The organism is Streptomyces sp. NPDC043746 (assembly GCF_056436485.1).
In genome coordinates, this window is sequence record NZ_JBWKCM010000004.1 from 246,129 (window position 1) to 361,471 (window position 115,343).

The following is a 115,343-nucleotide window of genomic DNA, read 5'->3' on the forward strand; positions in this document are numbered from 1 at the left end:
CTCAGGAAAAAAGGGAGGGGCGGGGCGGGTTGTGGGGGGCCGGTCGACCCTCAGACCCAAGGGGGGGTGGTGCAGGGGGGCGTTGGGCCCTGTCTGGTCGGGCGGGGGGGGCGGCCCCCCCCCCCCGCCGCCGTAGGCGCGCTCAGACTTCCTTGACCTGGCCGTCCACCACCTCGATGCGGCGCGTGGTCCGGACCGCTTCGAGCATCCGGCGGTCGTGGGTGACCAGCAGCAGGGTGCCGGTGTAGCTCTCCAGCGCCGATTCCAACTGCTCGATGGCCGGCAGGTCCAGATGGTTCGTCGGCTCGTCGAGCACCAGGAGGTTGACACCCCGGCCCTGGAGCAGGGCGAGGGCGGCGCGGGTGCGCTCCCCCGGGGAGAGGCTGGTGGCCGGGCGCGTCACATGGTCGGCCTTGAGTCCGAACTTGGCGAGCAGCGTGCGCACTTCGGCCGGTTCGGTGTCGGGGACGGCCGCGCAGAAGGCCTCCAGCAGCGTCTGGGAGCCGAGGAAGAGCTTCCGGGCCTGGTCCACCTCGCCCACGACGACGCCCGAACCGAGCGCCGCATGGCCGGAGTCGAGCGGCAGCCGCTCCAAGAGGGCGGCGAGCAGGGTGGACTTGCCCGCCCCGTTGGCGCCGGTGATGGCGACCCGGTCGGCCCAGTCGACCTGGAGGGAGGCGGGACCGAAGGTGAAGTCGCCGCGCGCCACCCGGGCTTCGCGCAGGGTCGCCACGACCGAGCCGGAGCGCGGGGCGGTGGCGATCTCCAGCCGCAGCTCCCACTCCTTGCGCGGCTCCTCGACGACATCGAGGCGCTCGATCATGCGCTGGGTCTGCCGGGCCTTCGCCGCCTGCTTCTCGCTCGCCTCGCTGCGGGCGTTGCGGCCGAGCTTGTCGCCGTCGGTGGCCTTGCGGCGGGCGTTCTTGACGCCCTTGTCCATCCAGGAGCGCTGCATGTGGCCGCGAGCTTCGAGGGAGGCCTTCTTGTCGGCGTACTCCTCGTACTCCTCGCGGGCGTGCCGGCGCGCGGTCTCGCGCTCCTCCAGATAGGCCGCGTACCCACCGCCGTACAGGTTGATCTGCTGCTGGGCGAGGTCGAGTTCGAGCACCTTGGTAACCGTGCGCATCAGGAACTCGCGGTCGTGGCTGACGACGACGGTCCCGGCCCGCAGCCCCGAGACGAAGCGCTCCAGGCGCTCCAGACCGTCCAGATCCAGGTCGTTGGTGGGCTCGTCCAGCAGGAAGACGTCGTAGCGGGAGAGGAGGAGCGAGGCGAGCCCGGCGCGCGCCGCCTGGCCGCCGGAGAGGGCCGTCATCGGCAGGTCCAGGCTGACGGTGAGTCCCAGCTCTGCGGAGACCTGCGCGGCCCGCTCCTCCAGGTCCGCACCGCCGAGGGCGAGCCACCTCTCCAGGGTCTCGGAGTACGCGTCGTCCGCGCCCGGCACCCCGGCGACCAGGCCCTCCGTCGCCTCGTCCATGGCCCGCTGGGCGTCGGCGACCCCGGTGCGGCGGGCCAGGAACGCGGCCACGGTCTCGTCCTCGCGCCGCTCGGGCTCCTGCGGGAGGTGGCCGACGGTGGCGCTGGACGGGGAGAGCCGCAGCTCGCCCTCCTCGGGGCGGTCGAGACCGGCGAGCAGGCGGAGCAGGGACGACTTACCGGCGCCGTTGGCTCCGACGAGACCGATCACGTCCCCGGGCGCGACGACGAGGTCGAGTCCGGCGAAGAGCGTGCGGTCGCCGTGTCCGGCGGCGAGGTCCTTGGCGACGAGGGTGGCATTCATCAGGGTGCGATCCTAATGGCCGCGCGCGTGTGGCCGCGTCGGGCGGTGTCGGCCCTGATCGGCGCGGGGCGACGGTGACCGTCGCGGCCACCGGTCCGGCTGGACGTCGAGTCCGGGTCCGGGGGCTCCTCCACGAGCGCGGGAGGCCCCGCCGGGGCAGGGCGACCACATGGGCCCCCTTTCCCCGACGGAGCCCGGTCGGCCGGGCGGCGGGTCACCGGCCCCCTGCGGGGGCCGGTGCCGTGTGCGGTGCTTTCCGACTCAGCCGAAATCCACGTCGCTGCACCACATGTAGGCCTGGTCGAGGTGCGAGGCCTGCCAGATGACGAACAGGACGTGGTGTCCGGTGTAGCCGGAGGTCCGGACGGGGAACGTGATGTCCTGTGCGGGGGCGAAACGACCGGTCTGCGTGAGGAAGTCGAGGTCGCCCCAGCCCAGGGTCTGCGTCTGGGGATTGAAGCCCTGCTTGCTCACGTAGACCTTGAAGTAGTCGGCGCCGTGGGACGCCTGGTCGTGCAGGCGGACCGAGAAGTTGTCGCCGACGGCGGTCGTCTTCCAACGCCCGGGCCTGTCCAGACTGGCGTTCCTGGAGAGGTTGTTGCTGCAGAGCGTCCCGTCGGGGGTCCGCGCCTGGAACTGGCCGCCGAGGCCGTCCCTGAGCGCGCTCATCCAGTTCCACATGGTGTCGGAGTTGGCCTGGAAGGCCTGCCAGCACATGGGGTCTTCGGTCTGCATCGCGGGGCTCGTGTGATTGCTGCCCCAGGTCTTCCAGCACTGGTACGCGCGGGAGGCGGGGTCGACGATCGTGCCGTGCGCCTGGGCGGGGGCCGACCAGGTCAGGGCGCCGGCAACCAGGGCGAACAGCATGACGAGCACCTGGAGGGGCCGACGGAGGGATGACCGCGAACGCCAGGTCGAGAGACTTTTTCTGCGCATGGGGGAACTCCTTCCCGTTGCAAGGCTGTCATGGGAGCGCTCCCAAAGGTATGACTTCTGAGGGAAATGTCAATGAGGTAAACAAAGCAGGCTGCCAACTCGCCCCGGGACGTCGGGTTCCCTCTCGCCCGCCGCGCCCAGGGCGGCCACCTCTCCCGCCCGGTGCGCCGCAGCCGTCCGCGGGCGCACCGGGCAGCGAGCGGGAAGGTGGTCAGCTGAACCGGTCGAGCGTGATGAACGCCTCCTGAGGGTTGCCGTCGTGGACGAGCGATTCGTGGGCGCCCACGTCGTCGAAGGCGAAGCCGTACGCCTTGCCGTCCACCATCTGCGCGTGGATGAGGCGCGAGTAGTGGTTGGTCACGGAGTCCCGGTAGAAGTTCGCCGCGTTGTTGTCGGGGTGGTTCGTGCCGTTCAGCAGGGTGGAGCGGTTGAAGCCCGCGCACAGGGTGCGGGAGATCGGCCCGCGCACCTGGTCGTTCGGGGCGTCCAGGTGCTTGTAGCAGCCGAAGACGCTGTCGGAGTCCGGCTTCTGGAACGAGGTCACGACAGCGCCCGCGCTGTTGGTGAAGTTCATGACGCTCCCCGAGACCCGGCCGTAGTACTTGGTGTTCGGCTCGTGGGCGAACGGGGCCACCGTCAGGACGGAGCCGCTGTAGCGGCTCCAGACCCGGTTGATGTAGTCGTTCATGATGCCCGCCGGGAGGGCGCCCGCACCGACGCCGTGGCCCGGGGAGAGGGCACGCAGGACCGTTCCGTCGGAACGGGTCTGGATGAGGCCGGACCAGCCGCCGGACTGGTTGCGGAGCCCGTCGAGGACGGCGTTGTAGCCGCCCGCCTTGAGTCGTCCGGTGTTCTTGACCGAGCCCCCGGGCGTCTTGACCCCCACGGCGTACGGGGCGGAGAACATGTCGACCTGGGTGCTGTTGATCCACAGGCCCGCGTCGTTGAGCGTGTACTCGGTCCAGTTGAACAGGGTGTTCCTGTTCGGGTCGCTCGGGTTCTGGACGGCGGGCTGGACGAGGCCCCCGGTGGTGACCTTGAAGACGAGCTTCTGTCCGTACGAGAAGTAGACGCGGCCGGAGAACTTCGGCATTCGGATCGTGAGCGACTGGCCGTTGCGCGGACCTGTGATCGAGGCGTCAGGCGCCGGAGTGGGCGGGTTGCCTCCGGCGGGCCAGGGGTGGAACGTACCGTTCGCGTCGGCCCAGCCCTGGCGACCGGTGGAGAGCTGAGTCCCGAGGTTGTACACGTAGATCTGGTCCGCGCGTCCCGAGTCGTTCTTGATGGTCAGCGGGATGGTGGCGGGCACCGCCGCCTCGGCCGGCTTCTCGGCGACACCGGTGGTCAGCCCCAGGGCCAGGGCCAGGGCGGCGGTCAGCGAAGCGAGGCCTCTCCATGGAACGGGCATGCTCGTCCTCCTCATCGGGCGAAACCGTGGGTGGAGCGGGGGGTCCGTGGGTGAACGGGGGGGTACATCACCTGGAGCATGAGAGCGCTCTCAGAATCCCGCCGACGCCAACACCTGTCAACGAGCGTGCCCCAACTCGTCGAACTCGCCCCGTCATGGTCCCCGCGCCTGCCATCGTGCCCTGTCCGCCTGCCCTGGCCCCGGGATCACGGCTTCCGTTAGCGTCCGTGCAGCGACGGCACGCACGGACGCGGCGGACGCGCACCGAGAGGACGGTCGGCACAGTGACAGGAGTGGCCGCGGAGGCGGATGTGATCGTGGTGGGCGGCGGGGTCATCGGCCTCACCACCGCCGTGACCCTGGCGGAGCGCGGGTTGCGCGTGCGGGTCTGGTCACGCGATCCGGCCGGGGCGACGACCTCGGCGGTGGCGGGCGCGCTGTGGTGGCCGTACCGGATCGAGCCCGCCGAGTCGGTCGGTGCCTGGTCGCTGGAGACGCTCGCGGTGTACGAGGAACTGGCCGCCGCCCCCGAGGAGACCGGCGTACGTCTGGTGCCGGGGCTGCACGGCGGGGAGCGCTTCGCGGCGCTGGGGTCCTGGGCGGCGGAGCTCAAGGACGCCGTGGAGGTGACCGAGGGGCTGCGGGCGGTGCTGCCGCTGCTGGACATGCCGGTGCACCTGGCCTGGCTGGAGCGGCGGCTGGCGGCGGCGGGCGGTGCGCTGGAGCGGCGGGCGGTGACCGGGTTCGCGCAGGCGGCGGAGCGGAGCCCGGTGGTCGTGAACTGCACGGGGCTCGGGGCGCGTGAGCTGGTGCCGGACCCGGGGATGCGGGCGGTGCGGGGGCAGCTGGTGCTGGTGGAGAACCCGGGGATCGAGGAGTGGTTCACCGAGGCGGACCCGGCCTCGGAGGCGACGACGTACTTCTTCCCGCAGCCGGGCCGACTGGTGCTGGGCGGCACGGCCCGGGCGGACGACGAGCACCCGGACCCCGACGCGGCGGTGGGGCGGGAGATCGTGGCGCGGTGTGCGCGGGTCCGGCCGGAGATCGCGGGCGCCCGGGTGCTGGGGCACCGGGTGGGGCTGCGGCCGGTGCGGGAGGGAGGGGTGCGGATCGAGTCCGGGACGCTGCCGGGCGGCGGGCTGCTGGTGCACAACTACGGGCACGGCGGTGCGGGGGTGACCGTGGCCTGGGGCTGCGCGCGGGCGACGGCCGGCCTGGTGGGCTGATCCGCGGCCCGCACCCGGCGCCGCCGGGCAGGCCCCTGGACCGCACCCACCGCCCCGCCGGCTACCGCCAGGCGGGTCCCCCCGCGTCAGCCCTCGGGGCGCTTCTCCATCCGGACCTCCTTGTGGCGCTCGTGCGAGGTCACCGTCGTACCGGGGCCGATGCGGATCTCGAAGTCCCCGTCGTACTTGGCGTGCCCCTCGATCACCGCCGACTCGACGGCCTCCACTCCGAACTCCTGGCGGACGATCTGCGGGTCCCGGCGCAGGTCCCGCATCAGGGCCACGCACATGCCGATCATCACGAGGACGAAGGGGGCGGCGACCAGGATGGTGAGGTTCTGGAGCCCCTCCAGCGCGTTCTCCTTGCCGTCACCGATGAGCAGCATGATCGCGGCCACGGCCCCGGTGACGACACCCCAGAAGATGACGACCCACCTGCCCGGCTCCAGGACGCCCTTCTGCGAGAGCGTGCCCATGACGATCGAGGCGGCGTCGGCGCCGGAGACGAAGAAGATGCCGACGAGGATCATCACCAGGATGCTCGTCGCGGTGGCGATCGGGAACTCCTGGAGGACGCCGAAGAGCTGCGCCTCGGGGGTGTCGGCGCCGGTGAGCTTGCCCGCCTCGTCCAGCTTCATGGCCGAGCCGCCGAAGACGGCGAACCAGATCAGGCTGACGGTGCTGGGCACCAGGATGACGCCGCCGACGAACTGGCGGATCGTACGGCCGCGGCTGATCCGGGCGATGAACATGCCGACGAAGGGCGTCCAGGAGATCCACCAGGCCCAGTAGAAGACCGTCCAGCCGCTGAGCCAGTCGGCCACGTCACCGCCGCCGGTCGCCCCGGTGCGGCCTGCGAGCTGTCCGAGGTCGCTGATGTAGGCGCCCAGCGAGGTGGGGACCAGGTCGAGCACGAAGATCGTGGGACCGGCGACGAAGACGAAGACGACCAGCAGCAGGGCCAGCACCATGTTGATGTTGGAAAGCCACTGGATGCCCTTCGCCACGCCGGAGACCGCGGAGGCGACGAAGCCGACCGTCAGCACGGCGATGACGGCGACGAGTAGGCCGGTGCCGGCCTTCTCCAGCCAGCCCAGCTCCTGGATCCCGCTGCCGATCTGGAGTGCGCCCAGGCCCAGCGAGGCTGCCGAGCCGAAGAGCGTCGCGAAGATGGCCAGAATGTCGATGAACCGCCCGAAGCCGCCTCGCGCGCGGCGCGTGCCGATCAGCGGCTCGAAGACCGCGCTGATCGTCTGCCGCCTGCGCATCCGGTACGCGCTGTAGGCGATGGCGAGGCCGACCACCGCGTAGATCGCCCAGGGGTGCAGCGTCCAGTGGAAGAGGGTGGTGGCCATCGCCGCCTGCATGGCCTCGGCCGCTTCGGCGGGGTCGGTGCCGGGCGGCGGGGTGCGGTAGTGGGCCAGGGGCTCGCTCACGCCCCAGAACATCAGCCCGATGCCCATGCCGGCGCTGAACATCATCGCGACCCAGGAGATGGTCCGGAACTCCGGCTCCTCGCCCTCCTGGCCGAGGGAGATCTTCCCGTACCGGCTGATCGCCAGCCACAGGGCGAAGATGACGAAGCCCGACGCGGCGAGCACGAAGGCCCAGCCGCCGTTGTGGATGAGGCCTTCGAGCAGCTTGCCGGACGCGGTCTCCAGCGACGAGGTGGCGGTCGCGCCCCAGACGACGAAGGCGACGGTGAGGACCGCCGTGACGCCGAACACCACGCGGTCGGTGGTCGGGGTCCGGGTGCTGACCGGGTCGGGAGGAAGGTCCGCCGTGACCGGCAACGCCTCCCGCCCCTCCGCTGACTGGTCGTCCTGGGGCACTGGCGGCACCTTTCACCGAGTCCGGAAAACGCGCTTCACAGGCAGTACTACACCTGTTCGTGTCCTCGAAGGATCAACAGGTGGTGTTGACTTGACCGTGAGTGAGGGGATATGTCGCCCGCTGGTCGAGAAGGAGCGGAATCAGGTGCCTGGCCGACTGGCGGAGGGGCACAAACGTGCCGCCCCCGTCCTGGCGGGTACGAACGCCGTGCAGGACAAGAGTTTCCTTCACCCGGGCGTACCGGGCCGCGTCCAGCCGGTAGCCGCACGGCGGGTCGGTGAGGATCTGGTCGGGCCGGGCCGGGTCGTTGTCGGCACCGCCGAGGTATACGGGGCCGCGGTCCGCGAACCCGGCCAGGCGGGAGAGCCCGGTCGCCGCGCGGAGGCGGCCGCCCTGCTCCTCGGCGAAGTCGAAGAGCCCGCGGAGCGCCGTCCGCTGGGAGTGGACCCGGCGGCGCTGGTTGAGGGCCCCATCGTCCTTCTCCTCCTCGCTCAGCGCGTCGATCCGTGACTCGATGAGGAGTCCGACGGCGTGCTTGAGACCGGAGGCGTTGCGCAGGATGCGTTCCTGCCCGTCGCCGGCGGTCTGCTTGACGGGGTCGCCGGTGGCCGGGTCGGTCCAGATGCCGTAGTGGCCGCTGCTGTAGCCCGCCCGGGTCGCGGCGGGTCGTACGTACCGCTCCGCGAGGGTCTTCGAGAGGCCGTGGACGCCGCTCGCCACGTTCGGGTTGCGGGGCCAGAGGACGAAGAGGTCCTTGTCGTAGTAGGGGGGTGTGGCCCCGTACTCGTGCAAGTCGTAGATGACATCCGGCCGTTCGTCGCGGACGACGGCGGCGATGGCGCGCCCCTCCGCCGTGGCCAGGGCGATGTGGTCCCGGTTGATGTCGACGCCCTCGGCGTTCTCCCGGGTGCCTGCGGCGCGGCCGTCGGGGTTGGCGGTGGGCAGGACCAGCACCGTCGTACGCGAGAGGAAGGCCCGGGTGGCACGGTCCTTCGCGAAGGCCAGATCGCGCAGGGTGGTCAGACAGGCCTCGCGTCCGGCGGGCTCGTCGCCGTGCTGACTGCAGATCAGCAGGACCGTGGTCGCAGCGGGGCGCGGCTCCCCGATCCGTACGAGCTGGAGGGGGCGGCCCTCCTGCGTGGTGCCGATCCGGTCCACGGCTACCCGGTCGCTCCCCCGCTCCACCGCCCCCAGGAACGCCTGCTCCTCCCCGAGCCCGGTCCAGCGAGCCCCGTCGCTCGTCTCGAACCCGGTGCGCGGCGGGCGGGGCGCGGCCTCGGCCGGTGCGATCGCGAAGGGGACGGCCAGCGCCGCCAGTACCCCGGCCACCACCGCGCTACGCCTCCGGGCCCCCGGGTCGCGCCGCGCACCCGACGGCGGGCGGGCGGCCCCCGTGACCGGTCCGAGCCACGGGTGCGGGCTGAGCATACGGAGCGCGCGGGTGAGGCGAGGGGTCATCAGCGGCTGCCTCCCGGAGTACGGCTCGGGGTCAGGCCGGAGTACACGCGGTGGACACCGCGCGGCACGCCGGTCGGTCGGTGCAGGGGAGGTTACCCGGGTGAACTCCCGTGCGACAGAGGGCGATCACTGCCGACCGTGACGAGGGCATGACGGTCGTGTGACAGGGATGCCCGGAATCGACCGCCCTGCCTCGCGGGATGCTTAGCCTTTTTCCTGACCGGCCGGAACCGCACTCCGCCGGTCGCACGGCCGGGTCGGGTCCCCCCTGCCCGGCCGGGCGGCCGAGCGGGAACCAACCCCGCCCGGTCGCCCGGCCGGGCCGCGACATCCCACGCCCGGCCGACCGTCCGACGATTTGGAGTATGCGTGCACCGCAGATTCATCGTCCCCAGCGCTCTGGCGGCCACCCTCGTGCTGGCGATCCCGGCATCGGCCGCCACCGGCACCTTGGGTGCCCCGGGTATCGGCGACCCCTACTACCCGGCCAGCGGAAACGGCGGCTACGACGTCTCCCACTACGACCTGCGGCTGACGTACCAGCCGGCGACCGACCTGCTGGAGGGCACGGCGACGATCCTCGCCACCACCACGCAGGAGCTGACCCGCTTCAACCTCGACTTCGGGCTCGCCGTCTCCGAGGTACGGGTCAACGGCAGGAAGGCAGCCTTCGCGAAGAGCGGTGACCAAGAGCTGGAGATCACCCCGGCGGACCGCCTGACGGTGGGCAAGGACGTCTCGGTGGTCGTCCGGTACGCCGGGAAGCCCTCCGAGCTGAAGATCAACGGCTGGACCGCCTGGGTACGCACCCCGGACGGCGGCGTCGCCGCGCAGGAGCCGGAGTCGGCGGTCTGGTGGTACCCGAGCAACGACCACCCGCTCGACAAGGCCACGTACGACATCTCGGTCTCCGTTCCGGACGGCACGCAGGCGATCAGCAACGGCGTTCTCGTGTCGCAGAGTTCGAAGCTCGGCTGGACGCGCTTCAACTGGCGCTCCGACAAGCCGCAGGCCACGTACCTCTCGACGCTCGCGGTCGGCAAGTTCGACATCACGGCGGACAGGACCGCCGACGGCCTGCCGGTGCTCAACGCCTACAGCAAGGACCTCGGCCCCAACGCCGGTGCCGCCCGCGCCAGCGTCGAGCGGACCGCCGAGGTCGCGGAGTGGCTGACCGAGGTCTTCGGCCCCTACCCGTTCAACGCCCTCGGCGGCTATGTGCCCAACGTGACCAGCGGCTTCGCCCTGGAGACGCAGACCCGGCCCTTCTACAGCCCCCGGCAGTTCGCGAACGGCGCCAACGTCTCCGTCGTCGTCCACGAGATCGCGCACCAGTGGTACGGCAACAGCGTGTCGGTGGGCGGCTGGAAGGACATCTGGATCAACGAGGGCTTCGCCCGCTACAGCCAGTGGCTCTGGTCGGAGAAGGAGGGTGAGGGCACCGCGCAGGAGCTGGCGGACTACGTCTACGCCCAGCACCCGGCCGACGCCCCGTTCTGGAAGGTGAAGCCGGGCGACCCCGGTCCGGACAAGCAGTTCGACATCGCCGTCTACGACCGGGGCGCACTGGCGCTCCAGGCGCTGCGCAACGAGGTCGGTGACGAGACGTTCTTCGCCCTGCTCAAGGGGTGGCCGACAGAGAAGGCGCACTCCAACGCCACCGTGGGCGACTTCCTGCGGTACGCGGAGCGGGTCTCCGGCAAGCCGCTGGCGTCGCTGTTCGACACCTGGCTGTACCAGCCGCAGCGACCTGCGCTCCCGGCGGCGGCCTCGGCGGGGATCGCGGAGAACGCGCTGTCGTCCCGGGCGGCGGCCAAGCCGGAGCAGCCGGCGTCGTGGAAGAAGATCGCGGCGACGAACACGATCCACGACCGGGGGAACCACGGTCCCGGAGGTCACGGCAGCCACGGCGGCGACGGTCATCAGGGTCACGGCCACCGCTGATCCGCTGATCCGCCGCGCGCACTGTGTCGGGGTCGTCGGAGCGGCGCAGTTCAGCCGTTCCGGCGGCCCCCGGTGGCGTGCGCGGCGCGGGCCGCCCGTGCCCTCGGCAGATAGCGCAGCCGCTCCGGGAGTACGGGGACCACCGCCCGTACCACCGCGCACAGCCGCCGCAGCCGCTTCTCCTGGGCCTCCGTCCACGGCAGGCCGATCGCCGCGCGGGCGTCCGGCGGCATGAGCCCGATGGTGGCGAACCGCCGGAAGCGGGCGAGCGGCGGCAGCAGCACCGGCCACAGGGCCCGCAGCAGGGTGCGCAGCGGCCACGGGCCACGGTCCGGTGCGGGCACCGGCTGGTCGACGTCGACCAGTTCGCGCACCACGACCGTCGCCTCGATCTCCCCGGCGAGCATCTTCTCCCAGTACGGCCAGAACTCCTCGACGGTCTGCGGCATGTCCCGGTCGTGGATGCCCAGGATCCGGCCGACCTGGAGCCACTCCGCGTACAGGGCCCGCTCCTGTGCCGGGGTCATCGGCCGGATCAGATAGCGCGCCGCGTGCCGGTAGACGGGAAAGCCGGTGGCGTGCACCCACGCGTAGTTGGCGGGCGTCAGCGCGTGGTAGGCGCGGCCCCGGGTGTCGGTGCCCTGGATGGTCCGGTGGAGCCGACGCAGTCTGCGCCCCTCCTCGGCGGCCTCGGCGCCGCCGTAGACCCAGAGCTGGAGCGAGCGCAGGGAGCGTTCACCGCGCCCCCAGGGGTCGGTACGGAAGACCGAGTGCTCGTCGACACCCGCGCCGACGGCCGGGTGGGCGACCTGGAGGGTGAGGGCGGCGGGCAGCATCAGCAGGGCCCGGACGTCCCCGGACAGGCTCCAGAGCACCCCGCCGGGCGGGGGCGGCAAGAGGTCGTTCGCGCTGCTCATCCTGTGCTCCCGTGATTCCGGCGGGCCCGCCGTGCGCCGCCCGTCCCTCATCCCTCCATGATCCCTCGCCCGTGCGAGACCCGTGAGACGGGGCCCGGACCCCGCCACCTCGGCCTCCCCGCCCCGGCCCCGGCCGACGGCCCGGTCAGCCGTGGTCGTACACCGTCACCGGCAGGGCGGCGGATATCAGGCGCCGCTCGATGAGCGGCTCGACCCGGGCCCAGGTGCCGCCCGCGAGCCCGCAGCCGATGCGCGGCATTGGACCGAGCCCCCAGCTCGCCTGCCCGTAGGGCCACCGTGCCGAGCGCCGTGGCGTCCCCCCGTACAGAGGGTGCCCCTTGATCAGGTGACGGAACGATCAGTCCCGAGGGGAAGGGTGGGTATGGGGCCGAGCCACGGCTGCGAACGGCACGGGTGTTAGTTTCCTTCCCGTGTTGGAACACCAGGGCGAGACCAGGACGGCCTACGACGGGGTTGTCGAGCTGTATGCGTCGATGTTCGCTAATCGGTTGGAGACACAGCCGTTCGCGCGAAACATGATCGGCACCTTCGCCGAGCTCGTGCGTGGGACGGGGAACCTGCGGACAGCCGACGTCGGGTGCGGGCCCGGACATCTGACGGCCATGCTGCACGACTTGGGGCTGGACGCCTTCGGGCTCGACCTCTCCCCGGCCATGGTCAACCACGCCCGGCGGGCCCATCCGGCGCTGCGGTTCGACGAAGCGCGAATGGAGGCCCTGCCGGTCGAGGACGGCGCGCTCGGCGGAGTGCTGGCCCACTACTCGATGATCCATACCCCGCCTGGGGAACTGCCCGCACTGCTCGCCGAGCAGGTGCGTGTCCTGGCACCAGGGGGCCTGCTCCTGGTGTCGTTCTTCGGGACCGAAGGACCGGAGCCGGTCCGCTTCGATCACAAAGTGACGCCCGCCTATAGCTGGCCGGCCGAGCGGTTTGCCGAGTTGCTGGCCGGGGCCGGGCTCGTCACGGTTGCTCGGTTGCTCCACGACCCGGCCTCCGAGCGGGGCTTCCTCGACGCCCATTTGTTGGCCCGCCGCCCCTAGAGCGTGCCCCGTGGCCTGGGACGGAGTGGTGTAGATCCGCGTGGATGAAGTTCGTCTGAAGCGCCACGTGCGGGACTGGTCTACTGCTCGCCGATAGCCTCCAGGATCGCGCGGAGACGCGACAAGCATTCGCTGACGAAAAGGGGATAGGTGCCCCAGTAGTACGACACCCCGCTGACTCCGACAGCGATGGCCCACGCCCGGGCACGCAGCCATGTCACGTCGTCGAGGCTTGTGGCGTCCCAGTACGCCTGTCGAGCCCCAGGTGGAAAATCCCACAGAGGCGAGTGCTCGGCGTCGGGAAAGCCGACTGAGAGGCCTCCGAAGTCGATGACGGCGTGCAGCTTCCCCTGCTGGACCAGAAGGTTGGTGGGTTTGAGGTCTCCGTGGAGCCACACATGGCGGGCAGAAGGCTCGGGCAGGGTGAGCGCGCTCTGCCACAGGTGTTGCAGATGCGCGATGTCGAGGTCGAGGCCCTGGATCGTTCGGCAGTTGTCGAAGCACCCGCTGATCCACCGGTCACAAGCGTGCAGGCCGCCTCCGCGGTACCAGCTGAGCTCGCCCTGGCGAGTGGCTCCCATGAGGGGGATGGAATGCAGGCTCTGCACGATCGTCGCCAGGTCACCTCCGAAGGCGGCCCAGTCTCTGACCGATCCCGGACCGGCTTCATCGCCATCGATCCAGCGGTACACCGACCAGGCGAGCGGGAATGCGGAACTCGGCGTGCCGTTGTGCACCGGCTCCGGGATGCGACAGGGAAGATCTGGCGCCAGCCGTGGCAGCCAGGTCTGCTCTTTCCGTACGGCCTTCGCGTTGTCCGGGGTGCGCGGTAGCCGCAGGAGCAGTTGGTCGCCGAGCCGGTACATCGTGTTGTCCGTGCCCGCACCGGCCGGCGAGATGGGGAGGTCGGCCCACTCCGGTCGCTGTTCCCGCAGCAGTGACCGGACGACCGTCTCATTCACACGGATCTCGTTCTCATGAAGTGTCACGGTGAGAGCCTTCCGCCCGGGCTTCGCCGCCGCCAGTCATTTTCCCGAGGCGGCCGCTGTACGTACCTCGATCCCTTGAGGATCTGCCAGGCCAGGTGAGACCGAGTGAGACTCTGCCAGCTTCGGCTCGACCGGACAGTAACTCTGCGTAGGTTGATCGCTCCCTGACGTCGGCTCGCCAACTATCGCGAACAGTCACAGGGGCCGGGGTGGACGGCGGGGCCTCGGTGCCGGAGACTTTCACAGTACTGGTGAGACAGTGGCACTGTCCGATACGAGGGTCCGGAGTGCGGGGAGCAGAGATGGCGACGGGGACCGACGAGCCCACGCTCACGGTGGACGAGCTGGCGGCGCGCGCCGGGGTCACCGTACGTACGGTGCGGTTCTACAGCACCCGGGGCCTGCTGCCGCCCCCGGTGATCGGGCCGCGCCGGGTCGGGCACTACGGGCCCGACCATCTCTCGCGGCTCGCGCTGATCGAGGAGCTTCAGCACCAGGGGATGACGCTGGCCGCGATCGAACGGTATCTGGAGCAGTTGCCGCCCGACCTCAGCGCCCACGATCTGGCGATCCACCGGGCCCTGGTGGCTTCCTGGGCGCCGGACACGGCCGAGGACATGACCCGGGCCGAGCTGGAGAAGCGGGCCGGGCGGGCGCTCACCGAGCCGGATGTGGACCGGTTGGCGGCCATGGGGGTGCTGGTCCGGCCCGAGGGGGACGGCACGGCGTACCGGGTGGATCTCGGGCTGCTGCGGCTCGGGGTCGAGCTGCTGGACGTGCCGATCGCCCACGAGACGATCCTCGCGGCCCGGACCGTCCTGCTGGAGCACACGCGCTCCGCCGCCCAGGAGATGACCCGGCTCTTCCGGGACGAGGTGTGGAACCCCTATCGGGAGCGAGAGGGCGACCCGGAGCATGTGGCCGCGATGAAGTCGCTGTCGGCCCACATGCAGCCGATCGTCCTCCAGGCGCTGGTGACGGCCTTTCAGCGGTCGCTCAAGGAGGAGCTGCGGGCCGCGTTCACCACCGAGTGACGGTGAACGCGGCGCACCACGGCCTCAGTCGTGGAAGGTTTCGCCCTTCTCCGCCTTCTCCACGAGGAGTGCGGGCGGCAGGAACCGGTCGCCGTAGCGGTCGGCCAGCTCCCGGGCGCGGGCGACGAATCCGGGCAGGCCGCCTTCGTACCCGTTGATGTACTGGAGGACACCGCCGGTCCACGGCGGGAAGCCGATGCCCATGATGGAGCCGATGTTGGCGTCCGCGACGGAGATGAGGACGTTCTCCTCCAGGCAGCGGACGCTGTCCAGCGCCTCGGAGAAGAGCATCCGCTCCTTCATGTCCTCGAACGGCACATCCGCGTCGGCCTTCGTGAAGTGCTCGCGCAGTCCGGGCCAGAGGCCGACGCGCTTGCCGTCCTCGTCGTAGTCGTAGAAGCCCGCTCCCCCGCTGCGCCCCGGCCGCCCGAACTCGTCGACCATGCGGTCGATGACGTCGTCCGAGGGGTGTCCGGGCCAGGTGCCGCCGGCCTCCTCCACCGCGCGCCTGGCCTCGTTGCGGATCTTGCGGGGCAGGGTCAGGGTCAGCTCGTCCATCAGGGAGAGCACCTTGGCCGGGTAGCCGGACTGGGCGGCGGCCTGCTCGATCGAGGCGGGCTCGACGCCCTCACCGACCATCGCGACGCCCTCGTTGATGAACTGGCCGATGACGCGCGAGGTGAAGAAGCCCCGCGAGTCGTTGACGACGATCGGTGTCTTCTTGATGCGCCGTACGAGGTCGAAGGCTCGGGCCAGCGCCTCGTCGCCGGTCCGCTCGCCCTTGATGATCTCGACGAGCGGCATCTTGTCGACCGGCGAGAAGAAGTGCAGGCCGATGAAGTCCGCCGGGCGCGAGACGCCTTCGGCGAGGAGGGTGATCGGAAGGGTGGAGGTGTTGGAGCAGAGCAGCGCGTCGGGCTCGATGACGTCCTGGATCTCCTGGAAGACCTTGTGCTTGAGGCCGGTGTCCTCGAAGACGGCTTCGATCACGGCGTCGCAGCCCGCGAGGTCGGCCACGTCGCCGGTCGGGGTGATCCGGGCCAGCAGTTCGTCGCGCCCGGCCTCGGTCGTACGGCCCCGGGAGAGCGCCTTGGCGAGCAGCTTCTCGCTGTACGCCTTGCCCTTGGCGGCCGCCTCGGTGGAGACGTCCTTGAGGACGACCTCGATCCCGGCCCTGGCGCAGGAGTAGGCGATGCCCGCGCCCATCATCCCGGCGCCGAGCACGGCGACCTTGCGGACCGGGCGCTCGGGGATGCCCTTGGGGCGGTTGGCACCGGAGTTGACGGCCTGGAGGTCGAAGAAGAACGCCTGGATCATGTTCTTGGAGACCTGGCCGGTGACCAGCTCGGTGAAGTACCGGGCCTCGATGGTCAGGGCGGTCTCGAAGTCGACCTGGGAGCCCTCGACGGCCGCCGCGAGGATGTTGCGCGGCGCGGGCATGGGCGCGCCCGCGAGCTGCTTCTTCAAGTTGGCCGGGAACGCGGGGAGGTTGGCGGCGAACTTGGGGTTGGACGGGGTGCCGCCGGGGATCCTGTAGCCCTTGGTGTCCCAGGGCTGCTGGGACTCGGGGTTGGCGTCGATGAAGGCGCGGGCCTTCTCGATCATCTCTTCGCGGGTGGCGGCGACTTCGTGGACGAGCCCGTTCTCCAGGGCCCGCCGCGGGGTGTACTGGGTGCCCTGGAGGAGCACCTTGAGCAGGGCGTCCGCGATGCCCATGAGGCGTACGGTACGGGTGACGCCGCCGCCCGCCGGGAGCAGGCCGAGGGTGACCTCGGGGAGGCCGATGCGGGAGCCGGGGGCGTCGAGCGCGATCCGGTGGTGGGAGGCGAGGGCGATCTCGTAACCGCCGCCGAGGGCAGCGCCGTTGATGGCGGCGACCACGGGCTTGCCGAGCGTTTCGATGCGGCGCAGCGAGCGCTTGATGGCGGTGCCGGTATCGAAGGCGGCCTGGGCGTCCTCGGGGCCGACCTTGATCATGTCCTTGAGGTCGCCGCCCGCGAAGAAGGTCTTCTTGGCGGAGGTGTAGATGATGCCGCGGATGGAGTCCTTCTCGGCCTCGGCGCGGTCCGCGATGGCCTCGATGGAGTCCTTGAAGGCCTGGTTCATCGTGTTCGCGGACTGGTCGGGGTCGTCGAGGACGAGGGTGACGACGCCGGTCTCGTCCTGTTCCCAGCGGATGGTGGTGCTCTCGGTCATGTCGGTGTCTTCTCCGTAAGCGGGGGTGGCCGGGGCGGGGCGGGTCAGATGCGCTCGACGACGGTCGCGACGCCCATGCCGCCGCCGACGCAGAGGGTGACCAGGCCGAACCGCTGGTCGCGGCGCTCCAGTTCGTCGATGACGGTGCCGAGGATCATCGCGCCGGTGGCGCCGAGCGGGTGGCCGAGCGCGATGGCGCCGCCGTTGACGTTGACCTTGTCCAGGCTCAGGCCCATGTCCTTGACGAAGCGCAGGACGACCCCGGCGAAGGCCTCGTTGATCTCGACCAGGTCGATGTCGTCGATGGTCAGCCCGGCCTTGGCGAGCGCCTTGCGGGTGGCGGGGGCGGGGCCGGTGAGCATGATGGTGGGCTCGGAGCCGGAGACGGCCGCGGAGACGATCCGGGCGCGCGGGGTGAGGCCGTAGCGCTCACCGACCTCCCGGGAGCCGATGGCGACGAGGGCGGCGCCGTCGACGATGCCGGAGGAGTTGCCCGCGTGGTGGACGTGGTCGATCTTCTCGATCCAGTGGTACTTCTGGAGCGCCACAGCGTCGAAGCCGCCCATGTCGCCGATGGCGGCGAAGGAGGGTTTGAGGGAGGCGAGGGAGTCGGCGGTGGTGCCGGGGCGCATGTGCTCGTCGTGGTCCAGGACGAGCAGGCCGTTGCGGTCCCGCACGGGGACGACGGAGCGGGCGAAGCGCCCGTCCTTCCAGGCCGCGGCGGCGCGCTCCTGGGAGAGGGCGGCGTACTCGTCGACGTCGCGGCGGCTGAAGCCCTCGACGGTGGCGATGAGGTCGGCGCCGATGCCCTGCGGGGCGAAGCCGGTCTCGAAGCTGGTCATCGGGTCCATCGCCCAGGCGCCGCCGTCGGACCCCATCGGCACCCGGGACATCGACTCGACGCCCCCGGCGAGCACGAGGTCCTCCCAGCCCGAACGGACCTTGGCGGCGGCCAGGTTGACGGCCTCCAGGCCCGAGGCACAGAAGCGGTTCTCCTGCACGCCCGCGACGGAGTCGGGCAGGCCGGCGGCGATGGCGGCGATCCGGGCGATGTCGGAGCCCTGGTCCCCGAGCGGGCTGACCACGCCGAGGACGATGTCGTCGATGGCGGCGGGGTCCAGGTCCGGGAAGCGGCCCCGGATCTCGTGGATGAGGCCGACGACCAGGTCGATCGGCTTGGTGCCGTGCAGGGCGCCGTTGGCCTTGCCGCGACCGCGCGGGGTGCGGATCGCGTCGTAGACGAATGCTTCGGTACTCAAGACAGCTGCCTTTCGAGGGTGGTGGTGAAGAACGAGGGGCCCGGGGAGGGCTCAGGCGAGCAGCGAGCGGCCGATGATCTCCTTCATGATCTCGGTGGTGCCGCCGTAGATGGTCTGGATACGGCCGTCGGTGAACGCCCTCGCGACCTTGTACTCGCTCATGTAGCCGTAGCCGCCGTGGAGTTGGAGGCAGCGGTCGGCGGTGCGCTTCTGGAGTTCGGTGGCCCACCACTTGGCCATGGAGGCGTGGACCGCGTCCAGCGTCCCGTCCGAGTGGTCGACGATGCACCGGTCCAGGAAGGTGCGGGTGACCGCGCACTCGGTGGCCATCTCCGCGATCTCGAAGCGGATGTGCTGGAGCCTGGCCAGCGGACGTCCGAAGGCCTCGCGCTCCTTGACGTACTGGGTGGTGATCTCCAGCAGGTGTTCGGCGGCGGCGATGGCGGCGACCGCTATGCCCATGCGCTCCTGGGCCAGGTTGGTCATCAGGTGGATGAAGGCGCCGTCGAGTTCACCGAGGAGGTTCTCCTTGGGGACGCGGACGTCGTTGAAGAACAGCTCGGCGGTGTCCTGCGACTTCTGGCCGATCTTGTCGAGGTTGCGGCCCCGCTCGAACCCCTCCGCGCCCCGCTCGACGACGATCAGCGAGAGCCCTTTGGCGCCGCCGTCGGGCGTGGTCTTGGCGACGACGATCACCAGGTCGGCCAGGATGCCGTTGGAGATGAAGGTCTTGGAGCCGTTGATCAGCCAGTGGTCGCCCTTGTCCTCGGCGGTGGTGCGGATCGCCTGGAGGTCGGAGCCGGCGCCCGGTTCCGTCATGGCGATGGCGGTGACGGTCTCGCCGGAGCAGAAGCCGGGCAGCCACCGCCGCTTCTGCTCGTCGGTGGAGAGGCCGGTGAGGTAGGGGCCGATGATGTCGTTGTGCAGGCCGATCGCCAGGCCCGGCGCCCCGGCCCGGGTGAACTCCTCGGCCAGGACCGCGCTGTAGCGGAAGTCGGTGGTTCCGCCGCCCCCGTACTCCTCGGGGACGGCGAGGCCGAGCAGCCCGGCGCGCCCGGCGGCGAGCCAGGCGTCGCGGGAGACGATGCCGTCCTGCTCCCACTGCTCGTAGTACGGGAGCACCTCCTTGGCCAGGAAGGCCCGGACGGTCTCGCGGAACGCGTCGTGCTCCTCGGTGAAGATCTGGCGTTGCACGGGGTCTCCTAGTCTCGGGGTGTGGGCCGGAGCCCCGGTACGTCCCAGTCGGCGGCGACGGCGTCCGTGTCGGCGCCCGGCCGTGCGGGGCCGCCGCGGACGGAGGCGGGAGTGGCGGAGAAGCGCGGGGCGGGGGCGGGCTGGGTGATGCCGCTGTGCTCGACATAGGTGGAGCGGGCGGCCAGGTGCGGGTGGTGCGGTGCCTCGCGGAGGGAGAGGACGGGGGCGACGCAGGCGTCGGTGCCCTCGAAGACCTCGGTCCACTCCGCGCGCGTACGGGTCAGGAAGCGCTCGGTGACGGCGGCGCGCAGTGCGTCCCAGCGGGCCGGCTCCCACCGGTCGGGGAAGGCGTCCGCGAGGCCGAGGAGTCGGACGAACTCGGCGTAGAACTGCGCTTCCAGCGGGCCGACCGCCATGTGGCCGCCGTCGGAGGTGGCGTAGGTGCCGTAGAAGGGGCAGCCGCCGTCCAGGAGGTTGGTGCCGCGCCGGTCCTGCCAGCTTCCGGCGGCCAGCATGCCGTGGATCATCGAGGCGAGGTGGGCGGCGCCGTCGACGATCGCCGCGTCCACCACCTGCCCCGCGCCGCCCGGGGTGCGGGCGTGTTGGAGGGCGGCGAGCACCCCGACGACGAGGTAGAGCGAGCCGCCCGCGTAGTCCCCGACCAGGTTGGCGGGGACCACGGGCGGCTCGTCCGGCCGGCCGATCATGGAGAGGGTGCCGGTGAGCGCCAGGTACGCGATGTCGTGGCCGGCCCGCTGGGACAGCGGCCCGTTCTGGCCCCACCCGGTCATCCGCCCGTAGACCAGCTTCGGGTTCCGGGCGAGAGCGGCCTCGGGCCCGACGCCGAGCCGTTCCGCGACGCCGGGGCGGTACCCCTCGATCAGGATGTCCGCGCGCTCGGCCAGGTCCAGGACGCGTCCGGCGCCACCTTCGTCCTTGAGGTCGACGAGGACGGAGCGTTTGTTGCGGTTGGTGATGTCGTACGCCGGGTCGATGCCGAGGGCCGGTCCGCCGGGCCGGTCGACGCGGACGACATCGGCGCCGAGGTCCGCCAGCAGCATCGCCGCGAACGGTCCGGGGCCGATCCCCGCCAGCTCGACGACACGGACTCCTGCCAGCGGGCCGTGCTGCCCGGTCCTTGCCATCCGTGAGCCCCCAAGGGTGTGACACAACCGATGTAACATCAATGATGCTAAGAACGTGCCCGGCCCGGCACAACCCCCTGGGCCGAGCAAGCGCTTAGTTCCTTCCCGCGCTCGCGCATCCTCCCGCATCCCCACCGGACCTTCCACGCGGCCACGCCCACGCCGCGGCCCGCCCCCACCGACGCCCGCACACCCCTCCCGGCCGCACGGTCGCCGCGCCCCTCCGCTAGCCTGCCTGCCACATCTCCGCCGCCCCTTGCCCCCGGAGGCAGTCGTGAACAGGCAGAACGAGGCACCACGCCCGCTGGACGTCGTCCTTTTCGGCGCCACCGGCTTCGTGGGGGTGCTCACGGCCGAGTACCTGGCGACCCACGCCCCCGAGGGGCTGCGCTGGGGGCTGGCCGGTCGCAGCCGCGCCAGGCTGGAGCGACTGCGCGACCGACTCGCCGCCGTCCAACCCGCCTGCGCCGACCTGCCGTTGCTGGAGACCGACGCCGACGACGAGGACGCGCTGCGCGAACTCGCGCACTCCACAGGAGTGGTGGCCACGACCGTGGGGCCGTACATCCTGTACGGAGAGAAGCTCGTCGCCGCCTGCGCCGAGGCAGGGACGGACTACCTGGATCTCACCGGCGAGGCGGAGTTCATCGACCGGACGTATGTGCGCCACGAGGCGCGGGCCCGGGAGACGGGGGCCCGGATCGTGCACGCCTGCGGCTTCGACGCCGTACCGCACGACCTGGGGGCGTACTTCACGGTCAAGCAGCTGCCGGAGGGCGTGCCGCTGACCGTCGACGGGTTCGTCCGCAGCAACGCCGTCTTCTCCGGCGGTACGTTCGCCTCGGCGCTCACCGCGATGGGCCGCGGACCGCAGATGCTGCTGGCGGCCCGGGAACGACGCCTGTACGAGCCCCGCCGGGTGGGCCGCCGGGTCCGCACTCCGCTCGGCTCCCCGCATTTCAACGGGTCCGTCGGCACCTGGGCGCTGCCGCTGCCGACCGTGGACCCGGCGATCGTGGGACGCTCGGCGCGGGCGCTGGAGCGGTACGGCCCCGACTTCCGCTACCGCCACTTCGCCTCGGTCAAGACCCTGCCGATGGCCCTCGGCGGCCCGGCTGCCGTGGGCACGCTGGTCGCCGCCGCGCAGGTGAAGCCCGTACGGGAGTGGCTGATGGGGCGGTACGAGGCGGGGCAGGGGCCGGACGCGGAGCGCCGCGGGCGGAGCTGGTTCACCGTCCGCTTCGTCGGGGAAGGAGGGGGCCGACGAGTCTTCACCGAGGTGTCCGGCGGCGATCCCGGCTACGGCGAGACGGCCAAGATACTGGCCGAGTCGGCGCTCTGCCTCGCCCTGGACAAGCTCCCGGAGGCCTCCGGCCAGGTCACCACGGCGACCGCGATGGGCGATGCGCTGCTGGAGCGGCTGACGGCGGCGGGGATCCGCTTCCGGGTGGCGGCGGTGCGGTGAGGCTCCGCTAGAAGATCCAGCTCACCAGCGTGTAGAGCATCGCGCCCAGCCAGACGAGGCCGACGACCCCGCCGAGGGCCATGCCGAGCGCGATGCGGCGCTGGGCGGGGTCGAGGGGCCTGGCGGTCCGGATGGCCGTACGAGAGGTGTTCATACGTTCAGCCTGCCCAGCAAGATCGGTTTACGCCATCCGTACGGATACTCAGTCGGCCGGATACTCGGCCGGCCACCGCCGAGTTCCAGTGGCACGGGCCGTCGGAGGCGTTGGCGGTTCGCCCCCTGGGCAACTCCCGGGCGTGTCCCGTCTTCCGGCCCACCGACGCGGCGGTGGGCCGGCCTGAGGGGAGCGCCGGCCCTCAGGCCGTCGCCTCCCGCAGGGTCTGGCGGCAGAGGGCGTCCGCGCGGCGGGTGCTCTCCGGCTGGCGGAAGCGGCGGGCCAGGCGGAGGGTGTGGGCGCAGGCGTTGTCGAGGTCGATCCGGTGGCCCACGGAGACGAAGATCGGGTTGGTGTTCTCCTGGGTCCGCAGGGCCCGGCCCACCACCTCGTCCCCGTCCACCAGCGGGGAGAAGTCCCCGCGCCGGGGGCCGGGGGCTTCGTACGAGAAGGTGAACGGGTTCTTGCCGACGCCGATCACGGGCAGTCCGGTGAGCACGCCCAGGTGGCTGGCGAGGCCGAAGCGGCGGGGGTGGGCGAGGCCGTAGCCGTCGCAGATGATCAGGCCGGGGTCGACGGTCAGCGACTCCAGGGCCTCCAGCACGGTGGGGATCTCGCGGAAGGCCAGCAGCCCGGGGACGTAGGGGAAGGTGATCGTGCCGACGGCGGTGGCCTCGTCCACGGTCTCCAGGGTCTCGGCGTCCAGGACGACGGCCGCCGCGACCACCACGTCCTTCGCGTCGTCGTACGCCACGTCGACCCCGGTCACCAGCCCGGTCCCGGGCGCCGGTCCCGGCTCGTCCAGCACCACCAGGCCGCGCAGGCGGTCCTGGATCGCCCGGCCCTCGGCTTCGTTCGCGGGGGTCTGGTGGGCGGGAGGGGGCTGTGTCGTCATGACCAGCAGCTTAGGCGCTGTCGGGGTGGCCCCGGTCCCGTAGCCTGGCGATCATGTTCGTACTCGAATTGACCTACACCGCCCCGGTCGAGCGCGCGGACGCGCTCATGCGGGAGCACATCGCGTGGCTCGACGAGAATTACGCGGCGGGCGTCTTCATCGCCTCCGGCCGCAAGAACCCGCGGGACGGCGGGGTGATCCTCGCCGTCGGGGCGGACCGGGCGCGGATCGAGGAGATCGCGGCGGCCGACCCCTTCGCCGCGCACGGCGTCTGCGCCTACCGGATCACGGAGTTCATCGCGACCAGGACCGCACCCGAACTCGCCTCCTTCAAGGAGGTGTTGCCCGGCCAGTAGGCCGGTCGGCCACTTCCTCCCCTCCGCCGGGCCGACGCCTTCCGGGGTGCGCGGCCGGGAAGCGGGCAGGAGGGCGGGGGTGCAGGAGAGCCCGGAGGAGGAGCGGAGCGTGGGCGGCACGCCTGGCCGGCCGGGCGGTGACGCCTGGGCGGTGACGCAGCTCACGCCAACCGCCGGTGCACGGATCGTCGAGTTCCGTCGTCTACTCCCATGCCGGGAACCGTTCACCCAGCCGCGAGAGGGAGCAGGTCTTGTCCAGCGTTATCGAGCAGTCCGTGCAGGCCCGCATGGTCGCGTCCGCACCGCGGATGGAAACCCTGCCCGCCACTCTGAGTTACGACGTCCAGGACCCCTTCGCCGTGCGGATGGCGTTCCCGGCCCCGGCGACCCTGGAGGGGACCGAGGTGTCCTGGGAGTTCTCCCGCGAGCTGCTGACGACCGGGGTCGACACGCCCGCCGGGGAGGGGGACGTACGGGTCCGGCCGTTCGGGTACGAGCGGACGGTGCTGGAGTTCCACGCGGCGGAGGGTGTCGCCATGGTCCACGTACACACGGCGGAGCTGCGGCGCTTCCTGGAGCGGGCCCAGGAGCTGGTGCCGGTGGGTGACGAGTACCGCCATCTCGACCTGGACCGGGATCTGACCGATCTGCTCGGCGGCTCCTGCTGAGACCGCGGCACGGCGCGTTCGCGTCGACGCCCTGACGGCGCGGGCTCCCGCGCCGCGGAAAACCCGTTGCCGGGCCGTGCGTCCCGGTTCTACCTTCGTGATGTCCCTGTTGTCGTCGATCGGAGAAGGACGTTGCTGATCTGAGGTCCCCGCACCGTGCGGCGCCGCCATGCCTTGCCGTGGCTCCAGGCGCGCCCGTGCGATCTCAGCGCATCAGCGAACCGTTCCTTCCGCTTCTCGACGTACACGGGAGTCCCGTATGTCATCCTCCGGCATCCATGTCAGCTGTACCTCCCTCTCCTTCTCCTGGCCCGACGGCACCGAGGTCCTCTCCGGCTTCGACTTCGCCGTGGGCCCCGGCCGCACCGGCCTCATCGGGGTCAACGGGTGCGGCAAATCCACCCTGTTGCGACTGATCGCCGGTGAACTCACCCCGCTGGAGGGGGAGATCAAGGTCCGGGGCGGGCTCGGCCATCTGCCGCAGACCGCCACCCTGGACACCGCGCTCCGGGTCGATCAGGTGCTGGGCATCGCGGAGCGGCGCGCGGCGATCGACGCCGTCGAGGCCGGTGACGTACGCGAGGAACTCTTCGCCGTGATCGGTGACGACTGGGACGTGGAGCAGCGCGCCCGCACCGCCCTGGACGGGCTCGGCCTCGGCCACTTCGGGCTGGACCGGACTGTCGGGGAGATGTCCGGCGGTGAGTGTGTGCTGCTGCGGCTGGCGGCCCTGCTGCTGGAGCGGCCCGGGGTGCTGCTGCTGGACGAGCCGACGAACAACCTGGACACCGTGGCCCGCGGGCGGCTGTACGACGCTGTCGACGCCTGGACCGGGGCACTGCTCGTGGTCAGCCATGACCGGGAGTTGCTGGAGCGGGTCGACCGGATCGCGGATCTCCGGGACGGCTCGGTCACCTGGTACGGAGGCAACCTGTCGGCGTACGAGGAGGCTCTCGCGATCGAGCAGGAGGCGGCGCAGCGGATGGTGCGGGCCGCGGAGTCCGACGTACAGCGGCAGAAGCGCGAACTGGCCGATGCCCATATGAAGTTGGCACGGCGCAGGCGGTACGGGCAGAAGATGTGGGACACAAAGCGGGAGCCCAAGGTGGTGATGGGCCAGCGCAAGCGGTCCGCCCAGGAGTCGGCCGGCAAACACCGCATCCTGCACACCGAGCGGCTGGCGGAGGCGCGGGAGCGGCTGGACGAGGCGCAGTCGGCGGTCCGTACGGACGAGGAGATCCGGATCGAGCTGCCCGGGACGCGGGTGCACCCGGGGAGCGAGGTGCTGCTCCTGCGCGATCCCGTCCCGCCCTACGGGCCGCCGCTGCACGGCGAGTTGGTGGTGCGCGGGCCCGAGCGGATCGCCTTGACCGGGCGCAACGGGGCAGGAAAGACAGCACTGTTGCGGACGGTCGCGGGCGAACTGGCCCCGCTCTCCGGGGAGGCCACGGCGCTGCTGCCGCTGGGTTTCCTGCCGCAACGGCTGGACTCGCTGGTCGACGCCCTGTCGGTGGCGGAGAACGTGAAGCGGTCGGCGCCCGGTCTGAACGACAACGAGGTACGGGCCCGGCTCGCGCGGTTCCTGATCAAGGGCAGAGCGGCCGACCTCCCGGCCGGGACGCTGTCGGGCGGGGAGCGGTTCCGGGCGGCGCTGGCGATGCTGCTGCTGGCGGACCCGGCGCCCCGGCTGCTGCTGCTCGACGAGCCGACGAACAGCCTGGACCTGGCGAGCGTACGGCGGCTGACCGAGGCCCTGGCGGCGTACGAGGGGGCGCTGATCGTGGCGAGCCACGACGTGCCGTTCCTGGAGTCGATCGGGATCACCCGCTGGCTCTCGCTGGACGGGGAGCTGCGGGACACCTCGCCGGAGGAGGTGCGGGCGGGCCGGTGAGCGGCCCGCGTGATCCGCGACAAAAGGCGACAGAAGCTGTCGGGTATCCCGTCTAGCGTCGCCGGTATGGATCACAGCACCGACCGCTCCATCACCCTCACCGGAGCCCACGAGAACAATCTGCGCGATGTCTCCCTCACCCTGCCCAAGGGCCGGATCACCGTCTTCACGGGGGTGTCCGGCTCGGGGAAGTCGTCGGTCGTCTTCGACACGATCGCCGTGGAGTCCCAGCGGCAGCTCAACGAGACCTTCACCTCGTTCCTGCGCAACCGGCTGCCGAAGTACGAGCGGCCCCGGGCGGAGTCCATGGAGAACCTGTCCGTGGCCGTCGTCATCGACCAGAAGCCGCTGGGCGGCAACGTCCGCTCGACCGTGGGCACGGCGACGGACATCTGGTCGGTGCTCCGGGTGCTGTTCTCCCGCTACGGCACCCCGAGCGCGGGCGGGGCCACCGCGTACTCCTTCAACGACCCGGCGGGGATGTGCCCGGAGTGCGACGGGGTGGGGCGGGTGGTCCGGCTCGATCTGGACCGGGCGGTGGACTGGTCGAAGTCGCTGAACGAGGGCGCGCTGCTGCTGCCCGGGCTGGGGGTCGGCAGCTGGGAGTGGAGCCTGTACGGCGGGTCGGGGCGGTTCGACAACGACCTGCCGCTGCGGGAGTTCAGCGAGGAGGACCGGCGACTCCTGCTGTACGGCTCCGGGTTCACCGTCCAGGTCGACATGCGGACGGCATCGGCGGAGATGCGGTTCGAGGGGGCGGTGACCCGGTTCGAGCGGCTCTACCTCAAGCGGGACACGGCGTCGCTGTCGGAGAAGCGGCGCGCGGCGGCCGACCGGTTCACCGTCGAGCGGGTCTGCGGCTCCTGCGACGGGGCGCGGCTGAACGCGGCGGCGCTCGCCACCCGGGTCGACGGGCTCTCGCCGGCCGACTACGGGCGGATGGAGGTCTCCGAGCTGGTCGGCGTGCTGGCGCGGATCGACGACCCGGTGGGCGGCCCGATCGCGGCGGCGGCCCGTGAGCGGCTGGAGCGGCTCGTGGGCATCGGGCTCGGCTATCTCAGCCTGGACCGGCAGACGTCCACCCTGTCGGGCGGTGAGAGCCAGCGGCTCAAGATGGTCCGGCACCTGGGGAGTTCGCTGACCGGGCTGACCTTCGTCTTCGACGAGCCGAGCGTGGGGCTGCACCCGCGGGACGTCGGGCGGCTCGGCGATCTGCTGGTGCGGCTGCGTGACAAGGGCAACACCGTGCTGGTGGTCGAGCACGACCCGGATGTGATGGCGGTGGCGGACCATATCGTCGACATGGGTCCGCGGGCGGGTTCGGAGGGCGGACACGTCGTCTTCGAGGGGCCGTTCGACCGGCTGCGCGCGTCGGCCACGCTGACCGGCCGGTCACTGCGCCGACGCACCCCGCTCAAGGGCGAGTTCCGCTCCCCCACCGGGCAACTCCCGGTGCGGGGAGCCGATCTGCACAACCTCAAGGGGCTGGACGTGTCGTTCCCGGCCGGGGTGCTGACCGTGGTGACCGGGGTCGCGGGTTCGGGCAAGTCGACGCTGGTGTCGGAGGTGTTCACGGCGGCCCACCCCGAGGCGGTGGTCATCGACCAGAGCGCCATCACCGCCTCGTCCCGCTCGACCCCGGCCTCGTACATCGGCGCACTGGACACCATCCGCAAGGTCTTCGCCCGGGACAACGGCGTCGACGCCGGGCTGTTCAGCTTCAACTCCGCCGGGGCGTGCCCGGGTTGCGCGGGGCGTGGGGAGATCTCCACCGACCTGGCGTTCATGGACCCGGTGACCACGACCTGCCGGGAGTGCGAGGGCCGCCGGTTCCACGACGACGTGCTCAAGCACCGGGTCGGCGGCCGGTCCATCGTCGACGTCCTGGAGATGACGGCGGCACAGGCGGTCGGGCTCTTCGAGGACCGGGCGCTGCTGCGGAAACTGCGGACGCTCGACGAGGTCGGCCTCACCTATCTCACGCTCGGGCAGCCGCTCAGCACGCTCTCCGGCGGCGAGCGCCAGCGGATCAAGCTCGCCACCCAGTTGCACCGCACCTCCAGCGTGTACGTCCTGGACGAGCCGACGACCGGGCTGCACCTGGCCGACACGGGGGCGCTGGTGGATCTGCTGGACCGGCTGGTGGACGCGGGGAACACGGTGGTGTGCGTGGAGCACAACCTGGAGGTCGTGAAACGGGCGGACTGGGTGATCGACCTCGGCCCCGACGGTGGGAAGAGGGGCGGCGAGCTGGTCTTCGAGGGCACGCCGGAGGGGCTGCTCTCGGACCGCACCTCGGTTACCGCCGAGTATCTGCGGCGGGATCTCGGGCTGCCCGTCGAGCCCCGCTGACCTGCGAAGACCCGCGCACCACCCGGCATGAACTGCGCACATGACGGTACGTAGTCGGGCACCAGCGGGGACGGGCTTGGTTTTACCCTTACGGTCGCCTTAACCTACGGTCTCGTAACCTACGTATCCGTAGGTAATTCTCCCGTCCCCAGGAGCCACCCGTGACGATCACTTCTCCCCACCTCGGCAGTTCGAAGGCGTGGACCGACGCCCAGCTGCTGTACGCGCTGGAAGAGGTGGTCGAGAAGGAGCTCAACCGCCATCTCAAGGTCGCCAAGGACTGGATGCCGCACGAGTACGTGCCCTTCTCCGACGGCCGGAACTTCCCGGGCGTCTTCGAGGACGGCGAGGCGTGGGCGGCGGACCAGTCCAAGGTCACCGACATCGGCAAGATCGCGCTCGTGGTGAACCTCCTCACCGAGGACAACCTCCCCAGCTACCACCACGAGATCGCCTCCCTCTTCGGCCGCGACGGCGCCTGGGGCACCTGGGTGCACCGCTGGACCGCCGAGGAGGGCCGCCACGGCATCGTGATGCGCGACTACCTGCTCACCTCGCGCGCCGTCGACCCGGACAAGCTGGAGCAGTTCCGCATGGCGCACATGGCGGAGGGGTTCGAGTCGGACAACCGGCACTCGATGCTGCACTCCGTGGCGTACGTCGCCTTCCAGGAGCTGGCCACCCGCGTCTCCCACCGCAACACCGGCCATCAGTCCGGCGACCCGGTCTGCGACCGGATGCTGGCCCGGATCGCGACCGACGAGAACCTGCACATGGTCTTCTACCGCAACCTCCTGGGGGCCGCCTTCGAGCTGGCGCCGGACCTGACCATGCGGGCCGTGCGCGATGTCGTCGTCAACTTCCGGATGCCCGGCCACGGCATGCCCGGCTTCGAGCGGGCCGCCGCGCAGATGGCGATCGGCGAGATCTACAACATGCGCATCCACCACGACGACGTGATCCAGCCGGTGCTGCGCTACCTCAAGGTCATGGACATCGACGGGCTCGGCCCCGAGGGCATGAAGGCCCAGGAGGAGCTTGGGCTGTACATGGGCGGGCTGGACAGCGAGGCCGCGAAGTTCGACGAGAAGCTCGCCGCCCGCAAGGCCCGGATGGCGGCCCGCGGCCGCGACTGAGACACCCGGCGGGGCGCCCGGGCGCCCCGGACGACGGCCGCGTCCGAGGCAACCGAGCGGCCGGGCGCCCCGCGGGGAGACCGCCTGCGGTACGAGGTCGCGGTGGCCGGCAGGGTCGGCGCTCGCTCCAGCGCGGTGGCGGCCTGCTCACCGGCCGGGGCCTCGGCCAGGGCATCGGCGGCGGAACTGCCCGGCGCGCTACCGGACCGCCGCCACCCGGGCGCCGGCGCGGATGAGTTCGGCGGCACGCTCGGCCAGGGCGACGGTCGGGGCGTGGGTGTGGCCGCGGGTGATCCGTGGCATCACCGACGCGTCGACGACCCGCAGCCCGCTCACGCCGCGCACCCGGAGGCGGGGATCGGTGACGGACCCCTCGTCCTGGCCCATGCGGCAGGTGCCGACCGGGTGGTAGAGGGTCTCGGCCGCACCCCGGACCGCCCGGGCCAGCTCGGCGTCGTCGACCACGCCCGGATAGAAGCCCATGGGTGAACCGGTGTGCACGGCGAGGGGCGGGGAGGCGAGTAGCCTCTCGGCGCGGCGCACGCCCGCGATGATGCGGCGCAGGTCCGACTCGTCGGTGAGGTACCCGGGGTCGATCCGCACCCCGGTGCCGTCGGGGGCGAGGGTGATCCGGCCGGTGCTCTCCGGCTGGAGCAGGACGACGCCGAGGGTGATGCCGTGCTCGGTGGGGGCGGTCAGCCCGTGGTTGATGAAGGGCGCCGGGGCGAAGATCAACTCCAGGTCGGGGGCGGCCTGTTCGGGGCTGGAGCGGACGAAGGCCACAGCCTCCCCGACGTTGGAGGTCAGCGGCCCCCGGCGGGTGAGGAGGTAGCGCGAGGTTGGCGGGGGTGTCGGCGCCGGTCAGCGTCACCGGCTGCGGGCAGCGCACGGAGACGGCGAAGGACAGGTGGTCCTGGAGGTTGCGCCCGACGTCCGGGGAGGCGGCCCGCACCTCGATCCCCGCCGCGCGGAGCGCCTCCGGCTCACCGATGCCCGAGCGCAGCAGGAGTTGGGGCGAGCCGATGGCGCCCGCGCTGAGGATCACCTCACGGCGGGCGGTCAGGTGTCCGGGGGCACGCCGGTCGGTGGACTGCGTGGTGACGCCGGTGACGCGGATGCCGTCGAAGGTCAGGCCGGTCACCCGGGCGCCGGTCAGCACATCCAGGTTGGGGCGGCGGGCCGCCCGCTTCAGGTAGCCGTCGGCCGCACTCCAGCGGCGGCCCCGGCGCTGGTTGACCGGGGTGAGGGCGCAGCCGCTGTGGTCGGGGACGTTCAGCTCCGCCGGCTCCGGCAGCCCGTCGGACCGGCAGGCGGCGAGGAACGCCGCGCTGAGGGGGCTCGGGTCACGGGGCGGCGAGACGAAGAGCGGCCCAGCGTGGCCGTACGTGGGGCGCGCGGCCGGTCCGGCGCCGACGGCGGGGCCGGTCCAGGTCTCCGCGCGGCGGAAGTACCGTACGAACGCGTCGTGGGACCACTCCGCCCCCGCGCTCCGCGCCCAGGTATCGTAGTCGTCCCGGTGGCCGCGCACCCACATCATGGCGTTGACGGACGAGGACCCGCCGAGGCCATGGCCGCGCGGCCAGTACAACTCCCGCCCCCCGAGGCCCGGTTGGGCGACCGTGCGCAGATCCCAGTCGTACGGGGTGCGGAACAGCTTCGGAAAGGCCGCGGGGATGCGGATCTCCGGCTTCCGGTCGGGGCCGCCGGACTCCACCAGCGCGACGCGCACCGTCGGGTCCTCGGAGAGCCGGGCGGCCAGGACACAGCCCGCCGATCCGGCACCGACAACAATGTGGTCATAGCGGGTGCTGCTGCTCATCGCGACTCCCCTGTCCGGTGTGGACGACAGCGGGAGTCTGGCATGTACGGGGCGCCGTTCAGCCCTGTTCGCGCTCTTTCCTACGCAGCCCCTCGCGCTCCTTCTCGGAGAGCCCGCCCCAGACACCGAACCGCTCGTCGTTGGCGAGGGCGTACTCCAGGCAGGCCACGCGCCCCTCGCAGGCGCCGCACAGCTGCTTGGCCTCGCGCGTCGAACTGCCCGGGGCCGGAAAGAAGAACTCGGGTCCGGCCTGGGCGCACAGCGCGCTCTCCTGCCAGTCGAGCGCGTCCTCGGTCACCATGTTGATCAGCATGGGACCTACGGTGCACGGCTCCGATAAACGACCGATCAACGACTTATCAATCCCCCGGCGCGCCGCCTTCCCCTCCCTGCCTCGGACGAGGCTTCATGAGCGCGAACACCGCCCCGTACGGATCGGTGACGTTGGCCATGGTGCCGACGCCCGGGACCTCCATGGGCGGCAGCGCCTCCGCTCCGCCGAGCCGCTTCGCCGCGGCCACCGCGCCCTCCACGTCCTCGACCTCGAAGTACGGCAGCCAGTGCGGGCCGCGCGCGGCCTCGGCCGGGACGTCGCTCATCGTCACCAGGCCGCCGAACGACAGCTCGGGGCCGGTGCCCGCGGGGTGGACCGTGGTGTAGACGTACTCGGTGCCCTCGACCTTCAGCGGCTCGGTCTGCCACCGGAAGACATCGCCGAAGAACCGGGACGCCGCCTGGACGTCCGGGGTGTACAGCTCGACCCAGAGGAGCGATCCCGGTTGCTGGATCATGCCGACGCCGGGGTTCTGCCGGGGCTGCCAGGCGCCGAAATAGGCCCCGCCCGGGTCCAGGAAGCCGCCCATGCTCCCGTAGTCGAGAACCTCCATCGGCTCGAAGGCCAGGCGGCCGCCGGCCTCGTTCACCAACTGGGCGGTGGCGCTGACGTCGGACGACTGGAAGTAGACGGACCAGGCGCTGGAGGACTGCTCCTCCGGGACCGTCATGACCCCGGCGACGGTGTGCCCGCCCAGGGTGAACATCCCGTAACCCCCGACCTCGGGGCCGCCGGGAGCGTGCTCCCAGCCGAAGAGACCGCCGTAGAACGCGAGAGCCCCGTCGAGGTCGGGCGTGCCCAGGTCGACCCAGCTGGGCGCTCCGTCGGGGAAGTCGGGGTTGAGCATGGCGTGCTCCTTCGGCGGATCACTTGACCCCGCACGCGCGCACGGCGGCACGAGGGCTGTTCCCTGTCCGGTCGAGTCTCGCACCGGCCACCGACAACCGCAGTCCACGCGCAGCCGTCCGGGCTGCGGGCTCGCGACGCACGGGTGTGCGGCCTACGCGGATCGCGGGGGCTTGCTCCGTAGCCGAGAAGCGGAGAAGGCCTCTCCCCGGCTCGGGCCGGGGAGAGGTTTCGCTGCCGACTTCTGTGGGTCAGGCCTCGCCGCGGCCGACGTACGCGACCGACACGCCCCCCAGCGGCCGGAACCCGCACCTCGGGAAGGCCGACGTCCGTGCTGTCCCGCGCACGGACCACACCGGGAAGGCCCGCGTCCACGACCTTCACCTCGACACAGCTGTCGTTGCTGCCGCTGCACGAGCTGCGCGCACCGCCAGGGGGGCCACGCCAGGGCCGGGGAGTGTCAGTAGGGCGTGGGACGATAGCGGCGTACAGGCTAGAAGATCACTTTCCGATGGCGGCGAGAGCGGACGATGACGGAGACGGGGGCGCGGGCCGTCCGCCCGGGGGTGACGGGCCGGGCCGTCCGGGAGTTGCTGGCCGGGGCGGAGTTGCTGCTCGGGAGAGCGGCCGCGGTGCGGGAGGACCACGCCCGGGCCGTCGATGCCGTACGGGGTGTTCTCGACCCGCTGCTCTCCTCCCTGGTCGACCGGGAGCTGGCCGCCATCCCGGTCGCCCGGCTCAAGGACGTCACGGAGGGGCGGCTGCGCCTCACCGCCCTCGAACAGGCCGGGTTCACCACCGTCGGGCAGGTCCACGGCACCGCGCGGTACGAGCTGCGGCTGATCCCCGGCGTCGGGGCGCACACGGCCGACCAGGCGCTGGCGGCGGCCGGACAGATCGCGGACGCGGTGCGCGAGACCGTCTCCGTACGGATCGGCATGGACGCCCCCGACGACACCACGACCGCGCTGGTCGTCGCCCTGCACCGGCTGGTCGAGGCCGGTCCGGACGCGCGGCGGGCGGTGGAGGCGGGCCGACGGCTGGACGAGCGGCTCCGGCCCCTGGTGACCGCCGCCGCACCGGCGGGGAGCCGGCTGCGGATGCTGTTCAGCGGCAAGGAGGCGCGGGGGCGGGCGCTCGGTGCCGTGGCCGGGGTACGGGCGGCACTCGCGGAGGCGGAGGAGCAGGAGCTGCCCCTGCTCTTCGGGCAGGTCTCGGTGGATCTGCTGCGGGCGCCGGAGTCGGCGCCCGGGGCGTGGGTGGACTTCGAGCTGCGGTCCGCCGAGTACTACAGCCTCCTCGCGGAGGTGTCCGGCGGCGGCCCGGACCGGGACGCCGCCGAGGGGTTCCTGCCCGCCGGGGTCGCGGACCGGGTACGGGCACTCCGGCTCGACGACTCGCGGCTTCGGGTCTCCCTGCGCGGCTACCAGTCGTTCGGGGCGCGGTTCGCGCTGGCGCAGAAGCGGGTGATCCTCGGGGACGAGATGGGGCTCGGCAAGACCGTGCAGGCCATCGCCGCCCTCGCCCATCTCGCGGCCCGGGGCGAGCGCCACTTCCTGGTGGTGTGCCCGGCGAGCGTGCTGATCAACTGGGACCGCGAGATCCGCGCCCGCTGCCGGTGCACGGGCCGGAGCGGCTGGAGGTGTTCGCGGAGTGGGTGGCGAAGGGCGGGGTCGCCCTCACCACGTTCGACGCGTTGCGGACCCTTCCCGAGGAGGGCCTCGCCCTCTCGATGCTGGTGGTCGACGAAGCCCACTTCGTGAAGAACCCCGCCACCCGGCGGGCCCAGGCGGTCGCCGCGTGGGCGGAGCGGGCCCAGCACGTCCTCTTCCTCACCGGCACGCCGATGGAGAACCGGGTGGAGGAGTTCCGCAGTCTCGTCCGCCGACTCCGCCCGGAGCTGGCCGACGGGGTGAGTACGACGCACGGTGCCGCCGGTTCGCAGGCCTTCCGCCGGGCCGTGTCCCCCGCCTATCTCCGCCGCAACCAGGTGGACGTCCTCGCCGAACTCCCCGCGCTGGTCCATGTGGACGAGTGGGAGGAGTTCAGCCCCGAGGACCTGGTGGCGTACCGGGAGGCGGTGGCGTCGGGGCAGTTCATGCGGATGCGCCGGGCCGCGTACGCCACGCCCGCCACCTCCGCCAAGCTGGAGCGGCTGCGCCAACTGGTCGAGGAGGCGCGGGACAACGGGCTGAAGGTGGTGGTCTTCTCCTCCTTCCGGGATGTGCTGGCAGCCGTCGGGGAGGCCCTGGGCCCCGGTGCCCTCGGGCCGATCTCCGGGAGTCTTCCGGCCGCCCGGCGGCAGGAGCTGGTCGACGCCTTCTCCGCCGCCGAGGGGCACGCGGTGCTGCTGAGCCAGATCCAGGCCGGGGGCACCGGGCTCAACATGCAGGCCGCGTCCGTGGTCATCCTGTGCGAGCCGCAGATCAAGCCGACGCTGGAGCACCAGGCGGTCGCCCGGGCCCACCGGATGGGCCAGGTGCGCACGGTCCAGGTGCACCGGCTGCTGGCGGCGGACAGCGTCGACCAGCGGATGGTGGAACTGCTGGCCCGCAAGGACCGGCTGTTCGACGCGTACGCCCGGCGCAGCGATCTCGCGGAGGCCGCACCGGACGCCGTCGACGTGTCGGACGGCGAACTGGCCCGGCAGATCGTGGAGGAGGAGCAGCAGCGGCTGGCCCGCCCGGCATGACCGGCGAGCGGCCCGGACGGGCCGGACGGCGCGGTGGGCCCACCGCGGAGCGGCTCGAGGGTCGCCCGGACCTGTCGCTACGCCCCGGACGCCGGGTCAGTGCTGGTGCCCGCCCGCTCCCTCCTGCTCCTCCCCGCCCTTGCCCCCCGTCTCGCCCTTCGTCCCGGCCGCCTTCTCCCCGCCCGCCCCATGGTGCGGTTCGTACCCCGGGATCGTGCCGTCCGCCTTCTTGACCAGCAGCAGTCCGGCCATCCCCATGTCGGAGTGGCTCTGCACATGGCAGTGGTACATCCAGGCGCCCGCGCCCACCCGTTCGCCCGCGATGATCTGGAGGCCGAAGGAGTCGGCGGGGCCGCAGATCTTGTTGTCGATCACCCGGCTGGGGTCGTCGGGGCCGGTGAGGATGCCGGTCCGGTTGTCCGCCCAGCGGTGACCGTGGATGTGGAAGGTGTGGTAGTACTCGCCGTGCGTGATCATCACGAATTCGAGCCGGTCCCCCACCGTGGCCTCGAAGTTGACGCTGTTGTGGGCCGTCCTGTTGTTGATCATCATGTCGTTGAAGACGACCGTGCACGTCTGGTCGGGCAGCAGGTCGCCCTTCCTGCGCACCACGAGCGGCCCGTACAGCCCCTTGCGGATGCCGCCGGTGCCGTGGTCGGTGCCGACGACGTTGTCGTGGTAGTGCCAGTAGCCCGCGCTGCCCGGCTCGTACGTGCCGTCCCTGCGCGTGCCCGGCTTGTGGGTGCGCCAGGTGTACGTACGGGTGCCGCCGGGCTCGACGTGGCTCCTGTTCATCCGGGTGCCGTCGTTGGCGATGTCGTAGTCCACACCGTGGACATGGAGGCTGACGTCGCCGTCGGTGAGGTTCTCGAAGTCGATGTGGAGGGTGTCGCCCTCGTTCAGCTCGATGAGAGGGCCGGGGATCGATGCCCTGCCCTTCTCGAAGCCGTACCCCAGCTCGCCGTTGGGCAGCTTCTCGGCGTACATCGTGATGCGGCGCACCGCTCCCCCGGCCGGGGCCGTACGCGGTCTGCTCTCCGCGGAGCTTGCCTCCACGGCGGAGAGCGACAACGATGTCACCCCGGTCGCCGCCGCAGCCGCGCCGCCGATCAGCATCCGCCGGCTGAAGGTCCTTCGGTCCATGTCGAACTCCCCACTGGGATAAGGAAACTGGCGGAGGCGGGAGGGGTCGGACGCTCCCCGGGACGGGCCACACCGTAGCCGGGGGCCGAGCGTTTATCCACACTCAGGACAAAGTTTGTGCGATTGCCGCGTCCACTCTTGGCGGGCCGCGAAAAGGGGTCTAGCTTCATCCGCTGTCGCAGTCAACGCTCCATGACCACAGAAGGGTTGGGTGACCCACATGCACGGCGCATCGCATCACCGGTCGAGATCACGCCACCGACGCGGCCTCGCGGCGGTCGTGGCGGCCGGCGCACTGACCGTGTCCCTGCTGAGCGCCGGAGGCCCCGCCAACGCGGACACCTCGCCGGACCGGGACCTGGTGGAGAAGATGGCGACAACGTTGTCCCTCCCGTCCCCGCCGGGCGCGAGGAACCAGGTCAAGGTGCTGGTCTTCCATGCGTCGGCCGGTGACGAGGCACCGTACACGGACGCCGGGATCGCGGCGATCGAGAAGATCGGGCAGACCGGTCCGGAGGCCGGCCGGTTCACCACCGTGGCCACCGCCGACCCGAACATCTTCACCAACGGCAAGCGGCTCGGCTCCTTCCACGCGGTGGTCTTCCTGACCGGCGGCGGTGACGTCCTGGACCCCGAGCAGGAGGCGGGCCTGGAGGCGTACATGGAGGCGGGCGGCGGCTTCCTCGGCATCCATGACGCAGCGCGCACCGAGCCGTACTCGGACTGGTTCACCGGCCTGATCGGCGCCCGCCCGGCCGCGAACAGCCCGACTGCCGTGCAGCGTGCGACCGTCGAGGTCGGGGACCGGGTCCACCCGGCGACCAGGAACCTGCCGCTGGAGTGGAAACGCCCCGACAAGTGGCTGAACTGGACGAGGAACCCGTCCGGTGACGTCCACACCGTGGCGCGCGTCCGGGAGCTGACCTACCAGCCGGGAGCGAGCGCCAACGGCTGGGACCACCCGGTCTCCTGGTGCCGCGACTACGACGGCGGGCGCTCCTTCTACACGGCGATGGGCGGTACGGCGGACAGCTTCACCGAGACCGACTTCCGCGACCACCTGCGCGGCGCCCTCGCCTGGACCAACCGGACCTCGCAGGCCGACTGCAAGGCCACCATCGCCTCCCACTACACCGCCGAGCGCCTCACCCAGCCCAACCAGCCGGGCCAGAACGACCAGATCGGTGAACCGCACGGCCTGGTCACCGCACCGGACGGCAAGGTCTTCTACATCGGGCGCGGCGGAGCCGACAGCTCCCGGCCGGTCGTCACGGACTGGAACGACCCGAACATCGGCAGGGGCAAGGGCGAGATCCACGTCTACGACCCGCAGACAGAGAAGGTCACCCTCGCCGGGGCCCTGGACGTGTTCGGCAACAAGGGCGGCGGGGACGAACTGACCAAGAACGAGGAGGGGTTGCTCGGGATCGAGCTGGACCCGGGCTTCGCCTCCAACGGCTGGGTCTATCTCCACTACACCCCGCACGCGAAGATCGACCGGGACAAGCACACGGCGACCCGCCAGGTCTCGCGATTCACCTACGATCCGGCGTCCGGGAAGCTGGACCTCGCCTCGGAGAAGGTGCTGCTCGGCTGGCCGGTGCAGATCCACAGCTGCTGCCACGCGGGCGGCGGTATGGCGTGGGACTCGAAGGGCAACCTCTACATCGCGACCGGTGACACCAACTCCTCCGGATTCAGCAGCGGTTACTCCGGCAACAACCCGGAGCCGAACTTCAAGGGCGTCTCCTTCGCCGACGCCCGCCGCACCTCGGGCAACACCAACAACCTCAACGGGAAGATCCTGCGCATCCACCCCGAGGACGACGGCACCTACACCCTCCCCTCCGGCAACCTCTTCACCGGCGAGGAGCCGGACGAGGGCGGCGGGAAGACCCGGGGCGAGATCTATGTGATGGGTGTACGGAACCCGGCCCGGATCTCGGTCGACCCCGCCACCGACACGCTGTACGCGGGCTGGGTCGGCCCCGACGCGGGCTCGGCCTCCCCCACCTGGGGCCCGGCCAAGTACGACACGTTCGCCGCCATCACCAAGGCGGGCAACCACGGCTGGCCGTTCTGCATGGGCAACAACCAGCCCTACCGGGACCGCAATCTGCCCGACCCGAGCAAGCCGCTCGGCTGGTACGACTGCAACGCCCCGAAGAACGAGTCGCCCCACAACGACGGTCTGGTCAAGCTGCCGCCGGTGACCCCCAACACCATCTGGTACTCACCGCAGGGCGGCGGGGTGGACTACCCGCGTGACGCCGGCGGCGTCCCCAGCTACAGGGCGGAGGAGCAGAAGGAGCTGCTGCCCTGGCTCAAGGGCGGCGGCCAGGCGACCATGAACGGCCCGGTCTACCGGTACGACGCACAGAGCGAGTCGGCGGCGAAGTGGCCCGCGTACTGGGACGGCAAGTGGTTCGTCGGTGACTTCTACGACGACACCCAGCCGCGCCACGCGGTGATCACCGACCCGAAGACGGTCGGCAAGGGCGGGCTCCCCGTGCACACCGAGTCGTTGAAGAAGATCATCCCGGTCGGCGACGACGGCATCCGCAATCTGATGGACTGGAAGTTCGCGCCGGACGGTTCCCTGTACGTCCTGGACTACGGACGCGGCTTCTTCACCTCCGACGCCAAGTCGGCGCTGTGGCGCGTCACGTACAAGGGAGGCGGGGCGACCCCCGCCGACCACGACCTGGTCGGAAAGGCGGCAGCCCAGTGAGACACCCCGCGTACACCCCTCCGCGGCGCCACCACCGGCCGCCCCGCTTCTGGGTGGCCCTGCTGGCCTCGCTCCTCATGGTCCTCGGGCTGACCTCCACGGCCGCGTACGGCAAGGGGGCCGCGGGCGGTGACGACCGGTCCGGGGCACAGGCCGCCGCCGACCAGGTGCTGACCTGGACCGCGGGCGACCCGATCGACCGCTACCTGACCGCGCCCAGGACGGCGGTGGCCGGCAAGGCGACCATCGTCTTCGAGAACAGCACGGCGACCGGCAACACCACGAGCATGCCGCACACGCTGACGTTCAGCGTCTCGGACCCGGAGTACAACAACGACGTCCGGGTGAACATCCTGGCCAACCCCGGCGACTCCGAGGGCGGCAGGCACAGCGTCGAAGTGACGCTGACGCCCGGGACGTACCTCTACTACTGCACCATCCCGGGGCACGGCGAGATGAAGGGCGTCCTCACCGTCACCGAGGGCGGCGGCGAGGACGACACCGAGGCCCCCGCGACCTCGGCCAGGGTCGACGGCGACCGGAACGGTGACGGCGCGTACATCGGCCAGGCCACCGTCACCGTCGAGGCGACCGACGCGGGCTCCGGCGTCGACACCGTGGAGTACGCGCTCGGGTCGGACGGCGCGTGGCAGCCCTACACCGCGCCCGTGGTCGTGAGCGAGGTCGGTGACCACACGGTCCGCTACCGGGCCACCGACAAGGCGGGCAACACGGCCGAGGAGAAGTCCGTCGACTTCGCGGTCGCCGCCCCGCCCACCGACGACGAGACACCGCCGGAGACCTCGGCGACCGTCTCCGGCGAACAGGACGCCGACGGGGCGTACTTGGGCATGGCCACGGTCACCGTGACCGCGTCCGACACCGGGTCCGGCGTCAACGCCATCGAGTACGCGCTCGGCGCCGACGGCGGGTGGAAGGCGTACACCGCCCCGGTGATGGTCCACGAGGTGGGCGAGCACACCCTCCGCTACCGGGCCACCGACCGGTCGGGGAACGTGGCGGCCGAGAAGTCCGTCCAGTTCACCGTCATCGAGCCGCCGTCGCAGGACAAGACGGCCCCGGAGACCTCGGTGAAGGTCGAGGGGAACAAGAACTCCGACGGCGCGTTCATCACCAGCGCCAAGGTCACCGTCACCGCGACCGACGACGACTCGGGCGTGGACAAGGTCGAGTACTCCCTCGACGGCGGACCCTACCTCGCGTACACCGCCCCCGTCCTCGTCGACCGGGTCGGCCACCACACCGTCGCGCACCGGGCGACGGACAAGGCGGGCAACACCTCCGAGGCGAAGCGGGTGTCCTTCACCGTCGCCCAGGGCGGCGGGGTCCCGGCGCCCGACTGCGCGGAGTTCGACGAGCGGCACACCGTCTTCGTCGGTACGGTCGACACGGGCGTCCCGAACCGGATCACCCGCAACCGCTGCACGATCAACGAGCTGATCGAGGACGAGAAGGACTGGTCCTCGCACGCGCTGTTCCTCAAGCACGTGACGGCGGTCCTCGACAAGCTGAAGACCGACGGCGTGATCGACCAGCGCGAGCGCAAGGCGATCAACCAGGCCGCCAAGGAGTCTGGCATCGGGAAGCCGGGCCAGTCCGAGGGGTACACCAAGCTCTTCGACGGCACGGCGGGCTCGCTCGCCAAGTGGAGCCACGTGGGCGGCGGCGCGTTCGGGCTGAACGAGGAGGAGGGATCCATCACCAGCTCCACCACGGTGGGCGGCATGGGCATGCTCTGGTTCCCGACCCGGGCGTACGGCGACTTCTCGCTGAAGCTCCAGTGGCGCGACGACGCCCCGGGCTCCGGCAACGCCAACGGCGGGGTCTTCGTCCGCTTCCCGAAGGTCCACGACCACCCGGAGGAGTCCCGTCCGGAGTGGGTCGCCGTCAAGTACGGCCATGAGATCCAGGTCAACGACCGGCCGGACGGCGACATGTACAAGACCGGTTCGGTCTACGGCTTCGACCGGGTGGGGCTCGGCGGCGCCGGGGTCACCCCCAAGGGCACCTGGAACGACTACGAGATCAAGGTGGTCGACCAGCACTACGAGATCTACCGCAACGGTGTCCTGATCAACGAGTTCGACAACACCGGCGGCCAGCTCTTCGAGCCGCCGCGCGGTGACGACCCGGGCACCGACGGCCGGCGGTTCGCCTCCGGCTACATCGGGCTCCAGGTCCACGGGGTCACGGACGTCATCTCGTACCGCGACATCCGGATCAAGGAGCTGTAGCCCACAGAAACAGGTCTCAGGAGGCCGTGGCCGCGTGCTCGGGCGTGCGGACGCGGCCTCCTGGGTGCCGGTGGCGCCACACCCAGAAGACCGTGCAGGAGACCAGCGCCCAGGCCGCGAGCACCAGATAGGGGAAGACGAACTGGTGCCCCTGGTAGTAGACGGCCGTGTGCTGGGCGTTGACGGAGGCACCCGGCGGCAGCCAGCGGCCGATGTGCCCGAGGGCGGAGGGCAGCAGCGGCCAGGAGACCGCGCCGCCGGAGGACGGGTTGCCGAGCAGCACCATGACACCCCAGGTGGGGATCATCGCCCACCGGCCCATCAGGGTGTTGAACATGGTGAAGACCATGCCCGAGGTGAACATCGTGAACGCCAGGATCAGCCACGACTGGACGAACGGCAGGTCCACCGCCCCCAGCCACCAGTCCACGGCCGCGGCGATGGCGAACCCGCCGAGCAGGGCGTACGCGGCGGTGAACACGATGCGCTCCGCCGGGTTGAGGCCGCGGGCGTGGATGCTGAGCTGGATCGCGCCGAGGAACCCCATGATGACGGCGGCCAGCGAGATGTAGAAGAGCGCGAGCCCGCGCGGATCGCCCTCCTGGAGCGGCTTGACGTCCCGGACGGTGACCGGCACCCCGGTGGCGTCCCCGACCTCGATCCCCGCCTTGCCGAGCAGTTCGGCCACGGAGGCGCCGGACGCCCCGGCCACGTCGAGCGCCACCCCGTCGTCCGAGGCGCGCACGATCGCGAAGACCTTCTGCTCGTCCAGGGCGCGCCGGGCGTCCGCGAGGTCGGGGTAGTCGCGCAGTTCGAGCGAGGCGTCGAGCGCCTTCTCCATCCCGGCGACGAACGCCTCGCCGCGCTGCACCGCGGGCTGGGTGACCAGGGCCGCCGGAATGCGGTGCGGGGTGGGCTTGGCCATCGCGTACGTGTAGGAGCCGGCGAAGAGTCCGGCCGCGGCGGCGACGATGAGGACCAGGACGGTCGCGGGGAGGAACGGGCTGTTCTTGTACGCCTCCCAGCGCTCGCGGAGCGTCCGGGGGCGGCCGTGGGCGCCGTGCTTCTCGCTGCTGCCGCTCACGCGGGATCGTCACCGTCGTCGTGGCGGGCGCGGCTGGGCTGGACCCGCTTCGGTTCGCCGGGCATCTTCGGGTACTCCGGCGGATACGGCATGTCCCCGAGCCCGCGCTCCTTCTCGTCCCGGTCCGCCAGCTCCAGCAGCCCGTCCAGCCGGAAGGCCTCCTGGTCCATGTCAGCGTGCACGTCGCCGAGTTCGGCGTACCGCCCCGGCATCGTGGCGATGTCGAAGTCGCGCGGTTCGGCGTCGTCGATCTCCTCCCAGCGCAGCGGCGCGGAGACCGGGGCTTGCGGGAAGGGGCGCACGGAGTAGGCGGACGCGATCGTGCGGTCGCGGGCGGTCTGGTTGAAGTCGACGAAGATCCGCTCTCCGCGCTCCTCCTTCCACCAGGCCGTCGTCACCCGCTCCGGCATCCGCCGCTCCAGCTCGCGCCCGGCGGCGATGGCGGCCCGCCGGACCTCGGTGAACGTCCAGGCGGGCTCGATGGGGACGAAGACGTGCATCCCGCGCCCGCCGGAGGTCTTGGGCCACCCCCGTACGCCGTGGTCCTCCAGGACCGAGCGCAGCTCGTGGGCGGCGGCGACCGCGTCCGCGTAGTCGGTCCCGGGCTGCGGGTCCAGGTCGATGCGCAGTTCGTCCGGGTGGTCGGTGTCCCCGGCCCGCACCGGCCAGGGGTGGAAGGTGAGGGTGCCGAGGTTGGCGGCCCAGATCACGGCGGCGAGTTCGGTGGGGCACAGCTCGTCGGCGGGGCGGCCGCTGGGGAAGGCGATGCGGGCGGTGGGGATCCAGTCGGGGAGGTTCTTCGGGGCGCGTTTCTGGTAGAAGAAGTCGCCCTCCACACCGTCCACGAACCGCTGGAGGGTGGTGGGCCGGTGGTTCAGCGCACGCGTGATCCCAGGGCCCACGGCCAGGAAGTACTCGGCCACGTCCCGCTTGGTGTAGCCCTTCTCCGGGAAGTACACCTTGTCCGGGTTGGAGAGCCTCACCGCTCGTCCGCCCGCGTCCAGCTCCACCGCTGCTCCCATGTCGGCCACCGTAGGCCGGTCGCACATATGCCGCACATCGGGAGACACGGGTGTGCCGGGGCGCGAGAATCGGGCCATGGACCTGCCGGTGACGCCTCCCGTGAAGCCGATGCTCGCCAAGTCGGTGGCCAAGATCCCGCCGGGCATGAGCTACGAGGCGAAGTGGGACGGCTTCCGGGCGATCGTCTACCGGGACGGCGACGAGGTGGAGATCGGCAGCCGTACGGGCAAGTCGCTGACCCGCTACTTCCCGGACCTGGTCGACGCCGTACGGGAGAACCTCCCCCCGCGCTGTGTGATCGACGGGGAGATCGTCATCGCCCACGAAGGGCGGCTCGACTTCGACCGGCTCGGCGAGCGCATCCATCCGGCGGACTCCCGGGTGCGGATGCTGGCCGAGCGGACCCCGGCGAGCTTCATCGCCTTCGACGTCCTGGCGGTGGACGACACCTCTCTGTTGACCACCCCGCAGGTGGACCGGCGGGCGGTGCTGACGGCAGCCCTCTCCGGCGCCTCCGCGCCCGTACTCCTCGCCCCGTCCACCACCGACATCGAGCTGGCCCGGGAGTGGTTCGACCGGTACGAGGGGGCGGGGCTCGACGGGATCGTGGCGAAGCCTCCGGACCTGCCGTACCGGCCCGGCACCCGGGTGATGTACAAGATCAAGCACGAACGGACCGCCGATGTCGTGGTGGCCGGATACCGGGAGCACAAGAGCGGCCCGGTCGTCGGCTCACTGCTGCTCGGCCTGTACGACACCGGGGGCGTGCTCCAGCACGTCGGGGTCTGCGCCGCCTTCCCGATGAAGCGGCGTGCCGAGCTGGCCGCGGAACTGGCACCGCTGCGCTGCGAGTTCACCGATCATCCCTGGGGCGCGTGGGCGGAGGCCGCCGCGCACGAGGCCTCCCGGCTGCCGGGGACGCAGAACCGGTGGACGGGGAAGAAGGACCAGTCGTGGGTGCCGCTGCGACCGGAGCGGGTCTGCGAGGTCGCGTACGACCACATGGAGGGCGACCGGTTCCGCCATACGACGCAGTTCCGGCGGTGGCGCCCGGACCGGACCCCGGAGAGCTGCACGTACGCGCAGTTGGAGGAGGTCGTCTCCTACGACCTGGCGCAGGTCCTGGCGGGCGGCTGACCCGGGCCGGGGACGTGTGGGGTCGGCGAGAGGGGGAATGCGGTGGTTTCCACGGGAAGTTCCGTATTCGCCGAGCGCCACTCAGCGACGGCGTGAAAGGAGGTACGGGCGTGCAGCCTACCCCGCACACCCCTCCCGTACGTCACGCCGACGCCGTACCCGCCCTCCCGCCCCGCAGCGCGGCCGAGGCGCGCGACGCCGTGGCCCGGCTGCTGGCGGAGGAGTTCGGCGGACTGACGGACGAGACGCTCGCGAGCGTGGTCGTGGCGGACGCCCTGCTGGTGACCTCGGAGATCGTCACCAACGCGCTGCGGCACGCGGGCGGGGTCACCGGCTTCTCGGCGCGGATCATCGACGGCGACCTCCACCTGGTGGTCGACGACGCGGACCCCCGCCGTCCGGTCCTCCAGGAGCCGACCCCGGGGTCGGTCGGGGAGGGCGGCTACGGTTGGTTGCTGGTCCACCGGCTGACCGTGCGGCTCTCCGTCACCCCGCACCGGGGCGGCAAGCGCGTCGTCGCCGTGGTCGCCCTGGCCTGAGCCCGTGGCCGGAGCCTGCGATCAGGGGGCGGGCGAGGGGCGCGGGTCGGACGGCCCCTCCTCCCCCGCTCCCCGGGCAGGCCGCCGGTCCTCCTGGGACCGGCGGGCGAAGAGGTGGTCGATGCCGGTGATCCGCATGATGCGGTCCAGGAAGGGCGGGGCCTGTTCGACGTGCAGGCTCACCCGCCGGGCCGCCGTGTCGCGGTGGATCTGGAGCAGGGCGGAGACGCCCATGGCGTCGCACATCCCCAGCCTCGCGCAGTCCAGGTACAGATCGTCCAACTCCGGTCGGGCGGAGAGCTGTTCCAGCGCACGCGCGACGAGCTCGTCGCTGGTCTCGTGGTCCAGGTCCCCGATGAGGCGCAGCCGGGCCCAGCCCGGGCCCTCCACTGCGGTGACGGCGAGGAGGGGGCTGGGCAGGGCGGTCATGCTTGGGCTCCGGGTGAGTGATCGGTGGCGGCCGCCGGCTCGTCCAGATGGCGGCGGGCGCGGTCGAGCATGCGGGTGGCGCGCGGGAAGTCCTTCAGCTCGGTGGAGAGCGCGTCCAGGGCGGGTTGCAGGGACCGGGCGGGGACCCGGCGGGCGGTCAGGACGGCGGCGGTCCACCGGATGAAGTCGGTGAAGAGGTCGTCGCTGTCGGTGTAGAGGGCGACGCCGAGGAACCCCACGACGTGGGCGACGTCTTCTGCCGTGCGCTCGCGCTGGGGGGCGGAGTAGTCGGCCATCGCCGGGAAGTCCCGCTCCAGTCGCGCCAGCACCGCCCGGACCAGCCGGGCCCTGGCCCGTACGACCAGGGTGTACTCCTGGTCGGCGAGGTGGACCAGGCCGTCGCTCTCCGGGTGACCCGCCGCCAGGTCGGGGGACGGGATGCCGTCGGCCAGCCGGCGGGCAGCGGCGCGGGCGTCGGGCGCCCAGGCGTCGGCGCCGAGCAGCCGGGCGTAGCGGCCGTCGGGGCCGAACGCGGCGCCGCCCGCCAGCACCGGCACCCCCACCGCCCGGCAGGCGGTGATCGCGGAGTGGGCGGTGGGCAGCCGGGTGGCGAGGGAGGAGGAGAGGGCGACCGCGTCGGCCCCGGTGTGGTGGAGATGGGTCACCAGATGCGGGGTGGGCACCTGGGCGCCCAGGAAGTCGACCCGCCAGCCGCGCAGGGCGAGGACCTCCGCCAGCAGCCGGGCGGGCAGGGCGTGCCACTCCTGGTCCACGCAGGCGACGGTGATCCGCCCGCCGTAGGGGGCCGGACGGTGGGCGGGGTGGTGGGCGAGCGCGGCGATGACCCGCTCCGCGATGGCGGTCGCGGCGTGCTCCTGGGCGACGGTCAGCCGGTCGGCCTGCCAGGCACGGCCGACCCGGGCCTGCACGGGGGCGATCACATCGAGCAGGACCGTCTCGGCGGAGATCCCGGTGTCCAGGGCGGTCAGCACGAGGTCGGCGGCGCGGTATTCGTCGCGGCCGGTCACCGCAGCCCAGAGACCGCTGCGCAGCGTGTCGAGACCGGTGGTGTCGACGGTGGTGGTCATGCGGTGTACCTGCCCCGTGTGCGACCGTCCACCGCGGTGAGATGGGTGGTGGGCGGTGCGGTGATCGCGACCACCGCCAGATCGTCGTGGCCGCCGTCTCCCAGCCACTGGGCCGCCAGCATCCGGATGTGCTCCACCACGGCCTCGCCGGGCGTGCCCGCGCACTCGGCCAGGGCCCGCTTCAGCCGTTCGTCGCCGAAGAGTTCACCGCCGAGCGGGCCGCCGCGCGCCTCGGTGATGCCGTCGGTGTAGAGCAGGCACGTCTCGCCGGGCAGCAGGAGGGCCTCGACCGTGCGGGCCGTCACCTGGTCCAGCGCCCCGACCAGGCTGCCGTGGGTGGGGATCTCCTCCACCCGGCCGTCGTTGCGTACGACCAGGGGCGCCGGGTGACCGGCCGAGGTGAGGCGCAGGCGCACGTGGTTCCCGGCACGCAGGACGGAGGCGAGGACCAGGGTCGCGAAGCGGGTGCTTTCGGAGTTCAGCAGGGCCCCGTTGAGGAGTCGCAGCACCTGCTCGTGGTCGTCGGCCATCGGTGTCAGGGCCTGGAGCGTGTTGCGGATCTTGCCGGTGAGGACGGCGGCCTCCAGCCCCTTGCCGCAGACGTCCCCCAGCACCACCAGGGACGGGTCGGCGGCCGTGGGGCCGGGGTGGACGTCGTAGAAGTCGCCGCCGACCCGCTCGTGGGCGTTGGAGGGGCGGTAGCCGCCCGCGAACTCCACCCCGTGCACCCGGTGGAGCCGGGGCGGCAGCAGATCGCGCATCAGCGTACGGGTGATGCTGTGCTGCTCCGCGTAGAGGCGGGCGGCCGAGAGGGCGGCTCCGGCGCGGGCCGCGAAGAGCCGGGCGAAGGTCTCCTCGGTCGCGCTGAACTCCCCTCGCGTGTCCGTACGCAGCAGGATCAGCGCCCCGGCGGGCACACCGTGGCCGGGCAGCGGGGTGACGACCACCGAACCGACCGCCTCGCGGAGACCGTCGGGGACGAGCCAGTCGGGCAGGGACGCCGGGTCGATCCACCGGGACGGGACGGGCGGGAACCCCTTCAGCGCCTCGGCCAGACCGGGCACGGCGGCGGGGTCGGCCGCGACCGTCCCCTGGGTGGCTTCCCCGCCCGCGACCGCCCGGGTGACGGGCAGCCGACGGCCCGATGCCGGGGCGACGACGACCGCCGCGTCGGCGAAGTATCCGGCGGCCAGCTCGGCGGTGGCGGCCATGCAGCGATCGGCGTTGAGCGAGGAGAGCAGGACGTTGGACGCCTCGGCGAGAAAGGTGGTGCGCCCGCGTTCGGCGGTCAGGGCCTCCTCGGCGGCGTACCGGGCTGTCTGGTCGACCAGCCACCACACCACCTCGCCGTCGGCGCGCCGGGTCGGATGGGCCTCGAAGCGGCGCCCCCGGTACTCCCCCGCGACGGCGGGCCGCCGCGTACCACCCTGGTGGACCGTGTCTGCGGCCACCTCCGCCGTGGCGCCGGCCAGCCAGGAGAGGCCGTCGGGCAGCGGAGCACCCTCCGCCACGCCCGGGAGCAGTTCCATCTCCCCGTCGGTCCGGGCGGCCGTACCGGCCCGGTCGACGGTGATCATCGCGCACGGCGGTCGGCCCCAGTCGGCCGGAGCGAACCGCTCCTTCGTGGGTGTGCCGGTCTCTGCCTTGGGTGAAGCCATGAGGGGGGACCCGCCTGCGGCGAGTCGCACCACCTTCCGGTCGGACGAATTGTTTCCCTAGGGCAAACATCTCGGAGGGTGCCCGAAATAGCAACCCGATCCCGCACGCGTCCACCGTGCGGGGCACCTGTGGCACAGGACGGTCACCTCACCCTTTCGAGGCCTGCCCGGGGTCTTCACATGACGGGGTCTTCACGTGGCGGCGGCTTCACGCCGGTTCTTCGCATCGCGGGTCCGTGGCTCCGTCCCCTCCGGTCCGGCTCTCGGGGGCGGCGTCGGGGCAGTCGGGGGTGGCAGGAGGGACGGGACCGGTGGGGCCGGGGTCGGTACTCGGGCCAGGGTCCGGGGCCGGGGCCGTGGGAATGGGTGTGGGTGTCGGGGAGGGGTCGGGGCCCGGGTCGGTGGGGCCGGGGCCCGTGGGGTCGAGGCTCGGGCCGGGGTCGGTGGGGTCGGGGCTCGGGCCGGGGCCCGTGGGGTCGGGGCTCGGGTCCGTGGGGTTCGGCGTGGGAGTGGGGCCGGGGGTCGGGTCGGTCGGGGCGGGGGTCGGGCTCGGTGGACCCGGGTCGGTGGGGGTGGGCGGGGGTGTCGGGGGGCGGGTCGGCTGAGGGCCGATGACGATGCCTCCGCCACCGGCGCCGGGCGGTCCGGCGGGTGTGCCGGAACCGACCGGCGCCTTGGGCCGGTTCACCCCGCCCGGGCCCGGGCTGAGGGGCAGCACCCCCTGGCCGTCCGCGACCGGGTGGGCTCCCTTCCGGTAGTACTCCAGCCAGGACAGCACCGTACGGAGATAGGCGCCGGAGCGGTTGTAGCTGAGGATCGCCCGGTCCAGGTCGGCCCGGACGCTCAGGTCGCGGCCGCCCGCACAGAGGTAGTGCCCGGCGGCCAGGGCGGCGTCGTAGATGTTGTTCGGGTCCTTGCGGCCGTCGCCGTTGCCGTCCTTGGCCCAGGTGGCCCAGGTGGACGGGATGAACTGCATGGGCCCGACTGCCCGGTCGTACGTCCGGTCGCCGTCGTACACCCCGTTGTCCGTGTCCCGGATCAGCGCGAAGCCCACCCCGTCGAGCGCGGGCCCCAGGATCGGGGTGAGGGTGGTGCCCCGCGCATCGACCCTGCCTCCCGCCGCCTGCCCGGACTCGACCTTGCCGATCGCCGCGAGCAGCTGCCACGGCAGCCGGCACCCGGGGGCGGTGCGGAGCAGGGACCGCTCGGCCTTCCGATAGGCGGCGAGTACGGTCGCGGGGATTCCTGCCTCCCGGCGGAAGGGCGCCACGATCGGCGGCGGCGGTGTCTCTCCGGCCTCGGGCGGCTTCAGCGGGGCGGGCGGCGCCGGACTCGCCAGCGGTGGCAGCTCGGTGTGGTACACGTCGTCGCCCGGCACCTCGCTCCAGACCACGTCGTCCGTGCCCGGGGCGGCCCGCTCCTCGCGCGAGGCCGTCACGGCGCCCACGAAGTCGGGTGCCTGGGACGCGGTGAGCGCGGCCATGGCGGCCACCGCCGTGACCGTGCCGGTGAGTTGACGGCGCAGGGTGCCGTTGAACCTCATCAAGGATCCCCTCTCCCCGGTGGTCCGGGCCTGGCGGTTCAGCGGGTGAGCGTGTCGATGGCGGCGATCCGCCAGGTGTCGCCCCGGCGGACGGCGTCCACGGCGAACATGGCCGCCGCGTAGGTGGTCTCCTCGTCCTTGCCGGTACGGGTGTTGCTCTGGTCCGCGAAGATCAGCAGCCGCGCGCGGTCGCCGTCCAGGTACTCCACCCCGCTCGCGGTGACGGTGGTGGTGAGGACGAGCTTCTGCTTCTCGCCCTGCTCCCGGACCTCGGCGAGCATGTCCTTGTGCTGCTGCACCGCGCGGCCGGTGAGATGGGTCTTCGCCGCCCGGTCCGCGCGGGCGGGCGAGGCGTAGTCGTACGAGAACACGGCCCCGACCGCCTCCCCGATCCGCCCCTTCACCTCGCTGGTGCGGGCGATGTCGGTGAGCGCGGTGTTCTGCCGCGCGGGCTCGTCGCGCAAGGCAGCGGCCGAACCGAACGCCCAGGCGGCGAAGGCCCCGAGGAGGACGGTGAGGGCACAGAGGAGGGCGGGGAGGGCGGCGGCGCGGGGGCGGCGGGAGGTGCGGTGCGGAGGGTCGGGCGCTGTCTCCGGCTCGGGCCGCACGTCCGCGTCCGCCTCTGCCCCCGGCCCCGTCTCTGCTTCCGTCTCCTCGGTCGGCCTGCTGAGGAGTTCGGTTGGCGGGCTCGGGCGCGTCGGCGAAGCCGCCAGCCTGCGGCGGCGGTTGACGAGGTGACGGGTCGTCGACATGGGTGGTCCTCTCGGGTACGGAGGTGGGGCGGGAGCGGATGCGAGCGAGGCGCGGCGCGGGGTCAGCCGGCCGTGGAGCCGACGGGCGCCTGGCCGAGCGCGCTGAGCTTCCACCCCTGCGGGGTCCGGGTGAGGGTGCCGAGCATCCGGCTCTCCTTCACCGCGGGGTCGCCCTCGGGCGCGGTGACGGTGACCCGCAGCGCCACCATGACACCGGCCCGGCCCGCCCGTTCGTCGAGTTCGGTCACCGCGCCGGAGAGCACCTTCGCGGTGCTGACCGTCTTGGCCGCCTCGATCTGCTGGGCGAACGCAGCCCGGCCTTCGACGAGTTGGCGGTGGAGATCGCCGGTGGTCGACTCCTCCCAGCTGTCGAGCCCCTTCTCCAGGGTGCGGTGATCCAGGGTGTTCATGTTCTGGACCGCCTGCTCGCCCGCCACCAGCGCCGCGTCGCGTGCCCGCGCATAGGAGGCCGCGTCGTCGTGGGCGGCGTCGTAGCGCTCCCAGCCGCCCCAGCCCGCCGTCGCCGCCGCGACGACCGCGAGGGCCGCCGCCGCGATCACGAGGGGGTTCCTCTTCGTTCCTGCCCGTGCCATGCGCTGTCTCTCCCCTGCCCTCATATGGAGCTGATCTCGACGATCCGCCAGTGCCCGTCCCGCAGTTCGGCGGTGACGGAGAGCTGGGCGGATGCGGTGGTGGCGGGCCGGCCCCGGCGTTCGTAGACCTGGTCGAGGAAGACCAGGAGGTGGGCGCCGGTGCCGGTCAGCCGGGTGACCCCGGCCCGTACGACGTGGGTGGTGAGCGTCAGCTTCTGGTCGGCCGCCTGCTTCTCGACCTGCCCGAAGAGTGCGGCGTACTGCTGAAGCGCCCTGCCCGCCAGGACCTGTTGGGCCGCGTCCTTGGCAAGGCCGGTGGCGTCGGGGCCGTACGAGAAGATCCGGCCGAGCGCGTGGCTGACGTCGCCGGTGACCCGGGTGGTGGCCTCGGTGTCCGTGAGGGCGAGGTTGGCGGTGGCCGGGGTGTCGCGCAGCTGCCGCCCCTCGGCGAAGAGGAGCCCGCCGGTGGCGAGGAGGGCGAGCGCGAGGACGGCTCCGAGGATGCGCGGCCACCGGGGGCGGCGACCGGGCTCGTCGGGGATGCCCTCGGGGCTGCCCGGAGGGCCGGGTGCGTCCTCCGGGCCGCCCGGGCCGTCGGGGCGGTCCTGCCCGCTGTCGGCGTCCAGCCCCGGCCTGTCCTCAACTGCCTTCATTTCCACTATCGTTCGCTCGCTCATTCACCGTCTCCCGCCGCCATCGCCGTGAGCGCCTTGACCTTCCAGCCGTCCCCGGTACGGGCGAGCGTGGCGGTGAACCGCTTGCGCTGGGTTCCGGGGGCTCCCGTGCGCGGGGTGACCTCGACATCCACGGTGGCGATCAGCTCCGCCGTGCCGGTGCGGTCGTCCAGGGCGGTGAGCGCCGCCGAGGTGACCTTGGCCTCTGCGGTGTCGCCCGCCTCCGTGAGCGTCTTCGCGTCGGCGTCCGACGTCCGCTTCAGCTGGTCGTGGAGCGGTCCGGTCGAGGCCTCGCGCCAGGCCCGCAGGCCGGTGGAGACCCCGGCCGCGTCCTTGCCGTCCAGGCTGTTCAGCGTGGCGATGTGCGTCCTGCCCTCGGCCAGCGCCGCGTCACGGGCCTTGGCGTGGGCGAGGGTGCGGTCGCCGCGCGCCTGGGCGTACGACCAGGTGCCGAGCCCGCAGACGAGGGCGGCGGCCAGCAGGACGGCCCAGCCGCCGAGGAGCCGGGGGCGCGATCTCGTTCCCGTCCCCCTTTTCGTACGCGATCTCATCAGCCGCCTCCCAGACCGAGCAGTCCGGCCATCCCCGGGGCGGGCGGCGCGGTCCGGGGCTCGGTGCCGAGCGCTCCGGGCAGCCGCTCCTTCGCGGCCGCACCGCCGCCGCTGTCGTCCAGCAGCATCGAGCCGGGTTTCGCGGGGGACGGCACCGCACCGCCCTTCGGGGCGTTGGCGCTGCCCCGGACGTTGATGCCGGTTCCGGGGGAAGAGACGCACCGGGCCCTGGTGTTGAGGGCGGGCGCGGCTGAGGTGTCGAGCCCGTTGCGGTAGGCAGTACCCCCGTATCCGGCGGTGCAGGGCAGCGGTTCGAAGAAGGTGACCGACATCCCGAACCGGGCACCGTCCCCGTCGACCGCGCTCGCTCCGGCCGCGACCACCGCCGGGAGCTTTACCAGCAGTTCCTCCAGACCGCGTTGGCGGGTGACGGCGACCTCCGACGTGGTGAGCAGGTTGGCGACGACGACCCCGAAGGCGGGGTCGAGGTCGCGCAGCAGCCCGCTGATCTGCACGGCCGCGTCCGGCGTCGTCGCGATGAGCCGCCGCAGATCGCCGTCGGAGGACTTGAGTTCGGCTGCCAGCTCCTTGGCGCCGGAAGCGAACCCCTTGAGCGCAGCGCCCTGTTCGGCCTGGGTGCGCAGCACGGTCTCGCCGTCGGCCATCAGCCGGGTGGTGACCGGCAGCGCCTTGTCGGCAGCGTCGATGAACTCGCTTCCGCTGTCCAGCAGCACTTGGAGGTCGTCACCGCGCCCTTCGAAGGCGGTGCCGAACTCCTCGACGACCGTGCGCAGATGCTCCAGGTTCACCGAGCCGGCGAAGTCGTTGATGCTGGTGAGGACTTCCGTGGGCGGGGCGGGGAGCGTGGTGTCGGCCGCGTCGATCACCGAACCGTCGCCCAGATAGGGGCCGTCGGCGCGAGTGGGCCGGAGGTCGACGTACTGCTCGCCGACCGCCGAGAGGTTGGCGACGACGGCCCGCAGGCTGTCCGGGATGGGCGGGGCGTCCTTCTCGATCCGCAGCTCGGCCTCCACGCCTTTTCCGGTCAGCTCGATGGGGCCGACGCGGCCCACTGAGACGCCCCGGTAGGTGACGTTGGAGTGGGTGTAGAGGCCCCCGGTCTGCGGGAGTTGGACGGTGACGGTGTAGTAGCTGCGCAACCCGACGTAGTGGCCGAGCCCGGCGTACCGTACGCCCAGATAGCCGAGGACCAGCACGGCGACGACGAGGAACGCGATGTTCTTGAGCCGGATGGCGGGTGTGGTCACGGGGTGCTCCCCTGCTCGGTCCCCGGGGTCCGGGAGGCTTCCGGCTGCGAGGTCCCCGACACGGCCGGCAGCGGGAGCGGCAGCACGCTCCGGGGAGCCGCCGCGCCCTGGGTACCGTCCCCGCCGTCGCCACCCGGTTCGTGCGGGGGCGGGGGCAGGGTCGGGTCGTCCGGGGTCAGCGCCGGGATGATCCGCGTGCCTGGTGCGGCCGTGACGTCCAGGTAGACGTTCAGGTAGTCGCCCTTCACCCCGCGCAGCACCTCGTCCGTGAACGGGTAGGTGAGCGAGACCTGAAGGGAGTCGGGGAGATCCTGGCCGGAGTCCGCGAGGGCCTTCAGGGTCGGGGCGAGCGCCTTGAGGTCCGCGATCATGTCGGCCTTGCTCCGGTTGACGGTGTCGACGGCGACGGTGGAGAGGGTGTCGAGCGAGCGCAGCATGGTGAGCAGGGAGCCGCGCTGCTTCTCCAGGACCTTCAGCCCGGGGCTGAGCCCGGTGAGGACGGTTCCGACGTCCTGTTTCCGGGTGGCGAGGGTGGCGGAGAGCCGGTTGACGCCGTCCAGGGCCCGGGTGATGTCGCCCTTGTTGCGGTCCAGGTCGGTGACCAGGGTGTCGACCCGGTTGAGCATCGAGCGGATCTGCGGCTCCTGGCCGGCGAGCGCCTTGTTCAGCTCGGTGGTGATGGTCTTGAGCTGGTTGATCCCGCCGCCGTTGAGGAGCAGGGACAGGGCTCCGAAGACCTCTTCGACCTCGGGATTGCGGTTCGTGCGGGCGAGGGGGATGCGGCCGCTCTCCGCCAGCGAGCCGCGTGCCGTGCCCTGGGCGGGCGGGGTGAGCTGGATGTACTTCTCCCCGAGGAGGCTGGACTGTTCGAGGCGGGCGTAGGCGTTGGCGGGGAGGGCGATGTCCCCGTTGACCTTCATGGTGATCCTGGCGCTCCAGCCGTCCGGGGCGAGGTCGATGCGGGTGACGCGCCCGACGGAGACGTCGTTGACCTTGACCGAGGACTGCGGGGCCAGGCTGAGGACGTCCCCGAACTCGGCGGTGATCTCGTACGGGTTCTTCCCGAGGTCGGCGCCGCCGGGCAGCGGGATCTGCTCGATGCCGGTGAGGACGGGGCCGTCGGTGCGGACGGCGACCAGGGCGACCAGAGCCCCGGCGGCCAGCAGGGCGACGGCTCCGACGGCCGGCCGGACGCCGGTACGGGGGCCGGTGCGGGCGGGGGCCCGCGGGGGCTCGGCCGTGGCGTCCGGGGAGCCGCTCGTGGTGTGCGAACCGCTCATCGTTCCGCCCCCTTCTTCCGCTGCTTCTGCTGGTCCGGTCTCTTCTCCGGGGTGCCGTAGACCGTGCCGACCTCCGGCAGCGGCAGCACGGGCAGGGCCTTGCGGCGGTTCGCGTCGACGGGCGCGAGGCCGGCAGGTGGGCCGGAGGCGGCCGGGTCGGTGAGCGGGCCACCCAGGGAGAGTTCGTTGAGGTTGGCCCGCCCGTTGAGGGTCCGGTTGGCCGGGTCGTACGCGTTCAGGGCGTTGCCCGCCGCCAGCGGCAGCGTGTCCATCGCCTCGGCCAGCGAGGCGCGCTGGTCGACCAGGGCCTGGGTGATGGGGACCAGGGCGTCGACGTTCTTCTTCAGCGCGCCCCGGTTCTTGGCGATGAACGTCTTCACCTGGCCGAGGGCCGCGCCCAGTTCCTTCAGCGCGGCGCTCAGGTTCTTCTTGTCGTCCGCGAGGAACGAGGTGACCGAGTTGAGCTGCTGCTCGGCGGTGCGGACCTCGCTGTCGTTCTCCTTGAGCATGGTGGTGAAGGACTGGAGGTAGGAGAGGGTGTCGAACAGGTCGCCGCTGCTCCTGTCGAGCGTCTTGGCGGCCTTGCCGAACTGTTCGACGGATTCCCCGATGGCCTTGCCGTTGCCGTCCAGGTTCTTGGCACCGGTCTCCAGGAGCCGGGCGAGCGCCCCGTCGGCGTTGGCCCCGTCGGGGCCGAGCGCCGTGGTGATCTCGGTGATGGAGGCGTACAGCTGGTCGACCTCGACGGGGGTCGCGTTGCGGGCGGCGGGGAGTTCGGCGCCGTCCGCGATGAGCGGTCCGCCGTCGTAGGCGGGGGCGAGCTGGACGTACCGGTCGGCGACGAGGCTGGGCGCGACGACGACCGCGTGGGCGTCCTTCGGCACCTTGACGCCCTTGTCCAGCCGGAGGACGACCTTCACCTCCTCGCCCCGGGGGGTGACGGACTCGACCGTGCCGACGCGGACCCCGAGGACGCGCAGGTCGGACCCGGCGTAGACGCCCGTCGCCCGCTCGAAGTAGGCGGTGACGGTGGTCCGGGAGTCCCGTTCCAGGGCGCTGACCCCGGTGGTCGCGGCCACGGCGAGGACCGCGAGTCCGGCGCCGATCCCGATGATGCGTGTACGTCTCATGTCAGCGGCCGCCTTGCTGGGGTGGCATGCATCCGGTGGCCGGGGGTGTGCCGGCGGGGAGGTAGTTCGGGGGGACGACTCCGCAGGCGTACGTGTCGAACCACCGGCCGTTGCCGAGGGTGTTGCCGACGAGCCTGCTGTAGGTGCCGGTCATGGCGAGCACCCGGTCCAGGCTCTTGCGGTTCTTGGCCAGGACGGCGGTGACCCGGCCGAGGGAGGCGAGGGTGGGGCCGAGCTGCTTGTCGTTCTCCTCGACGAGTGCGGTGAGCTGGGTGCCGAGGCTGCGGGTGCCGGTGAGCAGCAGGTGGATCGCGTCGCGGCGGGCCTGGAGTTCCCCGAGGAGCAGGTTGCCGTCCTCCAGGAGGGTTTCGAAGCTGCTCTTCTTGCCCGCGAGCGTCTTGGTGAGCTGTTTGCTGCTCCGCAGGAGCGTGGCGAGCTGGGCGTCGCGCGTGGAGACCGTACGGGAGAGGGCGGAGAGCCCTTCGGCGGCGCTGCGGACATGGGGCGGGGAGTCCTTGAAGGTGGCGGAGATCGTCTCGAAGCTCTTGGCGAGCTGCTCGGTGTCGATCTCCTCGATGGTCTCCCCCAGCCCGTTGAACGCCTGGGTGACGTCGTACGGGGAGGTGGTGCGGCTCGCGGCGATCCGGGAGCCGGGGTCCTGGGGGGCGTTGCCGAGGGGGTCGACGGCGAGGTACTTCTCGCCGAGGAGGGTCTTGACGGCGATGCCCACGGTGGAGGCGTTGCCGATCCAGGCGTCCTTGACCTTGAAGTCGACCTTCACGCGGGGCCCGTCGAGCGAGACCCCGGTGACCTCTCCGACCTTCACTCCGGCGATCCGCACCTCGTCGCCGTCGGAGAGGCCGGCGGATTCGGTGAAGTCGGCGCTGTAGGTCGTGCCGCCGCCGATGAAGGGCAGGGAGTCGGCGCGCCAGGCGGTGAGGGCGAGGAGGGTGAGGGCGAGGAGCCCTACGACGGCGACGGCGACCGGGTTGCGTTCCCGGACGGGGGTGAGGGTCATGCCAGGCACCTCGGCTGGGTGATGGCGATGCCGGTGGGGGGCGTGGAGCCGTCGTCGGTGGCCACCCCGCCGACCTTGGCCTCGCAGAGGTAGAGGTTGAGCCAGGAGCCGTAGGAGGTGAGGCGGCTGATCGCTTCCATCTTGGCCGGGGTCTTGTCGAGGAAGTTCTCGATCTGCGGTGTCCCCTTCTCCAACTCGCCGCTGAGGCGCCCCAGCTGGCGGATGTTCTCCTTGAGGGGCGCCCGACCGTCCTGGAAGAGGTCCGCGGTGACGGTGGTCAGGGCGCCCATGGCGGTGACGGCCTCACCGAGCGGTTTGCGGTCGCCGGAGAAGCCGGAGACCAGCTTCTCCAGGGTGACCACGAGGTCGTCGAACCCGGCCTCCCGGTCGTTGACCGTCTTCAGGACCGTGTTGAGGTTCTTGATCACCTCTCCGATCACCTTGTCCTTGGCGGCGACGGTGGTGGTGAGCGAGCCGACGTGGCGGAGGATGGAGTCGACGGTGCCGCCCTCGCCCTGGAGGACCTGGACGATGGAGCCGGCGAGCTGGTTGACGTCCGGTGGGGAGAGTCCTTCGAAGAGGGGCTGGAAGCCGTTGAAGAGCTGGGTGAGGTCGAGCGCCGGGGTGGTGCGGTCGAGCGGGATGGTGGCCCCGGGGGCGAAGGTGCGGCCGACCGGGCCGGCGCCCCGGTCCAGGGCGACATAGCGCTGGCCGACCATGTTGAGGTACTTGATGGAGGCCGTCACCGAGGCGGGGAGCGTACGCCCCTTCCGTACGCCGAAGGTGACCTCGGCAACCCGGCGGTCGGCCACCCGCACGGACTCGACCTGGCCGACCTTCACCCCGGCGATGCGGACGCTGTCGCCGGGGATGAGACCGGTGGCGTCGGTGAACCGCGCCTTGTACGTGGTGGTGTCGCCCACGCCCGTGTTGGCGATGGAGAGGCCGAGGACGGTGGTGGCGAGAACGGTCACCAGGACGAAGACGAGGGATTTGGTGAGCGGTCCCGTGAGGGAGCGGCGTTTCACTTGAACTTCACCTCCGCACCGCGGAAGGCCGGACCGATGAGCACGCTGCTCCAGTCGGGCAGGGTCTGCGGCTGCACGTTCAGTGAGGGGGCGACGAGCTCGTTGACGAGCCGGGACTCCTGGGGCGAGTTGGGCAGGCCGAGCGCGGTGTCGCGGGTGGCCGGGGGCGGGGCGGTGGCGTCGGCAGCCCGGCGGTTTTCGGCGGTGGGGGCGGCCTTGCCGACGTACGGCACCGAGTAGCAGCGCGGTCCGCCGGTGGAGTCGTACACCGGGGTGTCCTTGCCGGGGACGTACTTCCCCTGCGAGGGGACGGACTTGACCGTCACGTGCAGTCCGGGCTCGTTCGTCCCCTTGCCGAGCGCCTTGTCCATGGCGGGCACGAATCCCGCGACCGTGCGGAGCGTGCAGGGGAACGAGTCGGCGTACTTCGCGAGGAGTTCGAGCGTGGGGCGCCCCGAGGAGGAGAGCCGGATCAGGTTCTCCCTGTTCTCCCGCAGGAAGGAGGTGACATCCCGGGCGGAGGCGGTGGTGGTGCCGTACAGCGCGGCGAGCCGCGCTTCCTGTTCGGCGATGGTGCCGCTCGTGGTGGTGGCGTCGGTGAGCGCGTCCAGCACATCGGGGGCGGCGTCCGCGTAGAGCGTGCTGACCTTGACGAGTTGCTTGATGTCCTCGTTGAGGGTGGGGAGTTGGGGGTTGAACTTCTTCAGGTGACCGTCGAGCGTGGCCAGGGTCTCCCCCAGCTTCTCGCCGCGCCCTTCGAGCGCCTGGGAGACGGCGCTCAGGGTGGCCGAGAGCTTCTCCGGCTTCACCGCGGTCAGCAGCGGCAGGACGTTGTCCAGCACCTCCTCCAGCTCGATGGCGTTGCTGGAGCGGTCCTGCGGGATCACGGCTCCGTCGCTGAGGGTTCGCCCGGAGGGGACGCGGGGCGGGACGAGGGCGACGAACCGCTGGCCGAAGAGGGTGGTGGGGAGCATCTGCGCGGTGACGTCGGCGGGGACACGCTCCAGCTTCTCGCGGTCGATGGCGAGGGTGAGCCGGGCCCCCTCGGCGTCGGTGGCGATGGACCTGACCTGTCCGATGACGACCCCGCGCAGCTTCACGTCGGCGTTGTCGTGCATCTCGTTACCGACCGGCCCGGTGCGGACGGTCACGGTGGCGTCGTCGGTGAACTTCTTGTCGTACACGGCGACCGACACCCATATGAGGAGGGCGGGGACCAGGAGGAAGGCGACCCCGGCGACTCGGCGGCGGACGGTTCGTGCTGCACGCGGTCTCATCAGCCGGCCACCTTCACCGTCGTCGTGGCGCCCCAGATGGCGAGGGAGAGGAAGAAGTCGGTGACGCTGATCAGCACGATCGCGTTCCGCACCGACCGGCCCACGGCCACGCCCACCCCGGCGGGGCCGCCGGTGGCGTGGAAGCCGTAGTAGCAGTGGGCGAGGATCACCAGGACGCTGAAGATCAGCACCTTGAGCACCGACAGCAGCACGTCCTGCGGGGAGAGGAAGAGGTTGAAGTAGTGGTCGTAGGTGCCCGCCGACTGCCCGTTGAAGAGGATGGTGATGTAGCGGGAGGCGAGGTAGGAGGAGAGCAGCCCGATCGCGTACAGCGGGATGATCGCGACGACCCCGGCGATGATCCGTGTGGTGACGAGGTACGGCATCGACCGCACGCCCATCGCCTCCAGGGCGTCGACCTCCTCGTTGATCCGCATGGCGCCGAGCTGGGCGGTGAAGCCGGCGCCGACGGTGGCGGAGAGGGCGAGCCCGGCGACGAGCGGGGCGATCTCCCGGGTGTTGAAGTAGGCGGAGATGAAACCGGTGAAGGCCGAGGTGCCGATCTGGTCGAGCGCCGCGTACCCCTGGAGGCCCACGACCGTGCCCGTGAAGAGGGTCATGGCGACCATCACGCCGATGGTGCCGCCGATGACCCCGAGGCCGCCGCTGCCGAAGGCGACCTCGGCCAGCAGCCGCTGCACCTCCTTGAGGTAGCGGCGCAGGGTGCGCGGCACCCAGAGCAGGGCCTTGACGTAGAAGGTGAGTTGGTCGCCCGATCGGTCGAGCCAGCTGAGCGTCGCCATGGCTCAGCCCCCCTTCGCGGGGACGATCTGGAGGTAGATCGCCGTGATGACCATGTTCACGAAGAACAGCAGCATGAAGGTGATGACGACGGACTGGTTGACCGCGTCACCGACGCCCTTGGGGCCGCCGCGCGGGTTGAGGCCTCGGTGGGCGGCGACGATGCCCGCGATGAAACCGAAGACGAGGGCCTTGAGTTCGCTGACGTACAGGTCGGGCAGTTGGGCGAGGGCGGAGAAGCTGGCGAGATAGGCGCCCGGGGTACCGTTCTGCATGATGACGTTGAAGAAGTAGCCGCCGAGCGTGCCGACCACCGAGATCAGGCCGTTGAGGAGGACGGCGACGAGCATGGTGGCCAGTACCCGGGGGACGACGAGGCGCTGGATGGGCGAGACGCCCATCACCTCCATGGCGTCCAGCTCCTCTCGGATCTTGCGGGAGCCGAGGTCGGCGCAGATCGCGGAGCCCGCGGCGCCGGAGATGAGCAGCGCCACGATGATGGGGCTGGCCTGCTGGATCACCGCGAGGACGCTGGCGCCGCCGGTGAACGACTGGGCGCCGAGCTGCTGGGTGAGCGAGCCGACCTGGAGGGCGATGACCGCGCCGAACGGGATGGAGACGAGCGCGGCGGGCAGGATCGTGACGCTGGCGACGAACCAGAACTGCTCGATGAACTCGCGCAGTTGGAAGGGCCTGCGGAAGACGGCCCGGGCGACGGCGAGGGCGAGCGCGAACAGCTTCCCGGTCTCCCGCAGCGGCGCGAGCAGCCGGCTGGGGCGCCGCTGTTCCGGGGCTGCGGGGACGAGGGCGGGGGCCTTGGAGAGGTCCGGTGCGGGTCCCCCGGGCGGGTCGGGCGGCCGCACCGGCAGCGGGGCGGTCACGTTCTCGCACCTCCCGCGGCCGGGGCGTAGCTGCTGAGGATGGCCGTACGGGCGGCCTCCGGCAGCTGGCCCATCATCGCCATGACCCGCTCGCGGCGGCGCAGTGCTCCCTGGCGTACGGGCATGCCGGGCGAGGGCTCCAGCTGCGGGACGACGGTCCTCGGCCGGGTGACGGTGTCGGCACGGCCGAGGGCGTCGCTGCGTTGCTGCTCGGCGGCGAGGGTGGCGGCGTCCTTCTCCTCGGACATCCCGATGGGCCCTTCGCGGCGTCCGGCGAGGAACTGGGAGACGACCGGGGTGTCGCTGGTGAGCAGCACCTCGCGCGGCCCGAAGGTGACGAGGTTGCGGCGGAACAGCATCCCCATGTTGTCCGGGACGGTCGCCGCGATGTCGAGGTTGTGGGTGACGATGAGCATCGTCGCGTCGATCTGGGCGTTGAGGTCGATGAGAAGCTGCGAGAGGTACGCGGTGCGCACGGGGTCGAGTCCGGAGTCCGGTTCGTCGCAGAGGATGATCTGCGGGTCCAGGACGAGGGCGCGGGCGAGTCCGGCCCTTTTGCGCATACCGCCGGATATCTCGCCGGGGAGCTTTCCCTCGGCGCCGAGCAGTCCGACGGTGTCGATGCGTTCCATGACGATGCGGCGGATCTCGGATTCCTTCTTGCGGGTGTGTTCGCGCAGGGGGAAGGCGATGTTGTCGAAGAGGGACATCGAGCCGAAGAGGGCCCCGTCCTGGAACATCAGGCCGAAGAGCTTCCGGGTCTCCATGATGTCGCGTTCGGAGCTGTTGACCATGTCGACGCCGTTGACGAGGACGCGGCCCCGCTCGGGTTTGAGCAGTCCGATGACGGATTTCAGGAACACGGTCTTTCCGGTGCCGGAAGGGCCGAGCATGACGCTCACCTCACCGGCGGGCAGGGTGAGGCTGACGTCCTGCCAGATGTTCTGCTTGCCGAAGGACTTCGTCAGGCCCTCGACGACTACTTCGATTCCCATCGGTCCTCCTTCGAAGGGGTGGTGGCCATCGTCATCTGTCAGCGCTCCGGCGGTCGGAAGTCGGCGGGAGGGGGCGTATCGCGGAGGGGTGTGCGCAATTGCCGGGTCGTCCGGTGTCGGCTGCGGTCACCTCTGGGGCTCGGGCACCTTCGGAGGGCAGTCGGGGCCGTCCGGGTTGGTCGCCACACAGAGCGGGGCCTGGGTCATCTTGGTGTAGTTGTCGGCCTTTTCGCCGACGCTGGAGATGGCCGAGGTGAAGAGCGGGTCGAGATTCTCCCCGACGCCGCATCCCTTGAACGGCGGGATGTGCGCGTAGCCGGTGAGGTTTCCGCCGGTCGCCACGAGGTATCCGGCCGGTGGATAGCTCTGGCCGTATCCCCGCAGCACCTGCTCGAAGGGCCGTTCCGTGCGGCAGTCCGGCCCGACGTCCAGCGGTACGCCGTTCACCTCCACGTCGTACAGGCGCATGGAGAGCTGGGCGGTGACCGTGGATTCCTCGGGGTAGGTCGGGGTGTTGGTGACCGTGTGGGTCTGGACGACGGCCGGGGGGCCGACCTGTTCGAGCACCATGGTGGCGGTGGTCGGCATGAAGCCGTAGGAGAGGAAAGTGGCCTTCGTCGGGGGAAGTTGGCGCTTGCCCTCGTACTCGAACTCCACCTCCGAGGTGACGTCGACGGTCGAGGCGCAGGAGTCGTTGATGTACCGCTTGTTGAGGACCACCTTCATGAAGGCGGGTCCCAGGGCGGCGGCCCCGTCGAGCTTGACGGCGTTGGCGTACCCGGCGGCGTACGTCTCCGCCGTGGTCATGATCCACTCGGGCGGTATCTCGATGGGGCAGCTGCCGGGGTTCTCGTCGTCGAGGGCTTCGAGCCGCGCCTCGGTGAGGTCCTCGATCTTCCGGTGGGCGTCCGGGACGAGTCCGGGGACCGGGCGGGCGGGTGGTGCGGTGGGTTCGGCCGCGTCCTCGCGGGGGGTGGTGGGGTCCGGGGCGGGGGTGGTCGGGCCGGCTCCGTCGCGGACGGTGATACGGGCGAGGGAGCGCTCCTGGTCGTCGGCGGGGGCGCAGACGACGGTGAGGTGCGGGGGTGCGGTGGGGGCGCCGCCCTCGGTGAAGGAGGAGAGGGTGAGGGTGAGCCCGGCCGGGGCGAGGGTGGCGGGGCCGGGGGTGCCGAAGGCGACGGTGGGGACCTCTCCGGTGGCGGTGAGCACCACACCGTCCGGGTCCTTCTCACCTTCCCCCGGTGGGGGTAAGGCGACCTCGGGGGCTTCGAGTTGCTGCCAGGAGGCGTCGGCGGTGCGGTCGCCGTTGGTGTTGCGTACGGTCAGTTCGGCGGTGGCGGACAGGGTGGCCGCCTCCAGGGCCGTGAACCGCGTGAGCGCGGACGGGGGCAGGGGCACCTGAACGGAGACGTCCTGCGGGCGGATCGTCTCGCCGGCCCGGGCCGTGACGGGGAGGACCGCCTTCACGCCGACCTCCACCTGTTCCGTGCCGGAGGGGAAGGGGCAGGTGTAGGGGACGGCGACTTCGGACGTCTGGTCGGCCGCCACCGATTCGGCGCCGGGGATGAGCGCGGTGGCGACGACGAGCGCTCCGCCCAGGGCGAGGTGGACGGGGCGTCTCGCCGCGGCGCGTGCATCGAGAGTCATGCGGATGGTGTCCTTCCGGCGCGCGCGGGCCCATCGGTGCGATGGCTGCGAAATGGGGTCCACTTCTCGGCAACGGCCTTTCGGGCGGCTCGGAATGGCCCTTACCGACGGGTACGCTACGCACCCTTCCGGGCGTCTGGGAAGAGCCGGTAATTCCGCCGTTTAACGGGAGTTCGATTCTTGTCAGCCGATGACAATTCCGCTCCGGGGAATTATCGGCGAGTGAGTGGAGAAGCATGGGTGACCGGCCGCCGGGACCGCACGGCCGGGCACCCATGCTCACGAGCCGCGCATCGGCGGCGGGAGATCAGCCGCGTCAGCCGCTGATGACCGGGGACTTGCCGGTGGCCGTGTTCACGATGGTGTAGAGGCCCTGGAAGCTGGCGGTGTTGCCGACGATGCCGCAGCCGCCGCCGACCTTGTTGGCGATGGTCAGGGTGAGACCGCCGCCCGCCGTGTTGAGCGTGCCGTTGCTGCCACCGGAGCTCGGGTTGTTGTACTTGGCCGCCACCTTGCCGGTGACGTCGAAGGTGCAGGGGCCCAGCAGGCTGCTGCCGGTCACCTTCGCCTTGATCGCTCTGATCTCACCGGTCGTCTGGCCGGTGGAGTTGGTGCCCGCGCCCGCCGCGTAGTCGTGCCCCCAGATCTGCCACGGGGGCGTGGTGGAGACGGTCCACGTGGAGCTGAACGGGCCGGTGCACGGCGAGTTGAACGAGATCGCCGAGATGGAGGCGAGCTGCGCCGGGGAGCCGGAGACCGGGGACGTGGGGGCGGTGCCCGATGCCGCGGAGCTGGCGCACTGGATCTTGTTGCCGTTGTTGTCGGTCAGGACCGTGACACCGGCGCTGCCGGTGAAGTTGCCGGTCGGCGTGATGGTCCAGCTGCTCGGCGCGGCGATGGCCGAGGGGACGGCCAGGGCGACGGATGCCACGGCGGCACCGATCGCGGTCAGTACGCCGGATCGCTTGATCATGGAATTACTCCTTTTTTCTTGTCCTGTTGGGGATACGAGTGGACGTGCGCCCGAGGCGTTCGGGCGGCACGCTTCGAACTGGACGGGACCACCTCCTTCTTCGGGTTGTGCGGGGCTCTCCGGGGAATGGAGGGCGCCGGGGAATGGAGGGGGTGGGCCGCTACCGCACCGCGGAGTGCCAGAATTCCGACAGCTTGCGACCCTCGTTCGGCGCCAGAGAGGCCGGGTCGTAGGGGCTGCCGAAGTAGGTCGAGGTGTTGTCGAGCTTCACGCTGTTCTTCCCGGAGGCGGACGGCAGCCCGGTCTTGAGGTTGACCGCCCAGTCCAGCAGTCCGGCCACTCCGCAGCCGCTCGCCCCGGGGACGGCGAACATGGCGTCGGCCTGGTCGGCGCCCGAGAAGGTGTAGCGGCCCATCTCGCCCTCGTCGTCGCGGGTGCCGTCGGCGGCGAACCGCTGGAGCGAGAGGCTCGGCGCGTTCAGGTTCTGCGGCTTCAGCAGCACCGGGTCGGCGGTGGTCCCGATGAAGCACTTGTCCCCGAGGAACGGGTTCTTCAGGTGGATGCGCACCGGGATGGTGAGAATGGGCTCACCGGTGGAGAAGGCCGCCGCCATGGTGAAGTCCCGTGGCGCGCCCGCCGGTTCGATGGTGGCGGTGACCCGGTTGAGGTTGTTGTCCGTCAGCTGGCGGCAGATGGCGGAGACGAGCGGAATACCGCTGGGGCACATCAGCCCGAGCAGTCCGCCGGGGATCTCGGCCGGATCGGCGGTGAGCGCCCCGCCGGGCGGGGCCACCAGGGTGTTGGTGCCGTCGCTGCGCTGGATGACGCCGAGTTGCAGATCGCTGTTGCCGGTGGGCACCTGGCTCTTGCCGAGCGTGATGGACCCGGTGACCGAGCTGGAGGCGATACAGGTGGCGATGGTCTCGATGCCGTCCGCCGCGAGCATGGCGGGTGCGTCGACCGGGCAGCGGTCGAAGGGGGCCCAGTCGCCGTTGAGCCGAGTCTGCGCGGCGGCCGAACCGGTGGAGAGCACGGCGCTGAACGCCGTGAATGCCGCGAGCACCCCTATGCGGGTGCGGTTGGAAACGGATCTCATGTCGTCCCCTCTGGTGAGCCGCCCCATGTGCGGCCTTGTGCGCGAAGTTGACCGGTTCTCCGACGCATGCCCGCACCGCGACGCAGACGTCGGCAGTGGTGGAGCCGCGGGGTGGACCCGGGGAAGAGAAGATCTGAGCGTCAATTTCGGGCAGATTTCGTGGCCGAATTGAACGAAGCGTGATGTTACTCGCGGGAAACACAGCGACACAATCCGTCCGGCCAAGAATTTTTCCTGGCCCCCGTTTTTGATCCGTAAATGAGTAACCGCGGGTCACGCCCTTGTCAGGGAATGCGCATTGGCGTCCCCGGAATGCCGGCCGACCGGCGGATCCCGTCCTCCTCCGGCCCGACCCCGGCCCACGCCGGACCGCCTTGTCACCTCCCGAGCCGGCGGCCGAAATTCATTGTCCGAAAGCGCGCAGCACCGCCCGACCTGCACGGAAGTCCCACCGTGCGGACATGATGCGTGGCCCCTGCACCCCGATCTTGTCCAAGTGGTGTGCAGTGCCTGTTCCGTGGTCTATCTTCGTCGCGGACTCGGTACGCACCTGTCGGTTCGTGGGAGCGCTTTCCCCACCGTCTCACCCCACCACCGGGCGCCGGGAGCAGAGGGGACTTGGCATATGGCACACCTCATACAGCCGTTGGACACCGATGACCCCCTGGGGCCGCTCCCCCAGGAATTCGCCGCGATCATGCGGCCCGAACTCCCCAGCCTCATCAAGGAAATCGGTGTGGAGGTCACCCGCGCCTATCCGGAATACGCCCGGCTGCTCGACGGCCCGAACGGCCAGGCCATCCGGGTGGGCGTGGAGCAGAGCCTCTCGTCCTTCGTCGACCTGGTGGCCGAGCCCACCGCCTCCACCACCGTGCGGGACGACATGTGCCGTCGCTTCGGGCGGTTCGAGGCGTACGAGGGCCGGACCATGGACACCCTCCAGGGCGCCTACCGGCTCGGCGCGCGGGTGGCGCTGCGGCGGGCCAAGAAGGTGGGGCAGAGCTACCACCTCTCCCCCACCCTGATGCTCAGCTTCGCGGACGCGCTCTTCGCCTATGTCGACGAGCTGGAAGCGCTTTCCCGTGAAGGCTTCCTGGAAGTCCAGTCGCAGTCCGGGGAGCAGGGCGAGGCGCTGCGCAGACGGCTGCTCCATCTGGTCCTCGCCGGACGGCCCGCCCCCCGCAGCGCCATAGCGGACCTGTGCGAGCAGACCGGCTGGACGCTGCCCGACGAGGTCACCCTGGTCGCCGTCCGCGCCCCGGCCGCGCTGGACCGGCCCGGCGTGGACCGGGACATCCTCTTCGACCTCAGCGACCCGCAGCCGCATCTGCTGCTCCCCGGCCCCCTGGACGAGCCCCGGAGCGCCATGCTGGCCCAGGCCCTGCCGGGCTGCCACGCCGCGATCGGGCTGACCGTCCCGACGGCCCTGGCCTGCGACTCCATCCGCTGGGCCCGCCGGGTGCTGGAGCTCGTCGACGCCAGAGTGATCGACGACGCCCCGCTGATCCGCTGCGAGGACCACCTCATCACCCTGTGGCTGCTCTCCGATCCCGCCCTGCTCGACCAGCTCGCCCAGCGGGAGCTGGCCGCCGTGGCGGGGATCAGCGCCACTCGCCGCGAACGGCTGATCGAGACACTGCGGATCTGGCTCGACACCCGGGGCACAGCGGCCCAGATGGGCGAGCTGCTCGATGTGCACCCGCAGACCGTGCGCTACCGCATGCGCAGCCTGGAGACCATCTTCGGCGATCAACTCGTCGACCCGGAAAGCCGCTTCGCCACCGAGGCCGTGCTGCGTGCGTTACGGCTGCGCGCCCGCTCGGCCGGCGCCTCCCCCTGATCCGGCACACGGACGTGATCCGGCGCGCCCCCGCGATCCGGATCACGTCCGGAGCGACAGGTCAACTTACCAGCGGGTAAGACGAAATAGACGGTCAGTCCCCCAACGGTTGCGACACGGAGACGTATCCGACGAGAAACCCGGAACCGCGTCCCGTACACAGGGAGGAGTCTGCCGCTCATCCGGCGGCAGCACCCACGTACCGCCTCCTGGCCGACCATCCGAGAGGGAACGTCCCATGACCGCCTCGCACCTCCTCGTCCCCGTGCCGATCCCGGACCGGGTCGCCGCGCTGATCGGCTCGTGCATCCCGCCGCACATCCTGGAGGCGGAGTTCGAGGCCGACTGCGCGGCCCGCGAGGTCCGCCGGTTCCGAGGGCCCCGGCTGGCCCTGGAGGACCAGGCGGACCGCGAACAGGCTCTCGCCGAACTGGCCCGCGCCAACAAGGTCCTCTCCGCCCACCACCCCCGGCTGACGGTGGGACCGGGGTCGTTCGCCTGACCGGGCGGTGCTCGACCCGAGGCGGGCGGGCACCCCTGCGCCGGGGCCGGCGGGGCCGTCGGGGATAGTGGCCGTCCAGCCGTCCGCTCCCTGGGAGAACCCATGACGACCCGCCGCGGTGTCCGCCGCCCCTCCCTCCTCCTCGTCACCGACCTCGGCTATCAGGCACGGGGCCGCCGCTACTGCGACGAGGACGTCTTCCTGGCCTCGCGGCTGCGCGAGGCGTTCGACGTGGCGCTCTGCCACCCCCGGGACGCGGCCGCGCTGCTGGACCGGTTCGACGCCGTCCTCGTACGGAACAGCGGGCCCGTCCTGCACTACCCACAGGCGTACGAGGCGTTCCGGGCCCGGGCCGTCGAGCTGCGGGTGCCGGTGTACAACCCGCTGAGCGGGCGGGGGGACATGGCGGGCAAGGGATATCTGGTGGAGCTGAGCCGGGAGGGGTACCCGGTGATCCCCACGGTGGACCGGGCGGCCGACCTGGGGCTGCTGCCGGAGGCCGGGGGGTACGCGGTCAAGCCGAAGCTGGGGGCCGATTCGGAGGGGCTGCGGTTCGTCGCGGGGGCGGACGTCGGGGCCGAGCTCGCCGGGGAGGCCGACGGGGTGCTGCTCGTACAGCCCCGGATCGACTTCCGGTACGAGGTGTCCTTCTACTTCGTCGACCACCACTTCCAGTACGCCCTGTACGCGCCGGACCCGGAGCGGCGGTGGGTGCTGGAGCCGTACGCGGCGAGCACGGAGGATCTGGACTTCGCCCGCCGGTTCATCGCCTGGAACTCCCTCCCGTACGGCATCCAGCGGGTCGACGCCTGCCGTACGGCCGAGGGGACGCTGCTGCTCGTGGAGTTGGAGGACCTCAATCCCTATCTGTCGCTCGACCGGGTGGGCGAGGAGGTCCGGGAGGCGTTCGTGGCCCGGCTGACGGCGTCGCTCGCCTCGATGGCCGGCTGACCCCCGTTAGGACGGCCCCGGCATGCGGGTGGCGGGGGCCGGTGTGAGGGTGCAGACGTGACCACTGCCAGCGAGCAAGCCCCCGCCGCGCAGAGTGCCGCCGCGCCGCCGCCCGTCCTCGACCGGCGGCGGCGCAACATCGTCTTCACCACCATCGTGCTCGGGATGCTGCTGGCGGCGCTCGACCAGACGATCGTGGGCACGGCCCTGCCGACGATCGTCTCGGACCTGGGCGGCGCCGCGCACATGTCGTGGGTGGTCACCGCGTACCTGCTCACCGAGACGATCGCCACCGTGCTGGTCGGCAAGTTCGGCGACCTGTTCGGGCGGAAGCTGGTCTTCCAGGTCTCGGCGATCATCTTCGTCACCGGCTCGTTCCTCTGCGGGCTCGCCTCCGACATGCTGCTGCTGATCATCTGGCGCGGGATGCAGGGCATCGGCGCCGGGGGCCTGATGGTCACGTCGATGGCGCTGATCGCCGATGTGATCCCACTGCGCGAGCGCGGCAAGTACCAGGGCGCGATCGGGGCCGTCTTCGGCATCTCGACGGTGATCGGGCCGCTGCTCGGCGGACTCTTCACCGACCACCTGACCTGGCGCTGGGCGTTCTACGTCAACGTCCCCATCGCGATCGTCGTGGTGATCGCCGCCGCCCGGACCATCCCCGCGGTGAAGGCGGCGGGGCGGCCGGTCATCGACTACGCCGGGATCGCGTTCGTCGCCGTCGGGGCGAGCGCGCTGATCCTCGCGACGAGCTGGGGCGGGAACGAGTACGCCTGGGGCTCCCCCATGATCATCGGCCTGTTCGTCGGCGGGATCATCGCCCTGACGCTGTTCTGCCTGATCGAGACCCGGGCGAAGGAACCGATGCTGCCGATGCGGCTGTTCCGGAACCCTGTCTTCACCGTCTGCTCGGTCCTCAGCTTCATCGTGGGTTTCGCGATGCTCGGCTCGATGATCTTCCTGCCGACCTATCTCCAGTACGTGGACGGGGACTCGGCCACCCTCTCGGGCGTGCGGACCCTGCCCCTGGTCGCCGCGCTGCTGGTGGCCTCCATCTTCAGCGGCACGGTGGTCAGCAGGACCGGCCGCTACCGGCTCTTCCCCGTCGCCGGGACGCTGGTCATGGCGGCCGGGCTCTTCCTGCTCTCCCGGATGGGGCCGGAGACCGGGGTGTGGATGGAGTCGCTGTACATGGTGGTGCTGGGGCTCGGGATCGGGCTCGCCATGCAGGTGCTGACCATCGCCGTGCAGAACACCGTGGACTACGCGGACCTGGGGACGGCGACCTCGGGCGTGACGTTCTTCCGTACGCTCGGCAGCGCCTTCGGCACGGCCGTCTTCGGGACGATCTACGTCAACGCCCTGACGCCCAACCTCCGGGACGGGATCGCCCAGGCGGTGGCGGCGGGCGGCGATCCGGCGGTCCTGGCCCGGGCCGCGGAGAGCCCGCAGGCCCTGCACGCTCTGCCCGCAGCCCAGGTGGAGCCGCTGTCCCAGGCGTATGCGCAGACCCTGCACACCGTGTTCCTGTGGACCGTGCCGGTGGCGCTGATCGGCGTCGTCGTCGCACTGTTCCTCAAGGAGGTGAAGCTGCGGGACTCGGCCCGGCTCGCCTCGACGGACATGGGCGAGGGCTTCGCCCAGCCGGGCAGCGGCGACTCGGAGAAGCTGCTGGAGATCTCGGTGGCCTCGATCCTGCACAGTGCCGGTCCGGACACCGCCCGGCGGATCATCCGGGAGTCCGACACCCGGCTGGACATGGCGGGGGCCTGGGCGGTGATGCAGGTGGACCTCTTCACCCGGATGGTCGGCCACGCGGGGCTGCGGCTGATCGCCGCCCGGCACCGGCTGCCGCCTGAGGTGCTGGTCCCCGTCTTCGACCGGATGATCGAGGAGGGCTATCTCACGGGGGACGGCCGGATCTTCTCCCACACGGCGGCGGGCGCCCGCGAGGCCCGGGTCATCTCGGACGCCTGGGGCCGCTGGCTCAACGAACGGCTCGCGGAGGACGGGGCCCGGCCCGACGACGGACAGCTGCGGACCGCCGTGGACGTGATCGCGAAGCGGCTGCTGGCCGAGGACCTGGCCCAGGAGCTGTCACCGGAGCCCCACCCGGGCGGCTCCGAGCGGGTGGGGGCGCCCGCCTGATCTCCCCAGGTCGGGGCGGTTGCCCGGCGGTGAGGGCCGCCAGGCCGGGCGGCCCGGTGGGTAAGGGTTCTCAGTCGACGAAGACCGCCGTCGCGTAGACCCAGGCGCCCTCATGGCGGACGAAGCGGCTCTGCTCGTGGAGGGAGTCGGGCCGGCCGTCGTCGGTGTAGTGGGCACGGAAGGTGACGGTCCCGGTGGTGTGGAACGCGCTGCCCTCGGTGGTGTCGAGGATCTCCAGCCCCATCCAGCGCATCGCGGGATCGAAGTCCACGCCGGGCGGCCGGGTCTCGGGGTGCCAGGTGCGCAGGAGGTACGGGGCGTCCTGGACGACGAAGGCCGCGTAGCGGGAACGCATCAGGGCCTCGCAGGTCGGGGCGGCGGCGCTGCCGGAGTGGAAGCGCCCGCAGCACTCCCCGTACGTCGCGGCCAGCCCGCAGGGGCAGGGCGAGGCGGCGGTGATGCGCGGGGCGGCGGGCTGCTGCCGGGGGCGGGAGGTGCGTCGTGACATGGGTCCATTGTGCCGCCGGGGACGACGAGTGGTTCGGCGGTCCTGGGCCGCACGCCCGGGCGCCCCGATGCCCCCCGCTGTCACCGCCCCGCCGCGAACCGGCGCCGGTACTCCGTGGGCGTCAGCCCCGTGCGGCGGCGGAGCTGGGTGCGCAGGTTGGTCGCCGTGCCCAGGCCGCTGGTGCGGGCGACCACGTCGAGGCGGTCCTCGCCGCGCTCCATGAGGCGGCAGGCCAGGGTGATCCGCTGCTCGGTCAGCCAGGCCAGCGGGGTGGTGGAGAGCTGGGCCCGGAAGCGGCGGTGGAGGGTGGCCGGGCTGACGGCCGCGCGGGCGGCCAGCGCGGGCACGTCCAGCCCGTCGGTCAGGTGCTCGGTTGCCCAGGCGAGGAGCGGGGCGAGCGAGGCGTCGGCGGTCCCGGGCAGCGGGTGTTCGATGAACTGGCGCTGGCCGCCGTCCCGGTGCGCCGGGTGGACCAGCCTCCGGCTGACGGCCGCCGCGATCTCGGCGCCGTGGTCGGAGCGGACGATATGGAGGGCGGTGTCCAGGGCGGCGGCGCTGCCCGCCGCGGTGATGATCTGCCCGTCGTCGACGAAGAGGACGTCCGGCCGCAGGTCGACCCGCGGGTACCGGGCGGTGAACTCCGCCGCCCAGCGCCAGTGCGTGGTGGCGCGCCGGCCGTCCAGGACGCCCGCGGCGGCCAGCGTGAACGTGCCGGTGCAGAAGCTGACCAGCCGGGCGCCCCGGGCGGCGGCACGCCCGACCGCCGCCAGGACCTCCGGACCGGCCTCCTCCAGCGGGTCGGGCCGGTTGGGGACGATGAGCGTGTCCGCGCGGTCCACGGCGTCGAGGCCGGGTACGTCGGAGAGTTGGAAAAAGCCTGCGTGCATCCGGACCGCGGGGGTGGGCGAGCAGAGGGTGAAGTCGTACCAGCCGACGGGCAGCTCGGGGCGGCGCAGGCCGAAGAGTTCGGTCGCCACGCCCATCTCGAAGGGGTTCGACCCGGCCGAGACGATCATGACGACCCGGTGAGGGGCCCGGCGCGCGGTCCGGTCGGTCGTCCGGTGCGCCGTTCGGTCGGTGGTCCGGTCGGTCGTTCGGTGCGCGGCCCGGTGCGAGGATTCTTTCGCCATGTGCGATTCGTAGCACTCACGGGTGCTGCGGTCCACCGCCCACCATGGGCTCATGACCACAGACGACCTGGCGCGAACCGCCACCACGGAACCGATCCTGCTCACCGATGCCCTGGGCTCCTTCGACGCGCTGTGGAGTCCGCGCATCCTGACCCGTGTCAACGACTACGACGTCCGCGTCGCCAAGGTCCACGGCGAGCACGTCTGGCATGTGCACGAGAACACGGACGAGTTCTTCCTGGTGGTGGACGGGGCGCTGGACATCGACCTGCGCGACGGGCCCACTGCCCGGGGCGAGCGGACGGTGACGCTCCGCCGGGGCGCGGTCTTCGTCGTGGAGCGTGGCGTCTGGCACCGGCCGCGTTCGGCGGACGGTGCCTCGCTGCTGCTCTTCGAGCCCTCCGGTACGTCGACGGTGGGCACCGCCCACGACCCCGTACCGGACCATGTGGACGCGACGACGGGCCATGCGCTCACCCGGTGAGACGGTGGGGGCTCAGGGCTTGCGGGCGACTCCCGCGTAACCGGGGATCGGCTCGTCGCCCGGGACGTCGATGGTCTCGCCCAGCTCCGGATGCCAGTCGGCGGAGAGCGAGACGCCGGGCTCGACCAGTTCGAGGCCGTCGAAGAAGGCGGTCAGTTCGGCGCGCGAGCGGGGGCGCAGGGTCATCCCGCGCTCCTTGTACAGGGCCCGGGCCTGGGCCGCACCCTCGGGGTTGAAGTCGCCGGTGGTGTGCGAGAGGACCAGGTAGCTGCCGGAGGGGAGCTGGTCGACCAGCTTGCCGACCAGCTCGGCCGCGCCGTCCTCGTCGTCGATGAAGTGCAGCAGGGCCAGCAGGGAGAGCGCGATCGGCTCTCCGAAGTCCAGCACCTTGCCGGCCTCGGCCAGGATCGTCTCCGGTTTGCGGGCGTCGGCCTGGATGTACTCGGTGGCACCCTGAGGGGTGGAGCGCAGCAGGGCCGCCGCGTGGGCCAGGACGATCGGGTCGTTGTCGCAGTAGACGATCCGGGCGTCGGGGGCGGTCCGCTGGGCGATCTGGTGGAGGTTCGGCTCGGTGGGTATGCCGGTGCCGATGTCCAGGAACTGGCGTACACCCTGCTCCGCGAGCCAGCGGGTGGCGCGGTGCATGAACGCCCGGTTGACCCGGGCCATGTCCCGGCCCCGGGCGTCCAGCTTCAGCAGCTGCCGCGCCATCTGCTCGTCGACCGGGTAGTTGTCCTTGCCGCCGAGGAACCAGTCGTACATCCGGGCGGGATGCGGCTTGCTCGTGTCGATCTCGATGGCCAGGGGCTCTTGCCCGGTCATGGCGCACTCCATGGGTAGGGGTCGAACAGGATGGGTGGTGGCGCGTCAGGTGAGAAGGAAGTCGGCCTGGCCGGCCTTCGCACCCTGGATGAACGCGGCGATCTCACCGTGGGAGTAGATGAGCGCGGGGCCGTCCGGATCGGCGGACTGGCGCACCGCCACCCGCCCGTCGGCGAGCTTCATGGCCTCGATGCAGTTGCCCCCGTTGCCGCCGCTCCAGGGCTTGTACCAGCCTTCGGAGCCGAGGTCGGCGGCCGGCATGCCGTTGTATATGTGGTTCATCACAGCTCCTTGCGGAAGTCCCGGAGGATTTCCTTCGTGCGTAGTGCAGTTGCGGCCTGGGCCGCCATCCGGTCCATGACCTCCAGATACGAGGCGACCTCGGGGCGGGCGTCGAAGTAGACCGCTCCGGTGAGGTACTCGCTGAAGACCATGTCGGGAAGTTCGGGAACGGCGAAGCGGAAGAGGACGAACGGGCCGTAGGTGCCCGGGTGGTGGCCGCTCGCGAACTCCGCTATCTGCACGGTGACATGGGGCAGCTCGGTGGATTCGAGCAGCTTGTCGATCTGGGCGCGCATCACCTGCACCCCGCCCACCGGCCGCCGCAGGACCGTCTCGTCCATGATCACCCACAGCCGCGGGGCGTCGCCCTTGCTGAGCAGGGACTGACGCTCCATGCGCAGGGCCACATGGCGCTCGATGTCCTCCGGCCGGGTCTGGCCGACAGCCCCGGTACGCATCACGGAGCGGGCGTAGTCCTCGGTCTGGAGCAGGCCGGGCACGAAGTGCGGTTCGTACATGCGCAGGAGGCTCGCGGCACCCTCCAGGCTGACGTACATGCTGAACCAGTCGGGCAGCACATCGTGGAACCTCTGCCACCAGCCGGGCTTGTTGGCCTCCTCGGCCAGTTCGACGAAGGCCTCGGCCTCGTCGTCGGCGACGCCGTACGCCTTCAGCAGCAGCTGGACGTAGGGGATCTTGAGACCGACCTCCGCCGTCTCCATCCGGCGTATCGTCGCGGGAGCGACCCTGAGCACCTTCGCCGCCTGGTCACGGGTCAGGCCGACGCGCTCCCGCAGATCCTGCAGGCGCTTGCCGAGCACGACCTGACCCACGGTCGGGGCGGACCGTGGTTCGCTCACTTCAGACCTCCCCATGCGCTGTTTTGCGAGCAGTGTGCCACGCGTGCGCCCCCAACGACACAGTCACTCTGAAAATTTCAGAGTGCCCCTTGCCAAGTGTCCTCGACAGGGGGAGAGTTGGTCACCGAACCAGTTCGCTCAGTCATGACCGCTCCTCTCGCACCCCGGGGAACGAAGCGTGACGCAGCCCCCACTGTGAGGAATCGGTCGTGGCACCTGGCAGTGCGCTCATCCCCCGGCTCATGGATCTCACCCCCGGGACGGAAGCGCTCCGGTACTGCTTCGCGCTGCCCGCGCGCCCGGAGTCGGTGGCCGGCGCCCGGCAGCTGACCCGGGCTCGGCTGGAGAGCTGGAAGCTGGGCGGCGAGGTCTACGACGCGGCCGTGCTCATCGTGTCCGAGCTGGTCACCAACGCGGTCGTGCACACCGCGAGCACCCGTGTGGTCTGCGAGCTGCGCTGTCTGGGCAGACGGCTGCGCATAGCCGTGCAGGACCAGGGCCACCAGCCGGGCGGCCCCCGGCTGCGCCGCTGCTCCGACGACGAGCACGGGCGCGGTCTGCTGCTGGTCGACACGATGAGCAGCTCGTGGGGTTCCCACGACGCCGGTGACGACTCCGGCCGGATCGTGTGGGCGGAACTCCCGCTCAGCGGCGCGGAGCGGCCATGCTGAGGAACGCACTGTCCAGACTGCGCGCATCGCACCGCCCGCACCCCTCCGAGACGCCCCGCGGGAGCCGGGTGCAGCTGTCGCTGCCGCCCTCGATGTCCGCCACTCTGGGATGCGACGCGGTCGGCGTGCCGGCCCGGTACGGCTTCCGCCTGATGTCGCATCTCCCGCGCACCGGCTGCGTGTTCGCCGACGCGGACCGCTGGTGGTGGATCGTCCCCGCCGGCTCGGACCTGGACCTCGACTGGCCCGAGCAGGTGGTGTACGCACGGGGCGCCGACGTTCCCTCCGTGCGCCCCCGGCTGATCCACTCGCCGGACAGCCTCACCCCCTACACCCCGCCCATCCCGCTCTTCCTGATGGTGTGCCAGGTCGCCGGGGTGGCGCCGACCTGGGCCAGGAGCGCCGTACCGGCCCCTTGAGCCTGCCCTCTACGGCCTCTCGAGGTAGGCGAGTTGCGGGTGTGCCTGGATATAGCCGTCCACCAGCTTCCGGGCCACCGCTACGGAGTCGACCAGCGGGTGGAGCGCGAAGGCCCGCACCGCCGCCGCCCGCGACCGGCTCTCCGCCGCCTGAAGCACCGTACGTTCCACGGCCTTCACCGCGGTGACGAGGCCGACCGCGTCGTACGGGAGCGGCGAGACGGCCACCGGGTGGGCGCCGTTGGCGTCGACCAGGCAGGGCACCTCCACGACGGCCTCGGTGTCCAGGGCCGCCAGGGTCGTACGATTGCGGACGTTGAGGATGAGCGAGGTGCGTTCGTTGCGGGCGACGGCTCGCATCAGGGCGAGGGCCACCTGCTCGTAGCCGCCCGATTCAAGGTCGCTCTCCGCGCGCTCCCCCGCCCCGGCGACGTCCCGGTTCTCCGCCATGTAGGTGGCCTCGCGCTCGGCGCGGGTGAGGTCCCAGGTGGACAGGGCGGGGGTGCCGGGCTGCCGCATCCGGGCGTAGAACCCCTCCTGCTGCTCGCGGAGGAAGGCACCCCGGGTCTGCTCGGCCTCCTGGTAGGCGCGGACGGCCTCACGGTTGAAGTAGTAGTAGTGCAGGTACTCGTTGGGGATCGCGCCGAGCGAGGCGAGCAGGTCGGCGCCGAAGAGGCGGCCCTCCTCGAAGGAGGAGAGCAGCGCCGGGTCGCCCAGGAGCCGGGGCAGTTCGTCCCGTCCGTCGACGTAGCAACCCCGCACCCAGCCCAGGTGGTTGAGGCCCGCGTAGTCGATCCAGGCCCGGTCCGGGTCGGCGCCCAGGGTGCGGGCGATACGCCGCCCGAGCCCGACCGGCGAGTCGCAGATGCCGATGACCCGGTCACCGAGGTGGCGGGACATGGCCTCGGTGACCAGCCCGGCCGGGTTGGTGAAGTTGATGGTCCAGGCGTGCGGGGCGAGCCGGGCGATGCGCCGGGCCAGCTCGACGGCGACGGGGACGGTGCGCAGTCCGTACGCGATGCCTCCGGCGCCGACCGTCTCCTGGCCGAGGACGCCGAGGTCCAGGGCGACGCGTTCGTCGGCGGCCCGTCCGGCGAGGCCGCCCACCCGGATCGCGGAGAAGACGAAGTCGGCGCCGCGCAGCGCCTCGTCCAGCTCGGTGGTGGCGACGACGGCGGGCGCGTCCGGGATGCCCCGCGCCTGTTCGGCCAGGACACGGGCGACGGCGGTGAGCCGGTCGGCGTCGGTGTCGTACAGGGTGACCCGGGAGACCCGGCCCTCCGCGTGATCGCCGAGCAGTGCCCCGTACACGAGAGGCACCCGGAATCCGCCACCGCCAAGAATTGTCAGCTTCACGCTGCTCGATGGTACGGGGGCGGCCCCCACGTACGGCGGAACGGCCCCGGATCCCTCGCCGCGGGTTCCGGGGCCGCCCTTCACGGGCCCGGGGCTCTTGCGGCCCGGTCAGTAGCCCTTCCACCAGCGGGTGACGGCCTGCCAGAGCCGGGCGGGCGCGGCGGGGCGGCGCTGGCTCGGGACCACGGCGGTGCCCGGTGCCGGCTGACCGTCCGCCGGAGCCGGTCCCTCCGCGGGCGGTGCGGCGGGCCGGGGCAGCGGCGCCGCGCCCGGGGCGTGGGCGGGCTGCGTCCCGGCGAGGGAGTGCGCGGGCTCGGGGACGGGGCGGGCCGGGGAGGAGATCTCCCAGTCCCCCGCGGGACGGGCCGGGCGGGTCATCACCGAGAGGGGGTCGGCGTCCAGCTTCTGCTGCGGGCTGGGGGCGAACTTCACCGGCAGCTCGACCAGGTGGCGGGACATGATGTTGCCCACCCAGCGCAGCTCGCTCTCGTCGAGACCGAGCTGGAGGTCGGGCAGCCGCATCAGGAGCGCGTCGACGCCGACGTCCGCGATGGCTCGGCCGATGTCCTGGCCGGGGCACTCGTGCGGGCCGCCGCTGAAGGCGAGGTGGGCCCGGTTGCCGCCCATGTCGGCGGTGAGGTCGGGGCGGACCGTCGGGTCGGTGTTGGCGGGGGCGATCCCGACGAGCAGCGCGTCGCCCGCCTTGATCTGCTGGCCGCCCAGTTCGGTGTCCCCGACCGCCCAGCGGCCGAAGACGGCGGTGAACGGCGGCTCGTCCCACAGGGTCTGCTCCACCGCCTCGGGCACGGTCATGTGGCCGCCGCTGAGCCGGGCACGGAAGCGCGGGTCGGTGAGGACCATGCGCAGCACGTTGGCGATGAGGTTGGCGGTGGACTCGTACGCGGCGATGAGGATGAGGCGCAGGTGCTCGACGACCTCGATGTCGGTCATCGTCGCCGGGTGTTCGACGAGCCAGGAGGCGAAGTCGTGGGCCGGTTCGGCGCGGCGGCGCTCCACGAGGCGGGTGAGCACGGCGACGACATGGGCGTTGCTGGCGATGGCGGTCTCGGTGCCGCGGGTCATGTCACGGGCGGCCTGGACGAGACGCTCGTCGTACTCCTCGGGCATGCCGAAGATCGCGCACATCACCATCATCGGCAGATGCTCCGCGAACTGCCCGACCAGGTCGGCGCTGCCCTTCTCGCAGAAGTCGTTGACCAGGCGGTTGCTGAAGCGGTTGATGTGGCGGCGGACGCCCCGCGTGTCGATGCGCTCCATGCTGTCGGTGACGGCTCCGCGCTGCCGCTCGTGCGTGGCTCCGTCGGCGAAGACGCAGACGGGCTGCCAGGTGAAGATCGGGGCGAGCGGGTGGTCCGGGGCGACGGTGCCGTCCTGGAGGGCCCGCCAGCGGCGGGAGTCCCGGGAGAACTGGGAGGGGGTGCGGGTGAGGTGGAGATTCTCGCTGTGGCCGAGGACGAGCCAGGCGGGTACGTCGCCGTGGAGCAGGACCGGGGCGACCGTGCCGTGTTCGGCACGGAGCTTGTCGTAGAGGCCGGCGGGGTCGCTCTCCGCCTCGGGGCCGTACAGCCGGCGCAGGCCGCCGGGGCCGATGCCGAGGTTGTGCGCCGGGCACTGGGGCGGCGGGACGGCGCCGGGTTCGTGGTGGAAGGGGGTTGTCACGGTGGCTCCAGGGATCAGGACGGCCGGGCATCGAACGGGGGGTGTACGAGAAGGGGTACGGGGGCGCGCGTCGGGGGAACGGCGCGCGCCCCGGCGTCGGAACGGCCGGGAACCGTCCCGAGGCCGGTGGGTCGTGGACGTCGGGCGAGGGCCGGAGGGCCGGAAGGCCGACGGCCCGGGGGAAAGTCGGCTCCGGCCGTCAGGCCAGCGGGACCGCCAGGCTGTGCAGATAGCGCATCAGGGTCATCAGCACATCGCGGCTGGAGGCCCGCAGCCGGGCGTCGCAGTCGATCATCGGGACCTCGTCCGGCAGGTCGAGCGCTCTGCGCAGGGCCTCGACCGGATGGTGCGGTGCGTCGGGGAAGGTGTTGACTGCCACCACGAACGGCACCCCGCGCTCCTCCAGCCGGCCGATGACGTCGAAGCTGACCTCCAGCCGCCGGGTGTCGATGAGGACGACGGCGCCGAGGGCGCCTTCGAAGAGGCCGTTCCACAGGAACCAGAAGCGCTCCTGGCCGGGGGTGCCGAACAGGTAGAGGATCAGCTCCTCGCTGAGGCTGATCCGGCCGAAGTCCATGGCGACGGTGGTGGCGGTCTTCGTCTCCACCCCGGCGTTGTCGTCCACGCCGACACCGGCCTGGGTCATGGTCTCTTCGGTCGTCAGGGGCCGGATCTCGCTGACCGAGCCGACCATGGTCGTCTTGCCGACCCCGAACCCGCCGACGATCACGACCTTCACCGCGGCGGTGGCCGTGGTGGGGAGGACGTCCTCGCTGCGGGGTCCGGTGATCGTGTCAGAGCTTCTGAAGTCCATGCATCACCGCTTCGAGAAGGGACCTGTCGGGGAGTGTGGCGCGGACGATCGGCGCACGCGACTCGATGAGTTCGGTCGCGAGGAGATCGCTCAGGAGCGAGGTGACCACGCTGAACGGCAGGCTGAGGTAGGCGGAGATCTCGGCGACCGATAAGGGCGCCTGACAGAGCCGCAGGATCGCCGCCTGCTCCGGCTGGAACGTCGGCGAGGGCTCGGCCTGCGCGACGACCATCGTGACCAGGTCGAGTGCGGCCCGCTCACTGTCGTCGAGATCACCGGTGATCACGTACAGCCGTTCCGGGTCGATGAGCGCCGGATCGGTCTTGCGGCGTTCTCGTCGGGGTCCGCTCATCCGGACTGCCCGCCGTGGCGGGGCGGACTGGTCAGGTGGGCACCGATCCGCACGACCATGTCCCGCATCCTGGCGCCGACCAGCCCGGCGTCCACCGTCTCTCCCGCCAGCACCGCGAGATAGGCGCCGGTCCCGGCCGCCATCAGGTAGAAGAAGCCACCCGTGACCTCGATGACCACGAGCTTCATCATGCCGTCGCTGTAGGGGATCTCGGTGGCCACCGCGGCGGCCAGGCTCTGCAGTCCGGCGCAGGCGGCTGCCAGCCGGTCGGCGACGTCCGGGTCGCCGCCGTGCATGGCGATGCGCAGCCCGTCCGAGGAGAGCACCACGATCTGATGGATGCTCGGCACGTCGTCGGCCAGCTCCTTGAGCATCCAGTCCATGTTTCCCCGCTGCTGGATCACTTCAGGTCTCCCTTGTCCCACGCGTCATCGGAGTCTTCGCCGTGCTTCGGTTCCTGCGGTACGCCGTTGACGGCCTTGGTGAAGGCCTCCAGCCAGAGGCCGGGGGGCCTCTCGCCGCCCGGCCCGCCGGGTCCGGCGCCCGGGTGCCCGCCCCGGTGCGGCAGCCCCCCGTCGGCGGGGGCGGCGGGCGGCGGGGGCTGCTGCGGCAGGTTGTGCGAGCCGAGCGGGGCGCGGCCCCGGCTGCGGCGCTGCGGCAGCCCGTTCTCGGTCCACTCGGTGACCACCGGGACGTCGTCCTCCATGGCCGGGACGGGCGCGGCCGGACGTGGCGCGGTGGCGGGGGCACCCGTGGGAGCCGGTGCGACCACGGAGGGCACCGGGCCGGTGGCCGCGGGCTTGGGCTTGCGCTTGCCGGGGGGCGGCACCACGTGCTGGAGCTGTGACATGTCCAGCGAGCTGGTGGGCCGCGAGGTGGCGCCGATGCCGTGGGCGATGCCCGGGGCCGGGCCGGTGGTGATCATGTCGCGCGGCACGATGAGGACCGCGCGGACCCCGCCGTACGCCGACTGGCGCAGCGAGACCTGGAGCTGGTACATCCGCGAGAGGCGGCCGACGACGGCCATGCCGAGCCGCGGGGACTCTCCGAGGTCGTTCATGTTGATGCCGGCCTGGGCCTGGGCGAGCATGTTCTCTGCCCGGGCGCGGGCCTCCTCGCTGAGGCTGACGCCGCCGTCCTCGATCTCGATGGCGATGCCGGTCTGCACCTCGACCGCGGTGACGTGCACCCGGGTCTGCGGCGGCGAGTAGCGGGTCGCGTTGTCGAGGAGTTCGGCGCAGGCGTGGATGAGCGGCTCGACCGAGGTGCCGACGATGGCGACCTTGGCGATCGAGTGCAGATCGACGCGCTGGTACTCCAGGATGCGGGACATCGCGCCGCGCAGGACGCTGAACAGCGGTACGGGCTTGGGCCACTGGCGGCTGGGCCGGGCCCCGCCGAGCACGGCGATGGAGTCGGCGAGCCGACCGATCAGCGCGGTGCCGTGGTCGATGCGCAGCAGGTCGTCGAAGACCTCGGGGTTGCGCCCGTAGTGGTCCTCCATCTCCCGCAGCTCGCTGGCCTGGCGGTGCACGATCGCCTGGACGCGGCGGGCGACGCTGACGAAGGCGCGCTGGGCGGAGTCGCGCCGGGCCTCCTCGTTGTCGATGACTTCGAGGACCTGGTAGACCTGCTCGCGCAGCGCCTTGGGCAGATGGCGGTTGGCCGCATCCGCGTCGACGATGTCGCGCATGACCTCCTCGGGCGAATTGCCCACCCGCAGCCGCCGGATGGCGGCGGGCATGACTTCCTTGGTGAGCCGGACGGTCTCGGAGTCATGGCTGAGGATGCGGTGTTCCAAGTAGGCGATGCGCTGTTCGTACTCCGCGCGCTGGGCGGCCATGGCCCGCTTGCGGCGGTGCAGCGCCACGGTGAGCACGGCGACCACGAGCGTGGTGATCGCGCCGCACACGGCGACTGGTATCCGCGCGGCCGGGACCACCAGGGCCGCCCCGGCGACGGTGGCCGCGGCCAGCAGGACCACGGGGGGCAGGACTACGCGGACGACGGGGACTTCTCTGTCGGTCGGCGGTGATTCAACACGGACCATCTAAACCCTCTGGCGGTTGATTCCGGGTGTACCGGGATGTATACGCACGTGAGCGGAGACTCATGAACAAGTGCTCGAATTCGCATCAACTCGACTTCACTGCGCGTGAGCTTAGCCAGATCAGAACAGGGGATCGGCATATTCGCCCAACCCCCTGCGGGAGCACGCGAAGAGGAATACACTCGCCAGTTTTCGCACGCACCGCTGTGGGGCGTGCGCGGGGAGTGACGACGGTCGGAAGGGGCCGGCCATCGAGCCCGCGGGTCCCGACAGGCGGGACAAGCCAGGGGGCTGAATCGACTGATAGTCGATCAAATCACCGACAGAGGAGCAGATTTGTCTCGCAGAGTGGGACAGAGGTACAGACGATCGAACCGGATCGAAAGGAACAGATTCCCGATCACTCCCCGGGTGAACGGAGAAAACGCCGTGCTGACGCGTATACGGTCGCCGCTCCCCGGGACCCGTCGAGCACCCCGGGCGTACGGTGCCGCGGCGGGGGCCACGGCGGCCGGGCCGCCCCTCGGTGGCCCCGGGAGCGATACCCGGAGTGACCGTCGGGCGGACCGGGAGGAGGCGGTACCGTACGCGCCCGGAACCCCGGGGTCAGCGCCGCGATCCGCCCAGCCGCCCCTCCAGCTGCACCAGCAGTTCGCTGAGCCGGGAGCCGAGTTCGGCCCGGCTCCGCTCGTCGAGCCCCGAGAGCACCGCCCGTTCGTACGCGAGCTGTTCGGGCAGCAGCCGGTCCACCAGGGCACACCCCTCGTCGGTGAGGCGGACGTGGGCGACCCGGCGGTCGCGCTCGTCACCGCGGCGGTCCACCAGACCCCGTTCCTGGAGGGCCCGCAGCCGCTTGGTGACGGCGGCTCCGGAGGAGAAGGTCTCCCGGGCCAGCTCGCCCGGGGTCAGCTCCCGGTCGGTACGGCGTACGGCGCCGAGGAGGTCGAACTCGGCGCGGGTCAGCCCGGCGGAGCGCAGCGGGGCGTCCTCCGCCTGCTGGAGCAGCGCGGCGCAGCGGTTGATCCGGCCGATCAGCTCCATCGGGCCGGTGTCCAGCCCGGGGTTGACGGCCTGCCACTGCCGTACCACCGAGGCAACGATGTCGTCGGTCACTCCGCTCCGTTCGCAGGGGCAGGGACCGCTGCACCGCGCCGCGCCTTCGGGGCGCGGGCGGCCGGACCCAGCCGTTGTGCTGTCGCGGTGAGCGTACGGTGTCCGGCCTGCTCGGCCGCGAGAACCTCCTGCTCGGGCAGGGCGCGCTGCCACCACTCCCCCGCCGCGGTGTCGGCGGCCTCGCGCAGTTCGACGAGGCTCGCGGTCAGCGCGCGGCGCGCCCGGGCCCGCTCGGCAGGGGGCTGCCCGGCCGCCCGTTCCGCCTCCGTGCGGGCCTTCGCGGTGGCGTGAAGTGCGCGCTCGACGCGGCCCGCCGCCCTCCGGTTGGTGACGAGCGCCGCCGCGAGGAACCCGGCGAGCGCGCCGAGGACGGTGTCCAGGACCCGGTCGCCGATCAGCTCACCGGCCGGGTGCGGCGCGCCGAACTCCAGGACCAGGAGGGCCATCGGGGTGACGGCGACGGAGCCGAGCCAGTAGTTCCGGGTGATCAGGGCCTCGGCGGCGAAGCCGAAGAAGAGGCAGCACAGGACGAGCGCGAGCGGGGTGGTGCGGGAGAGCGGCAGGACGGCGGCGAAGACCAGGACGCCCAGGAGGTTGCCCAGGGTGCGCTGGAGGGTCCGGTTCCAGGTGAGGGTGATGTTGGCCTGGTAGAGGGAGGCGGCGGTGACGATCGCCCAGTAGGGGCGGCCGACGCCGAGGGCCGCGCAGAGGTAGCCGGCGAGCGCGCAGCCGGTGAGGGTGCGGACGGCGACGGGGAGCAGCGGCGATCCCGGGCCGAGGCTCCGCAGCAGGGTCCGGCGGGCGGCACGGCGGCGGCCGGGGTCCCGCAGGGCGGCCCGCTCGGCCTCGATGCCGCACAGCTCGGTGGCGGTGGCGTACTCCGCCTCGGACCCCGGCGGAGGCGGCAGGGGGACGGGTCCGCGCGCCCGGGTCAGGGCCGCCAGGTCCCGCAGCCTGTCCGCCTCCGCTTCCGGGTCCGTGGCCGGCGGGGTGACGGCCGCCTCCGCGTGCGCCACCAGCCGTTCCAGGGAGCGTCGTACGGGGGTGGGGCGGCCGGAGGCGAGCAGGCACTGCCAGGCCGCGTGCACGGCGGCGGCCGCGGCCCGGTGCGTACGGGGCCCGGGGTCGGCCACGCGGTCGGCGGCGGCCGCCAGGGCACGGGCGACGGCCCGTCGCTCGGGCCCCTCACGGCGGATCAGAGCGGGCCCGACACAGACCAGCCAGGCCACCGCTCCCGCCGCCAGGGTCAGGGCCAGATGCGCCGGGACCTGGCCGAGGCGCTGCGGGGCGAACAGGGCGGCGGAGCTGACGAAGGTGAGGATGACGTGGCCGGGCGGGCCGATGCGGGTCGCGTCGCACCCCGCCTTCTGGACGGAGGCGAGCAGCGCGCCGACCGCGACGAGCACGCCGGTGGAATGGGTGAGCGAGGCGGTGACCAGCGCGGTCCCGAGCCCGGCGGTCATGGCGAGCACGAGGCGGGCCAGGGTCCCGGCCCGTCGGGCGTACGGCAGGCCGTGCCCGTACAGCGCGCAGAGAGAACCGGCCATCGTGTAGACGACGAGGTCGAGTCGGCCGAGGGCGAGCAGCGTCAGCTGCGGTACGGCGGAGGCGGCCACCACGCTCAGCGCGGGTTTGAACCAGGTGTCCGCCGGGCGGGCGAGCCGGAGCGGGGCGACGAGGGGAAGGCCGCGGGGCCGGGACCTCCGGGCCGAGATGGATGCATCACTCACCCATATACGTTAACAGGTATTACACCTGTAAACGACATTCTGCCGGATGCTGCTCCCTCCCGGTCCGGGGACCGGCCCCGGCGGCTCTGTTCGACCGCACAGATCCTGACGCACACTGTTCCGCGTCACCGGTGCCCCATATTCTTTGAATCTTCATACGACTACTACGATGACGGGCCATGACCAGGGTGAGCACGCGGACCGACCGGCAGAGGCGGCGCTCCCGCGTGCCCGCCTCGCCGGTCTGGGTCTTCGCCCTGCTCTCCCTGCTCTTCTGCTGCTCGGTCACCTCCCCGGCCGCCGCCGCCGTTCCGGTGGCGGCGGAGGCCGCGGTCCCGTCCTCCGTACGGACGCTGACGCCGGTGACCGGTCTGCACATCGAGCCGGTCGCCATGGCCGTCCCCGTCGACCGGGGGCTGGGAACCTCGTGCCACGGCGGCTCGACCCACTCGGCGGCCGTGGTGCTGCCGGTGGCGACCGCACCCCTCGCGCCCCCCTCCCCCGTGGCCGTCGTGCCCACCGCCCCGCTGACCGGGGCGGCCGCCGTCCGGGGGCCCTCCCACGACGGTGTCCACTCCGTCGATCAGCTGCGTCTGCAGGTTCAACGGATCTAGAGCCGGGTCCGCTCCTCCCCCCTCCGCGCCCCCCGTGCCGGAGTGGTGGGAGCGGCTGCCCGTATGCCCTGTTTCCCCTCCCCTCCCTGTATCGACCCGGATGCATCCGCCGCATCCGCTGAACGACGAGGATCTCCCATGGCTTCCGCCAAGAACCCGAACTCCCCCGCCGCCGCCCGCCGCGCCAAGCTCGAGGAGGCCCGCCGCAAGGAGCGGGCCCGTGAGCGGCGGGGCCGCCTCATCACCATCGGCGCGTCCGTCGCCGTCGTGCTGGCGCTGGTCGCCGGGGGCGGCTACCTGGTCCACCAGGCGAACGAGAAGGACAAGAAGGAGGAGCAGGCCCGGAACTCGCCCGTCACCGGTGAGCGCACGTGGAAGGACCTGAAGCAGGGCCACGTGGAGACGAAGGTCGACTACCCGATGACCCCGCCGGTCGGCGGTGACCACAGCCAGGTCTGGATGAACTGCAACGCGGACGTCTACACCGAGGAGATACCGAAGGAGAACGCCGTGCACTCGCTGGAGCACGGCGCGGTCTGGGTGACGTACAACGACAAGGCGTCGGAGGCGGACGTCAAGGCGCTGACGGAGAAGGTCAAGTCGACTCCGTACTCCCTGATGAGCCCGGTCAAGGACCAGAAGGACCCGCTGATGCTCAGCGCGTGGGGCAAGCAGGTGACGGTGGACAGCGCGTCGGACGCGCGCGTCAACCAGTTCTTCACCAAGTACGTCCAGGGCCCGCAGACCCCTGAGCCGGGTGCTGCCTGCACGGGCGGGCTCGACAGGTGACCCCCGTGGCCGACTCGTTCTCCTCGACCCGGCGGATGGTGCTCGCGGGTGCCGTCGTGCTGGTGCTGGCGGTGGGGCTGGTGGCGCTGATGGTCGGGCGCCCGTCGTCGGCGTCCCCGTCCGCGGGGACGGCGCAGTCCGCTCCGGCGGAGGGGTCGGCGGACGCGGGGTTCGCCCGGGACATGGCGATCCACCATCAGCAGGCGGTGGAGATGTCGTTCATCGTGCGCGACCGCACCGAGGACGAGGACGTGCGGCGCCTGGCGTACGACATCATCAACACCCAGGCCAACCAGCGCGGCATGATGCTGGGCTGGCTGGAGCAGTGGGGCCTGCCCAAGAGTTCGCCGGAGCCGCCGATGACGTGGATGGGCCACACCATGAAGCCGACCGGCGACGGTTCACTGATGCCGGGCATGGCCACGACCGCCGAGCTGAAGGAGCTCAAGGCGGCTGAGGGCACGGCGGCCGAGGTGCTGTTCCTCCGGCTGATGACCGTCCACCACCAGGCCGGGGTGGACATGGCACGCGCCGGGGCCGAGAAGGCCGGCACCGACGTCATCCGCAATCTGGCGAAGGGCATGGTCAACGGTCAGGAGTCCGAGATCGGGCTGATGGCGAGCATGCTGAAGGCGCGCGGCGCCCAGCCGTGAGCCGGTGGGCGGCCGCCTTCCCCGCGGGACGTTCCGTGGGAAGGGGGCCGCCCGTGGTGCCGTCGGCCGCATCGGCATCACATAGGCTCGGCGACGATATGAAGAGCATCCTCACTCCGCTGGGGCCCAAGGCCGACAAGGACACCGTGCGACGGCACAATCTGAGCCTGGTACTGCGCGCCGTCCGGGACGAGGGCGAGAGCGGGGAGGCGACCCGCGCCCAGGTCTCCGCCCGGGTCGGGCTGACGCGGGCCGCGGTCTCCTCGCTGGTCGAGCAGCTGATGGAGAGCGGCTTCCTCACCGAGTCGGGCAAGACGTTCAGCGGCCAGGCCGGGCGCCCCGGTACCGCGCTCAAGGTGGCCCGCACCGGCCCCGCCGGGCTCGGTGTGGAGATCAACATCGATTACGTGTCGGTCTGCGTCGTCGACCTCGCGGGCACCGGCCGGGTCCGCCAGACCGAGCACCTCGACAACCGGGGCGCACCCGCCGAGCAGGTCCTCGCCCGCGCGGCCCGGATCGCCGCGCGGACCCTGGACTCGGCGCGCGAGCAGGACCTGCGCCCGGTGGGCGCCACGCTGGCGCTGCCCGGGCTGGTCTCCGGCGGCGCGGTGCGGCAGGCCCCCAACCTCGGCTGGAACGAGGTCCCGGCGCAGGAGCTGTTCGCCGAGGCGCTCACCGCTCTGCGGCCGGGCCACCCGGTGCTGCCGGTCGCCTCGGAGAACGAGGCCAACCTCGCGGCCCTGGCCGAGCTGTGGTTCGGCGGGCTCGGTGGCGCACGGAGCTTCCTCTATCTGACCGGCGAGATCGGGGTCGGCGGAGCGCTGGTGCTCGGCGGCGAACTGCTGCGGGGCGCGCACGGGTTCGCCGGGGAGATCGGCCATGTCGTGGTGGACCCGGACGGGCCGGAGTGCCGGTGCGGGTCCCGGGGCTGCCTGGAGCAGTACGCCGGACAGACGGCGCTCCTGCGGGCGGCCGGGGTCGACGGGTCCGGGGGCGGTGCCGGGGTGGTGGAGCTGGAGCGGCGCGCGCGGGCCGGGGACGGACCGGCGGTGGCGGCGCTGACGGAGGCGGGCCGGATGCTGGGCCGGGTGGTGTCGGGGGCGGTGAACCTGGTCGACCCGGACGCGGTGGTGCTCGGCGGGATCTACCGTGGCCTGATGCCGTGGCTCTCGCCGCCCGCCGACGAGGAGCTGACCGGCCGGGTGGTGTCGGGGCTCTGGTCCCCTGGCAGCGGCCGGCTCCGCGCGTCGTCGGTGGCGGGCGACGCGGCGCGGGGGGCTGCGGCGCTGGTGGTGCAGGACGTGCTGGAGGACCCGGTGGCGTACGCGGAGCCTTACGGGGTGTGAGGCGGGGCGTACGGAAGTGCGGCCCGGCGCCTTTCCCCCGAGGGCGCGGCGCCTTCCATGAAGGGCCCGGCGCACCTTGACGGCGGGCCTGGTGCCCTTCCCGCGGGCCCCCCGGCGCCCTTCCGCGGGCCCGTGCGGTCCGCGGGCCGGACACCGTCGGGAAGGGCCCGACGAGCCCGGCCCCCTCCCGACCGGCCCGGAGCCCCCGCGAGGGCTGGGCCCGCCCCCGTACCCTCAGCGCACGCCCAGCAAGTGGTCCATGGCCAGCTGGTCCAGCACCTCGAAGGCCATTCCGCGTTCCGCCGCCGCGTCCACGTCGAACTCCTCGTACGCCGTGCGGTCGGCGAGCAGCGCCGCCAGACCGTCCCCCGCGGTCGGGCGCGCCAGCTGGTCCAGGCGGGAGGCGCGCAGCGCGGCCCGTACCTCGGGGTCGGCGCGGAAGGCCGCCGCGCGCTCCTTGAGGATCAGGTAGTTGCGCATGCACCCGGCGGCCGAGGCCCAGACGCCGTCGTAGTCCTCGGTGCGCGGGGGCTTGAAGTCGAAGTGGCGCGGGCCCTCGTAGCCGCTCTCCAGCAGGTCGACGAGCCAGAACGCCTGGCGCAGGTCGCCCGCGCCGAAGCGGAGGTCCTGGTCGTACTTGATGCCGGACTGGCCGTTGAGGTCGATGTGGAACAGCTTGCCCGCCCACATGGCCTGGGCGATGCCGTGCGGGAAGTTGAGCCCGGCCATCTGCTCGTGCCCGGTCTCGGGGTTGACCCCGACCAGCTCGGGGCGCTCCAGCCGCTCGATGAAGGCGAGGGCATGGCCGATGGTGGGGAGCAGGATGTCGCCGCGCGGCTCGTTCGGCTTGGGCTCGATGGCGAAGCGGAGGTCGTACCCCTGCTCGGTGACGTACTCCCCCAGCAGGTCGAAGGCCTCCTTCATCCGGTGCAGGGCCAGGCGTACGTCCTTGGCGGCGCCGGACTCCGCGCCCTCGCGGCCGCCCCAGGCGACGAAGGTGGTGGCGCCGAGTTCGACGGCGAGGTCGATGTTGCGCAGCGTCTTGCGGAGCGCGTACCGGCGCACCTCCCGGTCGTTGGCGGTGAACGCGCCGTCCTTGAAGACGGGGTGGGTGAAGAGGTTCGTCGTCACCATGGGCACGACCAGGCCGCTCGCGTCGACCGCCTGCCGGAACCGCTTGACGATCGCCTCGCGCTCGGTCTCCGTCGAGCCGAAGGGGATCAGGTCGTCGTCGTGGAAGGTCACGCCCCAGGCGCCCAGTTCGGCGAGGCGCCGGACGGACTCGGCGGGGTCGATGGCCGCGCGGGTGGCGTCGCCGAAGGGGTCCCGGCCCTGCCAGCCCACGGTCCACAGACCGAAGCTGAACTTGTCCTCGGGGGTGGGGGTGAAGCGTTCCGTCATCGTCGTCCGACCGCCTTCGCCTGCTGTCGGGGCCGGGCCCGCATGCCCGCCACCCCTATTTGTTCACTGTCATGATTAATCATGCACGGGGTTCCCTGCCAGCGGAACCCCTGCTGCTGCGGCGAGTTCCCCCGCGACCTGTTCCCGAGGGCTGCGATCACGTAATTTGTTCGCGATACAGTCGAATGAACTCCACGACCCCATGCCCGTGGAGTCGCCCCCGCCACGCGAAAGAGGCCGCCCATGTCGTCACGTACCGTCGTCATCGGCGTGGACAGCTCCACCCAGTCCACCAAGGCCGCCGTGATCGACGCCGTGACCGGCGAGCAGCTCGCGGTGGCCCGGGCCCCGCACACCGTCACCGGGGAGTCCGGGGCCCGGGAGAGCGACCCGGAGGTGTGGTGGCGGGCACTGGGCGACGCGGTGGCGGCGGGCCTGAAGTACGCGGGCCTGCCCGCCCGTTCGGTCACCGGGATCGCGGTGGCCGGTCAGCAGCACGGGCTCGTCGTGCTGGACCGCTCGGGCCGTCCGCTGCGGCCCGCGCTCCTCTGGAACGACACCCGCTCCGCCCCGCAGGCCGCCGCGCTCACCGACGCGCTGGGCGGCCCCGAGGCCTGGACCGAGCGGACCGGGTCCGTGCCGGTCGCCTCCATCACCGCCTCCAAGTGGCGCTGGCTGTGCGAGCACGACCCGGAGGCGGCGAAGGCGGCCGCGGGCGTCCGGCTGCCGCACGACTTCCTCACCGAGCGGCTCGCGGGCGTGGCCGCGACCGACCCCGGGGACGCCTCCGGCACCGGCTGGTACGCCACCGCCACCGGCGCGTACGACCCCGGGCTGCTGGACCTCGTCGGCCTGGACCCGGCCCTCCTCCCCCAGGTCGCACCCACCGGGGCGACCCGGATCGGCTCGCTCACCGGCACGGCGGCCGAGGCGCTGGGGCTGCCGGCGGGGATCGCGGTCGCGGCGGGGACGGGCGACAACATGAGCGCGGCCGTGGGGCTGGGGCTCGGCGGCGACGGGCTGCTGGACCACCCGGTCCTCTCGCTCGGCACGTCGGGCGTGGTCTTCGCCGCCTCCCGTACGCGCTCCACCGACCCGGCGCTCTCCGGGTTCGCCGCCGCCGACGGTACGTATCTCCCGCTGGCCTGCACCCTCAACTGCACGCTCGCCGTGGACAAGGTCGCCGCCCTGCTCGGCCTGCACCGCGAGGACACCGCCCCCGGGGGCGAAGCCGTCCTGCTCCCCTATCTCGACGGCGAACGCACTCCGGACCTGCCGACCGCCGCCGGGCTGCTCACCGGGCTGCGCCACGACACCACCCCGCAGCAACTGCTGGGCGCCGCCTACGAGGGAGCGGCCGTCACCGTACTGCGGGCGCTGGACACGCTGTTGCGGGCCTGCGGTCTCGACCCCGACGCCCCCGAGGTGGCCGCCCGGCCGCTGCGGCTGATCGGCGGAGGGGCGCAGGGGCGGGCCTGGGTGGAGACGGTGCGTCGGCTCTCCGGCCGTCCGCTCGTCATCCCGGCCCGCGGCGAACTGGTCGCCCTGGGAGCTGCGGCGCTCGCCGCGTCGGCCTCGGGCGGCGGGGACCCGGTGGCGCTGGCGACGGCCTGGGGGGCCGGTGAGACGGGTCGTCGACTCGACGCCCAGGAGCGGGATTCGGCGACCTGGCAGCGGGTCACCTCGGTGCTGGACCGGGCCGCGGAGCCGCTGCTCGGCGGCTGACGGACAAGCAGGGTTTGGCCGTCGGCGGCCCCGACGACGACCGCCGACGGCCCCGGTTGGGAATACCAACTGATTTTCCATAGGATCCGGCGATGATCACAAGAAATCGGCTGACGGCCGGGGTGTGCATAGCACTGGCCACCCTGGCCGCCGGGCTCGGCACCGCGATCCCCGCGGCCGCCGACGGACCACCCGCCACCCCCGCCCCCAAGGTCGAACTCGTCCTCGACGTCAGCGGATCCATGCGCGCCCGCGACATCGACGGCCAGTCCAGGATGCTGGCCGCGAAGCAGGCGTTCAACGACGTCCTGGACGCGGTGCCCGAAGGGGTCCACCTCGGCATCCGCACCCTCGGCGCCGACTACCCGGGCGAGGACCGCAAGGTCGGCTGCAAGGACACCAAGCAGCTCTACCCGGTCGGCCCGCTGGACCGCACCGAGGCCAAGGCCGCCGTCGCCACCCTCGCCCCGACCGGCTGGACCCCGATCGGCCCCGCACTGCTCGGCGCCGCCGACGACCTCGAAGGCGGCGACGGCACGCGCCGGATCGTCCTCATCACGGACGGCGAGGACACCTGCGGCCCGCTCGACCCGTGCGAGGTGGCCCGGGAGATCGCGGCGCGCGGTACCCACCTGGTCATCGACACCCTCGGCCTGGTGCCCGACGCCAAGATCCGCCAGCAGCTCACCTGCATCGCGGACGCCACCGGCGGCACCTACACCGCCGTCCAGCACAAGGAAGACCTCTCGCGCCGGGTGAAGCAGTTGGTGGACCGGGCGGCCGAGCCGGTCGCCACCCCGGTCGCCACCGAGGGGGCGGGCAGCTGCTCCGCCGCGCCCGAGCTGAAGGCGGGCCTCTACACCGACCGCCAGGTGATGGGTGAACACCGCTGGTACCGGGTCGACGTGCTGCCCGGTCAGGAGCTGCGCGCCTCGGTGAGCGTGGCGGCCGACCGCGCCGTCGACAACGACTACGGTGTCCTGCTGCGCGCGGTGACGGCCTCCGGACGCGAGATCGTCCGGGGCGAGGCGTCCGGCACCGGACGTACGGATGTGATCTCGTCCGGTCTCCGCTATCCCAAGGCCGAGGTGGAGGACGGTGACGACGGCAGCGGCAAGCCCGCCGCCGAGACCGTCTGCCTCCAGCTCTCCAACGCCTTCTCCGCACCCGCCTCGGTGAAGCGCACCCCGGGTCTGCCGGTCGAGCTGACCGTGGACCTGGTGGACGGACCGGACCAGGCGTCCGACGTGGCCGCCTTCGGCCTCGGCCGCGGCTGGTGGCTGCTGGGCGCCCTCGTGCTGACCGGACTGGTCGCGGGGCTGCTCTTCGGCTGGATCTCGCGCTGGCGCATCGCCGTATGGAGGACCAACTGATGGTGACGACGACTTCCCACCGGGCCCGCACCCGTGGTGTGCGACGCGCGTTCGCCGGGGCACTGCTGGCCGGGCTGACCCTGTTCACCTCGGCGGGCACGGCAGCGGCCGACGACCCGGCGCCCAGCGCGAGCCCGGGTGACGAAGGCTCCGCCCCCACCGAGGCGGGCACCACCTTCCGTACCGCGACCGCGCTCCAGCAGGGCCAGACCGGCACCGCGCAGGCGTCGGCGGGCGACTACCTCTACTGGGTGTTCCCGGCCGACACCGGCCAGCGCGCCACCGTCCGGGCGACGGTCAAGCTGCCGCAGGGCGAGGCGAAGCGTTCGGCCTCCACCTGGCAGATCGACGTGTACGACGGGCTGCGCCGCCGCCAGGCGTGCAGTTACGGCCACCAGACCCGCAAGGCGGCGGCCGACGCGGCGGCGGTGGAGCTGTCCTGTGTGCTGCGCACCGTACGGTCCTGGTCCGAACCATGGGCCAACGACCCGCTGCCGGGCAGCTACTACGTGCGGCTGACGGTCGTGAACCTCCCGGCCGACGAGCTGGGGCTGCCGTTCGGGGCCGAGGTGCGGGCCGACGTGGCGGACGCGGGCGGCGCCCACCACGTGGACGGCACGCTCGCGAAGCCGCTGGTGCCGGGTATCTCGGTGACCGGCGCGTCGGGCACCTCCCAGGCCCGGGCCGCCGTTGAGCCGGAGGGCGGCTGGGCCTCCGGCTGGTGGACGAGCCGCTGGCTCTGGACGGTCGGCGGCGGGGTCCTCGCCGCGCTCGCGGGCGTGTTCGGCTACTCGCTGACGCGGGGCCGGGGCCGCCCGGCGCACGTGCCTCACGGGGTCTGAGGGCCCTCCGCGGACAGCGCCCTCGGGCTGCCGCCCGGCCGGCCGCCTCCCCGCCCCTCGGCGATCCCGAACGGGACCGCTCCGAGACGGGGAGGCACGGCCGGTGCGGCAGTTCGGCGAGGAGAACCCGTGGGGGGGCCGTGTCCGCGGTGCGACCCGGCGATCGCGGCGTACGCCGGCAGGCGGGCGAGCGGCAGCCGGATCGGCGACGGGTGCTCGACGCCCTTCGCGCCGGTCGTCCCGGTCAAGATCGTCTGCATCCAGCCGATCGCGGGGCTTTGACCGTCCGCATCCGACGACCACGACGGCTGGGCTCGTCAACTCGCTTGCCCACCAAGACCGATGGCAGATTCCGGCCACGGCGGCCCGACACTCTGGCGGAGTGGCGCCCTCATCGCGTTCGATGAAGTTCGAACGATTGCGCGCCACTCACGGCGCATCCCAGGGAGCGGAGTCCTTTCGATGTCCACGCAGACCGGCCCGGCACTCGACACCCCGTCCCGCGCCCCCGTGCCCGTAGCGGGCCCCAGGGGGCTGCCGCTGCTCGGGAACCTGCCGCAGTTCGGGAGGAACCCCCTCGCCTTCTTCGAACTCCTGCGAGGACACGGGGACATGGTGCGCTGGCGGTTCGGGCGCAATCGGTGCCTGTTCGTCTCGGACCCGGAGCACATAGGCGAGTTGCTCACCGAGACGGAGGGCACCTTCGACCAGCCGAGGCTCGGGATCGCGTTCCGTACGGTGATGGGCGACGGCATCATCGTGGCGCGGGGTCGGGAGTGGCGCCGCAAACGGTCGCTGGTACAGCCGTCGGTGCGGCCCAAGCAGGTGAAGTCGTACGCGGCCACCATGGCGGCCTCCGCGGTGGAGCTGGCCGACAGCTGGGCGGACGGAGAACGCGTCGACATCAAGCGGGAGATGGCGGCGCTGACGCAGAAGATCGCGGTGCGCACCATCTTCGGTGTGGACACCCCGGCGGACTCGGAGGCGATGGGCCGGGCGATGGATGTCGCCCAGGCGGAGATCGGCAAGGAGTTCTCCGGCATCGGGGCGCTGCTGCCCGACTGGGTACCCACCCCCGGCCGGGCGCGGATCAGGAAGGCCGCCGCGGTCATCGACGCCGAGGTGGCGCGGGTGGTGGCCCGGCACCGCGACGGCGGCACCGAACGGCCCGACCTGCTCAGCCGGTTGCTGGCCGCGGTCGACGAGAGCGGGGAACGGCTCAGCGACGAGGAGATCCGCGACGAGACGGTGACCCTGTACATCGGCGGGCATGAGACGACGAGTTCGACCCTGGTGTGGGCGTGGTACCTGCTCTCCCGCAACCCCCGGGTGCGGGCCGCGCTCACCGAGGAGTTGGACGAGGTGCTCGGCGACCGCGAGCCGGGGATCGACGACTACGCCCGACTCCCCTGCACCCAGGCGGTGGTGAAGGAGACCCTGCGGCTGTATCCGACGATCTGGCTGATCACGGGCGTCGCGAAGGAGGGGGCTCGGCTCGGCGGTATGCCGGTCGAGGAGGGGACCCGGGTCTGGAGCAGCCAGTGGTCCACGCACCGGGATCCGCGGTGGTTCCCGGAGCCGGAGGAGTTCCGGCCGGAGCGCTGGGACGCGGAGAGCGGGGACGAGATCGCGGAGTACGCGTGGTTCCCGTTCGGCGGCGGGCCCCGGGTCTGCCTGGGGACCAGGTTCGCCATGGTGGAGGCGGTCCTGATCCTCGCCGTGCTGGCCCGGCGCTTCGATCTGGACGTCGATCCCGGGGTCGTCGAGCCCGTGCCGAGTCTGACGCTCCAGCCGGACCGCGATGTGCTGGCCACCGTACGGAAGCGGTAGCGGTGCGGGGGTGCCCGGTCCCCTCTCGCTCCTCCGGGCACCCCCGCCCCCTCAGTCCTGCGGCAGCCACTTCCTCCAGACGTCCGGGTGGCGCTCGATCCAGCGCTTGGCCGCCTCCTCGGGGGTGAGCCGCTGTGAGGCGATCATCTCGGAGACCTCGTTCTGGTGCTGCTCCGACCAGTGGAACTTCTTGAGGAAGTCGGCCGCGTCCCCTCCGCGCTCGACGAAGTCGGCGTTGAGGAACTTCTGCAGCGGCGTGGTGGGGTAGCCGCAGTCGATGTCCTCGGGGGCCTTGGCCGCGCACTCCTCGGTGTACTCCGGGAGCTTCACCTCGACCATCGGCACCTCGTTGAACAGCCACTGCGGCTGGTACCAGTAGCTGAGGAAGGGCTTCTTCTCCTTGGCGAACTGCTGGATCTGGGTGATCTGAGCCGCCTCGGAGCCGGCGAAGACCACCTTGTAGTCCAGGCCCAGGTTCCTCACCAGGGCCACGTCGTTGGTGACGTAGGAGGGCGAGCCGTCCATCAGCTGGCCCTTGCCGCCGCTCTCGGCGGTCTTCAGCCGGTCCGCGTACTTGTTGAGGTTCTTCCAGTCCGTGACGTCGGGGTGCTGGTCGGCGAAGTACTCGGGGACGTACCAGCCGATATGGCCGGTGACCCCGAGGTCGCCGCCGCGGACGATGGTCTTCTTCTCGTCGACGTACAGCTTCTCCTGGTCGGGGTGGCCCCAGTCCTCCAGGATCGCGTCGACGCGGCCCTGGCTGAGGGCGTCCCAGGCGGGGACCTCGTCGGTCTGGACGAGGTCGACGCGGTAGCCCAGCTCCTCCTTCAGGAGTTGCTCGGCCACGGCGACGTTGGCCTGGGCGCCGACCCAGGACTGGACGGAGAGGGTGACCGTCTTGACCCCTGCGGGAGCGGCGAACGGGGAGGCCTGCTTGGTCATGTCGGCGGCGCCGCAGCCCGCCGTGGCGAGCAGGGCGGTGGCCGAGGCGAGCGCCACGAGCAGGCGGGTGCGGGAGCGGTTCATCTCAGCTCTCCTGTCGCTGGCGGCGGGCGGTGGGCTGGGTGACCCGGTCGAGCATCAGGCCCAGGCAGACGATCGCCGCTCCGGCGACCAGCCCGGTGGCCAGGTCGCCCTGGGCGAGGCCGAAGACGACGTCGTAGCCGAGTGCGCCCGATCCGACCAGTCCGCCGATGATGACGACGGCGAGGACGAGCACGACCGCCTGGTTGACGGCGAGCAGCAAGGAGGGCCTGGCCAGGGGCAGTTGGACCTGGCGCAGCTGCTGGCCGGGGGTGGCGCCGAGCGAGCGGGCGCCCTCCATCGCGGCCGGGTCGACGCCCCGCAGCCCCTGGGTGGTGATGCGGACGACGGCGGGCAGCGCGTAGACGACGGCCGCTGCGGCGGCGGGGGCCCGGCCGACGCCGAAGAGGGCGACGACGGGGATGAGGTAGACGAACTGCGGCATGGTCTGGAAGACGTCCAGGACCGGCCGCAGCAGCTTCTCCAGCCGTGCGCTGCGGGCCGCGCCGATCGCGATGGAGAAGCCGAGGACCAGGGTGACGGCCACGGCGGCGATCACCTGGCTGAGGGTGTCCATCGACGGTTCCCACACGCCGAGGACCCCGATCGCGGCCATGGCGAGGACGGCGGTGGCGGCGGTGCGCCAGGTGCCGATGGTCCAGGCGAGGGCGGCGACGACGAGGAGCACCGACCACCAGGGCAGGGAGGTGAGCCCGCTGCGCAGCGGGTTGAGGACTCCGCTGGTGAAGTGGGAGGCGAGGTCGGCGGTGCCGCCGACGACGGGGACCCCGGTGTAGAGGTGGTCGACCATCCAGTCCTTGGCGGTGTTGACCGGTCCGGCGATGGCCACGGTGACGTCGTCGGGCCAGACCCGGCCGTCGGTGAGGCGTCCCACGAGGGCCACGGCGGCGGTGACCAGGGCGGCGAGGCCCCAGCCGCGCCACCCGCGCAGGAGGGCCGGGCCGGTGGGCTCGGTGCCGACGCGGCGGCCGGCCGCCTCCGTCGTACGGTCCAGGACGACGGCGAGCAGCACGATCGGGATGCCGGCGGCGAGGGCGGCGCCCACGTCGACGGCGGAGAGCGCCTGGTAGACCCGGTCCCCGAGACCGCCGGCGCCGATCACGGAGGCGATGACGGCCATGGAGAGCGCCATCATGATGGTCTGGTTGAGGCCGAGCAGCAGCTCCTTGCGGGCCAGCGGGAGGCGGGCGGTGAGCAGCCGCTGCCTGCCGGTCGCGCCGAGCGAGGTGACGGCCTCCATGACCCCGCCGTCCGCGCCGCGCAGGCCGAGCGCGGTGAGCCGGGCCATCGGCGGAGCCGCGTAGACGACGGTGGCGAGGACCGCTCCGGGGACGCCGACACCGAAGACCAGCACCACGGGGAGCAGATAGGCGAAGGCGGGCAGGACCTGCATGGTGTCGAGCACCGGGCGCAGGATGCGGAAGATGCGGTCGGAGAGTCCGGCGGCCAGGCCGAGGATGAGGCCGAGGACGACGGAGGCGAGGACGGCGACGACCATCAGCGCGAGCGTCTGCATGGTCGGCACCCACATGCCGAGCAGCCCGCAGGCCAGGAAGGAGGCGGCGGCGGTCAGCGCGAGCCTGATGCCCGCGACCCGCCAGGCGACGGCGGCGGCGAGCACGGTGACACCGGCCCAGCCGAGGGCCAGGAGGACCAGGTAGACGCCGCGTACAGAGAGGACGACGGCGTTGCTGATGTGGCCGAAGAAGTAGAGGAAGAGCGGGTGGCTGTCCCGGTTGGAGACGATCCAGTCGGTGACGCTGCCGAGCGGCCCGGAGAGGTCGGCGGTGAGCGCGTCGGGCCAGACCCCGCCGCCCCAGCGGCCGTGGACGAGGGGGACGAGGACGGCGGCGGCGAGCGCGAGGAGCAGCAGCTTCCCGGCTGCCGGGCGTTCGCGCAGGGCGGCGAGCGGCCCCCGGCCGGTGCCCGGCTGCACGGGGCGGGCCGGGGTGGCTTGGGCGGTGGCCATCAGAGGGACACCTCGCGGGCGCCGTCGGGGGCGGCGGCTCCGGAGGACCCGGCCGCTCCCGTGCTGTCCTCTCCGGCTGTCGCGGGGCCCCTCGCCCCGGCCACCACGTCCAGCAGGCACGCGTGGTCGACGACGCCGACGAGCCGGCCGCCGTCCATCACCCTGGCGGCGGGGTCGCCGGAGCGGGAGACCGCCTCGATGGCTTCGAAGACCGTGGCGTCGGGGCGCACGGCCGGGCCGCGCTCGCTCTCTCCGGCGAGCGCGGGGCGCATGGCGGTGGCGACGGTGAGGACCTGCTCGCGCGGGACGTCCCGGACGAACTCGCGGACGTAGTCGTCGGCGGGCGAGCCCACGATCTCCTCGGGGGTGCCGAGCTGGACGATCCCGCCGTCCCGCATGAGCGCGATCCGGGTGCCCAGGCGCAGCGCCTCGCTCAGGTCGTGGGTGATGAAGACCATGGTGCGGCCCTCCTCGCGGTGCAGCCGGACCACCTCGTCCTGCATCTCGCGGCGGATCAGCGGGTCCAGCGCGCTGAACGGCTCGTCGAAGAGGAGGACGGAGGGGTCGACGGCGAGCGCGCGGGCGAGGCCGACACGCTGCTGCTGACCGCCGGAGAGCTGCGAGGGACGGCGGTCCTCCAGTCCGGCGAGGCCGACCTTCTCCACCAACTCGGCTGCCTTGGAGCGGCGTTCGCCCTTGCTCAGGCCCTGGATCTCCAGACCGTAGGCGACGTTGTCCAGCACCGTGCGGTGCGGCAGCAGCCCGAAGTGCTGGAAGACCATCGCGGTGCGGTGACGGCGCAGTTCGCGCAGCCGGGCGCGGTCCATCGCGAGGACGTCCTCGCCGTCGATGGCGAGGGTGCCGCTGGTGGGTTCGATCAGCCGGGTCAGACAGCGTACGAGGGTGGACTTGCCGGAGCCCGACAGGCCCATGACGACGAAGACCTCGCCCTTGCGGACGTCGAAGGAGACATCGCGGACGGCGGCGGTGCAGCCGGTGGCCTCGCGCAGTTCGGCGGGCGGGAGGGCCGCGTACTCGCCGCCGGGGATGCGGTCGGCCCTGGGGCCGAAGACCTTCCAGAGGTCGCGTACGGAGAAGACGGCGTCCTCAGTCGTCTCGACGGGCGCCTCGGGGGCGCGGGTTGCGGTCATCGGGCATCGTCTCCGGTGCCGGCACCAGGGGCCGGGACCGTGTGGCCCGCCTCCTGTGCGAGGAGTTCGGCGCACTTCTCGCCGACCATGAGGACCCCGATCATCGGGTTGACGGCGGGCATGGTCGGGAAGACCGACGCGTCCGCGATCCGGATGCCTTCGAGTCCCCGGATGCGCAACTGCGGGTCCACCACGGCCTGGTGGTCGTCGGCGGCACCCATCTTGCAGGTGCCCGCCGGGTGGTAGACGGTGTGGGCGACCTTGCGGGCGTACTCGCTGATGTCCTCGTCCGAGGTGACCTCGGGGCCGGGGCAGACCTCGCGCTTCAGCCAGTGGGCGAGCGGTTCGGTGGCGGCGATCTCCCGGGCGAGCCTGATGCCGTCGACCAGGGTGCGGCCGTCGTAGTCGTCCTCGTCGGTGAAGTACCTGAAGTCCAGGGCGGGCTTGACCTCGGGGTCGGCGCTGGTGAGGTAGAGGCGGCCCCGGCTGCGCGGCTTGGGGATGTTGGGGGTCATCGACACACCGTGCTCGGGCTTCTCGTAGCCCAGGCGCTCGGGGTTGTCGGTGAAGGGGATCTGGTAGAAGTGGAACATCAGGTCCGGGCCCCGGGATCCGGGGTCGCGGCGGACGAAGAGTCCCGCGTCGGAGTCCATCGCGGAGTTCTCCGGGATGGGCCCGTCAGTCTCCCAGACGATGACGGACTCGGGGTGGTCGAGCAGGTTCTCTCCCACGCCCGGCAGGTCGTGGCGCACCTCGATGCCGAGTGCCTCCAGGTCCGCGCGCGGGCCGATCCCGGAGTGCAGCAGCAGCCGGGGGGTGTCCACCGCGCCCGCGCAGACGATGACTTCGCGGGCGGCGCGCAGCAGGATCTCCTCGCCGTCCTTCGTCCGGACGTGGACGCCGGTGGCGCGGGTGCCGTCGAACTCCAGGCGGTGGGCCCAGGTCTCCAGCAGGATGCGGAGGCCCGGGCGGTCACCGGCCTCGATGTGCGGGTGGAGGTAGGCCACGGAGGCGGAGGAGCGCTTGTTGTTCTCGGGGTGGTAGGCGAGGTCGAAGAAGCCGACGCCCTCGTGGAACGGCTTGCGGTTGAAGCTCTCCACGCGCGGGACTCCGGCCGCCTGCTGGGCGGCGTCGACGAAGTCGCGGGCGATGGCGTTGCGGTCCTTCTCGTCCACCGGGACGATGTTGTTGCGCAGCCGGGCGAAGTACGGGTCCATCGCGTCCGCGTCCCAGCCCTCGGCGCCCGCCTCGGCCCACTCGTCCCAGTCGCCGGGGAGCGGCTTGAAGCTGATGAGGGTGTTGTGGGAGGAGCAGCCGCCCAGCACCCGGGCGCGGCTGTGCCGGATGTGGGAGTTGCCGCGCGGCTGCTCGGTGGTGGGGTAGTCGTAGTCGAGGTCGCCGCCGAGGAGGCCGAGCCAGCGGCGGAGGGTGAGGACGTCGTCGCGGTCGATGTCGGTGGGGCCGCCCTCGACGAGGGTGACGGTCACGTCGGGGTCCTCGGTGAGCCGCGAGGCGATGACCGATCCGGCGGTGCCGCCGCCGACGATCACGTAGTCGGCCACGGGGCCCTCGAGGTCGGGGACGGCGGTGCTGCGGGGGGTGGGAGGCATCGGTCTCTGCTCCTTCTGCAAGGTTCGTGCGTGTGCGTGGTGCTGCGAACAGCCGGTCGGGGCCGGGCGGTCACGGAAGACGCGGCCCGGCCCCACGCAGGCGTCAGCCGGCGAACCAGCGCTGGGGGCGCGGGTTGAGGTTCTGGTAGATGTGCTTGGCCTCGCGGTACTCGGCCAGACCGGTGGGGCCCAGCTCACGGCCCGTACCGGACTTGCCGAAGCCGCCCCACTCGGCCTGGGGGAGGTAGGGGTGGTAGTCGTTGATCCAGACGGTGCCGTGGCGCAGCCGTCCGGCGACCCGGCGGGCCCGGCCGGCGTCCGTGGTCCAGACGGCGCCCGCGAGGCCGTAGTCGGTGTCGTTGGCCAGGGTGATGGCCTCTTCCTCGGTACGGAAGGTCTCGACGGTGAGGATCGGGCCGAAGGTCTCCTCGCGGACCACCGTCATCTCGCGGTGGCAGCCGTCCAGGACCGTCGGCCGGTAGAAGTAGCCGCCTTCGGGGCGCACGTCGTTCGGCTTCGGGCGCTCGCCGCCGGCCCGGACGATCGCGCCCTCCTCGCGGGCGGAGGCGACGTACGCCTCGACCTTGGCGAGTTGCTGGGCGGAGACGAGGGGGCCGCACTCGACGCCCTCCAGGGTGCCCCGGCCGAGGCGGATGGCGTCGGCGCGGCGGGCCAGCTCGGTGACGAACCGCTCGCGGACGCTCTCCTCGATGATCAGGCGGGCCCCGGCGGAGCAGACCTGGCCGCTGTGGAAGAAGGCGGCGTTCAGGGCCTGGTCGACGGCGGTGTCGAAGCCCTCGTCGGTGGCGCAGGCGTCCGCGAACACCACGTTGGGGTTCTTGCCGCCCAGCTCCAGGGCGACCTTCTTCACGGTGGGTGCGGCGGCCTGGGCCACCTTCGTGCCGCTGGCGAGGCCACCGGTGAAGGAGACCAGGTCGACGTCCGGGTGCTCGGAGAGCCGGGCGCCGACCGGGTCGCCCGCGCCGGTGACGAGGTTGGCGGCACCGTCGGGGAGTCCGGCCTCCGCGAGGAGCCTGATCAGGTGGACGGTGGAGAGCGGGGTGACCTCGCTGGGCTTGAGCACGAAGGTGTTGCCTGCGGCGAGGGCCGGGGCGATCTTCCAGCTGGCCTGGAGGAGGGGGTAGTTCCAGGGGGCGATCAGGGCGCAGACGCCGACGGGCTCGTGGACGACGACGCTGTGGACGTCGGGGTCGCCCGCGTCGACGACCCGGCCGCCGCTCTCGTTCATCACCAGGTCCGCGAAGTAGCGGAAGGCCCCTGTCACGTCGTCCACGTCGACCCGGCCCTCTTCGAGGGTCTTGCCGGTGTCGCGGCTCTCGGTGATCGCGATCTCCTCGCGGTCCCGCTGGAGCAGGTCGGCGACCCGGCGCAGCAGGGCGGCCCGCTCCGCGACGGGCCGGTGCGGCCAGGGGCCGTCGTCGAAGGCGCGCCGGGCCGCCGCGATCGCCGCGTCGGTGTCCTCGGTACCGCCCTCCGCGACGACGGCCAGGACGGTGGCGTCGGCGGGGTCGAGGATCTCGCGGGTCGCGCCTGAGGCGGCGGCCCGCCAGGTGCCGTCGATGTGGATGGTGCTGAGCGCCGACATGTCGTGTTTCGCCTTCCGTACCCGAAATGCCTCCGCCGGTTCGGCCGGGGGCGTCCTGCGCGGTGGACCGGGGTACGGCCACACCAGCGGACGGGGCCCCTCCCCCGTCCGCCGGAATGTATGCCAAGAATTTAACTCTGCGTGATGCACCTCACTCGGGCGCGACGCCTCGCGCCGCCCCGGAAGCGGTGGGCACGGCCCGCCGGAAGGCCCGGTCCCGGTCGCGAAGCAGGCCCTCGGGCCCTGCCGACCGGAGCACCGCATCGAGGGCGCGGCCGGGGTCGGCGGCGTACACGTTGCTGAACCGCGCCATGTTCGCCTCCACCACGGCCCAGCTCCCGGGCCCGGCGGCCGGGAGCGTGCGGCCGACGTCCAGGACGGCGGCGCCGGGCAGGGTGACTCCGCACGCCTCGACGAGCCGCCGGGTGAAGGCGCGTACGGCGGGCTCCCGCGGATGTGCCGCCAGAGGTGCCGCGTCCAGCAACCCGTGGACGGCGTACGGCACCCCGCCCACGGGCAGGACGGCCACCTCCACCCCGCGCCCCCGCGCCGCCCCGGCCAGGAGGGCGGCCGTGGTGGAGCGGTGCGGGGCGAGGGCCGGCAGACCCGGTCGCGGGGCCAGCACGCGTACGCGTACGGGGACGGCCTCAGCCCAGCAGGACCGGGAAGGCGGCCATGTCGTTCTGGGTCATCACCGGCAGCTTGGTGATCTCGGCGTCCGGGACCGCGAGCCGCAGGCCGGGGAAGCGGCCGAAGAGCGCGGGCAGCGCGATGCCCGCCTCGACGCGGGAGAGGGCGGCGCCGGGGCAGATGTGCGGGCCGTGGCCGAAGGTCATGTGGCGGTTGCGGGTGGGGCGGGTGACGTCGAAGGCGTCGGCGTCCTCGCCGTGCTGCGCGGTGTCGCGGCCGATGGCCCGGTAGGAGATGACGACCCCTTCGCCCTTCCTGATCACGGTGTCGCCCACGGTGATGTCCTCGGTGGCGAACCGCATCAGCAGATGCGTGGTGGGGGTGTCCCAGCGCAGGGTCTCCTCCACCACCGCGTCCCAGCCGACCTCGCCGGCCAGCACCTCGGCGAGCTGGTCGGGGTGGGCGAGGAGGGCGCGTACGGCGTTGAGGATGAGCCCGATGGTCGTCTCGTGCCCGGCGGCGACCATCGCCTTCAGATTGCCGACCACCTCCTCCTCGGTGAGCGGTTCGCCGCCCTCCTCGGCCAGGATCAGCGCGCTGGTGAGGTCGTCCGTGGGGCGGGCGGTCTTCTCCCGTACGAGGTCGGTGTAGAAGACGTCCAGGTCCGCGAGGAGTTGAAGGCGTTCCTCCTGCGGGGTGAGCATGGAGAAGAACGCCTTGTACTGCCGGGTGAGCATCGGGTGCTGGGACTCGTCGACGCCCATGAGCATGCCGACGACCTTCATCGGCAGCGGCTGGGCGAAGACGGCCTTCAGGTCGACGACGCCGTCCTCGCCCCGGGCCGCCTCCAGGTCGTCCAGCAGCTCCTCGGTGAACTTCTCGACGGCCGGGCGGATCGCTTCGAGCCGGCGCGGGGTGAGCGCCTGGGAGGTCTTGGTGCGCAGCCGCCGGTGCTCGGCGCCGTCCACGGTGAACATGGAACGTCCGGCGTCGATCATGCCGATGAGCGGCCATGCACGTGTCACCACTCCGGTACGCCAGAGTTCCCAGGCCTCGATGTCCTTCACCAGCCGCTGGTCGACGAGGAGCTGCCGGGCCTCGGCGTGCCGGGTGACGGTCCAGGCGGGGACGCCGAGCAGCTCGATCCGGGCGAGCGCCCCGGCCTCGCGCAGCCGCGCGGTCTCCCCGTCCAGGTCCTGGACCATGGGGTCGATGGTGATGGCCCCGGCGCTCCGGTCGGCTTCCGCGGCTCGGGCGGCCGTGGCGTGCGGGCAGTTCACAACGCGTCTCCTGTCGTGCGTACGGGGGTGAAGCGGACGGGCAGCGAGGTCGTCCCGCGCAGGAAGGCGGAGGGCCTGCGCACCAGCTCCGTCGCCGGTACGGCCAGTTCGATGTCGGGGAGCCGGTCCAGGAGGACTTCGATGCCGGTACGGGCGATGATCTCGGCGATCTCCTGGGCGGGGAAGGGGCAGCGGTACTCGCCGTGGCTGAACGCCATGTGGGCGTTGTTGCCGCCCTGCCCGGAGCGGGCCACCAGGTCCGTGACCTGCTGGCGGATGTGGGGGTCGCCGTTGGCGGCGCCGAGGCCGAGGAGCAGCATGTCGCCGCGGGCGATGTTCCGTCCGCCGAGCCGGGCGTCGCGCGCGGCCCACCGTCCGGCCAGGATCTGGGTGGGGGCGTCCTCCCAGAGCACCTCGTTCATGGCCTCCGCGACGCTGTGCCGTCCGCCGGAGAGGGCGTTTGCGAACTGGTCCTCGGTGAGCATCAGCCGGGTGGAGTTGCTGATCCAGTCGGCGGTGGTCAGGTGCCCGGCGGCCGTGACGGCCATGAGGTCGAGTGCGTACTCCTCGTCGGTGAACGGTTCGGGGTGGGCCAGCATCCGCGAGGTCACGTCGTTGCCGGGGTGCGCCCGCTTGGCGGCGACGAGCCGGTGCATGTGCTCGCCGAAGCGCAGGTGCGCCTTCTGGGCGTCGGGACCGCCGTCGGCCAGGTCCTTGAGCACCCGGGCGATGTCGGCGCCCTCGTCGTCGGGGAAGCCGACGAGACGGGCGAGGACGAGGACGGGGAGCGGCTCCGCGAACTCCGCGACCAGGTCGGCGGTGCCCCGGCTGCACACGGCGTCGATGAGCCGGTCCGCCAGTTGCTCGCAGTGCTGCCGGATCTCGAAGGGGTCGGCCTCCTCCAGCGCGGGGACGACCATGTCGACATGGCGGCGGTGCTCGGCCCCGGCGGTGAAGTAGATGGAGGGCATCGGGGTGCCCACCATGGGCAGCAGCGGCCAGTCGGCGGGGACGTTCTCCCACTGGTTCCACAGGGAGACGTCCCGGGGGAACAACTCCCCGTCACTGGTGACCTGGTGGAGTTCGCGGTAGCCGATCACCAGCCAGGCGGGGAAGCCGCCGGGCAGCTCCACGGGGACGACGGGGCCGTGGTCGCGCCGCATGGAGCGGTAGAGCACCTGGGGTTCGGTGTGGAAGGCGGGCCCGCTGAGCGGGACGGCCGCGGTGCCCAGGCCCATGGGGCAGCCGCCGCCCCCGCCGGCCGGGGACGCGGGCGTGGCGGGCGAGGGGTTCGTCATCGTACGGACTCCAGTGGCGACGGCTTCGCGCGTTGCGACCATACGATCAACGCGGCACCACTATAAGGAGCTTCTGTGAATCGGCGGGGCGGAATCGAGACCTTTTCCGCCCGCTCCCGGCCAGGTTGCTTCGCCAGGTCGGTCATTCCCATACGACATCTGCGCAGGTTTGATCAGAAGATCGGCATCGGATCCGCTGCTTCCGGTTCAGGGGCGCGGGTCGAGGGCTCAGTGCCGTGGCTCGGAGGCGCCCTGCTCGGTGAACGCGGCCTCGACGCGCCCCTGGCCGGTGCAGAGCGTCAGACCGTCCGTGAGGTCCTTCGCCCGGTCGGCGTCGGTCAGCCAGAGGTTGACGGCCGAGCCCAGTAGCACCGGATCGAGCGGGGGCCGCCGGGCGCCCCAGAGCCGTTCCGTACGGGCCTCCAGCAGGCGCCCGCCGCGCAGCCTGACCAGACAGCGGCTCTCGTCCAGCCGCGCCACCAGCACGTTGAGGTTCTCGTACCGCACGGCGGCCTCGGCAGCCCAGTCCAGCGCGGCCACCTCGGCGTCCGCCACCGTCCGGGCCAGCACCTCGGCCGCGTCGGGCCAGTGGGGGTGCGTCTCCTCGGTGGTGACGGCGTAGAAGCCGAGGGCCTCGGTGTGGTGCCCGGCCACCAGGGGCCGGCGCTGGAGGTGGACGGTGCCCCCGGCGCCATGGGCCCCGGTCACGTCGTACGCGGTGGCGGCCGTCCGGCGCACCGGCTCGGGGGCCGGTACGGGCAGCGGTCGGGGCGCCGCGTCCGGCACCCGGACCCCGCGCCCGGCGAGGAACGCGTACATCCGGTCCCGGGTCACCTCGCCCGAGGTGTCCACCGAGGCGAGCTGCCGGTCCACGACGGGCCGCAGCTCCGCCGGGTCGTGTTCCCGGGCCGCCGCCAGCAGCTGCGCGTACACGTCGCCGCCGGGATCCAGCCGCGGCGCCCCCTGCCCGAACGCGGCGGCGGGCGACGCGGGGTCCAGTTCGTCGAGACCGGTGGCGGCGAGGAGGGTGACCCGGTCGGCGGCGGTCGAGTAGAAGGTCGTACTGCCGTGGTCGCCGACGACCCAGTCGCTGGCCACCACCGCCGCGCGCCACCCCTCCTCCGGCGGAATGATCATGAGCCCGGCGTCCATCGCGGCGCCGAGCCGCTCCAGCACGCCGCAACGGGTGTGCCGGGCCCAGACGTTGGGGTGGAAGACGGCCGCGACGGCGAACTCGTCCACCGGAAGGGAGGTCATCAGCCGCAGCGGCAGCTCCGGGTGGCGGCCCAGCAGCGAGTGCCGGCTCCAGGTCGAGTGGATCACCACCAGCCGCCGCCCGCCGACCGCGCCGAGCCGGGCGCGGTAGCGGTCGCGGTGCTTCATGCTCGCGGTGATGCGCTGGAAGCACCAGTCACCGACGGCCAGGGCGTGCGGGACGGCCTCGGGGCAGGTCTCGGCGAGCCGGTCGATCTGGGCCTGGTGCGAGACCCCGATCGCCTCCGGCACGACCTTCCCGCGCCACATCAGCTCCCGGCGCGAGAGCCCCGCCGGGGAGGACGTGTCGCCCGTCGACTCCGTCACGAGCCGGTTGTACCCGGCGCCGTGCGGCAGCACCATCAGCGGGGCGTCCAGCCGGCGCATGGTCGGGTGGACCGAGCAGCTGACCGCCAGGTCGAAGGAGCGGCGGGTGGCCTCCTTCCAGCTCAGCACCCGGACACCGAGTCCGGCCAGATAGGCGTCGAGCCCGTCCGCGAACGCCGAGCCCGGGTTGACCGTGTAGTACTTCTCGATCCCGTCCTCGTGGCGCAGCAGGTGCATGACGTCCAGCACCCGGGTGGCGGAGGTGAGCGTCCGGGCCACCCCGAGCACCTCCGCCTTCGGCGGGTCCCAGGTGTTCCACCGGTCGTGGCGGGGCCGGGCGGCGCGGCGGCGGAACCGGAACCGGGCGGACGAACGGCTGAGCGGCGACGGCACCGAGGACAACGCATGGCTCCGGGGAAAGTCGAGGGGACGGGGAGAAGGGTAGGCGCGGGCTCAGGCCGTCGGCGCGGCCGGTGGCCTCAGTCCCATGGTCCGCCGCAGCATGCCGAGCTTCGCCTCGCAGGCGGCCCGCAGCGGCCGGTCCTCGGCCCGGTCGGCGAGCGCGGTGAGCAGTTCGAGCGCCTGGTCGAGCTTGGCGAACTGCTTGAGCCCGGCCGCCGCGTCGGCCGCCGCGCCCGCAGCGGCGACCGACCGGTCCAGTTGGCCGAGCCCGGCGAAGGCGTGGGCCCGTACGAGGTCGATCCGGGGCAGCATCGGTTCGTCGCCGGTGGTCCGGGCGGTCTCGGCCGCCTCGTCCAGTACGTCGAGGGCGTCGGTCCACCGCTCCCCCGCCACCAGCGCCTGGGCCACGTTGTAGCTCTGCACGACGATCCCGTGCGGGTCGGGGACGGCGCGGTTGGCCGCCAGCGCGCGTTCGAACAGCCGCCGCGCCTCCTCGGCCCGCTGCCGCGCGGCCCCGGGCGACTCCTCCGACCGGCCGCGCGCCAGGGCGATGAGCCCGCGGCTCTCCTGGACGACCCCGCTGAGCCGCGGGTCTCCGGCCAGTCCCAGGAGATCGGCCGCGGTGTCGAGCTGGGACTCCGCGCGGTCCAGGTCGCCCAGTTCGTAGGCGGCCCGGGCGACCTGGTTCCGCAGCCGGATCTCGACGTCGGTGCGCGCCTGGTGCTGGGCTGCCTCGATGCCGAGGAGGCCCGACTCGACGCAGTCCGCGAGGTGTTTCCGGCTGTGGTAGAGCGCCCACAGCGATTCGCAGAGCCGCCACACCTCCTCGTGCCAGCCCTCGTCGGCGGCGACCCGGACGGCGGCCCGGAGGTTGGCGCGTTCGGCGTCGAGCCACTCCAGGGCATCGGCCCGGCCGGTGAACAGCGCGCCCCGCGCCGCGAGTTCGCGAAGCGGGCGGACCGGCGGCGGCTGGATCCTGAACCGGTCGCCCAGCACCAGCGCGTCGCCGTGGGCCGCCGCGTCGGCGTAGAAGTCCACGACGAGCCGGAGCACGGCCCGCCGCCGCTCCTCGGGCAACGCACGTGCGCGCAGCCGGGCGTGGGCCCGCACCACGTCGTGCAGCCGGTAGCGCCGGGGCCGGTCCGACGACTCCACCAGGACCGCGAGCCGGGAGGAGAGCAGCTCACCGAGTCCCTCGTCGACCCGGGTGGCGCCGGCGGCCGTCAGCAGGTCGGCCGTGGCCGTGGTGCCGGGCAGGATGCCCAGGAGTTCGTAGAGGTCCCGGGTATGGCCGGACACCCCCGCCACCACCGAGTCCAGCACCGCGTCGACGGCCTCGCCCACCCCGCCCGCCTCGGTCCCTCCGCCCGCGCCCGCGGCCATTCCCATCGCCCCCCGTACCCCGTCGTCGCCCGTCCCGTGCCGCCCGGCGCTCAGATCACGCACCACGTCGTCGAGGGTCAGCTGCGGCCGGGCCGCCAGCCACTCCAGCGCCGCCCGCAGCGCCAACGGGTGCCCCGCGCAGAGCCGTACGACATCGGCGGCGGTCCGCTCGTCCGCGTCGGCGTGCCAACGGCGTACCAGTTCCGTCCCCGCCGCCTCGTCCAGCGGGGCGACGTCGATGAGCACGGCCCCGTCCATGAGCAGCGACGGCAGGACCCGGCGCCCGGTCGCCACGAGCAGCCCCTGCGGCGGGACGAGGGCCCTGGCCTCCGGGGCGTGCTGGACGTCGTCCGCCTTCACCAGGAGGCGGCGGGTGGCGGCGACGCTGCGGAAGAGCGCTGTCCGTTCGGTGAGCGGGCCGGGTACGTAGTCCTTGTGGACCCCCAGGGCTCGCAGGAACCCGCCGAGCACGGCGGCGAGGTCGACCGCCCCGTCCCGGCGGTGGTCCGCCAGGTCGACGTAGAGCTGTCCGTCGGGGAAGTGCTGGTGCAGCTCGCGCCGGACGGCCTGGGCGACGAGCTGCGTCTTGCCGACCCCGCCGACCCCGACCACCAGCACGACGCCCGGCTCCGGCTCGGCGGCCAGGGACAGGGCCGCGTCCCGCAGATCGGCCAGTTCCCTCGTCCGGTTGACGAACACCCGGCCGGCCTGGGGCCCCTGGCACGGCGGGACGTCCGGCGGGGCCGGTGGCAGCTGGATGCCCTCGATGCGTTGGGCCATCAGCAGGGGCCCGACGACGACGGCGTCGCCCGACACCGTGTTGTACGTCGATCCGCCGCCGTCCGTACCGAGGCCGTTCAACCCGTCTCCTTCCGCCGGTGCGCCGCCCCACCGGGGTGAACGCGCCGGTTCCCTTCCCGGCTTCCGTGTCCCGGAACCCGCCCCGGCCTCGCACTGTAGCCCCGCTCTACGATCGGGGGCGTGTGCGCAGACGTCATAGTTGCCGAGGACGACGAGAAGCAGGCCGAACTCGTACGCCGCTATCTGGAACGGGAAGGACACGCCGTACGGGTCGTGGGCGACGGGCTCGCCGCGCTCGACGCCGTCCGGCACCGGGAACCCGACCTGCTGGTTCTCGATGTGATGATGCCTCGGGCGGACGGGCTCGACGTGGTGCGGGTGCTGCGTGCCGAGACCCGGGAGCTGCCGGTGCTGATGCTGACCGCCCGGACCACCGAGGACGATCTGCTGCTCGGGCTCGACCTCGGCGCGGACGACTACATGACCAAGCCGTACAGCCCGCGTGAGCTGATGGCCCGGGTGCGTACGCTGCTGCGCCGCGCCCGGCGGCCGGGGGGCGTGCCACCGGCGGCCGAGGACCCCGTCCTGCGGGTGGGCGGCCTGGTGGTCGACCCGGAGCGGCACGAGGTGACGGTGGACGGTGAACCGGTGGAGTGCACCCGGGGTGAGTTCCGGATCCTGGCCGCGCTGGCGGCCGGTCCCGACCGGGTGTTCAGCCGGCAGCGGCTGCTGGAGGAACTGCACGGCTTCGACCGCTACATCAGCGACAGGACGGTGGACGTGCACGTCATGAACCTGCGCAAGAAGATCGAGCCCGCCCCCCGGCGGCCGGTGCGCCTGCTCACCGTCTTCGGCGTCGGCTACAAGCTGACCGACCCGGACCGGGCCGGGACGAAGGCCGCACGGCGTGCGTAGGGACCGCGCCCGCTCCCGGGTGCCGTTGCGGCGGAGTCTGCTGGGGCGGCTGCTGGGCGTGTCGGCGCTGGTCGCCGCGTGTTCGGTGGCCGCCACCGCCTGGCTCGCCGTGCAGACCACCTCGGGCGCGATCCGTCAGGAGCAGGGCCGCAACCTCACCGCCGACGCCCGGATCTACGACACCCTGCTCGGCTATGCCGCCCGCAACCCGACCTGGGACGGGGTGGACGCGACCGTACGGAAGTTGGCCGAGGAGTCGGGCCGCCGCGTCGCGCTGACCACCCAGAGCAGGCGACCGCTCGCGGACTCCGCCACCGCCGAGGTCCCGCCGGCCCTGCCGCCGCAGGCCTCCGCGGTGGTCGATCCGCTCTCCGTGGACACCGTCCTGGCCGCCCGGTCCTCCGAGGGGCAGGGCACGGCCGCCGACCGGATCGACCCGCGCGCGGTGGGGCCGTTCCTGCTGCCGACGGCCGAACGGACGGAACTGCGGAAGCTCGCCGAACGGCACGCGATCTGCCTGAACCGGTCGGGGATCGCCGCGGACGTGGTCGTGGGAGCGAGCGGGCGGCCCCGGGTCCAGGTGGTGGGCAACGCCCCCGAACGGGTCCTGGACACCAAGTGCGACGCCGCCGACCTGGACGTGCCCACCCCTACGGAACGCAGGGCGTTCGACGCGCTGAACGGACTGGCCGACGCCTGTCTCAAGCGCCAGGGAAGGGAAGGAGTACGGCTGGACCAGCGCCTGTTCTGGGGCGGGAGGGCCGCCGTACCCGCCGTACCCGTGCCGGGCCCGCTGCCCACTCCCGTGGCGGACGATGCGGCGCGCAAGGCCCGTCCCGCCCCGGTCGCCGAACCTCCCCGGGAGTTCACCGGGGAGGACGACCGGGCCATCGCCTCGTGCGTGGGGACGGCCCGCAGCGAGCAGCTCGGTTCGTACGTCGCGTCGCCCGCGCTCCTGTTCATCGGTGACGAGGGCGGTGTGACGGTGCCCGGCTTCGACCTCTCCCCCGCCAACACCGCGAAGATCGCCGGTGCGGCGGCGCTGGTGCTGGCGCTGACCGTGGGGGCGTCGGTGCTCGCGGGCGCCCGGCTGGTCCGCCCGCTGCACGCGCTGACCGGGGCCGCCCAGCGGATGCGGGACGGCGAGGAGTCCGCCTCCGTCCCGGTGTCGGGGGACGACGAGATCGCCCGGCTGGCCGCCGCGTTCAACGACATGTCCGCGCACCGGGCGCGCCTGGAGGAGCAGCGCCGGGCCATGGTCAGCGATGTGGCCCATGAGCTGCGGACCCCGCTGAGCAACATCCGGGGCTGGCTGGAGGCGGCCCAGGACGGACTGGCGGACCCGGATCCGGCGTTCGTCTCCTCGCTCCTGGAGGAGGCGGTGCAGCTCCAGCACATCATCGACGACCTCCAGGACCTGGCCGCCGCCGACGCGGGCGTGCTTCGGCTGCACCCCGAACCGCTGCGCGTCGGGGAGCTGTTGGGCCAGGTCGCCGCCGCCCACCAGGCCCGTGCGGAGACGGCGGAGGTCACGCTGAGGGTGGCGGCGCAGGAGTCGGCGCCCGAGGTGGCGGCGGACCCGGTGCGGCTGCGGCAGGCGGTGGGGAACCTGGTCTCCAACGCCGTACGGCACACTCCGGCGGGCGGGACGGTGACGCTCCGCGCGTCCGGCGGCGGGGGCGGGTCCGGGTCCGATGCGGGGTCGGGGGGCGTGGTGATCGAGGTGGCGGACACCGGGACCGGTATACCGGCCGAGGATCTCCCGTACGTCTTCGACCGCTTCTGGCGTGCGGAGAAGTCCCGCAGCCGCCGTACGGGAGGCAGCGGGCTCGGGCTCGCCATCGTCCGGAAGCTGGCCGAGGCCCATGGCGGGACGGCGGGCGCGGTCAGCACGGAGGGGGAGGGCTCGGTGTTCGTCATCCGCCTCCCGGGCCCTGCGCCGACGCCCTGACAGGGGCCCGGGCAGGTGCCCTGGCAGGGGGCCGGGCAGGTGCCCTCGCAGGGGGCCGGGCAGGGGGCCGAGGCAGATGCCCCCGACAGGGGCTGGGGCGGATGTCCCTGGCAGGGGCGGTCAGGTGCCCTGACAGGGGCCCGGCCGGTGCCTGATGGGATGACCACAGAGTCCTGACAGCTTCCTCATATCTCCCCGGCAGCCTGGCTCCCAGCCCCGCACCCGGTGCACACCGGCACCCGGCCCGCCGCGGGGCGGCAGAGGAAATGGAGCCATCCGTATGACAGCTGCGACCACCGCCCGCCTCACCCTGCGCACCACCGTGCTCGCCGCCCTTGCGGCCGGTGCGGTGCTGATCCCGACCACCGCCGCCTTCGCCGACGCGACCCCGAAGCCGTCGGCGCCCGCCGAGAGCGCCCCGGAAGTGTCGCCGGAGCGGCAGAAGGCAGCCGAGGCGGCCAGGACCGCGCCGAAGGAGGCCCGCCCCTCCGCCGCGCCCCGTGGCGGCGTAGCGGCGGGCGACCGCCCGGCTCCCGTCTCCGACAAGGGCGCCACGGCCGAGGACAGGGCCGCCAAGGAGGCCGCCGCCAAGCCGGAGGCCGCCCCCCGTGGCGGTGTGGCGGCCGGCGAACGCCCGGCGGGCACCGACTCCACCGGCGCCACGGCCCTCGCGGGCACGGCGGCCGGCCTCGCGCTGCTCGCGGGCGCGGGCACCCTCGTGCTGCGCCGCCGCAACGGCTGACCAGCCGCCAACACCCACCCCTGACACCGGGCGTGGCGCCGTCCCGCACCGGGGCGGCGCCGCGCCCGGTGGTGCCCCTGGAGCCTCCTCATGCACGCCCGCCCCTCCCTCCTCCGCCACCGCCACCGCCCCGGAACGGCCGCACTGGTGACCGCGCTGGTGGCCTGCGCCGCCCTGACGGCCTGCGCGGGACCGTCGCCCTCACCCGCCACGTCCACGGCACCGCAGGCCACCGCGACCCCCCACCCGGCCTCCTCGGGCGGAACCGCCACCACCGACAACGCGGCAGACGCACCGGCCTCGGACGCGCCCCCCACCCAGGTCTCCATCCCCTCCCTCAAGATCCGCAGCTCCCTCATACGCCTGGGGCTCAACCCGGACGGCACGGTCGAGGTCCCGCCCGCCGAGCAGGGCATGACGGCGGGCTGGTACACCGGCGGGGCCGTTCCCGGCCGCCCGGGCCCCGCCGTCCTGATCGGCCACAACGACACCCGCTTCGGCCGGGCCGTCTTCCACGACCTCAAGGACATCGCCAAGGGCGCCGAGGTGCTCGTCCGGGGCGGCGACGGCACGTCGCGGAGCTTCACCGTGACGGGCAAGGAGACGGTGAACAAGAAGGCGTTCCCCACCGAGCGCGTCTACGGCGCCACCGCGGGCAGCACGCTGCGGCTGATCACCTGCGACGGCGCGTTCGACGACGAGGGACACCCGGTGGACAACCTGATCGTCTACGCCGAGCCGAGCTGAGCCGGGGCGAACCGGGTCGGGTCGAGTCGATCTTTGGCCGAATCCAGATGGCAGCGAGCCGGACAGACTCCTGGCATCCGATGTCTACCCGTGGGTAACTGCCGCTGCTTTGATGGGTGCACCCCGGTACGCCCCCACTCACTTCAGCAGGAGACCTCGTGCCGCACTCCGCTTTCCGCCGCCTTTCCGCCATGGCCCTCACCGCCGCGCTCGCCGCCGTCCCCATGGCCGTGAACGCACCCTCGGCCACGGCGGCCACCACCGCCGACACCCCCTCGCTGCGGGTGCTCTCGTACAACGCGTTCCTGTTCAGCAAGAGCCTGTACCCCAACTGGGGCCAGGATCACCGGGCGGCCGAGATCC

At 72.2% G+C, this 115,343-nt stretch carries 98 protein-coding genes and 3 pseudogenes (1 of these 101 only partly in view); 36 read left to right on the plus strand and 65 right to left on the minus strand.

Annotation, left to right across the window (positions count from 1 at the left end):
* Window positions 1–142 precede the first annotated feature (142 nt).
* The 3 genes from AC0682_RS06755 to AC0682_RS06765 all read right to left on the minus strand — a co-directional run bounded on the left by AC0682_RS06755 (window position 143) and on the right by AC0682_RS06765 (window position 4,124).
* The gene (locus AC0682_RS06755; protein WP_478531322.1) at window positions 143–1,780 is read right to left on the minus strand and encodes an ABC-F family ATP-binding cassette domain-containing protein; all 1,638 of its coding nucleotides are present in this window, start codon (window positions 1,778–1,780) and stop codon (window positions 143–145) included.
* Between the two features lie 261 nt (window positions 1,781–2,041).
* The gene (locus tag AC0682_RS06760; RefSeq protein ID WP_478531324.1) at window positions 2,042–2,716 is read right to left on the minus strand and encodes a lytic polysaccharide monooxygenase auxiliary activity family 9 protein; all 675 of its coding nucleotides are present in this window, start codon (window positions 2,714–2,716) and stop codon (window positions 2,042–2,044) included.
* Window positions 2,717–2,927: 211 nt separating this feature from the next.
* Entirely contained in the window at window positions 2,928–4,124 is a 1,197-nt protein-coding gene (locus AC0682_RS06765) for a glycoside hydrolase family 64 protein (protein WP_478531326.1), read from the minus strand.
* 293 nt (window positions 4,125–4,417) lie between these two features.
* On the opposite strand from AC0682_RS06765, the gene AC0682_RS06770 reads away from it, so the two are divergent.
* Window positions 4,418–5,350, plus strand: coding sequence for an FAD-dependent oxidoreductase (locus tag AC0682_RS06770; protein ID WP_478531328.1), 933 nt, complete (start codon window positions 4,418–4,420; stop codon window positions 5,348–5,350).
* 86 nt (window positions 5,351–5,436) lie between these two features.
* Here AC0682_RS06770 and AC0682_RS06775 read toward each other — a convergent pair whose 3' ends face one another.
* Both AC0682_RS06775 and AC0682_RS06780 read right to left on the minus strand, forming a co-directional pair.
* Entirely contained in the window at window positions 5,437–7,182 is a 1,746-nt protein-coding gene (locus AC0682_RS06775; protein ID WP_478531329.1) for a BCCT family transporter, read from the minus strand.
* Between the two features lie 73 nt (window positions 7,183–7,255).
* The gene (locus AC0682_RS06780) at window positions 7,256–8,641 is read right to left on the minus strand and encodes a M14 family metallopeptidase (protein ID WP_478531330.1); all 1,386 of its coding nucleotides are present in this window, start codon (window positions 8,639–8,641) and stop codon (window positions 7,256–7,258) included.
* A gap of 369 nt (window positions 8,642–9,010) precedes the next feature.
* On the opposite strand from AC0682_RS06780, the gene AC0682_RS06785 reads away from it, so the two are divergent.
* On the plus strand, window positions 9,011–10,585 hold the full coding sequence (locus AC0682_RS06785) for a M1 family metallopeptidase (protein WP_478531332.1): 1,575 nt from the start codon (window positions 9,011–9,013) through the stop codon (window positions 10,583–10,585).
* A gap of 50 nt (window positions 10,586–10,635) precedes the next feature.
* On the opposite strand, the gene AC0682_RS06790 is transcribed toward AC0682_RS06785, so the two are convergent.
* Together AC0682_RS06790 and AC0682_RS06795 are read right to left on the minus strand one after the other, a co-directional pair.
* Window positions 10,636–11,502, minus strand: coding sequence for an oxygenase MpaB family protein (locus AC0682_RS06790; RefSeq protein WP_478531333.1), 867 nt, complete (start codon window positions 11,500–11,502; stop codon window positions 10,636–10,638).
* Between the two features lie 145 nt (window positions 11,503–11,647).
* Window positions 11,648–11,813, minus strand: a pseudogene (locus AC0682_RS06795) (Appr-1-p processing protein); the annotation flags it as partial.
* Window positions 11,814–11,933: 120 nt separating this feature from the next.
* Between AC0682_RS06795 and AC0682_RS06800 the strand changes: the two are divergent.
* Window positions 11,934–12,563 carry a class I SAM-dependent methyltransferase gene (locus tag AC0682_RS06800; RefSeq protein ID WP_478531335.1) on the plus strand — a complete coding sequence of 210 codons (630 nt, stop codon included), beginning with the start codon at window positions 11,934–11,936 and terminating at the stop codon, window positions 12,561–12,563.
* An 80-nt stretch (window positions 12,564–12,643) separates the two neighbouring features.
* On the opposite strand, the gene AC0682_RS06805 is transcribed toward AC0682_RS06800, so the two are convergent.
* Complete coding sequence (locus AC0682_RS06805) at window positions 12,644–13,552, minus strand: aminoglycoside phosphotransferase family protein (RefSeq protein WP_478531337.1); 909 nt, start codon at window positions 13,550–13,552, stop codon at window positions 12,644–12,646.
* 302 nt (window positions 13,553–13,854) lie between these two features.
* Between AC0682_RS06805 and AC0682_RS06810 the strand changes: the two genes are divergently transcribed.
* Window positions 13,855–14,586, plus strand: coding sequence for a MerR family transcriptional regulator (locus AC0682_RS06810; RefSeq protein WP_478531338.1), 732 nt, complete (start codon window positions 13,855–13,857; stop codon window positions 14,584–14,586).
* Between the two features lie 24 nt (window positions 14,587–14,610).
* Here AC0682_RS06810 and AC0682_RS06815 read toward each other — a convergent pair whose 3' ends face one another.
* From AC0682_RS06815 to AC0682_RS06830, 4 genes are read right to left on the minus strand one after another with little or no spacing between them, the layout of a single operon-like run.
* Entirely contained in the window at window positions 14,611–16,782 is a 2,172-nt protein-coding gene (locus tag AC0682_RS06815; protein WP_478531340.1) for a 3-hydroxyacyl-CoA dehydrogenase NAD-binding domain-containing protein, read from the minus strand.
* Window positions 16,783–16,826: 44 nt separating this feature from the next.
* Window positions 16,827–18,041: an acetyl-CoA C-acetyltransferase gene (locus AC0682_RS06820; RefSeq protein ID WP_254811312.1), complete on the minus strand. Its 1,215-nt coding sequence runs from the start codon at window positions 18,039–18,041 to the stop codon at window positions 16,827–16,829.
* Between the two features lie 51 nt (window positions 18,042–18,092).
* Window positions 18,093–19,235: an acyl-CoA dehydrogenase family protein gene (locus AC0682_RS06825; RefSeq protein ID WP_254811313.1), complete on the minus strand. Its 1,143-nt coding sequence runs from the start codon at window positions 19,233–19,235 to the stop codon at window positions 18,093–18,095.
* Window positions 19,236–19,243: 8 nt separating this feature from the next.
* On the minus strand, window positions 19,244–20,380 hold the full coding sequence (locus tag AC0682_RS06830) for a CaiB/BaiF CoA transferase family protein (protein WP_254811314.1): 1,137 nt from the start codon (window positions 20,378–20,380) through the stop codon (window positions 19,244–19,246).
* Window positions 20,381–20,654: 274 nt separating this feature from the next.
* Between AC0682_RS06830 and AC0682_RS06835 the strand changes: the two genes are divergently transcribed.
* The gene (locus AC0682_RS06835) at window positions 20,655–21,845 is read left to right on the plus strand and encodes a saccharopine dehydrogenase family protein (RefSeq protein ID WP_478531342.1); all 1,191 of its coding nucleotides are present in this window, start codon (window positions 20,655–20,657) and stop codon (window positions 21,843–21,845) included.
* 7 nt (window positions 21,846–21,852) lie between these two features.
* Here the strand turns inward: AC0682_RS06835 and mmpA are convergent, their stop codons facing one another.
* Together mmpA and AC0682_RS06845 are read right to left on the minus strand one after the other, a co-directional pair.
* Window positions 21,853–21,999: a morphogenic membrane protein MmpA gene (mmpA, locus tag AC0682_RS06840; RefSeq protein ID WP_165586177.1), complete on the minus strand. Its 147-nt coding sequence runs from the start codon at window positions 21,997–21,999 to the stop codon at window positions 21,853–21,855.
* Window positions 22,000–22,201: 202 nt separating this feature from the next.
* A complete protein-coding gene (locus AC0682_RS06845) occupies window positions 22,202–22,894 on the minus strand; it encodes an endonuclease V (RefSeq protein ID WP_478531345.1) in 693 nt (230 codons plus the stop codon).
* A gap of 53 nt (window positions 22,895–22,947) precedes the next feature.
* On the opposite strand from AC0682_RS06845, the gene AC0682_RS06850 reads away from it, so the two are divergent.
* From AC0682_RS06850 to AC0682_RS06870, 5 genes are all read left to right on the plus strand, one after another.
* Window positions 22,948–23,250 carry a YciI family protein gene (locus tag AC0682_RS06850; RefSeq protein WP_478531346.1) on the plus strand — a complete coding sequence of 101 codons (303 nt, stop codon included), beginning with the start codon at window positions 22,948–22,950 and terminating at the stop codon, window positions 23,248–23,250.
* A 251-nt stretch (window positions 23,251–23,501) separates the two neighbouring features.
* A complete protein-coding gene (ssgD, locus tag AC0682_RS06855; protein WP_478531347.1) occupies window positions 23,502–23,918 on the plus strand; it encodes a spore wall synthesis regulator SsgD in 417 nt (138 codons plus the stop codon).
* A 259-nt stretch (window positions 23,919–24,177) separates the two neighbouring features.
* Window positions 24,178–25,809 (plus strand): ABC-F family ATP-binding cassette domain-containing protein, encoded by a 1,632-nt coding sequence (locus tag AC0682_RS06860; RefSeq protein WP_478531348.1) that lies wholly within the window; start codon window positions 24,178–24,180, stop codon window positions 25,807–25,809.
* Window positions 25,810–25,875: 66 nt separating this feature from the next.
* Window positions 25,876–28,161 carry an ATP-binding cassette domain-containing protein gene (locus AC0682_RS06865; RefSeq protein ID WP_478531349.1) on the plus strand — a complete coding sequence of 762 codons (2,286 nt, stop codon included), beginning with the start codon at window positions 25,876–25,878 and terminating at the stop codon, window positions 28,159–28,161.
* 161 nt (window positions 28,162–28,322) lie between these two features.
* Complete coding sequence (locus AC0682_RS06870) at window positions 28,323–29,297, plus strand: acyl-ACP desaturase (protein WP_478531350.1); 975 nt, start codon at window positions 28,323–28,325, stop codon at window positions 29,295–29,297.
* A gap of 198 nt (window positions 29,298–29,495) precedes the next feature.
* On the opposite strand, the gene AC0682_RS06875 is transcribed toward AC0682_RS06870, so the two are convergent.
* The 4 genes and pseudogenes from AC0682_RS06875 to AC0682_RS06890 all read right to left on the minus strand — a co-directional run bounded on the left by AC0682_RS06875 (window position 29,496) and on the right by AC0682_RS06890 (window position 32,297).
* The gene (locus AC0682_RS06875; RefSeq protein ID WP_478531351.1) at window positions 29,496–30,080 is read right to left on the minus strand and encodes a GMC family oxidoreductase; all 585 of its coding nucleotides are present in this window, start codon (window positions 30,078–30,080) and stop codon (window positions 29,496–29,498) included.
* A 181-nt stretch (window positions 30,081–30,261) separates the two neighbouring features.
* Window positions 30,262–31,116 (minus strand): annotated as a pseudogene (locus AC0682_RS06880) (GMC family oxidoreductase); the annotation flags it as partial.
* Window positions 31,117–31,174: 58 nt separating this feature from the next.
* Window positions 31,175–31,429 (minus strand): WhiB family transcriptional regulator, encoded by a 255-nt coding sequence (locus AC0682_RS06885; RefSeq protein ID WP_478531352.1) that lies wholly within the window; start codon window positions 31,427–31,429, stop codon window positions 31,175–31,177.
* Window positions 31,430–31,475: 46 nt separating this feature from the next.
* Entirely contained in the window at window positions 31,476–32,297 is an 822-nt protein-coding gene (locus AC0682_RS06890) for a VOC family protein (protein ID WP_478531354.1), read from the minus strand.
* 529 nt (window positions 32,298–32,826) lie between these two features.
* Between AC0682_RS06890 and AC0682_RS06895 the strand changes: the two are divergent.
* Window positions 32,827–34,988, plus strand: a pseudogene (locus AC0682_RS06895) (DEAD/DEAH box helicase).
* A 96-nt stretch (window positions 34,989–35,084) separates the two neighbouring features.
* Here the strand turns inward: AC0682_RS06895 and AC0682_RS06900 are convergent.
* Complete coding sequence (locus AC0682_RS06900; protein ID WP_478531355.1) at window positions 35,085–36,131, minus strand: multicopper oxidase domain-containing protein; 1,047 nt, start codon at window positions 36,129–36,131, stop codon at window positions 35,085–35,087.
* 220 nt (window positions 36,132–36,351) lie between these two features.
* Between AC0682_RS06900 and AC0682_RS06905 the strand changes: the two genes are divergently transcribed.
* Both AC0682_RS06905 and AC0682_RS06910 read left to right on the plus strand, forming a co-directional pair.
* Entirely contained in the window at window positions 36,352–38,862 is a 2,511-nt protein-coding gene (locus AC0682_RS06905) for a ThuA domain-containing protein (RefSeq protein WP_478531481.1), read from the plus strand.
* 77 nt (window positions 38,863–38,939) lie between these two features.
* Window positions 38,940–41,117, plus strand: coding sequence for an OmpL47-type beta-barrel domain-containing protein (locus AC0682_RS06910; protein ID WP_478531483.1), 2,178 nt, complete (start codon window positions 38,940–38,942; stop codon window positions 41,115–41,117).
* A 16-nt stretch (window positions 41,118–41,133) separates the two neighbouring features.
* On the opposite strand, the gene AC0682_RS06915 is transcribed toward AC0682_RS06910, so the two are convergent.
* Together AC0682_RS06915 and ligD are read right to left on the minus strand one after the other, a co-directional pair.
* Window positions 41,134–42,201 carry an ABC-2 transporter permease gene (locus tag AC0682_RS06915; protein ID WP_478531356.1) on the minus strand — a complete coding sequence of 356 codons (1,068 nt, stop codon included), beginning with the start codon at window positions 42,199–42,201 and terminating at the stop codon, window positions 41,134–41,136.
* Window positions 42,198–43,223 (minus strand): non-homologous end-joining DNA ligase, encoded by a 1,026-nt coding sequence (gene ligD / locus AC0682_RS06920; protein ID WP_478531357.1) that lies wholly within the window; start codon window positions 43,221–43,223, stop codon window positions 42,198–42,200. Before ligD ends, AC0682_RS06915 begins: the two co-directional genes overlap by 4 nt.
* Before the next feature lie 76 nt (window positions 43,224–43,299).
* Here ligD and AC0682_RS06925 point away from each other — a divergent pair, with 76 nt between their 5' ends.
* Window positions 43,300–44,361, plus strand: coding sequence for an ATP-dependent DNA ligase (locus AC0682_RS06925; protein ID WP_478531359.1), 1,062 nt, complete (start codon window positions 43,300–43,302; stop codon window positions 44,359–44,361).
* Window positions 44,362–44,471: 110 nt separating this feature from the next.
* Window positions 44,472–44,900, plus strand: a complete 429-nt coding sequence (locus AC0682_RS06930; RefSeq protein WP_478531360.1) for an ATP-binding protein — start codon at window positions 44,472–44,474, stop codon at window positions 44,898–44,900.
* Between the two features lie 21 nt (window positions 44,901–44,921).
* On the opposite strand, the gene AC0682_RS06935 is transcribed toward AC0682_RS06930, so the two are convergent.
* The 20 genes from AC0682_RS06935 to AC0682_RS07030 form a co-directional block, all read right to left on the minus strand.
* Complete coding sequence (locus tag AC0682_RS06935) at window positions 44,922–45,329, minus strand: STAS domain-containing protein (protein ID WP_478531362.1); 408 nt, start codon at window positions 45,327–45,329, stop codon at window positions 44,922–44,924.
* Window positions 45,326–46,417, minus strand: a complete 1,092-nt coding sequence (locus tag AC0682_RS06940) for a cobalamin B12-binding domain-containing protein (protein ID WP_478531363.1) — start codon at window positions 46,415–46,417, stop codon at window positions 45,326–45,328. Before AC0682_RS06940 ends, AC0682_RS06935 begins: the two co-directional genes overlap by 4 nt.
* Window positions 46,414–48,075 carry a PP2C family protein-serine/threonine phosphatase gene (locus tag AC0682_RS06945; protein WP_478531365.1) on the minus strand — a complete coding sequence of 554 codons (1,662 nt, stop codon included), beginning with the start codon at window positions 48,073–48,075 and terminating at the stop codon, window positions 46,414–46,416. Before AC0682_RS06945 ends, AC0682_RS06940 begins: the two co-directional genes overlap by 4 nt.
* A 208-nt stretch (window positions 48,076–48,283) precedes the next feature.
* Window positions 48,284–49,618 (minus strand): lytic transglycosylase domain-containing protein, encoded by a 1,335-nt coding sequence (locus AC0682_RS06950; protein WP_478531366.1) that lies wholly within the window; start codon window positions 49,616–49,618, stop codon window positions 48,284–48,286.
* Between the two features lie 38 nt (window positions 49,619–49,656).
* Window positions 49,657–50,370, minus strand: coding sequence for a hypothetical protein (locus AC0682_RS06955; protein ID WP_478531368.1), 714 nt, complete (start codon window positions 50,368–50,370; stop codon window positions 49,657–49,659).
* A gap of 62 nt (window positions 50,371–50,432) precedes the next feature.
* On the minus strand, window positions 50,433–50,963 hold the full coding sequence (locus AC0682_RS06960; protein WP_478531369.1) for a hypothetical protein: 531 nt from the start codon (window positions 50,961–50,963) through the stop codon (window positions 50,433–50,435).
* Between the two features lie 20 nt (window positions 50,964–50,983).
* Window positions 50,984–51,640: a hypothetical protein gene (locus AC0682_RS06965; protein ID WP_478531370.1), complete on the minus strand. Its 657-nt coding sequence runs from the start codon at window positions 51,638–51,640 to the stop codon at window positions 50,984–50,986.
* Complete coding sequence (locus AC0682_RS06970; RefSeq protein WP_478531372.1) at window positions 51,637–52,188, minus strand: hypothetical protein; 552 nt, start codon at window positions 52,186–52,188, stop codon at window positions 51,637–51,639. Before AC0682_RS06970 ends, AC0682_RS06965 begins: the two co-directional genes overlap by 4 nt.
* Entirely contained in the window at window positions 52,188–53,456 is a 1,269-nt protein-coding gene (locus AC0682_RS06975; protein WP_478531374.1) for an MlaD family protein, read from the minus strand. The genes AC0682_RS06970 and AC0682_RS06975 overlap by 1 nt, the downstream gene beginning before the upstream one ends.
* Window positions 53,453–54,736, minus strand: a complete 1,284-nt coding sequence (locus AC0682_RS06980; protein WP_478531375.1) for an MCE family protein — start codon at window positions 54,734–54,736, stop codon at window positions 53,453–53,455. Before AC0682_RS06980 ends, AC0682_RS06975 begins: the two co-directional genes overlap by 4 nt.
* Window positions 54,733–55,866, minus strand: coding sequence for an MCE family protein (locus AC0682_RS06985; RefSeq protein WP_478531376.1), 1,134 nt, complete (start codon window positions 55,864–55,866; stop codon window positions 54,733–54,735). The genes AC0682_RS06980 and AC0682_RS06985 overlap by 4 nt, the downstream gene beginning before the upstream one ends.
* Before the next feature lies 1 nt (window position 55,867).
* A complete protein-coding gene (locus AC0682_RS06990) occupies window positions 55,868–56,884 on the minus strand; it encodes an MCE family protein (RefSeq protein ID WP_478531377.1) in 1,017 nt (338 codons plus the stop codon).
* Window positions 56,881–57,912 (minus strand): MCE family protein, encoded by a 1,032-nt coding sequence (locus AC0682_RS06995; protein WP_478531378.1) that lies wholly within the window; start codon window positions 57,910–57,912, stop codon window positions 56,881–56,883. Before AC0682_RS06995 ends, AC0682_RS06990 begins: the two co-directional genes overlap by 4 nt.
* Window positions 57,909–59,189: an MCE family protein gene (locus tag AC0682_RS07000; RefSeq protein ID WP_478531379.1), complete on the minus strand. Its 1,281-nt coding sequence runs from the start codon at window positions 59,187–59,189 to the stop codon at window positions 57,909–57,911. Before AC0682_RS07000 ends, AC0682_RS06995 begins: the two co-directional genes overlap by 4 nt.
* Window positions 59,189–59,992, minus strand: coding sequence for an MlaE family ABC transporter permease (locus AC0682_RS07005; RefSeq protein WP_254811327.1), 804 nt, complete (start codon window positions 59,990–59,992; stop codon window positions 59,189–59,191). The genes AC0682_RS07000 and AC0682_RS07005 overlap by 1 nt, the downstream gene beginning before the upstream one ends.
* A gap of 3 nt (window positions 59,993–59,995) precedes the next feature.
* Window positions 59,996–60,871, minus strand: coding sequence for an MlaE family ABC transporter permease (locus tag AC0682_RS07010; RefSeq protein ID WP_478531380.1), 876 nt, complete (start codon window positions 60,869–60,871; stop codon window positions 59,996–59,998).
* Entirely contained in the window at window positions 60,868–61,866 is a 999-nt protein-coding gene (locus tag AC0682_RS07015; protein ID WP_254811329.1) for an ABC transporter ATP-binding protein, read from the minus strand. Before AC0682_RS07015 ends, AC0682_RS07010 begins: the two co-directional genes overlap by 4 nt.
* A 126-nt stretch (window positions 61,867–61,992) precedes the next feature.
* A complete protein-coding gene (locus tag AC0682_RS07020; RefSeq protein WP_478531381.1) occupies window positions 61,993–63,513 on the minus strand; it encodes a DUF6801 domain-containing protein in 1,521 nt (506 codons plus the stop codon).
* Between the two features lie 316 nt (window positions 63,514–63,829).
* Complete coding sequence (locus tag AC0682_RS07025) at window positions 63,830–64,486, minus strand: hypothetical protein (protein ID WP_478531383.1); 657 nt, start codon at window positions 64,484–64,486, stop codon at window positions 63,830–63,832.
* A 160-nt stretch (window positions 64,487–64,646) separates the two neighbouring features.
* Complete coding sequence (locus AC0682_RS07030; RefSeq protein ID WP_478531384.1) at window positions 64,647–65,582, minus strand: hypothetical protein; 936 nt, start codon at window positions 65,580–65,582, stop codon at window positions 64,647–64,649.
* A gap of 625 nt (window positions 65,583–66,207) precedes the next feature.
* Here AC0682_RS07030 and AC0682_RS07035 point away from each other — a divergent pair.
* From AC0682_RS07035 to AC0682_RS07050, 4 genes are all read left to right on the plus strand, one after another.
* Window positions 66,208–67,422: a PucR-like N-terminal domain-containing protein gene (locus AC0682_RS07035; protein ID WP_478531385.1), complete on the plus strand. Its 1,215-nt coding sequence runs from the start codon at window positions 66,208–66,210 to the stop codon at window positions 67,420–67,422.
* A 238-nt stretch (window positions 67,423–67,660) separates the two neighbouring features.
* The gene (locus tag AC0682_RS07040) at window positions 67,661–67,924 is read left to right on the plus strand and encodes a hypothetical protein (RefSeq protein ID WP_478531387.1); all 264 of its coding nucleotides are present in this window, start codon (window positions 67,661–67,663) and stop codon (window positions 67,922–67,924) included.
* Between the two features lie 102 nt (window positions 67,925–68,026).
* A complete protein-coding gene (locus AC0682_RS07045) occupies window positions 68,027–68,875 on the plus strand; it encodes an ATP-grasp domain-containing protein (RefSeq protein ID WP_478531388.1) in 849 nt (282 codons plus the stop codon).
* Window positions 68,876–68,932: 57 nt separating this feature from the next.
* Window positions 68,933–71,026, plus strand: a complete 2,094-nt coding sequence (locus tag AC0682_RS07050; RefSeq protein WP_478531389.1) for an MDR family MFS transporter — start codon at window positions 68,933–68,935, stop codon at window positions 71,024–71,026.
* 70 nt (window positions 71,027–71,096) lie between these two features.
* Here the strand turns inward: AC0682_RS07050 and AC0682_RS07055 are convergent, their stop codons facing one another.
* A complete protein-coding gene (locus AC0682_RS07055) occupies window positions 71,097–71,534 on the minus strand; it encodes a YchJ family protein (protein ID WP_478531390.1) in 438 nt (145 codons plus the stop codon).
* An 80-nt stretch (window positions 71,535–71,614) separates the two neighbouring features.
* Entirely contained in the window at window positions 71,615–72,550 is a 936-nt protein-coding gene (locus AC0682_RS07060) for a GlxA family transcriptional regulator (protein WP_478531485.1), read from the minus strand.
* A gap of 166 nt (window positions 72,551–72,716) precedes the next feature.
* On the opposite strand from AC0682_RS07060, the gene AC0682_RS07065 reads away from it, so the two are divergent.
* Window positions 72,717–73,148 (plus strand): cupin domain-containing protein, encoded by a 432-nt coding sequence (locus AC0682_RS07065; protein ID WP_478531392.1) that lies wholly within the window; start codon window positions 72,717–72,719, stop codon window positions 73,146–73,148.
* 12 nt (window positions 73,149–73,160) lie between these two features.
* On the opposite strand, the gene AC0682_RS07070 is transcribed toward AC0682_RS07065, so the two are convergent.
* From AC0682_RS07070 to AC0682_RS07080, 3 genes are read right to left on the minus strand one after another with little or no spacing between them, the layout of a single operon-like run.
* Window positions 73,161–73,970, minus strand: coding sequence for an SAM-dependent methyltransferase (locus AC0682_RS07070; RefSeq protein ID WP_478531393.1), 810 nt, complete (start codon window positions 73,968–73,970; stop codon window positions 73,161–73,163).
* Between the two features lie 45 nt (window positions 73,971–74,015).
* Window positions 74,016–74,252: a DUF397 domain-containing protein gene (locus tag AC0682_RS07075; protein ID WP_254811336.1), complete on the minus strand. Its 237-nt coding sequence runs from the start codon at window positions 74,250–74,252 to the stop codon at window positions 74,016–74,018.
* Window positions 74,252–75,112, minus strand: coding sequence for a helix-turn-helix domain-containing protein (locus tag AC0682_RS07080; RefSeq protein WP_478531394.1), 861 nt, complete (start codon window positions 75,110–75,112; stop codon window positions 74,252–74,254). Before AC0682_RS07080 ends, AC0682_RS07075 begins: the two co-directional genes overlap by 1 nt.
* 209 nt (window positions 75,113–75,321) lie before the next feature.
* Between AC0682_RS07080 and AC0682_RS07085 the strand changes: the two genes are divergently transcribed.
* Both AC0682_RS07085 and AC0682_RS07090 read left to right on the plus strand, forming a co-directional pair.
* Window positions 75,322–75,783 carry an ATP-binding protein gene (locus tag AC0682_RS07085; RefSeq protein WP_478531395.1) on the plus strand — a complete coding sequence of 154 codons (462 nt, stop codon included), beginning with the start codon at window positions 75,322–75,324 and terminating at the stop codon, window positions 75,781–75,783.
* Window positions 75,777–76,202, plus strand: coding sequence for a hypothetical protein (locus AC0682_RS07090; protein ID WP_478531396.1), 426 nt, complete (start codon window positions 75,777–75,779; stop codon window positions 76,200–76,202). Before AC0682_RS07085 ends, AC0682_RS07090 begins: the two co-directional genes overlap by 7 nt.
* 9 nt (window positions 76,203–76,211) lie before the next feature.
* On the opposite strand, the gene AC0682_RS07095 is transcribed toward AC0682_RS07090, so the two are convergent.
* The 8 genes from AC0682_RS07095 to AC0682_RS07130 all read right to left on the minus strand — a co-directional run bounded on the left by AC0682_RS07095 (window position 76,212) and on the right by AC0682_RS07130 (window position 85,297).
* Window positions 76,212–77,558, minus strand: coding sequence for a 6-phospho-beta-glucosidase (locus tag AC0682_RS07095; protein ID WP_478531397.1), 1,347 nt, complete (start codon window positions 77,556–77,558; stop codon window positions 76,212–76,214).
* Between the two features lie 108 nt (window positions 77,559–77,666).
* Window positions 77,667–79,238, minus strand: coding sequence for a cytochrome P450 (locus tag AC0682_RS07100; RefSeq protein WP_478531398.1), 1,572 nt, complete (start codon window positions 79,236–79,238; stop codon window positions 77,667–77,669).
* A gap of 199 nt (window positions 79,239–79,437) precedes the next feature.
* Entirely contained in the window at window positions 79,438–80,052 is a 615-nt protein-coding gene (locus AC0682_RS07105; RefSeq protein ID WP_003964952.1) for a GTP-binding protein, read from the minus strand.
* A complete protein-coding gene (locus AC0682_RS07110; protein WP_084751934.1) occupies window positions 80,033–80,404 on the minus strand; it encodes a DUF742 domain-containing protein in 372 nt (123 codons plus the stop codon). Before AC0682_RS07110 ends, AC0682_RS07105 begins: the two co-directional genes overlap by 20 nt.
* Window positions 80,401–80,808, minus strand: a complete 408-nt coding sequence (locus AC0682_RS07115) for a roadblock/LC7 domain-containing protein (RefSeq protein WP_018491940.1) — start codon at window positions 80,806–80,808, stop codon at window positions 80,401–80,403. The genes AC0682_RS07110 and AC0682_RS07115 overlap by 4 nt, the downstream gene beginning before the upstream one ends.
* Window positions 80,805–82,454 (minus strand): sensor histidine kinase, encoded by a 1,650-nt coding sequence (locus AC0682_RS07120; protein WP_478531401.1) that lies wholly within the window; start codon window positions 82,452–82,454, stop codon window positions 80,805–80,807. The genes AC0682_RS07115 and AC0682_RS07120 overlap by 4 nt, the downstream gene beginning before the upstream one ends.
* Window positions 82,455–83,060: 606 nt before the next feature.
* Window positions 83,061–83,567, minus strand: a complete 507-nt coding sequence (locus AC0682_RS07125) for a MarR family winged helix-turn-helix transcriptional regulator (RefSeq protein ID WP_478531403.1) — start codon at window positions 83,565–83,567, stop codon at window positions 83,061–83,063.
* Window positions 83,564–85,297 (minus strand): FUSC family protein, encoded by a 1,734-nt coding sequence (locus AC0682_RS07130; RefSeq protein WP_478531405.1) that lies wholly within the window; start codon window positions 85,295–85,297, stop codon window positions 83,564–83,566. Before AC0682_RS07130 ends, AC0682_RS07125 begins: the two co-directional genes overlap by 4 nt.
* A gap of 179 nt (window positions 85,298–85,476) precedes the next feature.
* On the opposite strand from AC0682_RS07130, the gene AC0682_RS07135 reads away from it, so the two are divergent.
* The 4 genes from AC0682_RS07135 (at window position 85,477) to AC0682_RS07150 (ending at window position 88,699) form a co-directional block, all read left to right on the plus strand.
* Window positions 85,477–85,911, plus strand: coding sequence for a hypothetical protein (locus tag AC0682_RS07135; protein WP_478531407.1), 435 nt, complete (start codon window positions 85,477–85,479; stop codon window positions 85,909–85,911).
* A gap of 138 nt (window positions 85,912–86,049) precedes the next feature.
* Entirely contained in the window at window positions 86,050–86,700 is a 651-nt protein-coding gene (locus AC0682_RS07140; protein ID WP_254811338.1) for a DUF3105 domain-containing protein, read from the plus strand.
* Window positions 86,701–86,735: 35 nt separating this feature from the next.
* Window positions 86,736–87,353 (plus strand): DUF305 domain-containing protein, encoded by a 618-nt coding sequence (locus AC0682_RS07145; RefSeq protein ID WP_478531486.1) that lies wholly within the window; start codon window positions 86,736–86,738, stop codon window positions 87,351–87,353.
* 98 nt (window positions 87,354–87,451) lie between these two features.
* A complete protein-coding gene (locus tag AC0682_RS07150) occupies window positions 87,452–88,699 on the plus strand; it encodes an ROK family protein (protein WP_478531409.1) in 1,248 nt (415 codons plus the stop codon).
* 234 nt (window positions 88,700–88,933) lie between these two features.
* Here the strand turns inward: AC0682_RS07150 and xylA are convergent, their stop codons facing one another.
* Window positions 88,934–90,100, minus strand: a complete 1,167-nt coding sequence (gene xylA / locus AC0682_RS07155; protein WP_478531411.1) for a xylose isomerase — start codon at window positions 90,098–90,100, stop codon at window positions 88,934–88,936.
* Between the two features lie 243 nt (window positions 90,101–90,343).
* Between xylA and xylB the strand changes: the two genes are divergently transcribed.
* From xylB to AC0682_RS07180, 5 genes are all read left to right on the plus strand, one after another.
* Window positions 90,344–91,825: a xylulokinase gene (xylB, locus tag AC0682_RS07160; protein WP_478531412.1), complete on the plus strand. Its 1,482-nt coding sequence runs from the start codon at window positions 90,344–90,346 to the stop codon at window positions 91,823–91,825.
* 92 nt (window positions 91,826–91,917) lie between these two features.
* Complete coding sequence (locus tag AC0682_RS07165) at window positions 91,918–93,198, plus strand: VWA domain-containing protein (protein WP_478531414.1); 1,281 nt, start codon at window positions 91,918–91,920, stop codon at window positions 93,196–93,198.
* The gene (locus AC0682_RS07170) at window positions 93,198–94,040 is read left to right on the plus strand and encodes a hypothetical protein (protein WP_478531416.1); all 843 of its coding nucleotides are present in this window, start codon (window positions 93,198–93,200) and stop codon (window positions 94,038–94,040) included. The genes AC0682_RS07165 and AC0682_RS07170 overlap by 1 nt, the downstream gene beginning before the upstream one ends.
* 129 nt (window positions 94,041–94,169) lie before the next feature.
* Entirely contained in the window at window positions 94,170–94,322 is a 153-nt protein-coding gene (locus AC0682_RS07175) for a hypothetical protein (protein WP_478531417.1), read from the plus strand.
* A gap of 180 nt (window positions 94,323–94,502) precedes the next feature.
* A complete protein-coding gene (locus AC0682_RS07180; protein WP_478531418.1) occupies window positions 94,503–95,870 on the plus strand; it encodes a cytochrome P450 in 1,368 nt (455 codons plus the stop codon).
* Window positions 95,871–95,921: 51 nt separating this feature from the next.
* Here AC0682_RS07180 and AC0682_RS07185 read toward each other — a convergent pair whose 3' ends face one another.
* The 10 genes from AC0682_RS07185 to AC0682_RS07230 all read right to left on the minus strand — a co-directional run bounded on the left by AC0682_RS07185 (window position 95,922) and on the right by AC0682_RS07230 (window position 110,685).
* The gene (locus AC0682_RS07185) at window positions 95,922–96,896 is read right to left on the minus strand and encodes an ABC transporter substrate-binding protein (protein WP_478531419.1); all 975 of its coding nucleotides are present in this window, start codon (window positions 96,894–96,896) and stop codon (window positions 95,922–95,924) included.
* 1 nt (window position 96,897) lies between these two features.
* Window positions 96,898–98,883, minus strand: a complete 1,986-nt coding sequence (locus AC0682_RS07190) for an ABC transporter permease (protein ID WP_478531420.1) — start codon at window positions 98,881–98,883, stop codon at window positions 96,898–96,900.
* On the minus strand, window positions 98,883–100,034 hold the full coding sequence (locus tag AC0682_RS07195) for a quaternary amine ABC transporter ATP-binding protein (protein WP_254811343.1): 1,152 nt from the start codon (window positions 100,032–100,034) through the stop codon (window positions 98,883–98,885). The genes AC0682_RS07190 and AC0682_RS07195 overlap by 1 nt, the downstream gene beginning before the upstream one ends.
* On the minus strand, window positions 100,031–101,644 hold the full coding sequence (locus AC0682_RS07200; RefSeq protein WP_478531422.1) for a GMC family oxidoreductase: 1,614 nt from the start codon (window positions 101,642–101,644) through the stop codon (window positions 100,031–100,033). The genes AC0682_RS07195 and AC0682_RS07200 overlap by 4 nt, the downstream gene beginning before the upstream one ends.
* 103 nt (window positions 101,645–101,747) lie before the next feature.
* Entirely contained in the window at window positions 101,748–103,250 is a 1,503-nt protein-coding gene (locus tag AC0682_RS07205) for an aldehyde dehydrogenase family protein (protein WP_478531424.1), read from the minus strand.
* Window positions 103,251–103,401: 151 nt separating this feature from the next.
* Window positions 103,402–103,875, minus strand: coding sequence for an ATP-grasp domain-containing protein (locus AC0682_RS07210; protein ID WP_478531426.1), 474 nt, complete (start codon window positions 103,873–103,875; stop codon window positions 103,402–103,404).
* A gap of 22 nt (window positions 103,876–103,897) precedes the next feature.
* Window positions 103,898–105,160, minus strand: a complete 1,263-nt coding sequence (locus AC0682_RS07215) for a cytochrome P450 family protein (protein WP_478531427.1) — start codon at window positions 105,158–105,160, stop codon at window positions 103,898–103,900.
* Window positions 105,157–106,458, minus strand: a complete 1,302-nt coding sequence (locus AC0682_RS07220) for a cytochrome P450 (RefSeq protein ID WP_478531428.1) — start codon at window positions 106,456–106,458, stop codon at window positions 105,157–105,159. The genes AC0682_RS07215 and AC0682_RS07220 overlap by 4 nt, the downstream gene beginning before the upstream one ends.
* Before the next feature lie 228 nt (window positions 106,459–106,686).
* Window positions 106,687–108,441, minus strand: coding sequence for a hypothetical protein (locus AC0682_RS07225; RefSeq protein ID WP_478531430.1), 1,755 nt, complete (start codon window positions 108,439–108,441; stop codon window positions 106,687–106,689).
* A 51-nt stretch (window positions 108,442–108,492) separates the two neighbouring features.
* Window positions 108,493–110,685 (minus strand): regulator, encoded by a 2,193-nt coding sequence (locus tag AC0682_RS07230; RefSeq protein ID WP_478531432.1) that lies wholly within the window; start codon window positions 110,683–110,685, stop codon window positions 108,493–108,495.
* Window positions 110,686–110,805: 120 nt separating this feature from the next.
* Here AC0682_RS07230 and AC0682_RS07235 point away from each other — a divergent pair, with 120 nt between their 5' ends.
* The 5 genes from AC0682_RS07235 to sph form a co-directional block, all read left to right on the plus strand.
* Complete coding sequence (locus AC0682_RS07235) at window positions 110,806–111,540, plus strand: response regulator transcription factor (protein ID WP_478531434.1); 735 nt, start codon at window positions 110,806–110,808, stop codon at window positions 111,538–111,540.
* Entirely contained in the window at window positions 111,533–113,491 is a 1,959-nt protein-coding gene (locus AC0682_RS07240; protein ID WP_478531436.1) for a sensor histidine kinase, read from the plus strand. Before AC0682_RS07235 ends, AC0682_RS07240 begins: the two co-directional genes overlap by 8 nt.
* A gap of 280 nt (window positions 113,492–113,771) precedes the next feature.
* Complete coding sequence (locus tag AC0682_RS07245; RefSeq protein WP_478531438.1) at window positions 113,772–114,233, plus strand: hypothetical protein; 462 nt, start codon at window positions 113,772–113,774, stop codon at window positions 114,231–114,233.
* 90 nt (window positions 114,234–114,323) lie between these two features.
* A complete protein-coding gene (locus AC0682_RS07250) occupies window positions 114,324–114,980 on the plus strand; it encodes a class F sortase (protein WP_478531440.1) in 657 nt (218 codons plus the stop codon).
* Window positions 114,981–115,138: 158 nt separating this feature from the next.
* Window positions 115,139–115,343 carry the 5' portion of a sphingomyelin phosphodiesterase gene (gene sph, locus AC0682_RS07255; RefSeq protein WP_478531442.1) on the plus strand. It continues 785 nt past the right edge of the window, so 205 of the gene's 990 nt are visible here — the first part of the coding sequence; it begins with the start codon at window positions 115,139–115,141; its stop codon lies off the right edge, out of view.

Coding starts and splice junctions, on each gene's coding strand:
- AC0682_RS06755 (WP_478531322.1), bottom strand. CDS start 1,780: ATGAATGCCACCCTCGTCGCCAAGGACCTCGCCGCCGGACACGGCGAC.
- AC0682_RS06760 (WP_478531324.1), bottom strand. CDS start 2,716: ATGCGCAGAAAAAGTCTCTCGACCTGGCGTTCGCGGTCATCCCTCCGT.
- AC0682_RS06765 (WP_478531326.1), bottom strand. CDS start 4,124: ATGCCCGTTCCATGGAGAGGCCTCGCTTCGCTGACCGCCGCCCTGGCC.
- AC0682_RS06780 (WP_478531330.1), bottom strand. CDS start 8,641: ATGACCCCTCGCCTCACCCGCGCGCTCCGTATGCTCAGCCCGCACCCG.
- AC0682_RS06790 (WP_478531333.1), bottom strand. CDS start 11,502: ATGAGCAGCGCGAACGACCTCTTGCCGCCCCCGCCCGGCGGGGTGCTC.
- AC0682_RS06810 (WP_478531338.1), top strand. CDS start 13,855: ATGGCGACGGGGACCGACGAGCCCACGCTCACGGTGGACGAGCTGGCG.
- AC0682_RS06815 (WP_478531340.1), bottom strand. CDS start 16,782: ATGACCGAGAGCACCACCATCCGCTGGGAACAGGACGAGACCGGCGTC.
- AC0682_RS06830 (WP_254811314.1), bottom strand. CDS start 20,380: ATGGCAAGGACCGGGCAGCACGGCCCGCTGGCAGGAGTCCGTGTCGTC.
- mmpA (WP_165586177.1), bottom strand. CDS start 21,999: ATGAACACCTCTCGTACGGCCATCCGGACCGCCAGGCCCCTCGACCCC.
- AC0682_RS06845 (WP_478531345.1), bottom strand. CDS start 22,894: ATGACGACACAGCCCCCTCCCGCCCACCAGACCCCCGCGAACGAAGCC.
- AC0682_RS06850 (WP_478531346.1), top strand. CDS start 22,948: ATGTTCGTACTCGAATTGACCTACACCGCCCCGGTCGAGCGCGCGGAC.
- AC0682_RS06860 (WP_478531348.1), top strand. CDS start 24,178: ATGTCATCCTCCGGCATCCATGTCAGCTGTACCTCCCTCTCCTTCTCC.
- AC0682_RS06865 (WP_478531349.1), top strand. CDS start 25,876: ATGGATCACAGCACCGACCGCTCCATCACCCTCACCGGAGCCCACGAG.
- AC0682_RS06885 (WP_478531352.1), bottom strand. CDS start 31,429: ATGCTGATCAACATGGTGACCGAGGACGCGCTCGACTGGCAGGAGAGC.
- AC0682_RS06890 (WP_478531354.1), bottom strand. CDS start 32,297: ATGCTCAACCCCGACTTCCCCGACGGAGCGCCCAGCTGGGTCGACCTG.
- AC0682_RS06900 (WP_478531355.1), bottom strand. CDS start 36,131: ATGGACCGAAGGACCTTCAGCCGGCGGATGCTGATCGGCGGCGCGGCT.
- AC0682_RS06905 (WP_478531481.1), top strand. CDS start 36,352: ATGCACGGCGCATCGCATCACCGGTCGAGATCACGCCACCGACGCGGC.
- AC0682_RS06910 (WP_478531483.1), top strand. CDS start 38,940: ATGGTCCTCGGGCTGACCTCCACGGCCGCGTACGGCAAGGGGGCCGCG.
- ligD (WP_478531357.1), bottom strand. CDS start 43,223: ATGGGAGCAGCGGTGGAGCTGGACGCGGGCGGACGAGCGGTGAGGCTC.
- AC0682_RS06925 (WP_478531359.1), top strand. CDS start 43,300: ATGGACCTGCCGGTGACGCCTCCCGTGAAGCCGATGCTCGCCAAGTCG.
- AC0682_RS06935 (WP_478531362.1), bottom strand. CDS start 45,329: ATGACCGCCCTGCCCAGCCCCCTCCTCGCCGTCACCGCAGTGGAGGGC.
- AC0682_RS06940 (WP_478531363.1), bottom strand. CDS start 46,417: ATGACCACCACCGTCGACACCACCGGTCTCGACACGCTGCGCAGCGGT.
- AC0682_RS06945 (WP_478531365.1), bottom strand. CDS start 48,075: ATGGCTTCACCCAAGGCAGAGACCGGCACACCCACGAAGGAGCGGTTC.
- AC0682_RS06950 (WP_478531366.1), bottom strand. CDS start 49,618: ATGAGGTTCAACGGCACCCTGCGCCGTCAACTCACCGGCACGGTCACG.
- AC0682_RS06955 (WP_478531368.1), bottom strand. CDS start 50,370: ATGTCGACGACCCGTCACCTCGTCAACCGCCGCCGCAGGCTGGCGGCT.
- AC0682_RS06960 (WP_478531369.1), bottom strand. CDS start 50,963: ATGGCACGGGCAGGAACGAAGAGGAACCCCCTCGTGATCGCGGCGGCG.
- AC0682_RS06965 (WP_478531370.1), bottom strand. CDS start 51,640: ATGAGCGAGCGAACGATAGTGGAAATGAAGGCAGTTGAGGACAGGCCG.
- AC0682_RS06970 (WP_478531372.1), bottom strand. CDS start 52,188: ATGAGATCGCGTACGAAAAGGGGGACGGGAACGAGATCGCGCCCCCGG.
- AC0682_RS06980 (WP_478531375.1), bottom strand. CDS start 54,736: ATGAGCGGTTCGCACACCACGAGCGGCTCCCCGGACGCCACGGCCGAG.
- AC0682_RS06985 (WP_478531376.1), bottom strand. CDS start 55,866: ATGAGACGTACACGCATCATCGGGATCGGCGCCGGACTCGCGGTCCTC.
- AC0682_RS06990 (WP_478531377.1), bottom strand. CDS start 56,884: ATGACCCTCACCCCCGTCCGGGAACGCAACCCGGTCGCCGTCGCCGTC.
- AC0682_RS07000 (WP_478531379.1), bottom strand. CDS start 59,189: ATGAGACCGCGTGCAGCACGAACCGTCCGCCGCCGAGTCGCCGGGGTC.
- AC0682_RS07005 (WP_254811327.1), bottom strand. CDS start 59,992: ATGGCGACGCTCAGCTGGCTCGACCGATCGGGCGACCAACTCACCTTC.
- AC0682_RS07015 (WP_254811329.1), bottom strand. CDS start 61,866: ATGGGAATCGAAGTAGTCGTCGAGGGCCTGACGAAGTCCTTCGGCAAG.
- AC0682_RS07020 (WP_478531381.1), bottom strand. CDS start 63,513: ATGACTCTCGATGCACGCGCCGCGGCGAGACGCCCCGTCCACCTCGCC.
- AC0682_RS07025 (WP_478531383.1), bottom strand. CDS start 64,486: ATGATCAAGCGATCCGGCGTACTGACCGCGATCGGTGCCGCCGTGGCA.
- AC0682_RS07030 (WP_478531384.1), bottom strand. CDS start 65,582: ATGAGATCCGTTTCCAACCGCACCCGCATAGGGGTGCTCGCGGCATTC.
- AC0682_RS07035 (WP_478531385.1), top strand. CDS start 66,208: ATGGCACACCTCATACAGCCGTTGGACACCGATGACCCCCTGGGGCCG.
- AC0682_RS07040 (WP_478531387.1), top strand. CDS start 67,661: ATGACCGCCTCGCACCTCCTCGTCCCCGTGCCGATCCCGGACCGGGTC.
- AC0682_RS07045 (WP_478531388.1), top strand. CDS start 68,027: ATGACGACCCGCCGCGGTGTCCGCCGCCCCTCCCTCCTCCTCGTCACC.
- AC0682_RS07055 (WP_478531390.1), bottom strand. CDS start 71,534: ATGTCACGACGCACCTCCCGCCCCCGGCAGCAGCCCGCCGCCCCGCGC.
- AC0682_RS07060 (WP_478531485.1), bottom strand. CDS start 72,550: ATGATCGTCTCGGCCGGGTCGAACCCCTTCGAGATGGGCGTGGCGACC.
- AC0682_RS07065 (WP_478531392.1), top strand. CDS start 72,717: ATGACCACAGACGACCTGGCGCGAACCGCCACCACGGAACCGATCCTG.
- AC0682_RS07070 (WP_478531393.1), bottom strand. CDS start 73,970: ATGACCGGGCAAGAGCCCCTGGCCATCGAGATCGACACGAGCAAGCCG.
- AC0682_RS07075 (WP_254811336.1), bottom strand. CDS start 74,252: ATGAACCACATATACAACGGCATGCCGGCCGCCGACCTCGGCTCCGAA.
- AC0682_RS07090 (WP_478531396.1), top strand. CDS start 75,777: ATGCTGAGGAACGCACTGTCCAGACTGCGCGCATCGCACCGCCCGCAC.
- AC0682_RS07105 (WP_003964952.1), bottom strand. CDS start 80,052: ATGGACTTCAGAAGCTCTGACACGATCACCGGACCCCGCAGCGAGGAC.
- AC0682_RS07110 (WP_084751934.1), bottom strand. CDS start 80,404: ATGAGCGGACCCCGACGAGAACGCCGCAAGACCGATCCGGCGCTCATC.
- AC0682_RS07120 (WP_478531401.1), bottom strand. CDS start 82,454: ATGGTCCGTGTTGAATCACCGCCGACCGACAGAGAAGTCCCCGTCGTC.
- AC0682_RS07135 (WP_478531407.1), top strand. CDS start 85,477: ATGACCAGGGTGAGCACGCGGACCGACCGGCAGAGGCGGCGCTCCCGC.
- AC0682_RS07140 (WP_254811338.1), top strand. CDS start 86,050: ATGGCTTCCGCCAAGAACCCGAACTCCCCCGCCGCCGCCCGCCGCGCC.
- AC0682_RS07145 (WP_478531486.1), top strand. CDS start 86,736: ATGGTGCTCGCGGGTGCCGTCGTGCTGGTGCTGGCGGTGGGGCTGGTG.
- AC0682_RS07150 (WP_478531409.1), top strand. CDS start 87,452: ATGAAGAGCATCCTCACTCCGCTGGGGCCCAAGGCCGACAAGGACACC.
- xylA (WP_478531411.1), bottom strand. CDS start 90,100: ATGACGGAACGCTTCACCCCCACCCCCGAGGACAAGTTCAGCTTCGGT.
- xylB (WP_478531412.1), top strand. CDS start 90,344: ATGTCGTCACGTACCGTCGTCATCGGCGTGGACAGCTCCACCCAGTCC.
- AC0682_RS07165 (WP_478531414.1), top strand. CDS start 91,918: ATGATCACAAGAAATCGGCTGACGGCCGGGGTGTGCATAGCACTGGCC.
- AC0682_RS07170 (WP_478531416.1), top strand. CDS start 93,198: ATGGTGACGACGACTTCCCACCGGGCCCGCACCCGTGGTGTGCGACGC.
- AC0682_RS07180 (WP_478531418.1), top strand. CDS start 94,503: ATGTCCACGCAGACCGGCCCGGCACTCGACACCCCGTCCCGCGCCCCC.
- AC0682_RS07185 (WP_478531419.1), bottom strand. CDS start 96,896: ATGAACCGCTCCCGCACCCGCCTGCTCGTGGCGCTCGCCTCGGCCACC.
- AC0682_RS07190 (WP_478531420.1), bottom strand. CDS start 98,883: ATGGCCACCGCCCAAGCCACCCCGGCCCGCCCCGTGCAGCCGGGCACC.
- AC0682_RS07195 (WP_254811343.1), bottom strand. CDS start 100,034: ATGACCGCAACCCGCGCCCCCGAGGCGCCCGTCGAGACGACTGAGGAC.
- AC0682_RS07200 (WP_478531422.1), bottom strand. CDS start 101,644: ATGCCTCCCACCCCCCGCAGCACCGCCGTCCCCGACCTCGAGGGCCCC.
- AC0682_RS07205 (WP_478531424.1), bottom strand. CDS start 103,250: ATGTCGGCGCTCAGCACCATCCACATCGACGGCACCTGGCGGGCCGCC.
- AC0682_RS07220 (WP_478531428.1), bottom strand. CDS start 106,458: ATGACGAACCCCTCGCCCGCCACGCCCGCGTCCCCGGCCGGCGGGGGC.
- AC0682_RS07245 (WP_478531438.1), top strand. CDS start 113,772: ATGACAGCTGCGACCACCGCCCGCCTCACCCTGCGCACCACCGTGCTC.
- AC0682_RS07250 (WP_478531440.1), top strand. CDS start 114,324: ATGCACGCCCGCCCCTCCCTCCTCCGCCACCGCCACCGCCCCGGAACG.